Source organism: Paraburkholderia humisilvae (assembly GCF_902859855.1).
Taxonomy (GTDB): domain Bacteria; phylum Pseudomonadota; class Gammaproteobacteria; order Burkholderiales; family Burkholderiaceae; genus Paraburkholderia; species Paraburkholderia humisilvae.
The window spans coordinates 1-115,343 of record NZ_CADIKH010000004.1; the positions used below are offsets into that span (position 1 = coordinate 1).

96 protein-coding genes (1 of these 96 running past the window's edge) are annotated in these 115,343 nt (G+C 63.0%); 27 read left to right on the forward strand and 69 right to left on the reverse strand.

Annotation, left to right across the window (positions count from 1 at the left end; genetic code table 11):
* Positions 1-200: 200 nt before the first annotated feature.
* Both HV796_RS04660 and HV796_RS45640 read left to right on the forward strand, forming a co-directional pair.
* Positions 201-722: a LysR family transcriptional regulator gene (locus HV796_RS04660; protein ID WP_175225296.1), complete on the forward strand. Its 522-nt coding sequence runs from the start codon at positions 201-203 to the stop codon at positions 720-722.
* A 212-nt stretch (positions 723-934) separates the two neighbouring features.
* Positions 935-1,996, forward strand: a complete 1,062-nt coding sequence (locus HV796_RS45640) for a response regulator transcription factor (RefSeq protein ID WP_343052854.1) — start codon at positions 935-937, stop codon at positions 1,994-1,996.
* A 131-nt stretch (positions 1,997-2,127) separates the two neighbouring features.
* On the opposite strand, the gene rpsU is transcribed toward HV796_RS45640, so the two are convergent.
* On the reverse strand, positions 2,128-2,340 hold the full coding sequence (rpsU, locus tag HV796_RS04670) for a 30S ribosomal protein S21 (protein ID WP_175225297.1): 213 nt from the start codon (positions 2,338-2,340) through the stop codon (positions 2,128-2,130).
* A 363-nt stretch (positions 2,341-2,703) separates the two neighbouring features.
* Here rpsU and HV796_RS04675 point away from each other — a divergent pair, with 363 nt between their 5' ends.
* Both HV796_RS04675 and infA read left to right on the forward strand, forming a co-directional pair.
* On the forward strand, positions 2,704-2,907 hold the full coding sequence (locus HV796_RS04675; protein WP_175225298.1) for a cold-shock protein: 204 nt from the start codon (positions 2,704-2,706) through the stop codon (positions 2,905-2,907).
* A 450-nt stretch (positions 2,908-3,357) separates the two neighbouring features.
* Positions 3,358-3,624 carry a translation initiation factor IF-1 gene (gene infA, locus HV796_RS04680; protein WP_175225299.1) on the forward strand — a complete coding sequence of 89 codons (267 nt, stop codon included), beginning with the start codon at positions 3,358-3,360 and terminating at the stop codon, positions 3,622-3,624.
* Positions 3,625-3,724: 100 nt separating this feature from the next.
* On the opposite strand, the gene HV796_RS04685 is transcribed toward infA, so the two are convergent.
* From HV796_RS04685 to tssB (HV796_RS04785), 21 genes are all read right to left on the reverse strand, one after another.
* A complete protein-coding gene (locus HV796_RS04685) occupies positions 3,725-4,192 on the reverse strand; it encodes a YaiI/YqxD family protein (RefSeq protein WP_175225300.1) in 468 nt (155 codons plus the stop codon).
* 99 nt (positions 4,193-4,291) lie between these two features.
* Positions 4,292-5,440 (reverse strand): type VI secretion system protein TssA, encoded by a 1,149-nt coding sequence (tssA, locus tag HV796_RS04690; protein WP_175225301.1) that lies wholly within the window; start codon positions 5,438-5,440, stop codon positions 4,292-4,294.
* Positions 5,437-9,684, reverse strand: a complete 4,248-nt coding sequence (locus tag HV796_RS04695) for a type VI secretion system protein (protein ID WP_175225302.1) — start codon at positions 9,682-9,684, stop codon at positions 5,437-5,439. Before HV796_RS04695 ends, tssA (HV796_RS04690) begins: the two co-directional genes overlap by 4 nt.
* Before the next feature lie 31 nt (positions 9,685-9,715).
* The gene (locus tag HV796_RS04700; RefSeq protein ID WP_175225303.1) at positions 9,716-10,468 is read right to left on the reverse strand and encodes a DotU family type IV/VI secretion system protein; all 753 of its coding nucleotides are present in this window, start codon (positions 10,466-10,468) and stop codon (positions 9,716-9,718) included.
* Positions 10,469-10,552: 84 nt separating this feature from the next.
* The gene (tssK, locus tag HV796_RS04705) at positions 10,553-11,884 is read right to left on the reverse strand and encodes a type VI secretion system baseplate subunit TssK (protein WP_175225304.1); all 1,332 of its coding nucleotides are present in this window, start codon (positions 11,882-11,884) and stop codon (positions 10,553-10,555) included.
* A gap of 120 nt (positions 11,885-12,004) precedes the next feature.
* On the reverse strand, positions 12,005-12,526 hold the full coding sequence (locus tag HV796_RS04710; protein WP_343052855.1) for a hypothetical protein: 522 nt from the start codon (positions 12,524-12,526) through the stop codon (positions 12,005-12,007).
* Positions 12,523-14,172 (reverse strand): dicarboxylate/amino acid:cation symporter, encoded by a 1,650-nt coding sequence (locus HV796_RS04715; RefSeq protein WP_175225305.1) that lies wholly within the window; start codon positions 14,170-14,172, stop codon positions 12,523-12,525. The genes HV796_RS04710 and HV796_RS04715 overlap by 4 nt, the downstream gene beginning before the upstream one ends.
* Positions 14,169-14,870: a cysteate racemase gene (cuyB, locus tag HV796_RS04720; RefSeq protein ID WP_175225306.1), complete on the reverse strand. Its 702-nt coding sequence runs from the start codon at positions 14,868-14,870 to the stop codon at positions 14,169-14,171. Before cuyB ends, HV796_RS04715 begins: the two co-directional genes overlap by 4 nt.
* 11 nt (positions 14,871-14,881) lie before the next feature.
* Positions 14,882-16,156: a dicarboxylate/amino acid:cation symporter gene (locus HV796_RS04725; RefSeq protein ID WP_175225540.1), complete on the reverse strand. Its 1,275-nt coding sequence runs from the start codon at positions 16,154-16,156 to the stop codon at positions 14,882-14,884.
* A gap of 38 nt (positions 16,157-16,194) precedes the next feature.
* Positions 16,195-17,160, reverse strand: a complete 966-nt coding sequence (locus HV796_RS04730; protein ID WP_246355693.1) for an ABC transporter substrate-binding protein — start codon at positions 17,158-17,160, stop codon at positions 16,195-16,197.
* 103 nt (positions 17,161-17,263) lie between these two features.
* Positions 17,264-17,647, reverse strand: coding sequence for a hypothetical protein (locus HV796_RS04735; protein ID WP_246355694.1), 384 nt, complete (start codon positions 17,645-17,647; stop codon positions 17,264-17,266).
* 12 nt (positions 17,648-17,659) lie between these two features.
* On the reverse strand, positions 17,660-18,046 hold the full coding sequence (locus tag HV796_RS04740; RefSeq protein ID WP_175225307.1) for a DUF4280 domain-containing protein: 387 nt from the start codon (positions 18,044-18,046) through the stop codon (positions 17,660-17,662).
* Entirely contained in the window at positions 18,043-18,798 is a 756-nt protein-coding gene (locus HV796_RS04745) for a toxin-antitoxin system YwqK family antitoxin (protein ID WP_246355695.1), read from the reverse strand. Before HV796_RS04745 ends, HV796_RS04740 begins: the two co-directional genes overlap by 4 nt.
* 29 nt (positions 18,799-18,827) lie before the next feature.
* On the reverse strand, positions 18,828-20,741 hold the full coding sequence (tssI, locus tag HV796_RS04750; RefSeq protein ID WP_175225308.1) for a type VI secretion system tip protein TssI/VgrG: 1,914 nt from the start codon (positions 20,739-20,741) through the stop codon (positions 18,828-18,830).
* 5 nt (positions 20,742-20,746) lie between these two features.
* Positions 20,747-23,563 carry a type VI secretion system ATPase TssH gene (gene tssH / locus HV796_RS04755; RefSeq protein ID WP_175225309.1) on the reverse strand — a complete coding sequence of 939 codons (2,817 nt, stop codon included), beginning with the start codon at positions 23,561-23,563 and terminating at the stop codon, positions 20,747-20,749.
* Between the two features lie 106 nt (positions 23,564-23,669).
* A complete protein-coding gene (gene tssG / locus HV796_RS04760; RefSeq protein ID WP_175225310.1) occupies positions 23,670-24,899 on the reverse strand; it encodes a type VI secretion system baseplate subunit TssG in 1,230 nt (409 codons plus the stop codon).
* On the reverse strand, positions 24,854-26,608 hold the full coding sequence (tssF, locus tag HV796_RS04765) for a type VI secretion system baseplate subunit TssF (protein WP_175225311.1): 1,755 nt from the start codon (positions 26,606-26,608) through the stop codon (positions 24,854-24,856). Before tssF (HV796_RS04765) ends, tssG (HV796_RS04760) begins: the two co-directional genes overlap by 46 nt.
* Positions 26,601-27,065 carry a type VI secretion system baseplate subunit TssE gene (gene tssE / locus HV796_RS04770; RefSeq protein WP_175225312.1) on the reverse strand — a complete coding sequence of 155 codons (465 nt, stop codon included), beginning with the start codon at positions 27,063-27,065 and terminating at the stop codon, positions 26,601-26,603. The genes tssF (HV796_RS04765) and tssE overlap by 8 nt, the downstream gene beginning before the upstream one ends.
* Positions 27,066-27,124: 59 nt before the next feature.
* Entirely contained in the window at positions 27,125-27,619 is a 495-nt protein-coding gene (locus HV796_RS04775; protein ID WP_175225313.1) for an Hcp family type VI secretion system effector, read from the reverse strand.
* A 52-nt stretch (positions 27,620-27,671) separates the two neighbouring features.
* On the reverse strand, positions 27,672-29,171 hold the full coding sequence (gene tssC / locus HV796_RS04780) for a type VI secretion system contractile sheath large subunit (RefSeq protein WP_175225314.1): 1,500 nt from the start codon (positions 29,169-29,171) through the stop codon (positions 27,672-27,674).
* Between the two features lie 69 nt (positions 29,172-29,240).
* A complete protein-coding gene (gene tssB, locus HV796_RS04785) occupies positions 29,241-29,819 on the reverse strand; it encodes a type VI secretion system contractile sheath small subunit (RefSeq protein ID WP_175225315.1) in 579 nt (192 codons plus the stop codon).
* Positions 29,820-30,451: 632 nt separating this feature from the next.
* Here tssB (HV796_RS04785) and HV796_RS04790 point away from each other — a divergent pair.
* Positions 30,452-31,159, forward strand: coding sequence for a response regulator transcription factor (locus HV796_RS04790; RefSeq protein WP_175225316.1), 708 nt, complete (start codon positions 30,452-30,454; stop codon positions 31,157-31,159).
* Between the two features lie 107 nt (positions 31,160-31,266).
* The gene (locus HV796_RS04795) at positions 31,267-32,733 is read left to right on the forward strand and encodes a sensor histidine kinase (protein WP_175225317.1); all 1,467 of its coding nucleotides are present in this window, start codon (positions 31,267-31,269) and stop codon (positions 32,731-32,733) included.
* A 54-nt stretch (positions 32,734-32,787) separates the two neighbouring features.
* Here the strand turns inward: HV796_RS04795 and HV796_RS04800 are convergent, their stop codons facing one another.
* On the reverse strand, positions 32,788-34,356 hold the full coding sequence (locus tag HV796_RS04800) for a GMC oxidoreductase (RefSeq protein WP_175225318.1): 1,569 nt from the start codon (positions 34,354-34,356) through the stop codon (positions 32,788-32,790).
* A gap of 522 nt (positions 34,357-34,878) precedes the next feature.
* On the opposite strand from HV796_RS04800, the gene HV796_RS04805 reads away from it, so the two are divergent.
* The gene (locus HV796_RS04805) at positions 34,879-35,838 is read left to right on the forward strand and encodes a helix-turn-helix domain-containing protein (protein WP_175225319.1); all 960 of its coding nucleotides are present in this window, start codon (positions 34,879-34,881) and stop codon (positions 35,836-35,838) included.
* A gap of 450 nt (positions 35,839-36,288) precedes the next feature.
* Positions 36,289-37,743 (forward strand): catalase, encoded by a 1,455-nt coding sequence (locus HV796_RS04810; RefSeq protein ID WP_175225320.1) that lies wholly within the window; start codon positions 36,289-36,291, stop codon positions 37,741-37,743.
* Positions 37,744-37,878: 135 nt separating this feature from the next.
* Here HV796_RS04810 and HV796_RS04815 read toward each other — a convergent pair whose 3' ends face one another.
* Positions 37,879-38,757: an alpha/beta fold hydrolase gene (locus tag HV796_RS04815; RefSeq protein ID WP_175225321.1), complete on the reverse strand. Its 879-nt coding sequence runs from the start codon at positions 38,755-38,757 to the stop codon at positions 37,879-37,881.
* Between the two features lie 561 nt (positions 38,758-39,318).
* Between HV796_RS04815 and HV796_RS04820 the strand changes: the two genes are divergently transcribed.
* Positions 39,319-40,218 (forward strand): LysR family transcriptional regulator, encoded by a 900-nt coding sequence (locus HV796_RS04820; RefSeq protein ID WP_175225322.1) that lies wholly within the window; start codon positions 39,319-39,321, stop codon positions 40,216-40,218.
* 185 nt (positions 40,219-40,403) lie between these two features.
* On the opposite strand, the gene HV796_RS04825 is transcribed toward HV796_RS04820, so the two are convergent.
* Positions 40,404-41,090 carry an HD domain-containing protein gene (locus HV796_RS04825; RefSeq protein WP_175225323.1) on the reverse strand — a complete coding sequence of 229 codons (687 nt, stop codon included), beginning with the start codon at positions 41,088-41,090 and terminating at the stop codon, positions 40,404-40,406.
* A 345-nt stretch (positions 41,091-41,435) separates the two neighbouring features.
* On the opposite strand from HV796_RS04825, the gene HV796_RS04830 reads away from it, so the two are divergent.
* Both HV796_RS04830 and hemH read left to right on the forward strand, forming a co-directional pair.
* Positions 41,436-42,224: an alpha/beta fold hydrolase gene (locus HV796_RS04830; protein WP_175225324.1), complete on the forward strand. Its 789-nt coding sequence runs from the start codon at positions 41,436-41,438 to the stop codon at positions 42,222-42,224.
* Positions 42,225-42,237: 13 nt separating this feature from the next.
* Positions 42,238-43,362 (forward strand): ferrochelatase, encoded by a 1,125-nt coding sequence (gene hemH, locus HV796_RS04835; RefSeq protein WP_175225325.1) that lies wholly within the window; start codon positions 42,238-42,240, stop codon positions 43,360-43,362.
* 40 nt (positions 43,363-43,402) lie between these two features.
* Here hemH and HV796_RS04840 read toward each other — a convergent pair whose 3' ends face one another.
* The 6 genes from HV796_RS04840 to sufB are packed head-to-tail and all read right to left on the reverse strand — an operon-like array spanning position 43,403 to position 49,013.
* Positions 43,403-43,747 carry an SUF system Fe-S cluster assembly protein gene (locus HV796_RS04840; protein ID WP_175225326.1) on the reverse strand — a complete coding sequence of 115 codons (345 nt, stop codon included), beginning with the start codon at positions 43,745-43,747 and terminating at the stop codon, positions 43,403-43,405.
* The gene (sufU, locus tag HV796_RS04845; protein WP_175225327.1) at positions 43,744-44,193 is read right to left on the reverse strand and encodes a Fe-S cluster assembly sulfur transfer protein SufU; all 450 of its coding nucleotides are present in this window, start codon (positions 44,191-44,193) and stop codon (positions 43,744-43,746) included. The genes HV796_RS04840 and sufU overlap by 4 nt, the downstream gene beginning before the upstream one ends.
* Positions 44,190-45,437: a SufS family cysteine desulfurase gene (locus tag HV796_RS04850; protein WP_377695479.1), complete on the reverse strand. Its 1,248-nt coding sequence runs from the start codon at positions 45,435-45,437 to the stop codon at positions 44,190-44,192. The genes sufU and HV796_RS04850 overlap by 4 nt, the downstream gene beginning before the upstream one ends.
* Positions 45,434-46,765, reverse strand: a complete 1,332-nt coding sequence (gene sufD / locus HV796_RS04855; protein ID WP_175225329.1) for a Fe-S cluster assembly protein SufD — start codon at positions 46,763-46,765, stop codon at positions 45,434-45,436. Before sufD ends, HV796_RS04850 begins: the two co-directional genes overlap by 4 nt.
* A complete protein-coding gene (gene sufC, locus HV796_RS04860; RefSeq protein WP_175225330.1) occupies positions 46,762-47,541 on the reverse strand; it encodes a Fe-S cluster assembly ATPase SufC in 780 nt (259 codons plus the stop codon). The genes sufD and sufC overlap by 4 nt, the downstream gene beginning before the upstream one ends.
* A gap of 23 nt (positions 47,542-47,564) precedes the next feature.
* Positions 47,565-49,013, reverse strand: a complete 1,449-nt coding sequence (sufB, locus tag HV796_RS04865) for a Fe-S cluster assembly protein SufB (RefSeq protein ID WP_175225331.1) — start codon at positions 49,011-49,013, stop codon at positions 47,565-47,567.
* A 519-nt stretch (positions 49,014-49,532) separates the two neighbouring features.
* Between sufB and HV796_RS04870 the strand changes: the two genes are divergently transcribed.
* Positions 49,533-49,925: a DUF417 family protein gene (locus tag HV796_RS04870; protein WP_246355697.1), complete on the forward strand. Its 393-nt coding sequence runs from the start codon at positions 49,533-49,535 to the stop codon at positions 49,923-49,925.
* Positions 49,926-49,976: 51 nt separating this feature from the next.
* Here the strand turns inward: HV796_RS04870 and HV796_RS04875 are convergent, their stop codons facing one another.
* From HV796_RS04875 to HV796_RS44005, 4 genes are all read right to left on the reverse strand, one after another.
* Positions 49,977-50,501: a DUF3455 domain-containing protein gene (locus tag HV796_RS04875; protein WP_175225333.1), complete on the reverse strand. Its 525-nt coding sequence runs from the start codon at positions 50,499-50,501 to the stop codon at positions 49,977-49,979.
* 127 nt (positions 50,502-50,628) lie between these two features.
* Positions 50,629-51,261 carry an MlaC/ttg2D family ABC transporter substrate-binding protein gene (locus tag HV796_RS04880; RefSeq protein WP_175225334.1) on the reverse strand — a complete coding sequence of 211 codons (633 nt, stop codon included), beginning with the start codon at positions 51,259-51,261 and terminating at the stop codon, positions 50,629-50,631.
* Positions 51,262-51,466: 205 nt separating this feature from the next.
* The gene (locus HV796_RS04885) at positions 51,467-52,708 is read right to left on the reverse strand and encodes a cytochrome P450 (protein WP_175225335.1); all 1,242 of its coding nucleotides are present in this window, start codon (positions 52,706-52,708) and stop codon (positions 51,467-51,469) included.
* Positions 52,709-52,804: 96 nt separating this feature from the next.
* The gene (locus HV796_RS44005) at positions 52,805-53,347 is read right to left on the reverse strand and encodes a ProQ/FinO family protein (protein WP_246355698.1); all 543 of its coding nucleotides are present in this window, start codon (positions 53,345-53,347) and stop codon (positions 52,805-52,807) included.
* A gap of 3 nt (positions 53,348-53,350) precedes the next feature.
* On the opposite strand from HV796_RS44005, the gene HV796_RS44010 reads away from it, so the two are divergent.
* Positions 53,351-53,758, forward strand: a complete 408-nt coding sequence (locus HV796_RS44010) for a hypothetical protein (RefSeq protein ID WP_246355699.1) — start codon at positions 53,351-53,353, stop codon at positions 53,756-53,758.
* Positions 53,759-53,822: 64 nt separating this feature from the next.
* On the opposite strand, the gene HV796_RS04895 is transcribed toward HV796_RS44010, so the two are convergent.
* The 3 genes from HV796_RS04895 to HV796_RS04905 all read right to left on the reverse strand — a co-directional run bounded on the left by HV796_RS04895 (position 53,823) and on the right by HV796_RS04905 (position 58,127).
* Positions 53,823-55,268 carry an aldehyde dehydrogenase family protein gene (locus tag HV796_RS04895; protein ID WP_175225337.1) on the reverse strand — a complete coding sequence of 482 codons (1,446 nt, stop codon included), beginning with the start codon at positions 55,266-55,268 and terminating at the stop codon, positions 53,823-53,825.
* A gap of 100 nt (positions 55,269-55,368) precedes the next feature.
* Positions 55,369-57,021 (reverse strand): acetolactate synthase large subunit, encoded by a 1,653-nt coding sequence (locus HV796_RS04900; protein ID WP_175225338.1) that lies wholly within the window; start codon positions 57,019-57,021, stop codon positions 55,369-55,371.
* A 425-nt stretch (positions 57,022-57,446) separates the two neighbouring features.
* Positions 57,447-58,127, reverse strand: a complete 681-nt coding sequence (locus HV796_RS04905) for a type 1 glutamine amidotransferase domain-containing protein (protein ID WP_175225339.1) — start codon at positions 58,125-58,127, stop codon at positions 57,447-57,449.
* Positions 58,128-58,319: 192 nt separating this feature from the next.
* Here HV796_RS04905 and HV796_RS04910 point away from each other — a divergent pair, with 192 nt between their 5' ends.
* Positions 58,320-58,529 carry a hypothetical protein gene (locus tag HV796_RS04910; RefSeq protein WP_175225340.1) on the forward strand — a complete coding sequence of 70 codons (210 nt, stop codon included), beginning with the start codon at positions 58,320-58,322 and terminating at the stop codon, positions 58,527-58,529.
* A gap of 557 nt (positions 58,530-59,086) precedes the next feature.
* Positions 59,087-60,160 (forward strand): helix-turn-helix transcriptional regulator, encoded by a 1,074-nt coding sequence (locus tag HV796_RS04915; RefSeq protein ID WP_175225341.1) that lies wholly within the window; start codon positions 59,087-59,089, stop codon positions 60,158-60,160.
* Positions 60,161-60,274: 114 nt separating this feature from the next.
* On the opposite strand, the gene HV796_RS04920 is transcribed toward HV796_RS04915, so the two are convergent.
* Together HV796_RS04920 and HV796_RS04925 are read right to left on the reverse strand one after the other, a co-directional pair.
* Positions 60,275-60,499, reverse strand: coding sequence for a hypothetical protein (locus HV796_RS04920; RefSeq protein ID WP_175225342.1), 225 nt, complete (start codon positions 60,497-60,499; stop codon positions 60,275-60,277).
* Between the two features lie 157 nt (positions 60,500-60,656).
* Positions 60,657-61,829 (reverse strand): NADH:flavin oxidoreductase/NADH oxidase, encoded by a 1,173-nt coding sequence (locus tag HV796_RS04925; RefSeq protein WP_175225343.1) that lies wholly within the window; start codon positions 61,827-61,829, stop codon positions 60,657-60,659.
* A 302-nt stretch (positions 61,830-62,131) separates the two neighbouring features.
* On the opposite strand from HV796_RS04925, the gene HV796_RS04930 reads away from it, so the two are divergent.
* Entirely contained in the window at positions 62,132-64,063 is a 1,932-nt protein-coding gene (locus tag HV796_RS04930; RefSeq protein ID WP_175225344.1) for a PAS domain-containing sensor histidine kinase, read from the forward strand.
* A gap of 150 nt (positions 64,064-64,213) precedes the next feature.
* Here the strand turns inward: HV796_RS04930 and HV796_RS04935 are convergent, their stop codons facing one another.
* Positions 64,214-65,695 (reverse strand): amidase, encoded by a 1,482-nt coding sequence (locus tag HV796_RS04935; RefSeq protein WP_175225345.1) that lies wholly within the window; start codon positions 65,693-65,695, stop codon positions 64,214-64,216.
* 317 nt (positions 65,696-66,012) lie between these two features.
* Here HV796_RS04935 and HV796_RS04940 point away from each other — a divergent pair, with 317 nt between their 5' ends.
* Positions 66,013-67,026, forward strand: a complete 1,014-nt coding sequence (locus HV796_RS04940; protein WP_175225346.1) for an alpha/beta fold hydrolase — start codon at positions 66,013-66,015, stop codon at positions 67,024-67,026.
* A 16-nt stretch (positions 67,027-67,042) separates the two neighbouring features.
* On the opposite strand, the gene HV796_RS04945 is transcribed toward HV796_RS04940, so the two are convergent.
* Genes HV796_RS04945 through HV796_RS04965 form a run of 5 tightly spaced genes read right to left on the reverse strand, consistent with a single transcriptional unit; the run spans position 67,043 to position 72,776 of the window.
* A complete protein-coding gene (locus HV796_RS04945) occupies positions 67,043-68,416 on the reverse strand; it encodes an alkaline phosphatase family protein (RefSeq protein ID WP_175225347.1) in 1,374 nt (457 codons plus the stop codon).
* Positions 68,413-69,708 carry an ABC transporter substrate-binding protein gene (locus HV796_RS04950; protein WP_217477851.1) on the reverse strand — a complete coding sequence of 432 codons (1,296 nt, stop codon included), beginning with the start codon at positions 69,706-69,708 and terminating at the stop codon, positions 68,413-68,415. The genes HV796_RS04945 and HV796_RS04950 overlap by 4 nt, the downstream gene beginning before the upstream one ends.
* A gap of 41 nt (positions 69,709-69,749) precedes the next feature.
* Positions 69,750-70,589, reverse strand: coding sequence for a carbohydrate ABC transporter permease (locus HV796_RS04955; protein WP_175225348.1), 840 nt, complete (start codon positions 70,587-70,589; stop codon positions 69,750-69,752).
* Positions 70,586-71,560 (reverse strand): carbohydrate ABC transporter permease, encoded by a 975-nt coding sequence (locus tag HV796_RS04960; RefSeq protein ID WP_175225349.1) that lies wholly within the window; start codon positions 71,558-71,560, stop codon positions 70,586-70,588. The genes HV796_RS04955 and HV796_RS04960 overlap by 4 nt, the downstream gene beginning before the upstream one ends.
* Complete coding sequence (locus HV796_RS04965) at positions 71,553-72,776, reverse strand: ABC transporter ATP-binding protein (protein ID WP_175225350.1); 1,224 nt, start codon at positions 72,774-72,776, stop codon at positions 71,553-71,555. The genes HV796_RS04960 and HV796_RS04965 overlap by 8 nt, the downstream gene beginning before the upstream one ends.
* A 249-nt stretch (positions 72,777-73,025) precedes the next feature.
* Here HV796_RS04965 and HV796_RS04970 point away from each other — a divergent pair, with 249 nt between their 5' ends.
* Positions 73,026-73,991 carry a sugar-binding transcriptional regulator gene (locus HV796_RS04970; protein ID WP_175225351.1) on the forward strand — a complete coding sequence of 322 codons (966 nt, stop codon included), beginning with the start codon at positions 73,026-73,028 and terminating at the stop codon, positions 73,989-73,991.
* Between the two features lie 80 nt (positions 73,992-74,071).
* Here the strand turns inward: HV796_RS04970 and HV796_RS04975 are convergent, their stop codons facing one another.
* The 4 genes from HV796_RS04975 to dhaL all read right to left on the reverse strand — a co-directional run bounded on the left by HV796_RS04975 (position 74,072) and on the right by dhaL (position 77,565).
* On the reverse strand, positions 74,072-74,584 hold the full coding sequence (locus HV796_RS04975) for an RNA polymerase sigma factor (RefSeq protein WP_175225352.1): 513 nt from the start codon (positions 74,582-74,584) through the stop codon (positions 74,072-74,074).
* Positions 74,585-75,112: 528 nt separating this feature from the next.
* Entirely contained in the window at positions 75,113-75,670 is a 558-nt protein-coding gene (locus HV796_RS04980; protein ID WP_175225353.1) for a YMGG-like glycine zipper-containing protein, read from the reverse strand.
* Between the two features lie 246 nt (positions 75,671-75,916).
* The gene (gene dhaK / locus HV796_RS04985) at positions 75,917-76,906 is read right to left on the reverse strand and encodes a dihydroxyacetone kinase subunit DhaK (RefSeq protein WP_175225354.1); all 990 of its coding nucleotides are present in this window, start codon (positions 76,904-76,906) and stop codon (positions 75,917-75,919) included.
* Between the two features lie 11 nt (positions 76,907-76,917).
* Entirely contained in the window at positions 76,918-77,565 is a 648-nt protein-coding gene (gene dhaL / locus HV796_RS04990) for a dihydroxyacetone kinase subunit DhaL (RefSeq protein ID WP_175225355.1), read from the reverse strand.
* 320 nt (positions 77,566-77,885) lie between these two features.
* Here dhaL and HV796_RS04995 point away from each other — a divergent pair, with 320 nt between their 5' ends.
* Positions 77,886-78,236 (forward strand): hypothetical protein, encoded by a 351-nt coding sequence (locus HV796_RS04995; protein ID WP_246355700.1) that lies wholly within the window; start codon positions 77,886-77,888, stop codon positions 78,234-78,236.
* A 163-nt stretch (positions 78,237-78,399) separates the two neighbouring features.
* Here the strand turns inward: HV796_RS04995 and HV796_RS05000 are convergent, their stop codons facing one another.
* From HV796_RS05000 to HV796_RS05015, 4 genes are all read right to left on the reverse strand, one after another.
* Positions 78,400-79,017, reverse strand: a complete 618-nt coding sequence (locus tag HV796_RS05000) for a TetR/AcrR family transcriptional regulator (protein WP_175225356.1) — start codon at positions 79,015-79,017, stop codon at positions 78,400-78,402.
* A 157-nt stretch (positions 79,018-79,174) separates the two neighbouring features.
* Positions 79,175-80,242: a winged helix-turn-helix domain-containing protein gene (locus HV796_RS05005; RefSeq protein WP_175225357.1), complete on the reverse strand. Its 1,068-nt coding sequence runs from the start codon at positions 80,240-80,242 to the stop codon at positions 79,175-79,177.
* Between the two features lie 667 nt (positions 80,243-80,909).
* Complete coding sequence (locus HV796_RS05010; protein ID WP_175225358.1) at positions 80,910-81,161, reverse strand: hypothetical protein; 252 nt, start codon at positions 81,159-81,161, stop codon at positions 80,910-80,912.
* Between the two features lie 150 nt (positions 81,162-81,311).
* Entirely contained in the window at positions 81,312-83,411 is a 2,100-nt protein-coding gene (locus HV796_RS05015; RefSeq protein WP_175225359.1) for a phosphocholine-specific phospholipase C, read from the reverse strand.
* Between the two features lie 809 nt (positions 83,412-84,220).
* Between HV796_RS05015 and chrA the strand changes: the two genes are divergently transcribed.
* Entirely contained in the window at positions 84,221-85,393 is a 1,173-nt protein-coding gene (gene chrA / locus HV796_RS05020; protein WP_377695462.1) for a chromate efflux transporter, read from the forward strand.
* Between the two features lie 41 nt (positions 85,394-85,434).
* On the opposite strand, the gene HV796_RS05025 is transcribed toward chrA, so the two are convergent.
* Positions 85,435-85,884, reverse strand: a complete 450-nt coding sequence (locus HV796_RS05025) for a MarR family winged helix-turn-helix transcriptional regulator (RefSeq protein ID WP_175225544.1) — start codon at positions 85,882-85,884, stop codon at positions 85,435-85,437.
* Between the two features lie 347 nt (positions 85,885-86,231).
* Between HV796_RS05025 and HV796_RS05030 the strand changes: the two genes are divergently transcribed.
* Together HV796_RS05030 and HV796_RS05035 are read left to right on the forward strand one after the other, a co-directional pair.
* Positions 86,232-86,645, forward strand: a complete 414-nt coding sequence (locus HV796_RS05030) for an organic hydroperoxide resistance protein (protein WP_175225361.1) — start codon at positions 86,232-86,234, stop codon at positions 86,643-86,645.
* 53 nt (positions 86,646-86,698) lie between these two features.
* Positions 86,699-86,992, forward strand: coding sequence for a hypothetical protein (locus HV796_RS05035; RefSeq protein WP_175225362.1), 294 nt, complete (start codon positions 86,699-86,701; stop codon positions 86,990-86,992).
* 138 nt (positions 86,993-87,130) lie between these two features.
* On the opposite strand, the gene HV796_RS05040 is transcribed toward HV796_RS05035, so the two are convergent.
* From HV796_RS05040 to tssB (HV796_RS05105), 14 genes are all read right to left on the reverse strand, one after another.
* The gene (locus HV796_RS05040) at positions 87,131-87,598 is read right to left on the reverse strand and encodes a cysteine hydrolase family protein (protein ID WP_175225363.1); all 468 of its coding nucleotides are present in this window, start codon (positions 87,596-87,598) and stop codon (positions 87,131-87,133) included.
* Between the two features lie 147 nt (positions 87,599-87,745).
* A complete protein-coding gene (gene tssJ / locus HV796_RS05045) occupies positions 87,746-88,300 on the reverse strand; it encodes a type VI secretion system lipoprotein TssJ (protein ID WP_175225364.1) in 555 nt (184 codons plus the stop codon).
* Complete coding sequence (gene tssG / locus HV796_RS05050; protein WP_175225365.1) at positions 88,293-89,414, reverse strand: type VI secretion system baseplate subunit TssG; 1,122 nt, start codon at positions 89,412-89,414, stop codon at positions 88,293-88,295. Before tssG (HV796_RS05050) ends, tssJ begins: the two co-directional genes overlap by 8 nt.
* Complete coding sequence (gene tssF, locus HV796_RS05055) at positions 89,411-91,225, reverse strand: type VI secretion system baseplate subunit TssF (RefSeq protein WP_175225366.1); 1,815 nt, start codon at positions 91,223-91,225, stop codon at positions 89,411-89,413. Before tssF (HV796_RS05055) ends, tssG (HV796_RS05050) begins: the two co-directional genes overlap by 4 nt.
* Before the next feature lie 6 nt (positions 91,226-91,231).
* On the reverse strand, positions 91,232-92,827 hold the full coding sequence (gene tssA, locus HV796_RS05060) for a type VI secretion system protein TssA (RefSeq protein WP_175225367.1): 1,596 nt from the start codon (positions 92,825-92,827) through the stop codon (positions 91,232-91,234).
* Positions 92,827-96,375: an ImcF-related family protein gene (locus HV796_RS05065; protein WP_175225368.1), complete on the reverse strand. Its 3,549-nt coding sequence runs from the start codon at positions 96,373-96,375 to the stop codon at positions 92,827-92,829. Before HV796_RS05065 ends, tssA (HV796_RS05060) begins: the two co-directional genes overlap by 1 nt.
* Positions 96,376-96,394: 19 nt before the next feature.
* Positions 96,395-97,540: a hypothetical protein gene (locus HV796_RS05070; RefSeq protein WP_246355702.1), complete on the reverse strand. Its 1,146-nt coding sequence runs from the start codon at positions 97,538-97,540 to the stop codon at positions 96,395-96,397.
* Between the two features lie 85 nt (positions 97,541-97,625).
* The gene (locus HV796_RS05075; RefSeq protein WP_175225370.1) at positions 97,626-97,874 is read right to left on the reverse strand and encodes a PAAR domain-containing protein; all 249 of its coding nucleotides are present in this window, start codon (positions 97,872-97,874) and stop codon (positions 97,626-97,628) included.
* A 154-nt stretch (positions 97,875-98,028) separates the two neighbouring features.
* A complete protein-coding gene (locus tag HV796_RS05080) occupies positions 98,029-99,303 on the reverse strand; it encodes an SEL1-like repeat protein (RefSeq protein WP_246355703.1) in 1,275 nt (424 codons plus the stop codon).
* A gap of 35 nt (positions 99,304-99,338) precedes the next feature.
* Positions 99,339-100,631 carry an SEL1-like repeat protein gene (locus tag HV796_RS05085; RefSeq protein ID WP_175225372.1) on the reverse strand — a complete coding sequence of 431 codons (1,293 nt, stop codon included), beginning with the start codon at positions 100,629-100,631 and terminating at the stop codon, positions 99,339-99,341.
* Positions 100,632-100,634: 3 nt separating this feature from the next.
* Positions 100,635-102,629 (reverse strand): phospholipase D-like domain-containing protein, encoded by a 1,995-nt coding sequence (locus tag HV796_RS05090; protein ID WP_175225373.1) that lies wholly within the window; start codon positions 102,627-102,629, stop codon positions 100,635-100,637.
* A complete protein-coding gene (locus HV796_RS05095) occupies positions 102,626-105,301 on the reverse strand; it encodes a type VI secretion system Vgr family protein (protein WP_175225374.1) in 2,676 nt (891 codons plus the stop codon). Before HV796_RS05095 ends, HV796_RS05090 begins: the two co-directional genes overlap by 4 nt.
* Positions 105,302-105,395: 94 nt before the next feature.
* Entirely contained in the window at positions 105,396-106,958 is a 1,563-nt protein-coding gene (gene tssC, locus HV796_RS05100; protein ID WP_175225375.1) for a type VI secretion system contractile sheath large subunit, read from the reverse strand.
* 73 nt (positions 106,959-107,031) lie between these two features.
* Positions 107,032-107,544, reverse strand: a complete 513-nt coding sequence (gene tssB / locus HV796_RS05105) for a type VI secretion system contractile sheath small subunit (protein ID WP_175225376.1) — start codon at positions 107,542-107,544, stop codon at positions 107,032-107,034.
* Between the two features lie 529 nt (positions 107,545-108,073).
* On the opposite strand from tssB (HV796_RS05105), the gene tssK (HV796_RS05110) reads away from it, so the two are divergent.
* The 5 genes from tssK (HV796_RS05110) to tssH (HV796_RS05130) form a co-directional block, all read left to right on the forward strand.
* Positions 108,074-109,426: a type VI secretion system baseplate subunit TssK gene (tssK, locus tag HV796_RS05110; protein WP_175225377.1), complete on the forward strand. Its 1,353-nt coding sequence runs from the start codon at positions 108,074-108,076 to the stop codon at positions 109,424-109,426.
* Positions 109,423-110,187 (forward strand): DotU family type IV/VI secretion system protein, encoded by a 765-nt coding sequence (locus HV796_RS05115; RefSeq protein WP_343052856.1) that lies wholly within the window; start codon positions 109,423-109,425, stop codon positions 110,185-110,187. The genes tssK (HV796_RS05110) and HV796_RS05115 overlap by 4 nt, the downstream gene beginning before the upstream one ends.
* On the forward strand, positions 110,184-112,112 hold the full coding sequence (locus tag HV796_RS05120; protein ID WP_175225378.1) for an OmpA family protein: 1,929 nt from the start codon (positions 110,184-110,186) through the stop codon (positions 112,110-112,112). The genes HV796_RS05115 and HV796_RS05120 overlap by 4 nt, the downstream gene beginning before the upstream one ends.
* A 143-nt stretch (positions 112,113-112,255) precedes the next feature.
* Positions 112,256-112,741 carry an Hcp family type VI secretion system effector gene (locus HV796_RS05125; RefSeq protein WP_175225379.1) on the forward strand — a complete coding sequence of 162 codons (486 nt, stop codon included), beginning with the start codon at positions 112,256-112,258 and terminating at the stop codon, positions 112,739-112,741.
* Between the two features lie 197 nt (positions 112,742-112,938).
* Positions 112,939-115,343, forward strand: the 5' portion of a protein-coding gene (gene tssH, locus HV796_RS05130; protein ID WP_175225380.1) for a type VI secretion system ATPase TssH. Its footprint extends 367 nt past the window's final position; the window shows 2,405 of its 2,772 coding nt (coding positions 1-2,405); the start codon lies at positions 112,939-112,941; the stop codon falls past the right edge of the window.

The window sequence follows — 115,343 nt, forward strand, 5'->3', positions numbered from 1 at the left end:
CACCGTCGCTCGCAACAAGCTCAAAAGCGCTCAGCACCGACCTTCGATCATCGCCGCGTGCTGGATTCAGGCAACCTTGTGGTGACGTCATGATTTATGGAAAGGTCAATAGTATGTAGACCATGATTCGGTTCACCGATTTCTATAGGAGTTCTGCTTTTGCAGCGTGGACACCGATTAAACAACGAAGCAAAATCGGTATGAAAAACATTGACTACCAGCTCCGTCAATTCGTGAAGATTGCCAGGCATAAGTCGCTGTCTGAAGCAGCGCTTGCGCTCAACGTCACGCAATCCGCGTTAAGCAAGCAATTACGAGAAATCGAGCTGGCGGTTGGCCATCGCGTTTTTCATCGGCATGGCCGCGGCATCGAGCTCACGACCCAAGGAGACATATTGTGGCGCGCGGTGCAGGCGGCTTATAAACTTGTGAATACAACCATCGGGCAGCTGAGAACGCCCTGTAGGCATAGGTCCGGGACAGTGACGGTTGCGACGATACACGGCCGCACTCATGTTGTGGCGAACGATCTTGTCGAGATGATTCTCGGCCGGCGACCGGATATCAATCTGACGATGATGGAAGGCACAGCAAAGGACGTATGCAGATTCGTCAGAATGAAATCTCGTCGTGACGACTCCTCCCTCTTTACACTCGTAGTGACAACATGCATTTCATTGAGTAGACTTCATGCCATTCGCACGTTTTCGTTGAATCCGTAACCTGAAAAACAACGATTAACCTCTAACATGAACATTTAGAGGTTACTCATTTCCGGTTTCATGCATTTGAAGCTGTTTTTGAAGTGTGTTCGGAGGAGCCGAAAAGCTGGACCTTACGCCTGGCGCACTCGCACGGCGACCGGTCGGCCATACCTGGCAAAGCTGTATGAACCACAATCCTGCTATCTGTGTAGCGTCGTCCGGCAATGCCCGTGCATCAATCCAGCGGCGCGGGCTGCGGCATCACCCGGATGCGCGACCTTGCCCAATCTGCACGATCAACCTGTGCTGGTTCGATCATCCGTCAATGCCCGCGTTTCGGCGAAGTCCATCGCGTCACCGATCGCGCGAATTCCAAACACCTTTCAATACATAAAATACCGGTTACGTCGTCCGTAACAGCCGCGTTCATCCAACATGTCCGTCGCGATGTGCGGCGCGTGATTACCCTTGCTTTACGACGTGAACTTCATCTCTTGTTTGTAGCGAGTGCAAGACATATGAGTGACGCAATCAGTCATCGTCCGGCAATCAGTGAGAGCAGCGCAATCGTGTACGTCATCGACGACGACTTGCCCATCTGTGAAGCCATCGAGTCGTTGTTTCGTTCAGTCGGAATCCATGCAAGGACTTATTCACATGCGACGGCCTTCCTGACGGGTGCATTGCCCGATACGCCGTCGTGCCTGCTGCTCGACGTGCGCCTGAAAGGGCCAAGCGGATTTGTCGTGCAGAACCTGATGCGCGAGCGTCAGATTCAGATTCCGATCATCTTCATGACTGCGCACGGCGACGTCGCGATGTCGGTGAAAGCGATGAAAGCCGGTGCCTTCGACTTTCTGACGAAGCCGGTTCGCGATCAGGAACTGCTCGATGTCGTGGCGGAGGCGCTCAAGGCCGATGAGAAGCGCCTGCGTTTTGAACGCTCGATGACCGCGCTAAAGCTCCAGTACGACTCGCTGACCCCGCGGCAACGCGAAGTCATGGCGCTGGTGGTCAGCGGTCTGATGAACAAGCAGATCGCCTCCCATATGTGCCTGAGCGAGATCACGGTGAAGATCTACCGGCGGGAGGCGATGAAGAAGATGGGCGCGATGACCGTCGCGGACCTCGTCAGAAAGGCGGTTCAACTCGGTGTGCGGGAATCCATCCAGGATGAAATCGCCCAACATCGTTCACTGACAAGAGAGGCCGTTATCTGGGGGACAAACGGCGGCTTTGGCGACGAGGCCGCCGCCGAAGCCGCAGTCGATTCACGAGTGAGGCATGTTTGATGTTGCACGGTCACGTCCGCTTGATAAAACGTGTCATCGGACTATCCGCGCGCGCGTCCGCCGTAAAGCGTCGAGCGATCGTACCGAATGAGCGGAACCCCGGCCCAACCTCGATGCGCAATCGCTGAGCGCTAGTACAGCTTCTTCGGCGGTCGTGCTCGCCGGATCTGCTTTTGTTGCCTCGCCACAGCGGCGGCTTTTTTGCGCTTGCGTCGGGCGGTCGGTTTCTCGAAGGTCATCCGCGCGCGAAGCTCCTTAAGGAGTCCAGTGTTCTCAATGGAACGCCTGAAACGGCGCAGTGCTACTTCCACAGGCTCGTTGGGCCTCAATGTTACGGTAGTCATTTGGCTCCTCATCTGAAAATCAGGGAATCGCTGCAGTCATTTTTTGGCATCGGCAGCCCTCTTGCAGCAGAAGGTGCCGGAAGCCCGCTTCGGATGTCTAGCCATTCTGTGCTCGTCACCGCATCCCACTATACACGCCGTCGAGCGACGGACGCCCCGCCTCGGGTCCACCCGAAAACGCGCTGGCAACGAAACCGCTTGACGTGACGCCACATACCGCGTAGTGTCACGCACCTAAGTTTCTTGGGCGATTGCTCGTCATTTGCCGCCATCAGCGGCTCTCGTTGGCCTCCCCTCCTTGATTCTTCATTCGCCCTTTTGTCGAGGGCATGCATCTTTATTCGTCTGTTTAAGGAATATCTAGTGGAAACCGGTACTGTCAAATGGTTCAACGATAGCAAGGGCTTCGGCTTCATTACGCCGGACAAGGGTGGTGATGACCTGTTCGCGCACTTCTCCGAGGTACGCGGCACGGGCTTCAAGACTCTCGCCGAAGGCCAGAAGGTCAATTTCGAAACGAAACGCGGCCCGAAGGGCCTCCAGGCTTCGAACATTACGCCCCTGTAACACCATCGGATCGCGTCCGCCCGGTGCGGTGACGCGATTCACTCGCCTTGTCCCGTGGCAGTCGTATGCCACGCGTGCCAGCCAGGTTTTCTTCCATTCCCGCCGCGCCTGCAGGCTGAAGGCGTGGTGTCAATGGCTCGCCCCAAAGGGCGGGCTTGTGGTTCGATATCAGGTTCCGGCCGAGCCGCTATGCATCGGTGCCCGCATTGACAGCGTCATCCGAGCGCGTGGGTCGGAAAATCCGGGCCTTATCGGATCGTTTCAACGCCCTAAGTCCGTCGTTGCTGCGTGGTGCAGCTTGTCCGCACAAATCCGCTTTCGTCGTTTGGGCGAAATATGCCAGACAAGTCAGAACTTGCAACATCACCCCGCATGGTAGCGATGCCGTGATCTGCGGTATTCGCTGCTGCCTTGCATCGACGCGGCATCACGCTCACTGGAGGAATTGGTTTGGCAAAAGAGGAACTGCTGGAACTCGACGGAGTCGTCGACGAAGTGCTGCCGGACAGCAAATACCGCGTCACGCTCGAGAACGGCGTGGTGGTGAGCGCGTATGCGTCGGGCCGCATGCGCAAGAATCACATTCGCATTCTTGCCGGTGATCGGGTCACGCTGGAGTTGTCGCTCTACGATCTGACGAAGGGACGGATTAACTTCCGGCACAAAGACGAGCGTGCGACCGGTGGGCAGCCGCGAAACGGTATGCGACGCCGGTAAGCGAACGCCGATCAGCAAATGCCGATCCGGATTGAACGTCGGTCAGTTCATGAAGGCCCGGCCGTTGCGCCTCCCATTGCGGCACTCAAAATCACAGCCATCAACCGGCCCCGCGGCGCGGCGTGCGCTGACGCGCGAGAAATCGATCGAGCTGGCTGGCAAATGTTTTGGTGTCCTGTGCGCTGAATGGCGCGGGTCCCCCTGTGTCGACGCCACTACCGCGCAATTGATCCATCACATCGCGCATCGTCAGGCGTTCCCGGATATTTTCACGCGTGAACCAGCTTCCGCGCGGATCGAGCGCGTGTGCGCCCTTGTCGAGAACCGCGGCGGCGAGTGGTATGTCCGCGGTGATCACCAGATCGTTTGGCGCAACCAGTTCGACAATGCGCGCATCGGCCGCGTCGAAACCCGCCGGAACCTGAATCGACTTGATAAAGGGAGACGGTGGCGTGCGCAAATATTGGTTCGCCACCAGCGTCACGCTGACTTCGACACGCCGCGCGGCCCGAAACAATATGTCTTTGACGACCGCGGGACAAGCGTCAGCGTCGACTAGCACGTGCATGAAGGCATTCCAGCAGATCAAAAGATGATCCTGCAGATCATACCCCCTCACGTGCCTCACGCCTATTCGCGCGAGGCATGCGCGAAGCCCACTACGCCATTACAGTTCAAGCAGCGCCATGTAGCGCGACAGATCGCCCTCCTCACGCACGATCTCCCTCATCAGATCAGGAAGCGACATCTGCCCCCAGCCGACCGCACGTCTCACCAGATAAGGCGTCGGACTGTGCGGTTCATGCTGCGCAAGGTAGTCGGCGACGAGTTGCAGCAGCTGATACGCATGCGCGCGATCGACAATCCCCGCACCGTCGAGCGGCACGACGGGCACCATGGCACCCGCCACGACGGACTGCGCAGCAGCCGTTGCAACGAGATGGGCTGACAGCGGTTGCACGCTGCCGTCATTCGATTGCTGAAAGTCGCTCATATCGTCCTGTGCGTCCTGCATCTGATCCGCGGGCGCGTGATCGCCGAGCAGGCTGGTCGCCGCATGTGCGAGCCGCATCAATGCATCGGCGACCTGCGCGATACTCGGCGCATCATGTCCGAGCCGCGCGTCGAGCCGGCGATCGAGTTCGGTCCACGCATCGCGCGCATCGGCCAGTTGCCGGCGCAGGTTCACCAGCGATGCGGCATTCGCCCCGCGCGCCTGCCGCGCGAGCGCTTCGCTCGACCCTGCCTGCTCGTCGTCATCGTGCGCCGTGGTACAGGCGCGCTGCCAATCGTACAGATTGACCTCAGCGTCCGGTTCGCGTCCTTCAATCCTCAGCAACGGCACGTGCAGCATCAGCACCAGCGCGAGTGAGTCGTTGATCCACGTAAACGGCGCGCAACGCGCATCGCTGTCGCCGGCGTCGATGCGCGGCCACGCGGTATCCCAATACTGTTCGACGAGCGCATTGAGCAGCGCCGCGCCCGCGACAAACCCCTCGATCCGGTACAGATGCGTCCATGCCTCGCACAGCCATGCAGCAAGCTGCAGGTCCTTGCTGCGCGTACGCAATGCGTCGCTGCACATCGACGCGACGGTTTTCCAGTCCGCCTTCACCAGCGGCCGCTCCCATTCGCCCATCGGCAGCGTCGCATCGTCCTCGTGCCGCGCGTTGCGGATCTGCTGGTAAATCGGCTCGTAACGCAACCACACGCCTGCTCCGTCGCCGTCGGGGAGCGGCGCAAGCAGCGCGTCGAGATCGATGCCGATGGCGGCGATCTGCGCCGATCGTGCAGCGTTGTCAATGTAAGGCGTCATAGCGCAGTCCAGTCCGGCGCGCGCGCCGGAAAGCTGCCGGGCCACGGCAGCGGGGTTTTCTTGCCGGCCGGCGTCAGCGTCACGCGCACGAATGCGCGGCCGCGCGCCTGCACGGGTAGCAGACCGACATCCGCGGGACTCGCGGTGCCAAGCGGAAAGTCCAGCGCCAGCAGTTGCGCCGAGCTGTCCGCGCGCGGCCCGGTATCGGGCACACGCTGCGCGCCGATCAACGTGATCAGCGCCCACGGATCGGAGAACTGCCAGGTCAGCACGCGCCCGTCGGTCGAAAAGGCGCGCTGACGCGGGTCGGCGAGCACGGTCAACGGCGAGTCTTTCGCGAAGCGCAGCGTCAGCGTCACCGGCATGCCGTAATCCCAGTGCAGCGGATGCGGCGGCGTGTCGCCCATCGACAGGCTTTGCGCGCCGATCGACAGCGTCCACGCGATCACCTGATTCGCTGCGATTTCACCCGCGCGATTCGCGCGGAATTCGACGCTGACATCGTAGCCGCTGGGTCCGCCGTCGTCGGTCGGATAAAGCGGCGCGAGTAACGTCTTGACCTTATCGAAGTTGTCGATAAAACGGCGCACCGCACTCGCGTCGCCCGCCGCACTGCCCGCCCCTGCGTCGCGGAACGTGACGGACACGCGCTCATAGCGCTTGAGCACCTGGCCGAGTTCGCCGAAGTCCGCGGTCACGCCATCGCCAACGCCGCTCGCTGTCGCCGTGCCGGCACTTGCGCCCGCGGCGGCTGCGCCGATAAACGGCGCGCGCGCCGCGACACTCTGGTTGAACGCGTCCGAGAAGCTGTCCCATTGCACACGCAGTTCGTCCGCGTAGCCTTGGTGGCAGCGCGCCAGCAACGTGCTGTAGAGCCGCATATGCAGCGCCGCGAAGTAGTCGTCGGCGCCGCTGGCCGACGGCCGCGGCGGAAACTTCGCGCCACAGCCGGCCGATCCGGCATCGGCGGCCGCCATCACGAACTGTTCGAGCATCAGCAGGCTGCTATTCGGATTTTTCAGCTTGTAACGATCGAGGTCGCGCTCGATCGCGCGCCAGCGCTGCGCAAGCGGCGCTGCCGCATCGACCGGATCGAGTGCCGCCAGATACACCGCCGCTTCACTGCCGAGCGTCAGCGCGCGTGCCGACTGCTGCGCGAGATACGGCTGCAGCGCCGCGACATCCGGCACACCGAACGCGGCCAGCACCGTCGGGCGCGCGTTCGACATCCCGTCGAAGCCCGCGTTCTGGCGCGTCGCGTAGAGTTCGGCATGCGTCAGTTCCGCATCGACGAGCCGCAAGCGTTCGAGCGCATCGCGCGACACGACCGCGTCCAGATCGGCCGCCTGCGTGAGCGCGCCCATGTCGGTCAGGAGCCCCTTGATGCGCGTCAGCCGCGTGCGCGCCGCATCGAATGCGGCGGCGCTGTCCGCGTCGGCATCCGCCGGTGTCGGCGTGGCCGCCGCCGCGGTCTGATCGAGCACCAGACGCGCGAACTGCGCATCGAGCGTTTGCTCGACCGCTGGCTGGATCAATGCCGGCAGCTTGGTCAGACCGTCGCTGAAATAACGCTTGCGCACCTCGCCGAGCGCGAGCGCCTGATCGAGCTGCGCGGTATCCCACACGATCACCGAGTCCGCCGGCAGCGTGGGCAATGGCAGATCGCGCGGCTGAACCATAAACGGCTGGCTGAGCAGCGCATTGATGCCGTCGCGCAACGCGAGCCGCGTCGGCGACACCGCATAGCGATGCTCCTTGTCGACCCACACGATGCCGCTATCCGGCCCGCCGAAGCGCTGCGCGAGATCGGCGCGGAACACCTGGAACGCGCTGTCGTCACGCGCGCGCACGCTGGCCGCGAGGTCTGCGCCCAGCAGCCGGTTTTGCGCGACGCGTTCGAGCATCCGGTCGTAGGTCGCGCCGGGCGCGAATTGCGTCTGCCGGATCCAGCCGCTTCTGCCGGATGCGAGCAGGTCCTGCTGCGCGTCGATGCCGGCCACCACCGCGCGAAACGCCGCACTGACCTGCGCGAAACCGGACGCACCCGCATCCGCGCCAGACAACGCGCGCAGATGATCGGTAATCGACTGCTCGCTAACCAGCAATGGATTGGCGGCAAACAGACGCTGATTGAGCCGTTGCGCGCCCCGGTCGAGCGTGCAGCGCAACGCATCGCGTAGCTGCGACACCGCAAGGCCGCTGCCGAGATCGGACCGGTACGCGCTCTGCGCGTCCGCATCGCGATAGAAGTAGCGCAGCGTGCTGGACACATTGCCCTGCAATTCCGCGCCCAGCGCGTAACGCACGACGAGCCGCAGCGCATCGGCGTTATCCGGCGAAGGACGCTGCAGGCTTTGCAGCGCCTGCAGCGCCGCGTCGAACTGATCGACGCCGTTCACGTATTGCCGCAGCGAGCGCATCTCGGGCAGGTCGTCGATCGACAGCGTGTCGGTGCGTGTGCCGTCCGCACGCGGCAGCGCCGGCGCCGCACAGTCGTCGCCGACAATCAATTGCCCGGTGCTGGGGTCACGCCCAGTGCCGGTCAGTTGCGACACGCGCGCAAACATCTCGCGCTGCAGCGCGGTCAACGCGATCTCGCCGAACGCCTGATCGAAGCGGTTGTTCACGCGCTGATCGAGGTCGTCGACGATCGGCCATGAACCCGGCAGGAACACGGTCCACAGCGGATCGGCGCGCAGATGCTGATTCAGCGCGATCAACGCGAGCGCTTTGCCGCGATACCAATCGGCGGTCAGATCCTGGCCGCGCCGCGCGGCCATCGCCTGATCCTGCGCGTCGCGCTGCAACGCACCGAGCGCGGTGACAAGCTCGCCATTGCGATGGCTCAGTTGCACGGTCGACACGACGATGCCGACGCCCCATATGCCAAGCAACGCGTAGCTGCCCCAGCGCACGGCGCGGTGCACAAGCGGACGCGTCAGATGCTGCGAACGCGACGGGCGCGCGAGGCCGTACTCGAGGAAGATCTTCTTGTCGAACAGATCGCGCAGGAACGCCGGCTGCCGCATCAGTTCGTTGAGCGGGCCGCCGGGCTCGCGCCGTTGCGTTTCAAGCGACGTGGCCGCGGCCGCGCCTTCACCGCGCAACGGCGCGCCCCCCGCATACGGGACAAGCGGCATCGCCGCATCGGCCGCGCCGCGCGCGTCCTCGTCATCCGCCGTAGCCCTCACGCCGCCCGCCGGCACCAGTGCGCCATCGCCATAGGCGGACGACGCCGGCTCCACCGTCCATTGCGCGAACTCGCTGCTATCGCCGGTCAGATAGATGCCACGGAAGAAGAACGGCTCGTGATACGCGCTCGGCCGCAACAGTTCGTCGATATAGATCTGCAATTGCGCGCGCATCGCATCGATACGCGCCGGCAGCAGCAGCAATGCAGCCGCGTCGATCGTGCCGGCATCGAGAGCGAACAGCTCCGCGCTCGTATCGGACACCGCACGCTCGATGCTGGCCATCGCGGTATCGACCCAGGCCGACTGATAGGTCGTCGACAGATCGAACGGCGACGACCAGCCGAGCATGCTCGCGCGCATCGGCTCGGGCAGCGCCCGCGCAAAGCCCGCGAAACCCGGCAGCCCTTCGCAGCCGGTGATCACGACATAGACCGCAAAACGCATCGCGAAGCGATTCTGCGCCAGCCACAGACGCCGGTGCGCAAGCTTCGCGCGCCGCACCAGTTCAAGTTGCGCGTCGGTATCTTCGGCAAGCAGCAGCGTAGCGGGCACCGTGATCACGACCGAATCGAACGGCCGCTGCTGACGATAGTTGCGGCACAGGCCGAGAAACTCGTCCCACGGTTTTTCATCACCATCGTCTTCCGGCGAACCGAGATACATCGCCTTGATGTCGATCACGACGCCGCGGTCGAAGAAGTGCCACGAGATGCCGCTCGTCGCGGCCGGACTCGCCGCCTCCGAACTCAGCACGCTTGCGACCCCCGCTTGCGCGACCGGCAGCGGATGCGGGTCGTCGCCTTCGTCGAGCACCATGATCCATGGAATGTTGTAGCGCTCGGCACGCGACGCGATATTCCCTTCGATCAGCTCGACCGCCTGGCGAAACGTACTGCGCAGTGAGTCCGCGCGCAGCCGCACGATCTTGCGCTCGGCCGCAGGCTTGCCTTGCGAGCCGTGCAGCGCGAAATACAGCACCGTACCGAGCACGATGCAGACAACCACCGTCAGCACCGCGATAGACAGCAGGAACAGGTTACTCGTCAGCATCGGCGGTCTCCGGGCAGCAGGCGGCGCGCGTTCATCGCGTGCTCGCGCTCAACGCGTCCGGACGCAGCGCTTCGCGCACCGGCCATGACTGCCACAGCCACAGCAGTTCGGACACCGCGAGCAGCGACACGAACGCCAGCAGCACGATGACGCTCCAGCGGCTTAACGTCGGCAGCTTGCGCGGCGCGATGTGCGACAACGTATTCGCATACGCGGCCGGCGCCACGGTCCGATCGCGGCTCATCAGGTCCGCGCGTCGTTGATAGACAAACTCGTACAGCTCGTCGCGATAGCTGCGCAGCTGCGCGGCCGCGTCAGTGCCGCGAAAGCGCCCCTGGAACCCCATCGCGAGCGCGAACAGATACAGCCGAGCGACCGCGCGCCGCGACGGCTCACGCTCGGACAGCACCTGCTCGATGCGCTGGAACACCAGATCGCCGGCCACGTTCGTGCGAAAGAGCGTCGATTCGAGCAAACAGCCGGTCCACGTTTCGCGGCCCGGCCACGGTGTATTGAGCAGGATTTCGTCGGCCAGCACCGCTTTCAGATAGCGCGCGTCCATCAGGCTTTCCGTGTCGTAGCGCGTGCTGTCGCGGCGCGCCTGCAGCGTCTGAAGTTCGATCAGGTTCAGCAGATGCCGGTTCATCTCCGCGGCGGCGAGCTCCGGCGCCGTGTCGGGCGCATTCGACGCGCGCGTGCGCGCTTTCACGAGTTCGTCGAGAAAAGCGCGGAACGGTTCGGTCACGGGGTCGTGTTCGTCGGATTCCGGTCGATTGCGTGCCATGCTTGCGGTTCCTTCGTTGCCAGTTGCTGCGTGATGACTGTGTTAGTTTGGGTTGGGTCGCGTCGCTGCCTGATCGGCGCTGCGTCAGCTCTTCACGAACAGCACCATCTCCTGCGGGCGCTGCGCGCTCTCGCCTTCGTTCGGATTGCCGATCACGAGCGGCTGGTTCGCGTGGATCAACACCGGATCGGCCAGCACCTCGAACAGCTGATAGCCCGACCCCGAGCGCACTCCGAGGTCTTCCGCATAATCGAGCGGATGGCGCGCGGCGCCCAGCACGCGGCGGCTGCGCAACGACGGGTAAACCGGCTGCGAGCCGATCATTGCCGCGTCCATCCATGCAAGCAGGTCGCGCTCGGATTGCCCGCGCAAGCCCACCACGAGACGCTCACCAATCCAGTCCTGATGCAGCGTGAGCTCATACGCGCCGTGCCTGAATTCGAACTTGTGCTCGCGATGGTCTTCGCTGACTTCGGACACCGCCTCGCGCAACGAGCGCAACAGCGGCACGAATACCGCCAGCGGATCTTCATGGTCATAGTCGAGCGGCACGGGCGGCAAACCGCCGGTCTTCAGCATGCTGAGCGAGCCGGACAGCGACGCAAGCGCTAGATACAGCGACAGCGGATGCAGATGCGGCGTGCGCAGCACCGCTTCCGCGTACGGCAGATCGGTCAGCAGATTGCGCAGACGATCTTTCAGCTCGAGCTGCGTGAGGCGGTCGTCGATCTTCGACGATGGGTTCGCGGTCTGCCGCGCAACGAATGCAGCCTTGCCGCGCAACTGGCCGAGCAGCGATGCGACACCGGTCCAGAGCGGGTTGTCGCGCGCGACTTCGAGCAACGGCGGCAACCGTTCGCCGAGGCGCACGACCTCGTTGTCCTTGTAGATCGAGCCCAGACGCAGCGACACGAACATCGGCGACGGCCGCTCGCCCACCGCAAGCGCCAGATTCGGCACGAGGCGCGCGATATCCGCGGGCGGCGCGTCCGACACTTCATCTTCGACCGGCGTGCCCGGCACCGACGCGAAGCGCCGGATGCGCGCGCCACCCGGCGCGGCGCTGCGCACCGGCAGCGTCAGATAGAAGTCGAGCGGCCCGTTCGACAGCCGATCGGCGAACGGCTCCAGCGACAGCTCGAGACGCTGCGGTTCACCGCTGTCCGGCGCATACGACACCGCGGTGCCATCCGGCAGGATGGCGTCGAGCGCGAGCACCCGCACGAGCCCGGCCGGCAACAAGCCCTGATCGAGCACGACCCGGCGCACGCCCCAACTGAACGGCGCCGCGGCAAGCGTCTGCCACGCGACCAGCGAATCGAGCCGGCCGGACAGCAACTGGAAATGCTGCGGCGACAGCAGCATGCCTTCGAACCATTCGACACGGTCGACGACCGCGGGCACACGCTCAGACATGGCGTTTCTCCAGACCGTGCACCGCAACGACGGTGACGATGGCCGTGACGACAACACTGACGACTGCGACTGCGCGGTAAAACAGCGTCGAAACGGAGTGGGCGGACATATCGATCATCTTCATTGACTGGCGGAAACCGTGAAAGCGGTGCCGTTCAGCAGCACGACCATGCGGCCGCTGAACGTGTCGATCCGGACGCGATGCGCGCCCGGTCCCTGATAATTCGCGAAGACGAACGCGGCAGCCACACGCGGACCGGTAAACGTGTCGCCCGGCACGTCGAGGCGCTGGCCGGGCACCATCTCCCAACTGCGATAACGCAGCCCTTGTGGAAACGTCGCGGCGAGATCGGCACGCGCACTGAACCATTTCGACGCGGGCAAATCGGCAATCCGATCGAGCAGCGTGCGATCCGACACGAGCACGACGTCGACGGCGACGGGTGCGTTGTTGTTCAGATCGTCACTCGCGGTGAACGTCATCTGCGACCACTTCACCTTATCGCCGCTCGAGCCGAACAGGCCGCAGCCGGTGAGCGCCGGCATCAGGCACGCGACCAGCACGAGCAGCAGGAACCGCCGTAGCGGTGCGGTGCGCCAGAGCTGACGCAAGCGGTTCGGGAACATCAGCGCGAAAGTCATCGGGCCCCCACTCCTACGCCAAGCAAGACGATTAGCGAGGCCGCCATCAGCGCGCAACCCACTGCAAGCACGAGTTGCGCGCGCGAGAACGAGAACTGCAACACGGGGTGCGGGTGAGGTTGCATATCAGGTTGCGCACCAGGCCGCCCATCAGGCCGCCAATCAGGCCGCCAATCAGGCCGCCCGCGCAACTGCAGCGCGTGCGCGTCGGCACGCGCGCTCTGCTCGAAAGGCAGACCCGCGGACACAAAGGCGATCACCGTGCACACCGCCAGCAGGCTCAGCACGTTGCGCGGCCCTTCGCACAGCAGGTCGATCGCGATAAACAGCACACCGGCCGCTTCAACCGGCAGTTGCAGCACCGACAGCACGACACCGGCGAAACCCGCCGTCGCCACGCCGTTCTGCCCGGCCGACGCGAACGCGGCCACCGTCGACGCGACGCCGATCAGCGCGAGGTCGATCGCATCGAGCGGCCGTGCATAGAGATTCGCGACGAATACCGCGACCAGCGCGAAGTACAGCGCGGTGCCCGCACGGATAAACACCGCGCCGAGCGGCACGACCAGTTCGACGACGCCGCGGCTAAACCCGAGGCGCGCGCTCATCGCTTCGATCGTGTGCGGAATCGGCGCGGTTTCGCTGCCCGACATCAGACCGACCAGCAGTGGCGCCTTCAATGCGGTTACCACGTGCACAAACGGCTTGCCGCAGCGTGCGGAGATCGCGGCGAGCGTCAACGCGGCAAGCCCGAGCGACCCCAGCACGAAGCACAGCAGGAAGCTTTTCATCGCATCGAGCGTCGCGCGGTCCACGTGAGAAGCGACGTATGCGGCCGCGCCGAACGCGAGCGCGGGAATCATCAGGTTCGCGTGTTCGATGATCGCCTCGAGGGTCCGGTAAATGCCTTCGAACACGCTGGAGAGCATGGTCGACTGCTCGCGCGACAACGCGGCGAACGCCATGCCGAACAGAATCGTGCCGCTCAGGATCGCCAGCGTGCGGCCCTGCGCGAGTGCGCGGTAGAAGTTATCGGGAATCAGGTCGTGCACCGTATAGGCGACGGCATGCGACACCGAATCCGTCTGCCGCGCGTGGTCGAGCGCGGCCGCTGCGGGCGGCGCGTCGAGTCCCCCTGTCGCCGGCGCCATCTGCACCGACTCCGGTTGCGCGGACGGCGCGGACGGCTCATGCGGTTCCGGCTGAGCCGCCGTCTGCCCGTCGCGCGCGGACGCCGTGTCGTCGTCGAACAGCGCCATATGCACTTCGTCGCCGCTGCTCGCGCTTTGCAGCACCAGTTCGCCAAGATGCGCATACTGCGCCGGCGACAGATGCGCCCCCGGCATCGCCGCGCGCCCCGCCACCGTACCCACGGCCGCACACAGGCCGACGGCGGCCAGCGCGAGCACGCCCATCGTGCTCACGCGCAGGATCGGCCGAGGCAGCTGCAACACCTGACGCAAGCCGAAAAACGTCGCGACCACGAGCAGCGGAATCGCCGCCATATTGACGACCGCCAGATACAGCTTCCCGACCAGATACACGGCGTCGCCCGCCGGCGCCGCGTACACGCCGCACAGCACGCCTGCGGCGACGCACAGAAGCAGCACGACGGTGCTGTTCGACAGTTGCCTGAGCGTCTTCATACGGGGCGGTTCCAGCCGCGCGCAAGCGCGTACCGCACGGTCTCGCGCGCGAGTTCTAGGGTGCTGTCGACCAGCGCGAATGCGGGTCTGGCGAGTTCGCGCGCGGCGATCGGCAATTCGGTGCAACCCAGCACGGCGGCGTCGATGCGTTGCGCGGACAACGCGTCGAGCACGTCGGACAGATGGGTGGCCGCCGCACCAGGCCGGTCGGCCTTCACCGCGGCAATGCACGCGCTCACGCATTCCTGCGGCTCGCGATCCGGCAATACCGGTTCGATGCCGCGCGCGACCAGCGCCGCCTGATAGAAGCCGGCGCTCAATGCGCCGCGTGTCGCGAGTACCGCGGCGCGGGTCACCTGCGGCGCGATCGCCGCCGCGCAGACCTCGCCGATATGCAGCAGCGGCGCCGCGCTGTGCGCGCGCATCTGCGCATACCAGTGGTGCGCCGAGTTGCACGGCACCGCGATCACGCCGACGCCATTGCGGTTTAGCAGATCGATCCCTTCGAGTAGCGCGGGCAACGGGTCCGCGCCGCCGTCGATGATCGCGGCCGAGCGGTCCGGCGTATGCGGCAGGTTCGCGACCAGCATCGGCAGGTGCTCCTGGTCGCGCGCCGCGCCGGTCAGCCGGATGATCTGTTCCATGAAGTCGACCGTGGCCAACGGGCCCATGCCACCCAGGATGCCGATCAGCGCCATCTGTGTCTCCTTCATATCTTGAGCGGCCGCGGGCAGATCACCGACACCGCGGCGGCATTGCCAATCACGAGAATCAGCGTGCGCAGCATGTCGCACAGCGGATCAACCGCGAGAAACAGGATGAACGCCGCTTCGAACGGCAGGCGCAGATACGCGCAGGTCATGCCCACCAGCGACACCGTGACCAGCCCCGTCATCCCCGCCGACGCGAACCCCGCGAGCACCGACGCGAGCAGCACCGTGACCACCTCGACCACGCCGAGCGTATGGCCGTACAGCTGCGCGATAAAAAGCGTCGCGCACACGTAATAGACCATCGGTCCGACCCGCAGCAGCGAGATGGTCAGCGGCACCAGCAGCTCGACGCGCGAGCGCGCGAAGCCCAGCCCGTCGACCAGGCTTTCGATCATGCTCGGCATGCAGGCGGCGCTATTTCGGGTTGCCAGCGCGAGCGCGAACGGCGCGCGCAGCGCATCGAGCGCGGTCGCGAGCGTGCCGCCCGAGCGCTTCCAGATAATCACCGCGGCCAGCACCAGCAGCATCACCGACGCGATAAAGAACGCGAGCACGAATTGCAGCATCGCGTGCAGCGGCTCGACACCGGACTTGCCGAACTGCGCGGCGCTCATGCAGAAAAGAATGATCGGCAGCAGATAGCTCAGCCAGTGCATCAGTTTCTGGCACGCGTGATAGACCGTTTCGAGCGCCTGGCTCAAGCCGGTTGAAATGCGCTCCGGCACGCGCCCGACCGCGAGGCCGAACAGCAGCGCGAACACGAGCGCCTTCAACGCGTCGCCATTGGCGAGCGCGGCGAAGATATTGGTCGGCACGAGGCTGGTCAGCAGCGTCGCGAAACTCAGCGTCTTTTCCGGCACATCGGTGCCGTACAGATTCATTACCGTATTGTTTGAAGACGAATCGCTGCCCACCATCAGACCGAACGTCTGCATCGTTTCGCTCGACAGATTCGAACCCGGGCTCATGACGATCAGCACGATCGCGCCGATCAGCGACACGATCGCCGACGCGCCGATAAACACGGTCACCACGCGCAGCAGCAGCTTTGACGTGCCGCCGTCGCGAAACAGGCGCTGCAGGCTGAAAATCACCGCGGAGATCATGAACGGCAGCGTCGTCATTTTCAGCAGATCGACATAAATGTCGCCGATAAACGCGAGGTGCTGCGCTTCGCGCGGCAGCACGAGCCCGACGCTGACGCCGAGCCCGAGGCTCGCGAAGATCACCCACGGATTGACGGCTAGCGCATAGATTCGAGCGGAGTTCAGCTTCATGGTCTTTCTGTCGTGTGGTCGTATTCTTGTGATTAGTGATCGGCGGCCTGCAGCACCGTGCCGACGTCGAACTTCGTGCTGCGCTCGGCGAGAAACTGGTTGATAAACGCGAGCAGCGCCGGCGCCGATACGTTCACGCCAATCGCCAGCGTGTCCTCGAGATCCTGCAGCGTGACGACGCGCAGGCGTAGCGACGCGGTCGGGTCGATCTTCAAGACCCGCTTGACTTCGAATTCGTCCCGATACGCCGCGGTGATTGCACCGGCGTTCAACGCATTGAGCACCGCTTCCCATGTCGGGTACTGGCGCACCTGAGCCTTCGGAAAATTGCTGGTCACGTACGCCGCGTACGACGAGTTCGCGACCACGCCGATCGAGCTGTCGTACGTGCGAATCATCTCGGGCACCGTGCGGCCCTGCGCGAGCTGCGCAAACTTCACGCGGTTGAGCAGCAGCGCGCGTTTCAGGCGCAGATACGGCGTGCTGAAACTGATCTCCTGCGCGCGCGGCAGCGTGCGCGACAGCTTGCTGACCGCGATGTCCGCATAGCCGCGCGCAAGCAGATCGACCACGCCGTCGAAGGTGTTCGCGTCGCGGTTGAAGCGCACCTTCACGCCGAGCTTCGCGGCGATTTCTTTCGCCAGATCGATGTCGAGTCCGCTCAGCTGACCGTTGCGCTCCTCGAAGAACGGCGGCTGATCGACGCTCAGCACCGCGACAATCAGTTCGCCGCGCTGCACGATCCGCGCGAACTCCGGCGCCAGCAGCCGGCCGTCGGGCATCTGCATGAGGCCGGTCGAGGTCAGCGTCGCGGCGCTGCCTGCCGCGGAGGCGGCCGGATTGGGCACCGCGACGACCGGCGTTGCCGTATGCGGTGCGTTCGTCGCATTCGTCGCCGCATTGGCGGGCGCATTCGCGGCCGGCGCGGCAGCAAACGCGGGTCGCGCGACGACGAGCATCACGGCAAGCAGCGCACCGAACAACATGGCGAATAACATGCGGAACCGCGCGATGCGCGACAAGGCTCGCGGCGCGCGGCCGGATCGGAACACAGCAGGCAGAACTAACGTAGACAACATGAACGTCACACTCTCCATAGGACTAGGAACCGGAATCCGCAGCATTGGCTGTGGTCGGCACGACGACAGGCGCAACGGCCGTGGGCTGCGCAGCCGGCGCTTCGGACATGTCGGATGCGTCCGGCGTGTCGGAGGCGTTGGATGCGGGGCTGGATGTATAACCCGCCGCGGGCGCCGGCGCGGCCGCAGGCGCCGCAACGGCGGCCAGCGCGCGCCCGGGTACGACCGCCGCCGACCATGACGCGCCGGCCATCGACTGCGACAACGTCTGCGCTGGCGCAGGCGCCTGCGCGGTCAGCCGCGCACCGATCTGCATGCCAAGCAGGAACAGCAGCACGCCCAGCAGCAGCGCGCATCCGAGCGCAATCGTCACCATCCGCGAAGTCATCGAGAACACGTATTGCATCGTGCGTCACCATCAGGGAACCATCGTCGTCACTTGTGCCGGCGCGATCACCGTGATCACGCCGCCCCACGTGCACATCAGTTGCGAAGCGTTCTGCAGCGCCGGCATCCCGCCGATCATCACGGTCGGCGAGCCGGGCGCCCATGGCGCGGCGGTGACCGGCACGCACGGCATCGGCGTCAGCACACCGAGCGCGGCCGCGGTCGCCGCCGCGACCGTCGGGTTCGCGGCGCAACTGCATACGCCGAACGGCATCACGTTCATCATTGGCACGTTGTCCATCACCGTGGCCGCCGGCGCGCCGGCCATCACGCAGTGGGCCGGCAACACCGAGAGCGGCGCCGGCGCCGCGCCGAAGCTGCATTGCAGGGTCGCGCCCGCGGTCACGAGCAGGCTCATGCGCTCCCCCTTACCCACTTTTCCAGGTGCCTGACAAAGCGCGGCGCGCCACCCTGCTCATGAGCGCCCGGCGGTTGCGCGGGGACCGGCCGCCATTCGCCTTGCGGCTTGCCTTGCGCATAGGTGCGCTGTTCGACGACGCTGCCATCCGGCGCGAAACGCCGCACCGTTCCATGCAACAGGTTCGCCCGATACGGCGCCGCCTGGGCGAGCGTGCCGTCGCGCGCGTAGTCGCGCGCGTCGCCATCCATCAGCCCTTTGCGATACGACACGCGGCGCACCACGACACCGTCGTGCATAAAGACCGCTTCGCGCTCGAGCGCGCCGGCCTCGTAAGTCATCCTCGATACCACCAGCCCGGACGCCGCGTAGACGACGCTCTCTCCATGCAGCACGCCGCCCGCATACTGCTGACGGCTGGCGAGACGATCGTCCTGATACAGCGACATCGCGCCATGCAGCTTGCCGTTCAGGTAGTGCGCTTCATGCGCGACACGGCCCTGTTCGTCGAAGGTGCGCAACGGCCCCGACAGCGCGCCATGTACATAGCGCGCGTGCAACAGTGGCGCGCCGTTCGGGCCGAAACGCACCAGCTCGCCATGCGGCACGCCGTTCATCATTTCCGTGCGGCTCACGACGCGGCCCGCGTCGTCGCATTCCTCGACAACCGTCGCAGCGGCGGCGGCGTGCGTGCCCGTCGCGGCGCGTGGCGCAGCACCGGGTGCGGCTCCAAAGGCAAAGGGTTGGGTCAAGGTCTCGCTCATCGCGTCGCAGGTCCGGTTCAGTTCAGTTTCACGATGCCGCCCTTCAGCGCGAGCATCCCGCCGCCGTCGACCGTCTGCGTGGCCGACGCCTTGTGCTCGACGGTCGTCCCCTGCGCGGTCAGCGACGTGCCCGCCTTCAACGCGAGCGACGTGCCCGCTTCGTTCGCGAACGACGTGCCGGATTTGATGCTGACCGTGCCGGTCGCTTCGATCACGAGGTTGCCGGTGATCTTCAGCGTGTAGTCGCCGCCGGTCGTCTGCGTGAACTTGCCGTGATTCGTATGCGTCTCGTCGCCGGTAATATCGAGCGAGCGCGTGCCTTTGACCGAGTACGTCTCCTTGCCGGTCTGCACGTCGAGCGTGCGGTCGCCCTGCTGAACGACGAGCTTTTGCGCACCGCCCACGACGGTCGTCGTCAGCGCGTTCTCGATCGCGACGTTCATGTCCTTCTGCGCATGCAGGTACAGCTCTTCCGAATTGAGCTTGTCCTCCATGCGAATCTCATTGCCGGCCTGGCCGTTCTTCGATGAGCGCGAGCGCAGCACGCTTTGCGTTTGCGAGCCGGGCAGCGTCACCGGCGTCGTGTTGACGCCGTTGAACACGCAGCCCGTGACGAGCGGCCGGTCCGGATCGCCGTCGATATAACTGACGATCACCTCCTGGCCGATGCGCGGCAGGATGAACTGCCCCCAGCCCTGACCGGCCCACGCCTGCGATACCCGCACCCAGCAGGACGTATCTTCGTTCGCGGTGGCCGAGCGGTCCCAGTGGAATTTCACCTTCACGCGGCCATAGCTGTCGGTCCAGATTTCCTCGCCGGACGAGCCGGTCACCTTCGCGGTATGCGTGCCGTTCACGACCGGCAGCGGCGTCACGAACGGCGCGCGGAACGGCACGCTATACGGGAAGATCTCGAACAGGTTGTGGTACGTGTCGTTGGTCGCGTCGTGCATCACGCTGCGCACCACATAGTCGACATTGAGCGCCGCGTTCGCATGCGCGGCCAGCGTGAAGAACTTACCGGCCGCGAGGCTGTAGCATTCGCCGCTGCCATGGCCGGTGTGCTGCCCGACTGTATGCGCGGCAAGGCGGACTGCCGCCTTGCGCGCGCCATCCGCGTCGTCGGCGTATTTGCCCGGAAACGTGTAGCGCAACAGGTCCGCGCCTGCGCCCGCTCCGGTTGCCGAGGTCTGCTTCTGCGCCTGCGAGGTGGTGGCCGCCACGAAGTCGTAGTCGGCCAGCATATGGTCGCCGGCGACCAGCGCTTGCGCGACTTCGAATGTACCGAGGCGCTCGATGTTCGCGGCCACGCCGGCTGTGCCTGTGCAATACAACGTCGCGCTATTCGTGTCCTTCAGATGGGCGCCGACGCTGTCCGCGAGCACCATCGTGTGCGTGCCGTCGGCAAACTCGAAGAAGTAGAAGATGCCTTCCTCTTCCATCAGCCGCGAGATGAACTGAAACGCGCTCTCGTCGTATTGCACACAGTAGTCGCGCGCCGCGTACGTGCCGGTCAGCTTCTCCGCGAACGTCACATTGAACGTGCCGAGCACCGCCTTCACAATGTCGGGCACGCTCTTGTTCTGATAGATCGCGCGATCGCGCCCGAGCGTCGCGCGCCACAGCTGCGGCGCGAGCGTCGCCGAGTAATGGCCGTATTGCACGTCGGTGCCGACGCTTGCGAAGCGCGTGACGATGCCGCTCAGATAGCGCGCGGGTCCTGCCTTGGCTTGCAGCTTGACGGTCGCGGTCGCGCCGACCACTGTGCTGAAATCGAGCGCCTTGTTGGTCGAGCGCATCCGTAGATCGAACTGAAACAGTTCCGAGATCGCTTCGCGCCCCGCGCAGCCGTCGAGCAGCAGCACATCGGCGCCGAGCGGCGTCGTGACCGACAGCAGGCAGTGCGTCTGAGTGGCGGCGACCGTCGACATAGCCGTTACGCCTCGTCCGAAGAACGGAACCGGAACTCGATGCCATCCTGCGCGCTCACGCCGAGATGCACGCCCGAAAATGGCCGCGCGATCGAAATGCGCTCGAGCACCTGGCGCGCGAGCTCCGGCATCACCGCCTGCGTCAGAATGTGATCGACGTTGCGCGCGCCGCTATCGACTTCCTTGCAGCGCTGCATGATCAGTTGCGCCAGCGCGTCATCCCAGGTTAGCGGCGCATGGTGATTGCGTGCGAAACGTTGCGCGAGCCGTTCGAGCTTGAGTTTGACGATCGACGCGATCTGCGCGTCGCCGAGCGGGTAGTACGGCACCAGCACCAGCCGGCCGAGAAACGCGGGGCTGAATTGCCGCACGAGCGCGGGCCGCAACTGCTCGATCAGCGCCTCGGGCGGCGGGCGGCGGCCGCCCTGACATGCGTCGGTAATCACGTCCTGAGCGGCGTTCGACGTGAGCAGAATCAGCGTGTTCTTGAAGTCGATCGGCACGCCCTCGCCGTCTTCCATCATGCCCTTGTCGAACACCTGGAAGAATAGTTCGAGCACGTCCGGATGCGCCTTTTCCATTTCGTCGAGCAGCACCACGCTATACGGCCGGCGCCGCACCGCCTCGGTCAGCACGCCGCCGCGCCCATAGCCGACGTAGCCCGGCGGCGCACCCTTCAAGCCGGACACGCTGTGCGCTTCCTGAAACTCGGACAGATTGACGGTAATCATGTTGCGCTCGCCGCCGTACAGCGTGTCGGCCAGCGCGGCCGCGGTCTCGGTCTTGCCGACGCCGCTCGGGCCGACCAGCAGAAACACGCCGACCGGTTTGCCCGGATCGTCGAGGTCCGCACGGAAGGTGCGAATGCGGCGGGCGATCGTGTCGAGCGCTTCGTGCTGGCCGACCACGCGCTCCGCGAGCTTGTCCTGCAGATACAGCACCGTGTGCAATTCATCGGCGAGCATGCGGCCGACCGGGATGCCGGTCCAGCCGGAGATCACGTTCGCGACGACGTTCGAGTCGACGCACACCGGCACCAGCGGTTCGTCGTTCTGGACGGCTTCGAGGCCTTTTTCGAGGCGCGCCAGGTTGGCGGCAAGCGACGCTTCGTCGTCTTCGGGGGTTTCCAGCGCTTCGGCAACTTCCAGCGTGTGCTGACCGATCGTGCCGGGTTGATCGTCGAGCGCGCCGTTCTCGTCATCGTGATCGGCGTTGCCTGCACCGCTCGGGCTTTCCGCCGCCGCGAGATGCTGCGCGATCTTGCGCCGCCACGCGAGAATTTCGGCCACTGCGCGCTTTTCGGTCGCGAGCTTGTCGGCGAGCCGCGCATAGCGCGTGCGGTCGTCGGCGAGCTGGTGTTCGCGCGCGGCGATCGCATCGGCGCGCTCGGCGCCGGTCGCGCTTTCGTGACGCAAGATACGCAGATGATTTTCCGCGGTCTCGATCGCGCGGCTGAGCGCTTCGACCTCTTCCGGCACACCGCTCTGGCCGATCGCGACGCGTGCGCAAGCGGTGTCGAGCACACTGATCGCCTTGTCGGGCAATTGCCGGCCCGAGATATAGCGGTGCGACAGCTTCACGGCCTCGCGCACTGCTTCGTCGAGAATTTCCACGCCGTGATGGGCTTCGAGCTTTTGCACCATGCCGCGCAGCATGTCGATCGCGACTGCCTCACTCGGCTCTTCGACCTTGACCACCTGAAAACGCCGCGCGAGCGCCGGGTCGCGCTCGACATACTTTTTGTATTCGGCCCACGTGGTCGCCGCGATCGTGCGCAGTTCGCCGCGCGCGAGCGCGGGCTTCAGCATATTCGCGGCATCGCCCTGACCTTCGCTGCCGCCCGCGCCGATCAGTTGATGCGCTTCGTCGATAAACAGGATCACCGGCGTCGGCGACGCCTTGACCTCGGCGATCACCGACTTCAGCCGGTTCTCGAACTCCCCTTTGATGCCCGCGCCCGCCTGCAACAGCGCGAGATCGAGCGAGCGCACCGACACGTTCGCGAGCGCCGGCGGCACGTCGCGCTGCACGATCCGCTGCGCGAATCCTTCGACGACGGCCGTCTTGCCGACGCCCGCTTCACCGGTCAGGATTGGATTGTTCTGGCGGCGCCGCAGCAGCACGTCGATCAATTGCCGGATCTCGCCGTCGCGGCCGCGAATCGGATCGATCGCGCCTTGCCGCGCGAGCGCGGTCAGGTCGAGCGTGTATTGCTCGAGCGCGCCCTCGCGCGACGCATGACCGGCACCGGCGCCCGACAAGGTCGGCATGGCGCGCGCCGGCGCCGTGGCAACCGCAGCTGATGCGCCAGCCGGCGCGCCACTTTCGCGCGCGCCGCCGCCGGTGTCCTCGGGCGAATCGGCGAGCAGCGCCGGCAGCGCATCGCGCAGACTCGCGCGCGGGATCTTCAGCAACGCAGGCGCTGATTCGAGCAGCAGGCCGCGCAGGCTATCGACCTCCAGCAGTGCCAGCACCAGCGTGCCCGAGCGCACCTGCTGCTCGCCGAGCAGCATCGAACTCATCAGCCACGCCTCCTGCAGCAGCGGCGTGAAATTCGGCGACAGTGCGGGCGTGCGGCCATTGCCGCGTTTGAACTGGTCGATTGCCTTTTGCAACTGCGCAGCGACGGCTTCGACGCTGAGGTCGAAATGCGCAAGTATCGCGCGCAGATCGGGGGCATCGGTTTCGATCAGCGCGACCAGCAGATGCTCGACGTCGACGTTGTAGTGCGTTTGCCGCACGCACGACTGCGCAGCCTGCTCCATCGCATGACGGCATGCGGGATTGAGCCGGCTCAGCAGCGTGCGGATATCGATGTCCATGCGGCGGTTTCCTCGTCAGGCGTCGTCGTTTCGTGGTGCTTGCTTGGTGCTTGCTTGGTACTTGTGTCGTATTGGGATTCGTCGTGGTCGCGTCGCGCGTCAAGGATCAGCGGTGCGGCCGCGCCGCTGCGCCGCTCGCACGCGCGGCACAGCGCACCGGCGCGAGCGCCGGCTGGGCGCGACTGCGCACAGAACCCATGCGGCCGTCGGACAGCAGCCCTTGGGCAGCACTCGCTGCCGCTCCCGTTTCCGCTGTCACGCCCGCCGCACGCGCGCCCGCCAGCCACGACGTCCAGCCGAGCCGCGCCGCTGTCTTGCCGCCCACCGCGCACGCGACTGTCTGCGGCGCCGGATACAGCATGAACTGCACGTCGAAGTCCTCCTGCAGATGACTGCGGATCAGCCACAGCGCGAGTTCGTGGTCAGCGCCGCCCGGCAGCAGCGCGGTAAAGCGCGCGCGCGGCAAGTCGTGAAACTCGATGCGGATACCGGCGGCCTGATCCCACCAGCGGCGTCCCAGCAATTGCACGCCGCCGACGCGCGAGCCGGCTGCGTGCACGCCGTGGCGCGAACCCGCGAGCCGCGTCGAATCCGCGCGGTCGGCCGCGCGCCAACCGCCGATAAACTGCGTGCCGGTCACCCGTAAGCCGAGACGATCGGCGAGCAGCGCGACCAGCCCGGCCATCGAGCGCGGCGCGCCGCTCATCAGCCCCGCATGACGCAGCCACGGCTGCGTCCCACGCGGACGTCCGGCGCTCGCGTGACCCGATCCGGGCGTGCCGCGGTGCAGCCCGAGATTGCTGAGCGCGTCGAGGCATGCGGCAAGCGCCGACGCATGCGGCGATTGCCAGTTCAGGCCGGGCGCGTGCTTCTTGCGCCCGCGATACAGAAACGACAGGAAACGATGATTGAAGATGTCGAGCAGATCCGCGAGCGCAAAGTCGCGCGCCGCGCGGCGCTCGAGCAGCAGCTCGGTAATCGGCATCGGCAGCGGCCCGTTCGCGCCGGCCAGCGTCAGCACCGGCGTGGTCAGCGTATAAGTCACCGGCGGCACGCCGCGCGCTTCGGCCGCCAGCGCGTGCAACGCGGCGCCGTCGTCGTGCGGCGGATTCTCCCGTACGCTGCGCACATCGCTCGCCTCGAACGCCAGCGACACATGGCCCGACAGGCGCACCGCTTCGCGCGCGCCATCGCCGGTGCCGAGCGGCTCGGCCTGCGGCGCGGCCCGTTCGAGCAGCGCGATCGCCTGGAACAGATCGAAGCCGGGCGCGTGCTGCGTGAGCTCGACGATCAAAGCAGCGGCTGACAGCCTGTCATCGGCTCCCATTGCTTCCATATCCCGTCTCCACGGCGCACCACCAAGCGTACAAAGGAGTTGACCGTCGTATACAGCGCGAAGAAGCGCGCCAGCACCGCCCCCATCAGCAACGGCGAACCGCCCGCAAATGCGTCCGCATCGAACTCGAGCGCGATCTCGGTGCCACGGCAGTAGCCACGCCACGCTTCGGTGCCGACGTGCGCGGTCGCGCTGCGCGTGTCGACGCTTTTTACGCCGCGTATCTGATCCTGTTCGCGCGCGCTATCGGATGCGAACAGCCGCAGCAGTTCCTGCAGCTGCGCACGGCCTGTCGCGCCGCTCGCCAGCGACTGATGGTTCAGCGTGAGCAGCGACACGAGGCGCCATAAGGTTTCGCTGTGCAGCGGCGGATTACGTGCGGCGCTCGGCTCGTACAGGCAGCGCACATGCACGTTCTGCGACACCTTTTCGACCAGCAGTCGCGCGCCGGCCGGCACATGTTCGGCGAGCCGCCGGTTCGTGCACAGCACGTTCGCGTAGATGACAGGCAGCGTCGTCGTGCTCGCCGTCGCGTTGTCCGCGTCGATGAAGCTGACGAACATATCGGTGCCCGCCATGTTGCCGCGCAGCGTGTGCTCCCGGCGCGCGGACCAGTACACCTTGTCGCCGTGCTGCGCCGACGCGAAGCTCGGAATCGCGCGCGTATGCCGCTGGTTCGGGTCCGACACGACCATCGACGTCACCGAATGAATTTCGGTGATGGCCTCGCGCTGCCGGTCCGCGACCAGCCGGTATTCGAACTGGCGGTGATCGATCGCGATCGGCTCGCTGGTCTGCGCGAACAGATTGACGATCGGCGTCGCGCCCAGCCGGAAATGCTGTGCGTTAAGCGTCGCGAGCCCGTGCGGCGCATGCCGCAGGTGCAGCGCGATCTCGCAGCAGCGGGCGCTCCCCATGCGGCCGCGCAGACCGTGCAGGTCGAAGAAATGGAACTTGCGCGGAAACGCGAAATACTCCTGCATCAGCCCGTAGGCCGGCTGCGCGTGCGCCGGCTGCGGCAGCACGCTGTCTTCGCGCGCATACCCGACTTCGCGCCACGAGCCGGCCGGCAGCAGCGACGGCCGGCCGCCTTCGGGCTGCACCGACACATCGGACACGCCCGCCGTCAGCAACTCGTAAAGCGGCATCGTCACCATCCAGTCGCCATGCAAATGAATGCGTAGGCTCGCCAGTTCCAGTTCGGCGAAATCGACCTGCGCGTCGCATTCCAGCGTGAGCCTCAGCGTCGCGTCGTCGGCAAAACGCGCGTGCACGATTTTCAGCGGCCACAGTACGGTGTCCCAAGCGGTGCGGAAGCGGCACACGTCGCCGGTTTCGGTGCGCGCCTGCAAGCCCGTGTGGCGCGGCACACGAAAGCCCGCGGTCACCTTGCCCTGCTCCGGATCGAGATCGAATTGCGCAATCGTCATCGACGGCAGCGGCTGCGCAAGCGATGGGCACGCCCCTTCGAGCAGCGACGCCGCGATCTGCGGAAACGCCTGGTCGAGGTCGCGATGCACCCGCGCGGCGAGAAACGCGGTCGCCTCGATCAGCCGCTCGGTATGCGGATCGAGCGATTCGTTGCCGTGCAGCGCCAGGCGCGCCGCAACCTTCGGGTAGCGGCGCGCGAAATCGGCGCCCTGCGTGCGCAGGTACGCGAGTTCATGCTTGTAGTACTGCAGGATGTCGTCCGGCACGACGTCAGCCATGAGCCTCCCAGCGGGCATCGGCGGCGCCGGCCGCGGCGCGCGCGAGTTCGAAGGCGACGTGATGCACCGCGGTGCCGGCACGCATCTCACCGCGGATCGCCAAACGCGGCGCGCCCGTGCCGCCCGCACCACCCGTGCCGGTAAAGCCGACCGAGACCTTCGTCAGCCGCGGCTCGAACAGCGCGATGGCCCGCGCGACCGCGGCCGCGATCGCGTCGCGGTCCGCGCCCGATTGCAACGAATGGTCGGTGAAGTCCGGCACGCCATAGTCGAGCACCGTGCCTTCGCGTTGCGCAAACAGATCGAACGTAAGCCGTGAGCGCGTATTGAGCAGCCGCGCCAGATCCCGCTCAATCGATGCGCGCAGCGCATCGGCCAGCGGCCGTCGCGCGTCGGCATCGGCATCGGCAACGCGGTCGAACAGCGACATCGATGAACCGCTGGCGAGGGCTGACATCGGCTTTCACTCCCGGCATGACAACGCGGCGCGCACGGCGCTGACGCGGCTTGCGCCGCTTAGCTCTTAGCCGGCGCGGCGTCGGTGTTGGTCGACAGGTCCCAACCGAACGGCGCCGTGCCCTTCTTCGACGAGTCGGTGTTCTGCTGCGTGTATTCGGCGGTGATCTTCGTGAAGTTCAGCGTGAAGCTGTCCGACATGCCGCCACCGCCGCCGCCCGTCGAGATGGTCGACACCATCGCGTTGCTGAGCACATATTTCATGTGCAGCATGAACGCGCCGCCTTCGTTGCGGCCGATCAGCACGCTCGCGTCGCCGAGCTTCGTGCCGGCCGAGCACGCCGAGTACAGCGCAGGCGTGGACAGGTCGGTGGCCTTTGAAAAACTCATCTCCGAAATATTCACGCGGCCGAGCGTGCGTTCGGTGTTGGCCGGATCGTTCGAGACCGGCAACTGCATGCTGATCGAAAACGAGTCGACGATGATCTTGTCCGAATGGTCTTTGAGCAACGAGTTGCCCTTGACGTCGGTCAGTTCGAGAAGAATGGTGTCCATGATGGGCTCGGTTCAGGTATCCAATGGGTGGCTCAGGGCCGCTCGACGTCGCTCAGGCCGCCGCGGCCGGCAACTCGGCGACCAGACGGATCGACGCGGTCAGGTCCTCCATCTGGAAGTGCGGCTTCAGGAAGCAGGTCGCGCGGTACGAGCCTGGCTTGCCCGGCACTTCGGTCACGTCGACGCGGGCTTCGCCCAGCGGATAGCGCGCCTTCTGCACCTGCGACGCGGACGGATTGATCAGCACGTAGTCGGCAATCCAGTTGTTCAGGTAGTTTTCGACGTCCGCGCGGGTCTGGAAGCTGCCGACCTTGTCGCGCATGATCACCTTCAGGTAGTGCGCGAAGCGCGACGCGGCGAGCACGTACGGCAGACGCGACGACAGATGCGCGTTCGCGTTCGCGAGGTCCTTGTTGTAAAGCTTCGGCTTGTTGGTCGTCTGGCCGCCGAAGAAGGTGGCCATGTTCGAGCCCTTCGAGTTCAGCAGCGCGATAAAGCCGAGGTCGTTCAGTTCCTTCTCGCGGCGATCGGTGATCGTCACTTCGGTCGGGCATTTGAGCGCGATGTCGCCTTCGCCGGTCTTGTATGTATGCGCGACCATGCCGTTTACCCTGCCGCCGCCCTCCACGCCGCGAATCGCGGTCGACCAGCCGAAGTTGGCGAACGCGTCGGTTATGCGCAGGCCCATCTGATAGGCCGAGTTGGCCCACAGATATTTGCCGTGATCGGTGCCGTCGACGTCTTCCTCGAAGTTGAAGCTTTCGACCGGCTTGGTCTTCGTGCCATACGGCAGGCGCGCCGCGTACGACGGCAGCACCAGCGCGACGTAGCGCGAGTCCTCGGTCTCGCGGAAGCTGCGCCACGTGGTGAGCTCCGCGCTTTCGAAAATCTTTGAAAGATCGCGCGTCACGCCCAGTTCCGTAAACGATTTCAGATCGAACAGGCTCGGCGCCGCCGATGCGATGAACGGCGCGTGCGCGGCCGCCGCGACGCGCGAGATGCGCTCGAGCAGCGCGATGTCCTGCGGGTGCCGGCCGAACGTGTAGTCGCCGATCAGCAGCGAATACGGGTGGCCGCCGAACGTGCCGTACTCTTCTTCGTAGACCTTCTTGAAGAGCACGCTCATATCGTGGTCGACCGCCGATTCGAGGTCCTTCAGCAGTTCCTTCTTCGCCACGTTGAGCAGGCGCAGCTTCAGGTTGCCGCTCGTCTCGGTGCCGAACACCATGTCGTGCAGACCGGTCCACGACGCTTCGAGCGCCTGGAACGCCGGATCGTGCATGATCGCGTTGAGCTGGTCCGTCAGCATTGCGTCGATTTCGGCGACCCGCTCGTTGATCATCGCGACCACGCTCTTATCGGGGCTCGTGCGCATCCCTTCGTCGAGAATCTGCGACGCGAGCTGGCCGATCAGCTTCTTCGCGTAGCCGCTTTGCGACGGCTCGACCGCCATATTGCCTTCATGCACGATCTGATCGAGCAGGCTCAGTTCGCCTGCGACGCTTTCAGTCTGGGTTGCGGCTGACGTTCCGGCCGCCTGTTTGCTTGCCATGTGCATCACCTTTGAATGGGGTTTGCGCCCGCGCTGTGCCCGGACACCGGTTGATTGACGACAGGTACGTTAAGCCGACGGGGTCTCGGCGCCCGCCTCTGGCGCGGCGCTCCCCGCGGCGGGCTCGCCAGCGGCGGTGCCGGCCGCGGCAGGCTCGCCGGCCTGGGCCAGGCTTTGCACCTTCTTCAGTTCTTCCGTGCTCTGGATGATCCGGTCGAGCATCGAGTCGAGTTCGTCGTTGCCGTCGAGCTTCGCGAGCAGGTCGCGCAATTGCTGACGCGCTTCGAGCAGCTTCGCAAGACGCGGCACCTGGTTCACGATGTTCTCGGGATGAAAGTCGGCGAACTCGCTGAAGTGCAGTTCGACCTTCAGGTTACCTTCGCCTTTCGCGGTGTCGGGCACCGACAGGTCCAGACGCGGGCGGATCTTGCCCATGATCTCGTCGAAGTTGTCGCGGTCGATCTCGACGAAGCGGCGTTCCTTGAGCTTCGGCAGCGGTTCGGCGGGCTGGCCCGACAGATCGGCAAGCAGGCCGACGACGAGCGGCAGTTCGCGCTTCTCGACGGCATCGCCGATTTCGACGTCATAGGTGATCTGGACACGCGGCGGGCGATTGCGCCCAATCCACTTTTGCAGGCTGTTGGACATGGAAGGATCTCCGGGAACCCCTGATACGTTTTGGAAAAAGCGCCCCCCTCGCACATCGCACGTGCGAGCGAGGACAGACGCAAGCCATCCGCAAAATGCAAGAAAGAATGTGTATGCGCTGCCCCGCTCGCGACCGCGGCAAGCGCGGCGAGCGCATCGAGGTCATGCGCGAATTTCAAACGCTCCTATCGTCAAGCTACCCACCTGCTGTCAGGGCGGAGCGCCTCGCAATTGAAATGCGACATGTGAGGCCGCTTGTCGAGCGCTGGTAGCGTGATGCTTGCGCTCGCCCCCGCAATCCGTTGCGTGCCGATAAATTGCCCAGGTCGGGGCAGCGGCGATTCAGCAACGAATTGAATTGCTTCACGCTTCGCGCATATCGTGCGGAGCGCTGATATTCACGAGTGTTTCGAAGAATTTTGTCGGCATTTAATCGGAGTGCTGCGATAACGGCAATACCTGGAATTAGGTATCCGTCAGCAGTGGCAGCAACGGCCCGCGCAGGGTTTTCGAACTCAGCCTACCTGTTTTCAGGTATTTTGGCGGACATGCATTTATGCCAGGCTCGCAAGCCCTCCTTAATCGGCTGACTGCATGCAACGGGGCCACGCATGCCGATGACTGATCCGACCATGACTCAACCATCATTCGAAACTCGCGAGCCGACGCTGCCGCGTCCGCTGCTCGTTGTGGAGGACGACCCGGCGATGCAGGTCAGGTTGCGCGGCATTCTCGCGACGCTCGGCTATGGCGACGACGCGTTGTGGTTCGCCGAAACACTCGCCGAGGCCGACGGGTTGCTCGGCAGCCAACGCTTCGCGATGGCGCTGGTCGATTGCGGGCTGCCGGACGGCAATGGCATCGACCTGATTCACAAGCTCTACGCTAAAGATCCCGCACTGCCGATTCTGGTAATCTCCGCGTGGCGTTCACCGCATACGATCCTCTCCGCGCTGCAAGCCGGCGCGACCGGCTATCTGCTCAAGGAGCGCGACGAGATCGAAATCACGCTGTCGATTCGCAGTGCGCTGCGTGGCGGCGCGCCGATCGACCCATTCATCGCGAAGCACATTCTTGCCCTGGCCGGTTCCGCCACATCCCTTTTGCGCGGCTCGGGAGACGCTACGCAGCACGCGATCCCGGCCGCTCCACTTAGCCGTCGAGAAATCGAGGTGCTTGGACTGGTGGGCAAGGGGCTAACGAATCGGGAGATATCCGGGCTGTTGTCCTTGTCCAGGCTGACGGTCGAATGTCACATCAAAAATATCTACAAGAAGCTGGCGGTGAACTCGCGCACTCAGGCCATTTTCGAAGCGCGTACGCATGGCTTGTTGCCCTGATCTGGGTCGTCGCGCTTTGCGGCGGTGTGGCATCGGCCGGTCAGGCCGCGCACGCGCCGCGCGTTGATGCCGCGCGCTCACCCGGGTGGCGCGTGCAGCAGGCGACAATGATGCGCACGTCCGCGCTCGCGGTGTATCGGATCAGCGCTGCGCCGGAGTTTGTGCCGCGGGTTGTGTCTGATGTCGGGTCTGGCGTGGTGTTTCTCGTCATCGATGATCCAACCGCGTTGCCGGCGCGGGAAGAGTCGCTGCCTTCGTTGCGGCGTAATCTCCCACTTATTGGACTGACCGCGACCGGCGTGCTCGGATGTCTGTTCGCGCTCATCTGGCTGATGCGTCCGCAAGAGAGTGCTTACGGCTGGTTCAGCCTGACCGCGCTTGCCTGGTTTACCTATGTGTCGAACCAGCTTGCCACCGACCCGTGGCCATTCGCGACAATCGACGCAAGCGCACGCTTCAATTCGGTCGCGCTGCTGATATGCAGCGCGTGCCTGGCCAGCTTTGTCGCTCGACTTTGCGGACGGCGGCGGCAGTTGCCCGAAACCGTATTGTGGGTCGCCGTCGCGACCGGCGTCGCTGCCATGACCGGCGCGCCGCACGCTTATCTCCACGAGATACGCGCGCTTCTCGCTGCCGCATCGGTGTGCGTTTCGGTCATCAGTTGTGCTTCGCTGATCTGCTTTGCGCTACGCAATCGCCACGGTGAGCTTGCGCTGCTCGCGTTGTGCATGACCGGTTGCGTCGTCGCCGGCGTGCACGATCTGTTCATCCCGGCGGCCGTTGCCAACGATGCGCTGCGCTATGCGGCACCCGCTTCCCAACTGCTGACGATCATGATGGCGATCCTGCTTGCGCGCCGCTTCGCAGCCGCGCTCGCGCGTGCCGACCGGTTCGACGCTGAACTCGCTTCGCGGGCCGAATACGCACAACGCGAGGCGACGCTGAGCGTGCGCGACCAGCACGCGGCGGACGTGACGCAGGCGCGCATCAACGAACGCGCGAGCCTTGCGCATGACCTGCACGATGGGCTTGGCGGGATGCTGGTCAGCCATATTGCCGCACTCGAACAGACGCCGCACGCGATACCGGCCGAGCGGTTCCTTTCTCTGCTGAAAGCGCTGCGTGACGATCTGCGCATCATTATCGAGTCCGCGACGCGAGCGCAACCCGACGCCGAGCCAATCGACGAATGGATTGCCCCGCTGCGCCACCGGTTGGCGCAACTGCTCGAGCACCGGGGAATCGACTGTTACTGGAAGATTCACAGCGTTGCGAACGCGCACATGCCGGCGTCGGTCGGCCTCGACGTGATGCGCGTGTTGCAGGAAGGGGTCACCAACGTGCTCAAACATAGCCGCGCGACGCGCGTCGATATCGCGTTGAGCATGGACGGGCGGATGCTCGATATCGTCATTGCCGACAATGGCATCGGCTTCGATACAACGCATGCTGTCGCACCACAAGGCGTAGGGCTGCGAAGCATGCGCGCGCGCGTCGCACGGCACAGCGGAACCCTGACGTTGAGCGCGACCGGCAACGCGACCGTGCTCAACGTGCAGATTCCGCTTGCCTGATCGCACACGCATGTTCCGCGGTGCGTGACCTTCAACGGCGCAAACGCTTATGACTTATCGTCCGTGGCGTCCGTCGAGAAAGCGGTCCATGTTGTGCTCGGCCAACGCGGCAATCGTCATCGAAGGGTTCGTGCATCCCGCAGAGCCCGGAATCAACGCGCCGTCCATCACAAACAGATTTCGGCAACCGAACACCTCGCCGTTCTCATCGCAGGTCTGACCGATTACCGCGCCACCACAAGGGTGAGCGGTAAAAGTCTGATCGATCGGCGCGGCGAGAATCGTACCGTTCGCATCGTTCAGTCGGTTGTAGACATCCGTGAGTGCCTTGGCAATCTGCGCATTGTTACGGGAACCGGCTGGCCAGTTGAGCTCGACAGTGTCCTTCGCACGGTTGTAGGAGAAGTATCCTTCCGGCTTCGTGATAGCGAGCCCGAGTACCGCGAGAAGGTTGGGCGGCAACGGTAGCGCCTGAAATGTTTCGAGCAGTAGAGGGACGCCGTCCTTCGTGAAGTCCTGAACTGCGACCACACCGGGCGACCCCAGATTGATGTTCGTCAGGACGCCATTGACCATGACCGCGTTCGAATCGCCATTCGTACCCCAGTATCTGCCGACCGTATCGTTCAGACGGGGCAATTTGCTGGTCGCCCGCGCACGGACCAGCAGCTCGGTGGTGCCCACCGACCCCGCCGCGAGAAACAGATAACGGCACAGATAGATCTTTTTCCTCAGCACGTTGCCGCGTTCGTCGATCTCGTCAACCCGCACACGGTATTTGTCGCTGCCGGCCTCCTCGATCGCCGTGACGACATGCAGCGGCTCGATTCGCACATAGCCGGTCTCTTCCGCCTGGCGCAAATAGTTTCGGTCAAGGCTGTTCTTCGCGCCGCTGTTGGTTCCGTAATACACTTCGCCGGCGATGATTGAAGCCACTCGCCGTCCTCGCATCTCATCGCGCACGGTATTCCAATCTATCGCGATATCAGGCTTAACAACGTTCAATCCGGCTTTTTCAGCCTGCTGTTTCAGCAGGCGGCTCGACAGGTACGCGTCGGACGCGAGGATGTCGTCAGGAATCGGCGTCGCGGCGAGCATGCGTTTCACGCGCGGGTAGTAGGTCCGGTCCAGCGTGTCATAGTCAACCTCGCGCGGAAACACCTGGTAGAAGTTGCGTTTGTCCGGCTGGATCGTGATTGCACCGTAGATAAGCGAACCGCCTCCGACGCCTGCGCCGAAATAAGCTGTCATACCGTTGCCAATCTTGCGATCGAATACCCCTGTAAAAACATCGATCGGCGTTGGGGAAAACGGTGCGGGCAGGATGGTGCTTGGGCTAAGCCAGGTCGAACGGCCGTCGGGCGCGACGATCGAACTGAACGTATTCCCGGCCGGCGTGATCGGCCAGCGCTTGCCACGCTCGAGCACAATCGTTTCGACGCGTGCTTCGCCGAGTCGCAGCGACGCCACCGCGCCGCCGAATCCACTACCTATGACCAAAGCCTCGATTTCTGTTTCGTGCTCGGGAACGCGCGGACCGGCCTGAGCCAGCGGCGTGCTTAACGCGGCGACCGATGCTAACGCGGCTTGAATAAATTCTCGGCGCTTAAAATTTTTTTCCATCGAATCCTCGAAAAGGTGCGTAGGGGGTGGAGCGGCGGCTGAGACAGCGACGCGGGCTCGACGAAATAATGGCGATACGTGCGCCTCCATTTCATCGTCCTCACGAGGTGATCGATAAACTTACGATGTATTCGAACGCCAACGAAGCAGACGCATAGACAGAAACTGACAATCGATCTTCAGACAGCCATCACTATGCGGTTAGCTATCTAGTCTGTATTTCACGGTTTTCATTGAATAGGCCATGGGTGTCAGTAAATCTGTAGTGCGATGGGTTGTCCATGAATACGCTTAACGACGTCCTTTAGCTTATATCTAGCGCGAATTCGGACATACACCCCGTTCCCTAAGCGTGATGCCAATCATTGCAAGCATCGCGACTATTCCTGCTTCCTTGATCAAATCGCAAAAAGTGAAAACGCGGTTGTGAGGGGGAATAAAGTTGATCGGTCGGACGTTGGATGAAACGCGTAGCCTCGTCGTCGACGCACGACGCACCGTTTTTGAAAAGGATGTCTTACCATGATCCAGAGAGCTGACGAGAACACCTGGAATGGCGTGCCAATGGGTCGTGACGAATGGATCGACATGATGTCGTCGATCGGCCTGCAGTACCAGTTTGATTCTCCTCACGCTGGTGCGTCAACGCACGACAGTGCGCGCGCCGGCTCGAGCGTCATCGTGAACCTCGATATCGCGTGGCAATCAACCGCGCCCATCCTGCATCACGGGGACGATGGGGATCTGTTTGTGCAAGTGGTCAGGAGCGGCACGAGATGGATCAAACCGCGCGGTGGGCAGACCATGAGTTTCGGGCCGGGCGACGTGGCCCTGGTCGACCCAACGGTCTGGCACGGCGCGTCGGTGCGCGAACGGACGTGCATGTCGATACTGCGCATTCCGAGGTCGGCATTGCAGGAGCGTGGGTTACCCAACCACTTTCCGATGATTTGCCGTCCGGATACCGCGTCGCCGGATGTCTGTGCGGTGCGCGACTTTGTATTGCATCTGGCCTCGCAGGCAGGCAAGGCCAGCGAAGCAACCCTCGCCCGGTTTGGCGAGCAGTGCGTCGATCTGGTGGACGTACTGGTCAACGACCCTGGCGTCACCCATGCCGGCCGTTCGACGCCGTCCATCGTGCTGCGCACGAAACAGCTGATCTCCCGCTATATCGGCGACCCCGATCTGAGCGTCGAGCGCATCGCCGCCGAGCTGAACATGTCGACCAGCAGCCTCACGCGCGCGTTGCATGGCAGCGGGCTGTCGGTCATGCGCCATGCGTGGTCGCTGCGCATCGAGCGCGCGGCGCGGCGGCTGCGCGCCGATACGTCGCATGGCAACATCCAGGCGATTGCGTATCAGTGCGGCTTTACGAACTATGCTCACTTCAGCCGCGTGTTCAAGGCTCGCTATGGCATGACGCCGCGTGAGTATGCGGCGAGCCACAAAGCAGTGCGCAACAGGACGGCTGAACAGACGTAGTCGAGCACCGCGCATCTGACACTACCGTGTGTGAGGGCCGCGCTACCGTTTTCGCACGGTCGCTTTCCGATTCACACGGCCTGATCCTGCTGCACTGTCGAATTCCCTTCGCGAAGCGGTCCGCTTCTTTATCAAATCTGCCAAAGATGGTTCGCTGGCGGCCCGTCGTTCCTGACTTTCCCCGACTGCGCTTGCAGTTTCACCGAACAGCTTTTATGTTGTCCTCCTGATGTTGCTTGATGGATTGTGTTAGCGCGTATCTTTAACCGAACATCGACAGCAACTCACCTGCTCGACCCGTGCCTCTTCCGTCATCTCCGCTGTCCCCATCCGCATGCGTCGAGATCCGTAGACCAAGGCTCGCTGAACTTCCGGTCAGCCTTCATTCGATTAACCATCCTATCAACCGGCGGTGCCACGCATGCCGCCGCACACCCCAGGAGGGCATTCATGAATAAGCTGACCACGGCATTCGGCGCACCCGTACCCGACAACCAGAACACCCAGACCGCCGGACCTCGCGGCCCCGCTCTACTGCAAGATGTCTGGCTTCTCGAGAAGCTTGCGCACTTCGACCGCGAGGTGATTCCTGAGCGCCGCATGCACGCCAAGGGAGCGGGCGCTTTCGGCACCTTTACCGTGACGCACGACATTACGAAGTACACGAGAGCGAAGCTCCTTTCGCAGATCGGCAAGCAGACCGAGATGTTCGCGCGATTCTCGACCGTCGCGGGCGAGCGCGGCGCCGCCGACCATGAGCGCGACATTCGCGGCTTCGCGCTGAAGTTCTACACTGAAGAAGGCAACTGGGACCTGGTCGGAAACAACACACCGGTGTTCTTTCACCGCGATCCGCTGAAATTCCCGGACCTGAATCATGCGGTCAAACGCGATCCGCGCACCGGCCTGCGCAGTGCACAAAGTCAGTGGGACTACTTCACCCAGATTACCGAATCGCTGCATCAGGTGACGATCACGATGAGCGATCGCGGCATACCGAAATCATGGCGGCATATGCACGGTTTCGGCAGTCACACCTATAGCCTGCTCAACGCGCAGAACGAGCGATTCTGGGTCAAGTTCCATTTCCTCACTCAGCAAGGTATTCAGAACCTCACCGACGCCGAGGCCGAATCGATCACCGCGAAGGACCGCGAGGCGAACCAGCGCGACCTGCACGCGGCGATCGAGCGCGGCGAGTTCCCCCGCTGGACGCTGTACGTACAGATCATGCCCGAAAAAGACGCCGGATCGTATCGCCTTAACCCGTTCGATCTGACCAAGGTGTGGCCGAAGAAGGACTATCCATTGCAGGAAGTCGGCGTGATGGAACTGAACCGCAATCCGGAAAACTTCTTTCAGGATGTCGAACAGGCGGCATTCTCTCCGCATGTGATCGTGCCGGGCATCAGCTTTTCACCGGACAAGATGCTGCAAGGCCGCCTCTTCTCCTACGCGGACGCACAACGTTATCGTCTGACGGTGAACTACTGGCAGATTCCGGTCAATGCGCCGCGCGGCGCGAAGCATGTGCACAGCTACCATCGCGATGGCCTCTGCCGCGTCGATGGCAATAGCGGCGGCGCGACCCCTTATAACCCGAATACGACCGGCGAATGGCTCGATCAACCCGACTTCGGGGAACCGCCGCTGTCGATCGAAGGTGCCGCCGATCACTGGAATCATCGCGTCGATGACGACTATTTCTCGCAACCGGGCGATCTGTTCCGTCTGATGAAGCCCGATGAGCAGCAGCGACTCTTCGACAATACCGCGCGCGCGATGATCGGCACCACCGACGCGGTCCAGCAGTTGCACATCGAGCATTGCTCGAAGGCCGATCCGGCCTACGGCAAAGGCGTGGCCGAAGCGATCAAGCGCATTCATCACGCGAAGCAAGCGTAACGGAGGGCTTTTAATGACCCGCATCTGAGCGTTTCATGAAGACACTGCGCCTCTCGCAAAGATCTTCGAAATTCGTGTCAGGAGGAACCCGGTAAAGAAAGGTGGCACCGGTGCAAGAAAATTTTCTCGCCACGCTTACGACGTACGCGACGCGTGTTTGTTCAGAAACCCGGTTACGACCTCGAGAAACATCTCGCGCTCTTCGGAAAACACAAAATGGCCCGCGTCGTCGAATTCGACGAGCTGTGCGCCCGGAATGCCGCGTGCAATCGCGCGGCTCGCGCGCGGCGGGCATACCCAGTCGTGGCGGCCGACGATTGCAAGCGTCGGCGCCGCGATACGGTGCAGCTCCGCGCGCAGATCGTATGACGGGGCAATCGAGTGCATGAAATGCCGGATCATGTCGAGCGTCGTGGTGGTCGTGCCGAAGACGCGCTTGAACACGTCGGGGTGCGACGGCGCAGTGTGCAGTGGCCCGACGAGCCGGGCGAAGTCGTCCATCGTCTGCTGCGTGATGTCACCGCTCCCAAGGCGCGCCATCACCGCAAGCGCTTCAGGATTGCCGCGCGATGCGAGCGTCGGCGCCGGCTCGCCGTCGTCCGGCAGCGGTTTCACAGTGGGCGACGAGCCGCACAGAATCAGCCCTTGCACGAGCGCCGGATGGCGCAACGCCACATGCATCGCGACGAAGCCGCCCGCGGAGTGGCCAAGCATGAACGCACGCTTGATTTCGAGCAGCTCGCAGAGCGCGGCGATGTCGTCGGCCATTTGCTCGAGCGTGCACGTGATCAGTTCCGGCCGCCCCGAGCGCCCCTGACCGCGCATGTCGACATAGATCACCTGCGCGTCGTCACGCAGCGGGCCGATCCCATCGCGCAGATAGGCGTGGTCGAAACCGAGGCCGCCATGCAGCGCGAAGACGGTAGGTTTGTCGGCAAGATGCGTGGGCGATGCACGCAGGCCGCTGCCGTCGATATCGAAGTAGAGATGAGTGCCGTTTACTTGTGCTCGCATGGAAGTCCTCGAATGGAAGTGAGCCACGGTGGCGGGCAACACGACCGTATGCCGTTACCGGCGACTGCGTTGTTCTGGTCGAGGCTTAGGATGGTAAAGCCGTGGCGTGGCAGCGCCGCACGAATACCGAAAGTTTAATGTTTGAGTGTCGCCACCATTGCGGAAGGCGGCGTGGTCGACTTGACGGAGACGGACGTGGACGACGGCTTCTTACCCGATATTCTTTTCGTATCGGGTTGGGTATTTCAGTTATCGCTTATCCCCCCCGCGCTACGACATCGAACTCAACGTTGCAAACGGGAAGTAACTATAGATTCTGACTCGCCCTATTCCGATAGGAAACGATTTCGTCATCCCCTTTCAGCGATGCTTGAAATTCTTCTCTAAAAAGCTATATTTGTTGACAAAAACGATTTCGTCGATCTCTGTCTTGCGAGTATCCAAGGTAAGCCGGCCGCACAACTGGCCGCTCGCGCATGGGAACTGCATTCAAACCGGCGTGACCACCCGCCCGGTGACAGGCGATCCAGTCGTCGCGCCCACCCCGGATCGGAGGAACGAATGAGCATCGAAGTCGTCGATATGCGCCTTTTTGTCGAAGTGTTGCGTCACGGAAGCCTGACCAAGGCGGCTCTTCAGCTTGATATTCCAAAGTCGTCGGGAAGCCGGCGCATCGCGAAGATGGAAGAAGAGCTCGGTGTTCAGCTCGTCAAGCGCAGCACGCGCAAGCTGTATCCGACCGAGATCGGTAAGGCCTACTTCGAGCGCTGCGTACGCGTGATCGAAGACATTGCATCAGCCGAACAGATGGTCGGCGAACAGCGCCGCTCGCCGAGCGGACGGTTGCGTATCGCGATTCCGGCCGAACTGGGCGCACGCTGCTTCGCCGCCTGGTTCGCCGACTTCATCGAACGATATCCGGGCATTACGATGGAGATTCACGCAGGCCCCGGCAGCCGACTCGTGGAACTCATTGCAAGCGACGTCGACGTGTGGATCAAGACCGGCGAGGTGCCGCAGTCGGAACTGATCGTGCGCCGACTCTGCATGCTCACGCGCGGACTCTATGCAAGCCCGGCCTACCTGCAACGGCACGGCGTCCCTGAGCATCCGGACGATCTCGCCGCGCACAACTGTCTGTTGCTCGGCGATCAACCTAACTCGAACGAGCCGTGGACGTTCGCACGCGACAGCGAACAGTTGACCCCCAACGTGTCCGGCAACATGTGGGTGAATAGCCTCGCGGTGCTGCGCCAACTGACGCTATCAGGCCTCGGCCTCGCGCTCTTGCCTGACGTTCAGGTTGGCGCTGATGTTGATCTCCGCGCCCTCGTGAAAGTGATGTGCGAGTGGCCACCGGAAGCAATCGAGGTCAACCTGCTGATGTCTCACCGCGCGCTGTTGCCTGCACGCATTCGTGCATTCGTTGATTTCTTCAGTACAAGGCCGCGGGGGCACTAAAGCGCGCTGCGCCAACGCCTTTTTGCGCGTTGGCAAACAGTCCGTCTCGTCTGGTATTTCCAATACCGTTGCAGGCACGAGGCTCATTTCGACTCACGGTCTGGGCGTCCCGGTGGTCGCGAAAGTGGGGATGCCAAAGCGGTGCGTCATACACGACGCACCGCCGCGCAGCGCCTTCCGCGCTGCTACCCGTGCTTGTGCGACGGATCGTTGCAATGGATGCCGTGACGATCGTCGACCCACGCATTGCCGAGAATGATGCTGCAGAAGTTCAGACGCCGGAACGTCGGGTCCTTCAACGCGAGCACATCGTCGTTGACGGTGCCGAAGGTCGAGTCAGGACGGTGCTTCATGCCGTCGTAAAACGCGCCGATGATCTGCTCCTTGAAGTTCGGCGCGCGCGGATACGCAGCGACCACTTGCTGTCGTGCTTCTTCAGTGAACTCGTCGTACGCAAAACCGAGCACGTCCATTTCGACGCCGGCCGTCACCAGTTGGACCACCGGCTTCTTGAACGGCGGAATGCCCGGCGTCGTGTGCAGCGCGATCGCATCCCAGACGAGTTCCACATCTGTTTCCGCGATGCCATGCTGGCGCAGAAAGTCGGCTGCGGCATTCGCACTGTCCACTTCGAAGCGGTTCTGCGAACTGCGGTATTTCTGTGTGAGTCCCATATCGTGAAACATGCCGCCTATATAGAGCAGTTCCGCGTCGTACTTGATCTTCTTGCGTTCACCCGTCAGCGCGCCGAACAGAAACACACGAGTCGAGTGATGAAACAGCAGATCAGATTCAGTATCGCGAACCAGTTCGGTTGCCTCTTTAGCCATCTTGCTGTCGGGGATCTTGATGCCTGCAATGACGCCGCCCATCGCTTTCTCCTTGGTGAGAGCCTGCCTGAGTCTTTCGTGAGTGCCTGCAGCGCCGGCGAGGCGCCGCTTTCGATTGTCCGCTCACGTATGCATGGATCTTTTTAGAATTCGCACTGGGGATTGTCTGAACGCAATGGCTTTTTTTCATTTCGCCTGGCTTGCTGGCTGACACGCACGTCACGACTGAAAAACGGCCATGCGCGTGGCGGCTATCGTCACCGCGATCGTGCGTACCACTGGCAGAAAATGAAGTGGGTTTGGCTTTGCGCGCCGGTGCGAATCGATTGAAGACAAGTCGCCTGAGTGCAACACTTAAGGCAAGCAAAGGAAGTATGGAGACCCAAAATGTTTGACGTTCAAACCATCCAGTCGGGCGACATGCTCGTCCGCGTATCGGGCGCCGGCGCGCCGCTCATTCTCCTGCACGGCTACACGACGACCGCTGAATTCTGGCGGGAGCAGGTTGATGCATTTTCGGCCGGCTATCGCGTGATCCGCCCCAACCTGCCAGGCCACGGCATTTCACCGAGTCCGAAGCAGCGTGCCTACACCATCGATGCATTCGTCGCCGATCTTGAACATATGTTCGAGCAATTCGAGTTGCGCGATGCAGTGCTCGTCGGACTGTCGATGGGCGGTGTGATTGCACAGCAGTTTGCGCTGAAGCATCCGGCGCGCTTGCGCGCGCTTGCAGTGGTCGATACGACGTCGCATGGTTTCGGTCCGGACGTGCAGGTCGATAACGTGTTTTCGGCGATCGACAGGCTGGGTGTCGTCGCGGCAAGTCAGCAGGTCGCCCGGCGCTCGTTCAGCCCCTCGACCCCCGCCGCGTTGATCCATTGGGCGGAACAGGAAGTGGCTCAGACGCCTGAGTTCGTCGCCCGCGAGGCGGTAGCGTCGCTTGGCACGATCGACAACCACACGGCGCTTGCACAACTCGATGTGCCGACGCTCGTGATGGTCGGCGGAGAAGACCGCATTACGCCGCTAGTCGAGTCGCGCAAACTGAACGCGCTCATACGGGGCAGCCAGCTTGAGATCATCGAGCATGCTGCGCACTTTCCGATGCTCGAACAGCCGGAAGCCTTCAATCATGCGTTGAAGCGCTTCCTCGATTCGCTAAGCCAGCATTGATCGCTTCCGCAACATGTCATTCGCGATGCCAGACGGAGTCAACACGATGCGTTCCAAACTCAGCCCCGCCGCAGCTCACAACGATAAGCATGCGTCCGACACCGCTGTGCTGCTGATCAATCTCGGCACACCCGATTCACCGTCGCCGCGGGATGTGCGCCGGTATCTCGCGGAGTTCCTGTCGGACCCGCGTGTCGTCGAGTTGCCGGCATGGCTGTGGCAACCGGTGCTGCACGGTCTCGTGTTGCCGTTTCGCAGCCGTTCGTCGGCAAGGAAATATGAATCGGTCTGGATGTCGGCGGGCTCGCCGCTTAAAGTGCACACCGAACAGCAGGCGCGCGATCTGCAATCGTGGTTCGACGAGCGCGGCAAGCCGATCATGGTCGACTATGCGATGCGTTATGGCAATCCGTCGATTGCCGCGGCCATCACGCGGCTGCGCGCCAACGGTGTAAAGCGCATTCTGATCATGCCGATGTACCCGCAATACGCGGCGTCGACCACGGCCACCGCGTTCGACAAGATCGCCGCCGCGCTGAGGAAGATCAGGAATCAGCCGGCGCTGCGCTTCGTCAATCATTATCATGCGGATGCCCGCTATATCGACGCGTTGCGGCGCCAGGTCCAGCGGTATTGGGACATCCACGGCCGGCCGGACTTCGCCGCTGGCGACCAGGTGCTGTTCAGCTTCCACGGGCTGCCTTTGCGGACAGCGGAACTCGGCGACCCTTACTACACCCAGTGCTTGCGCACCGGTTCGCTGCTGGCCGACGCGCTCGGGCTTGGGCCGGAGCAGTATCGTGTGACCTTTCAGTCACGCTTCGGTTATCAGAAGTGGCTTGAACCGGGGACGGCCGAGACGCTCGCGGAGCTCGGTTATCAACAGACATCGCGCGTGGATGTCTTCTGCCCGGGTTTCACCGCGGATTGCATCGAAACTATCGAAGAAATCGGCATCGAAGGACGGGACACGTTCCTCGAATTCGGCGGCACGGCGTTCCACCGGATCGATTGCCTGAACGAAGCTCCCGCCTTTATCGATATGCTTGGCGAAATGGCACTGGAAAATCTGGGCGGCTGGCCTGGCACCGCACGTGAGCCTCGCGGCGGCGAGGCCGGCAGGTTCGCGCTGACGTAACTGATGCCCGTTGTTTATGCCCGTTGTTTATGCCCGCCCGTTACAACATCCCGAGCTCGAGCCGCGCCGCCTCGGTCATCCGCGCTTTTGTCCAGGGTGGGTCCCACACCAGTTCGATCGTCACCTCGCGCACGCCGGCCAGCGTGAACACCTGTTCCTCAACCATCGACGGAAATGTTTCGGCGACCGGACAAGCGGGCGCGGTCAACGTCATCCGGATCTCGACGCGCCCTTCGTCCTCATCGACGTCGAGGCCGTAAATCAATCCGAGGTCGTAGATATTGACCGGTATTTCCGGGTCGTACAGCGTGCGCAATTCATCGATTACCCGGTCTTTCAGCGGGCGCGCGCTGTCGTCGCTAAAGGATTCAACGGTGGCCGTCATTCTTCGTAGTGCTCCTTGTGCTGCAACGCGGCCGACAACGTCCGCCACGCAAGCATCGCGCATTTGACGCGTGCCGGAAATTCGCGCACGCCAGCGAGAATCGTTGTCTTGCCAAGTCCTTCGGTGTCGCTTTGCGCCGGCGCATGGTCACTCGTCACCATGCGCTGAAAGCGCTGGATCAACTGCTCCGCCTCGGCCACGGTCTTGCCTTTGATCAGGTCGGTCATCATCGACACCGACGCGGTGGCAATCGCACAGCCCTCGCCGTCGAAGCCGACCTCGGTCACGATGCCGTCCTCGACTCGCAGCGCAAGCTTGACGCGGTCGCCGCACAACGGGTTATAGCCTTCCGCCGTATGGCTCGCATGGTCAACGTCGTGGTGGTTGTGCGGCCGGCGGTAGTGATCGAAGATCACCTGCTGGTAGAGATCTCGAATGTCACTCATGATCGGAATAACTCCTTCACGCGGGTGAGCCCGTTCACCAGCGCATCGATTTCCTCGTGTGTGTTGTAGAGCGCGAGCGACGCGCGAACCGTTGCCGGAACCTTGAAGCGCGTCATCGCCGGCATCGCGCAGTGGTGGCCGGCGCGTACCGCGATGCCCGCATCGCTCAGGATCGAGCCGACGTCGTGCGCGTGAATACCGTCGACGACAAACGACAGAATGCCGGACTTATGCACCGCATTGCCGATCAACCTCACTCCATCGACGCGTTGCAGTTCGGCCGTTGCGTAGTCGAGCAACGCATGCTCACACGCTTCGATCGCGCTGAAGCCGATCGTACCGACATAGTCGATCGCGACCGCAAGCGCGATTGCACCGGCAATATTCGGCGTACCCGCTTCGAACTTCCATGGCAGGTCGTTGTAGGTGGTCTTGTCGAACGACACGGTGCGAATCATGTCGCCGCCGCCCTGCCACGGCGGCATCGCGTCGAGCCACGCGGCTTTGCCATAGAGCACGCCGATCCCCGTCGGCCCATACAGCTTATGGCCGGAAAATGCGTAGAAGTCGCAATCGAGCGCACGCACATCCACGGGCATATGCGCCACCGCTTGCGCACCATCGAGCAGCACCGGAATGCCCCGCGCGTGCGCCTGCTCAATCAGCGTGCCGACCGGATTCACGGTGCCGAGCGCATTCGACACATGGCCGAGCGCAACGAGCTTCGTGCGCGGGCCGAGCAGCCGCCCATATGCTTCGATATCGAGCGTACCGCTATCGTCGACCGGCACGACCTTCAGCCGCGCGCCGGTCTGCTCGCATGCGAGCTGCCATGGCACGATGTTCGAGTGATGCTCGATCGTTGTCAGTACAATCTCGTCGCCCGCCTGCAAACGCGGCCGTGCAAAACTATGCGCGACCAGGTTGATCGCCTCGGTCGTGCCGCGCACGAAGACGATTTCCGATGGCTGCGCGGCGTTGATAAACTTCGCCACGGTCGCGCGCGCGCGTTCGTACGCGTCGGTGGCCCGCTCCGCCAGCCAGTGAACGCCGCGGTGCACATTCGAATTGGTGCTGCGGTAGTAGTTCGCCTGCGCTTCGATCACTTGAAACGGCTTTTGCGTGGTCGCCGCGTTGTCGAGATAGACGAGCGGCTTGCCATTCGGACGGGTGTCGAGAATCGGAAAGTCGCGCCGCCACACCCGCACCCTGTCTTCGCGTTCGAGGTCGATGCGTTTCATCATGCGTCTCCCGCGTCGGCGGGTGCGTCGGCCATCCGCGCGAGCAACGTGGCCTCAAGACGCGCTTTCAGCGGCTCGATCGCCACCCGATCGATCACGTCGCGCGCGAATGCGAAGGTCAGCAGCGCACGCGCCGTGCGTTCATCGATACCGCGAGCGCGCAAATAGAACAGTTGCGTTTCATCGAGCTGACCGACGGTCGTGCCGTGCGTGCAGCGCACGTCGTCCGCAAAAATTTCCAGTTGCGGCTTCGTATCGATTTCGGCGCTGCGCGACAGCAGCAGATTGTGATTCGCCTGGTCGGCGTCGGTCTTCTGCGCATCCTGACGCACGACGATGCGTCCGTTGAACACGCCGTGCGCGCTGCCATCGAGTATGCCTCGATAAGTCTCACGGCTTGCGCACTGCGGGTGCGCATGATCGATCATCGTGTAGTGGTCGAGGTGCTGCTTGCCGCCGCCGACATAAAGTCCATCGAGCGTCGTCGACGTGCCCGGCGCCGCGAGCTGCGCGATGATCGTCGAACGCGCCAGCGCGGCGCCGAACGAAAACGCGTAGGACGAGAAGCGGCTTGCGCCGCCCTGCTGCGCGATCACCGTTCCGGTATGAACGGCGTTCGGCGCTTCCTGCTGCACGCGGTAGTGCTGCACGTCCGCATGGTCGTCTGCGTCGATACGGGTCACCGCGTTCGTGTAATACCCGTCATCGTGATCGCCGACGTACTGTTCGACCACCGCGCAATGCGCATGCGAACCCGCGACGATCCGGTTCAATGGCTGCACGGCCAGATCGCTTTCGCCGCTGCCGATGAACATCACATGCAACGGCTTGTCGAGCGTCACGCCAGGCGGCACGATCATCACGTAGCCGTCTCGCGCAAATGCCGCATTAAACGCGGCGACGCCATCCGGCCATTGCTCGCCCGCGAACAGTGTCCGGATGCGCTCCGGAATCTGTTCCAGCGCGGTTGCAAGGCTGCCGATGAACACGCCGGATGGCAGCGCGCCGACAACGGACCATTCGGGCGCCCACACGCCATCGACAAATACCAGCCGATGTGAATCTTCGAACGCATGAGTCCGTACCAGACGCTCCGCTTCGTCGCGAGTTCGATAGTCCGCCGCCGATACGAAATGCAGTTGCTTCCGGTTCAATACGTCAAGGCTTGTGTATTTCCACGCCTCATCCGCTCGGGTGGGAAACCCTTGTACGCGAAACTGTTCGAAGGCGCGCAAGCGCCGCTCATTCATCCATTGCAGCCCCGCGCCCGGCAACGTCGGCGCGAGCGCTCTAAACATTTCCGTCAGAGAGTCGAGAGATTCGTTTTTCATACCGCCACCTGTGCGGATGCGGACGGTTCATCCGCGCCGTCAACCAGCCAGCCATAACCGCGTTGCTCGAGTTGCAGCGCCAGTTCGCGCGTGCCCGACCGCACGATCCTGCCGTGCGACAGCACGTGCACATAGTCCGGCACGATATGGTCGAGCAAGCGCTGATAGTGCGTGACCATCACAATCGCACGCTCCGGGCTGCGCATCGCGTTCACGCCTTTCGCAACCAGCTGCAGCGCGTCGATGTCGAGGCCCGAATCGGTTTCGTCGAGAATCGCCAGCTTCGGTTCGAGCACTGCCATCTGCAGAATCTCATTGCGCTTCTTTTCACCGCCGGAAAAGCCCTCATTGACCGCGCGATGCAACAGGTCGTCGTTCATCTGCATCGCGGCCATCTTGCCGCGCAGCAGTTCAAGAAAATCGATCGCGTCAAGCTCAGGCTCGCCGCGGTGTCGGCGCTGCGCATTGAGCGCCGCTTTCAGCAAATAGACATTGCTGACGCCCGGAATCTCGACCGGGTACTGGAACGCCAGAAAAATACCCTCGCGCGCGCGTTCCTCGGGTGCGAGCTCGAGCAGGTTTTTACCGAACCACGACACCTCACCGCCGGTAATCCCGTACAGATCGCGGCCGGCCAGCACGCTCGCGAGCGTACTTTTTCCCGAGCCGTTCGGCCCCATGATCGCGTGCACTTCGCCTGGCCTCACATCGAGGTCGATACCGCGCAAGATCTCCTTGCCGTCGACGGTGGCACGCAAATTTCTGATTTTCAGCATGATTGAACGCTCCTTGCTTCCTGTTAGCCGACGCTGCCTTCCAGACTGATGCCCAGCAGCTTCTGCGCCTCGACCGCAAATTCCATCGGCAACTGGTCAAACACTTCCTTGCAGAACCCGTTGACGATCATCGACACGGCGTCTTCCGCCGACAGACCGCGCTGCATGCAATAGAACAACTGGTCTTCGCCGACGCGCGAGGTCGATGCCTCGTGCTCGACCTTCGCGGTCGGGTTCTTCACCTCGATATAAGGGAATGTGTGCGCGCTGCAGCGGTCGCCCATCAGCAGCGAATCGCATTGCGTAAAGTTACGCGCGCCTTCCGCCGAACGCGCGACGCGCACCAGCCCGCGATACGCGTTGCTGCCGCGGCCCGCGGAAATGCCCTTCGACACGATCGTGCTGCGTGTATTCGCGCCGATATGAATCATCTTCGTGCCGGTGTCGGCCTGTTGAAAGTTGTTGGTCAATGCGACCGAATAGAACTCGCCGATCGAGTTGTCGCCACGCAAAATGACGCTCGGGTATTTCCACGTGATCGCCGAGCCCGTTTCAACCTGCGTCCATGAAATCTTCGAATTCTTCCCGCGGCAATCGCCACGCTTCGTGACGAAGTTATAAATACCGCCTCGGCCGTTCTCGTCGCCGGGATACCAGTTCTGCACGGTCGAGTAGCGGATCTGCGCATCATCGAGCGCGACCAGTTCGACAACCGCCGCGTGCAGCTGGTTTTCGTCGCGCATCGGCGCGGTGCAGCCTTCGAGGTAACTTACCTGCGCGCCCTTGTCCGCAATGATCAACGTGCGTTCGAATTGCCCGGTGTTTTGCGCGTTGATGCGGAAGTAAGTCGACAGTTCCATCGGGCAGCGCACGCCCGGCGGCACATAGACAAACGAACCGTCGCTGAACACCGCCGAATTCAGCGCGGCGAAGAAGTTGTCCTTGTGCGGGACGACTGACCCGAGATATTGCTTCACGAGTTCCGGGTGATCGCGCACCGCATCCGAGAACGAGCAGAAAATAATGCCGAGCGCCGACAGCTTGTCGCGGAACGTCGTTGCGACCGATACGCTGTCGAATACCGCGTCGACCGCCACGCCCGCGAGCATTTCGCGTTCCTTGAGCGGCACGCCGAGCCGTTCGTAGGTGCGCAACAGTTCCGGATCGACCTCATCGAGGCTCTTCGGCCCGTCCGTGCGCGTCTTCGGCGCCGAATAATAGACAATTGACTGGTAATCGATCGGTTCACGCCGCACCGAAGCCCATTGCGGCTCGGTTAGTGTGAGCCAATGACGGAATGCCGCAAGACGCCACTCGAGCATGAACGGCGGTTCGCCCTTGCGCGCCGATATCGCGCGGATTACGTCCTCATCGAGCCCCGGTGGCAATGAATCCGCTTGTACGTCGGACACAAAACCATGTCGATACTGCCGGTTTACGAAGGGGTCGAGTTCGGTCATCGTGTCTGCCATACGTACTCTCCGTGTCATTCCTATTGCGTTTCGCGATGCATGTTCCGTACCCCAACAATCAAAGTGTAGGCTTTATCAGGATACCTTTATGTCGATACGGTTTTATGGTCTTAGCCGGTCGCGCGTCGATTCGCGTTTATCGCGTTGATAACGCTTCGCTATCGGCGTGCGCAAACGACGCGGCCCTCCACCTCGTTCCCTGTCGGGCTCGCTCAGGGTCCCGACCAGCGGTCGATATCGCGCATGCGGCGTTCGAGTTCGTCGGTGGTTTTCGCGGAGTTAAGGTATTCCTCGTGATACGACGCGCGTAGCGCTTCCTCATTCGGGAAATTGGGTGCAAAGCGGTAATTCCAATTGGAGAGGCACGCTGAATCGCGCCAACGAAACGGGGTTCGCTGCCACGCAAACGCGCTCGGCGTGAGCGTACCTCTATCGAACCGATGCGCTTTGCCAATCGTGCATCACCCATCCAGCGTAATTCGCATGAGCATGGGTTTGATCCATCCGGACCGCAAGTCAATGCGTCTTCGTTCCTGGAGTGGAGTTACGCCATCCTATGGCTTCTCGCGCGGCCCCGGCACGCTGGAAATCATCATCGGCGTGCAGGTGCGGTCGAACTTCGTTTCGCACAATCTCGGACTGCTCGGCGGGGTGCTGCCGTTTCTCACACCATTCGTCACGCTGCCGTTCCTGATAACGACGCCCGAGACAGGGGTCCCAGCGCTCGGCGATGCCCAGCACGGCTTTCCGTTTCTGTCCGAATATGGCCGGCTGATTATTAAGGATACCGTCATACTGGCGGGCGGTATCGTGATCATCGCGGATTTGCCAAAACGCTTGCTGCTCGAGCGCGCGTCGATCACGCCTACGCCAGTCCGCTCGCTGCTCACGAAGCAGACTCACTCCTCGTGACCGGCGTCCGTCATGGCCGGGCACCCGTATCGCTGCCAGCGGCCGCGACGCCTACTTCCAGAAAACGTAGTTCGCGAAGTAGGGCGAATAAGCGATCTGATGCTCGGCCGTGCACATCGTGGCCGGCGCATTGCCACCCACGGTATTCAGCCGTTGCACATAACGAACGCTCGACAGTTGGCCTGGCTTTTCGGCGCTTGTCGTTTCGAGCAGTAATTGAGGGATGCTACCTGTCGACGCACTCGCCATCTGCGCGACCGGATGACCCACGATGCGGCTGCCATCGTCGGCCTGCCATGACGGACCCGCATCGTGGTGAAACACCGGGCGCCCGAGCGAGTCGTAGAGGGTTGCTTGCGGGTTCCTGAACAACCACGATAGATGATGCGAGCTGTCGTACTCGCACGAATAAATCTGCACTCCAGTCGCGGTCGTCGACGCGAACGGCTGCGCGTTGACCGGCGTCAGCGACGCCGCCGTCGGCACAGCGGATTGTGCGGATACCGAACCGGCCGCGGCGCACGCGGCGGTCAGCAATGAAAGGACGCTCACAAGGGGGAAGGGACGGTGGAACATGGCATCGGTCTCCGGGGAAGCCTGTCCCGGAAACATTCGAACGCGCATTTCTATTCCGTGTGACGCAAAGCTTTCATGGGTGCAACGCACAAACTACAAAAAGCATCGTCGAAACGATGCCGATGCACTACTGTTGTGCCTTGCCGGATGCCAGTTGCTCATTACGCTCGGTCAGGAACTGGATCAACCCGTCGATTCCGCTTTGCTGGATTTTCTCGCCGAATTGCTGCCGATAGGTCTGCACAAGCCACGCGCCAACCACGTTCAGGTCGTACACGCGCCAGCCTTGCGGCGTCTTGTGCAAGCGGTAGTCGATCTCGAAGGGTTGCGAATTCGTCTCGGCGATCGTGCGCACCACCGTGTCCGTATCGTTCGGCGCCACCCGCATCGGCGGGTACTCGATCTTCTGATCCGGGCGCAATTGGGCGAGCGCGCCTGCATACAGATGAATCAGCAGCATCTGGAACTGGTGCACGAGCTGTTGCTGCTGCTCGGGCGTCGCTGTCCGCCAGTAAAGGCCCACCGCCAGCCGTGTCGTGTACCGGAAATCGATGTACGGAAGGATGTCCCGGTCCACGATAGCCATGATGCGCGGGATGTCGTTCGGGTCGATTGCCTGCGTGCGCACCTCGTCGAGCACCTGTTGCGTGACGGTTTTGATCAGCGTCTGCGGGTCGGACTGGTCGTCGATCTGCGCAAACGCGCTGCTGGAACAGATGAACGTCGCGGCAAAAGCGGCGATCAGGAAAAGCTTTTTCATGGACGCGAATCCTTTGCGAATGCGTGATGCCGGTCTGCGCCGCATACCATGACAGCCGCCGCTGATGCGCCGATAGCGGTGGCGACGGCTGGCGCACCGCGTAGGTTAGCATTGCGCAAGAAATCGCGGCGGCACTCGCCGCAAACCCGCCGCAAACGCGGCTGGACAGGCGTGCGCGCCAGATGCCCGCAGCGCGCCGCGGCACTCATGCGACCGCGACCGCCCGCTCGGCAATGGGGTGTTCGCACCACAGCGCGTCGACGCCACGCAGCGTGTTGTGCTGCCGCCAGTGAAGGTCATGCAGATTCACGACGCGCAAATGCGGTAAGCACATAAACAGGATGTCCAACGCGATATGAAGTTCGAGCATCGCGAGGCGCGCGCCGAGGCAATAGTGGAGCCCGCCGCCGAATGACAGCATGCGCCTGACGTTTTCGGTTCGGTCGATGATCAGCTGGTTCGGCTCGTGAAACTGCGCGGGGTCGCGATTCGCGCCGCCCAGCATCAACGTGACGATCGCACCGCGTGGCAATGCAATGCCCTCAATTTCCACGCCGTCTTCGAGCACCGTGCGCTGCGCGATCTGCACCGAGCTCTCATAGCGCATGCATTCGACAATCGCCTTCTGCAGCAGCTCCGGTTGCTGCCGTAAGTGGTCCAGTTGCTGCGGATGCCGGACCAGGCTGACGAGTGCGTTGCCGATCATGTTCGACGTCGTCTCGTGCCCGGCGAAAAACAGCAATAGCACGTTCGACACGATCTCGGCATCGGTCAGGCGCCGGCCGTCCGCTTCGACCGCCAGCAGCATCGAGACCAGATCGTTGCCCGGTCGTGTGCGACGCGCTTCCAGCACGCGCTGGAAGTACTGCTCGAGTTCCAGCGTCGCATGGTTAGCGGCCGCAAGCGTCGGTTCATCCATCGCGATCGCTTCGAATGCCCTCGCAAAGTGCTCCATGGCCGCGCCGATTGTCGCCGCTTCGTCGAACGGCAGATCGAGCATGCCCGCGATCACCTGCACCGGCAGCGGCAACGCGTAGCCGCTGACGATATCGAATGGCGTGTCGCGCGGCAGCGCGTTGATCAGCCGCGCGGCAGTCGCGCGTGTCACGTCGTGCAGCTTTTCCACCTGGCGCGCATTAAACGCTTGCATCAGCAGCGCACGCAGCGGCGTGTGCTCGGGCGGGTCCATCATGATGAACATCCGGCCGAGCGCCTGGAAAACCGGCTGTGCGGCACGCGCTTCGCCATAGCGGCGCGCAACGTTCGACAGATAGTGCCGGCCCATGCGCCGGTCATCGAGCACGGCGGTCACGCTCGAGTAGCGCGCTGTCGCAAAGCGCCTGCCGTCCGCCGTCAACGCGACCACCGGCCCCTGCTCGCGCAGTGCTTCGTAGTACGGGTAGGGGTCGTTAAAAAAGGCGGGGGACTGAAATACAGGGGCGTTCATCGGCGAGGCCTCCGGAATCGAAGCAGAAGACGCCGGATGACGCCCTCTTCCCGATTACAGCCCTCGCCAGACGTTTATTCCGTTGTTAGCGGGCGCCTATTCGGTCGCGGCATTGGCGGACGCTGAAGCTGAGGCCGCGTTTTCAGGTGCCGCTTGCGCTGTTTGCTCCGCTGGTGTCACTTCGCCCTCGGTTGCGGGCGATGCGGTTTGCTGCTCGGGCGCCTGAGGCTGGTCAGCCGCCTGCGGCTTGTCGGACGCCTGCGACGCGCCCTCCGCATGGCGCGGCCGGCGCATGCCGCCGCGTTGCGAATTGCGCGCGAAGGCCATGTCGCGTGCGGTGACCTGTCCTGCCGCCGCGCCGTTCAGATCGACGCGCGCGGCGCCGTCGGTCAGGCAGCTCCAGTAGCGGCTACCGCGGCACCACGTCGCAATCGCCTCGCGCACTTCAGCTTCGCTCAGCGCAAGCTCCTGCGCATGCGGCAACAGGTCTTCAAGAATGCCGATTTTCAACGGCAGTTTCGGCGCTGGCTTCTTCGGAAAAGCGGCGGGAAAACGCTTTTGCAGCTTGCCGATCGCGTGCACGACCGGATCGACCGGCTCCTGCGGCGGCCTGTTCTTCTGGCGGCCGCGCGAGTCCACCTGATGGTGTTGACCCGTCTGTTGACCGGCCTGTTGACCAGCTTGCTGAGCCTGCGCTTGCCCCTGCGGTTGAGCCCGCTGCTGCCCCCGCTCCCCGCCCGCTTGTTGACCCGCCTGTTGGCCGGCCCGCTGCCCCTGCCCGCCGTGCGGCTTGCGCGCATGCTGACGGCCGGGCTGCTCTGCGTGTCTCGGCGGGTTCGGCGCGCCGCGCGCGCCCTGCGGGGCGCCGCGCCGGCCGCGGCCCTCGCCGTCTTTCCCGGCGCGATGCTCCGTGGACGGTTCCGCGGAATTTTGCGTCGTTTTTTCCGCGGCTTCCTGTTGCCTTGCCTGCCGCGCCTGCTGCTGGAGTTGCTTTTTCAACTCCGCCAGTTGTTCGAAACCCATGCTGTGTCCTGCAAAATTGACGCGTGATTCTACCAGCCCTGCGTGATGCTTCGGCGGTGCGGTCCGCGCGCCGCGCCGCCGACCGCGGCGTTTACCGCTTGCGCCATGTTTCGCGCATCACCATCAGCCGCAATTCGGTCATATCTTCGATCGCGTAGCGGATTCCCTCGCGGCCAAGCCCCGAATCCTTCACGCCACCGTACGGCATGTTGTCGACCCGGAACGACGGCACATCATTGATCACGACCCCGCCGACCTCGAGTTCGTCCCACGCCGCGTGCGCATGCGCGAGCGAATCGGTGAAAATTCCGGCCTGCAAGCCGAAGTCGCTGTCGTTGACCGTCGAGAGCGCGTCGCTGAAGTGCTCGAAGCGTTCGAGAATCGCGACCGGCCCGAATGCTTCCTTGCGATACAGGTCGGTGTCGCGCCCGACGTTTTCAAGCAGCGTCGCCTCGAACTTCGCACCGTCGACCTGACCGCCCGCGACGATCTTCGCGCCCGCTTTGACCGCGCTTTCCATCCAGCCTGCAAGGCGCCTCGCTTCCGACTCGGAGATCATCGGTCCGACAAAGGTCTGCTCGTCCTTCGGATCGCCCATTTTCAGCGACTTCGTCTTCGCAATCAGTTTTTCGCGCAGCGCATCATACACACTCGCGTGCACAAGAATGCGCTGCACACCGATACAGCTCTGCCCTGACTGATAAAACGCGCCAAACGCGAGCCGGTCGACAACATAATCAAGTTTTTCGCGCTGATCGCCGTCGACCACCGCCGCCGCATTGCCGCCCAGTTCGAGAATCACCTTCTTTTTGCCCGCCTTGCTTTTCAGATCCCAGCCGACCGCGGGCGACCCGGTAAATGAAAGCAATTTGAAACGTTCGTCGGTCGTAAACAGGTCGGCACCATCGCGGTGCGCGGGAAGGATAGAAAACGCCCCCTTCGGCAAATCCGTTTCCGCGAGCACTTCGCCGATGATGAGCGCGCCGACCGGCGTGCGGCTTGCCGGTTTCAGCACGAACGGCACACCGGCCGCGAGACCCGGCGCGACCTTGTGCGCCGCGAGATTCAACGGGAAATTGAACGGCGAAATAAACGAACACGGCCCGATCGGCACGCGCTTGACATAGCCGTGGTAACCCTGCGCGCGCGGTGAGATTTCCAGATTGATCACGTCGCCGTCGATACGCACAGACTCTTCCGCCGCGACCTTGAACGTATCGATCAAGCGCGTCACCTCGCCGCGCGAATCGTTGATCGGCTTGCCGGCTTCGATGCATAGCGCCATCGCGAGCTCATCATAGCGCTCGCGAAAGCGCTGCACGCAATGCTCGAGCACTGCTTGCCGCTTGAATGGCGGATACGCGCGCAGCGCCGGCATCGCATCCACTGCGAAGCCGATGGCTGCATCGATCGCTTTCGCATCGGCAAGCGCGACGCGCGTCGCGACTTCACCGGTGAATTTGTCGGTCACTTCGAGATCGGTATTCGCCGCAACCGGTTCGTTGGCAAGGTAGTACGGGTAAGTCTTTTTCAACATCACACGCTCTCCCAGGAGACGGTCCTGATTCGAATCGGGCCCAGCAAGTCACGTGCCCCGGCGTGGCCGCATACCAGCCGCCGCGGCGCTAGCCCACCCGTTAAAGCTGCGCTGAAAGCCGCTTGATCTCGCGATTCAGCACGCGCTCGTTGTCCGAGTAGTCGATTGGCACGTCGATCACATGCACGCCCGGCGTCGCGAAGCAGTCGCGCACCAGCGGCGCGAATTCGGCGGCCGACGTAACGCGATGCCCGTGCGCGCCGTAGCTTTTCGCATAGGCGACGAAATCCGGGTTGGACAGGGTCATCCCATAGTCCGGGAAATTCATGTTTTCCTGCTTCCAGCGAATCATCCCGAATGCGTCGTCGCGCAAAATCAGCACGACCAGATCGAGCTTCAGCCGCACCGCCGTCTCCAGTTCCTGCGAATTCATCATGAAGCCGCCATCGCCGCATACCGCGATCACATTGCGCTCCGGATGCACGATCTTCGTGGCAATCGCCGACGGCAGCCCCGCGCCCATCGACGCGAGCGCATTGTCGAGCAGCAGCGAATTGGGCTGGTGCGCGCGGTAATAGCGCGCAAACCAGATCTTGTACATGCCGTTGTCGAGGCAGATGATGCCGTCCGCGGACATCGTCTCGTACACGTCGTTGACGATGCGTACCGGGTACATCGGGAAGCGCTCGTCGTGCTGGCCTTTCGCGAGATGCGCTTCGAAGTGCGTCTTGATCTCGGTGAAACGCGAGAAGTCCCAATGCTCGCCCCGCCCCTTGAGCGCTTCCTTCAACTGCCACACCGCATTGGCGATGTCGCCGACCACTTCGATCTGCGGGAAATACACGGCATCCACTTCGGCGCCGAGAAAATTCACATGAATGACCGTCTTGTCGCCGCTGTCGGCGCCGCGCATAAAGAACGGCGGCTTCTCGATCACGTCGTGGCCCACATTGATGATGCAGTCCGCGTGATCGATCGCGCGATGCACGAAGTCGCCGTCCGACAGCGTCGCATTGCCGAGCCACTGCGGATGCGATTCGTCGATCACGCCCTTGCCCATCTGTGTCGTAAAGAATGGGATGCCGACCTGGTCGACGAATTCGCGCAACATATTGCACGTGGTCTTGCGATTGCCGCCCGCGCCGATCATCAGCAACGGGTGGCGCGCCGCGGTGATCGCTTCGACCGCGCGCGCCACCGCCTTTTCCTCGACGATCGGCCGCCGGCTGTAGCTCTTGGGAATCGGCTTGCCGTCGCCTTCCTCATGCGCGACGTCCTCCGGCAGCTCCAGATGCGTCGCGCCCGGCCGCTCTTCCTCGGCGACCCGGAATGCTTCGCGCACCGACGCCGGGATATTGCCGATCGACACGATCTGGCGCGTGTATTTCGTGAGCGGCTCCATCATCCGCACCACGTCGACAATCTGGAAGTGCCCCTGCTTGCTCGCCTTGATCGGCTTCTGCCCGGTCACCATCAGCATCGGCATGCCGCCCAGTTGCGCGTACGCGGCGGCGGTCACGAAGTTCGTCGCGCCCGGACCGAGCGTCGAGATGCAGACCCCGGTGCGGCCGGTCAGACGCCCATAGGTTGCGGCCATGAAGCCGGCCGCCTGTTCGTGGCGCGTCAGAATCAGTTTGATGCGCGAGCGACGGAGCGATTCGAGCAGGTCCAGATTTTCTTCACCGGGAATGCCGAACACGTACTCGACGCCTTCTGCCTCCAACGATTTGACGAACAGATCCGATGCTTTCATGAGGAGCCTCTGTAAGACCAGAATGGGTGCGCAGGATTGAAGCGCGGGATGTCAAGCGGGATGCCAGGCTGACTTGCAGAACGTTGCGGAGCTTCAGGCGCGCCCCGGCATGGGGCACCAGCCGGCGGCCTCAACGAAAGCTTACTCTCTCGCACGGATTCGTGCGTGGTATGGGTAAGACGAATCGCGAACGGCGGGTCAAGGGGTGGCTCACAAGCCGTGGCGCAAGCGGCGCCGTGGACCGGGGCGGATGCCGTCAGCAAAAAGACCGCCGCGCGTAACCGGACGCGCAACGGTCTTCTGTTCCTTCGATGCCGGGTGGATTTGCGATCCGCGGTTGTCAATCGCGGTTGTGAGTCGCGGTTGTGAGTCGCGGTTGTGAGTCGGGCTTTTGAATCGCGGTCGCGATCCGCTTATCGCCGCGCTCAACGCCTCAATTGCTTGAGCAACTCTTTGGCAGCAGGACCTGAAGACGCCGGATTCTGCCCGGTCGTCAACAGACCGTCGACCACCACATAAGGCTGAAAATCCGCGCCCTTCGAATAGCGCGCGCCCTTTTGCTTCAACATGTCCTCGACAAGAAACGGCACGACCTTGGTCAACTGGACCAGTTCTTCCTCGCTGTTCGCGAACCCGGTGACCGACCTGCCGGCGACGAACGGCTTGCCGTCCTTTCCTTTGACGTGTTTAAACACACACGGAGCGTGACACACCGCGGTCACCGGTTTGTCGGTTGCGATCGCCCGTTCGATCAGCGCGGCGGAGTCCTTGTCCTCCGCGAGGTCCCACAGCGGGCCATGTCCGCCTGGATAGAACACCGCATCGAAGTTGTCCATCGATATCGTCGACAGCTTGTGTGTCGACGCGAGCGTCGCGGTCGCTTCCGCGTCTTTTTCAAAGCGACGGGTCAGATCGGTTTGAAAGTCCGGTTCGTTGCTCTTCGGATCGAGTGGCGGCTGCCCGCCTTTTACGGAGGCAAGCGTCAGTTCCGCGCCCGCTTCCTTGAATACGTAATAGGGTGCCGCGAGTTCCTCGAGCCAGAATCCGGTTTTCTTGCCGGTATCGCCGAGTTTGTCATGCGAGGTCAAAACAATCAGGATTTTCATATCGATTGCTCCAGAGTGTGCTTGCCGCTTGCCCGTCTACCGTCATCGTCGATTCAACAAGAACCCTGAACGGCCGGCAAGCCATCTTTGGACCATCTTGTCAAATACGCAAGGCGCGTTACAACTGTTCGGCCAGACACGCGGTGGCATTCATTGCGATGTTGGGCTTGAATCCGGCGCGCGCGTGCTTCGATGAAATCGTCGTACCGCGACACGGCGTTTTTCCGCAGCACACCGATCCATCTTTTGTGCGGCGTGATCGTCGCGTGTCGGCAATGCGGGCCTCGCAAGCAGATGAAGATGATCTTCCGGTATCGCGCGCAACATCGGATGGTCCAGCACGAGCGTGGTGCCGAGGTCGGCATCGTTGCGCGACCGGTCGCGCAACCGTGCGATATCTAAAACTGCGCGAAACCACGCGAAACTGCGCTCGCGCAAGCCTTCCGATTGATCTGCTGATTGATTGTCGCGAATGAAGAACCGATTTGGGGTCGCGCGTTCCATATGTCGGCCGACCCGACGCCTCCTTATCATGGGTTGGCCACGATCGGGTCAGGCCGCTTCCCCGCCGGCGTGGTCAGCGTAGACGCGGCGCAACGCTGTCAGGGAATCGGCGAACAAGGCATTAGCACATTCGCCGAACACTTCAGCGACAAGAACGAATAGCGGTTTGCCGCGCCGTTCCGCCCGCCGCTGGCCGTTTCATGCGCCATCCGGCAGCATGCAATTCGTGCGCCTTCGTGCCCGCCGCGAGCATACCTTCGTATAAGTACCGCAGACTGTCATTTGCAGATCGAACACCACCGTACGATTTCCATGGTGCTCGACCAACGATATGTTCGAGGCATATGCACTGTACGCGTGTCCCGTCGATATTGGCAGCGAGGCCGATCCCGCTTTCCGGTCGCTCCCGACACGACCTGGTCGTTGTTCCGTCCTCACTAACGAGGTGATCCGCGATGTCGTCGTTCATCAGTCTTCCCGTTCAGCCGTCGATACTGGCCGCAACCGGCCGCGGCGTGCAGCCGCGCGCACCGCTCCATCAGGAAATCTGCTGGCGGCGCATGCCGCTCGAGCACGCTGACGACGCTGCGTCGCATCGCGAACAGCCGCTCGTGCTCGCACGCTGGGCGACCCATTGCGAGGGCGAAGGCAGCGCCGTGGGGCCACAAGGCTATTACGTGATCGCACTGGCATTGCGACCGACCTTACTGCGTCTGTCGTCGCACGGCCGCGTGCTGCACGACGGGCCGATCGATCGCGGCATGGTGCAGGTAACCGCGCCGGCCACGCAAGCCGAATTTCGTGCGCATGCGCCGTCGGATTTCCTGCATATCTACCTGTCCGCCGCGTACGTCGCGCAAGGCCCGGACTCGGCACTCGCGAATCGCATGCAGGAAGCGCACAACGTGTGCTTCCCGTTCATGCGCGACAGCGCGATCCGGCAACTGATGCATGTGCTGGTCGAAGCGCTCGATAGTCCTGATCCGGCGAGCCGCTCCTGTGTCGACGCGGTCGCGCGGGCGATCGCGGCACGCGCGCTCGGCATTGCGCTGCAACCGCCGCCCGCCGCCGTGCGCGCCGAGCCGGGCAAGACACCGGCGCTCGAAAGCTGGCGCCTGCAACGAACGATCGCGTTTATCGACAACCATCTCGATCAGCCGATTTCGCTGCAACAGCTTGCGCACGCGGTGGGCCTGTCGCCCACCTACTTCGCAGCGCGCTTTCGCGCGGCGGTCGGCGCGTCGCCGCGCCTGTTCGTGATGCGGCGGCGTATCGAACGCGCCAAGGTGCTGCTCGCGTCGACACGAATGAGCATGATCGATGTCGCGCTGAATGTCGGGTTCAGGACGCAGTCCCACTTCACGACCGTGTTCGGCCGCCAGGAGGGTGCGACGCCACACCAATGGCGTATGCGCTGCGCGAACACGGCGGACGCCGCCACCGACGATCGCGCTCATCCCGCGCGCGAAACATTGGCGGATCGCGCAGGGATACGGACCCTCGATACCGGTGCAAGCGCCGCATTGTGAAGCGCGGCGGCAGGAGGCCGACTTGTGACGTATCGTTGCGCGCGCAGCTAACGGGTTACCAGGCGAGGTTGCAAGCGAGGTTGCAAGCCGGGACCGTTTGCCCCAAACAGGCGCTCAGTCGGGCATCACGAAGCAATGCTGCGCAACGCTCTCGTGAAGCACAAACTCGATTGCGCGTCCCGAGCGCACGTCGAGCAGCAAGCGCTCGAGTTCGGCCAACTCGGCGCGCAGCGCGTCCGTGTCAGTTGCGTGACGACTGTCCAGCGCATCATTGACGATGCGCCGACGCACCATAATCTTTTCTATCGCGCGCGAGCGCGTCAAAAACATGCGTTCCATATTCTTTGTCAAATCATCGCGCATGCGGCAGGCCGGCCCGGCCACACGCGTGTCGCTTCGACTGCTTGCCGCTTGCATGATTCCTTCGTGCGCGCAAAAAAAATGACCAGGCCCGTGCAGCGGGCACGCAGCGTTCGTCAAGCGTCGATACGGCCGCTTATTCTTCTTCGAGACTCAGCAGGTTGTCGTCGCCGTCGGTCCATCTCGGCTCGGGGCTCACGATACGCGCATCGCCGAACAGCCACTTGTAGCGATTCGGCTGCGCGCGCAGATACTGCTTCGGCGCGCGCACCCGCGCACCCAGTTCGGCGGCCGCATGCCATGGCCAGCGAGGATCGTAAAGCACCGTGCGCGCCAATGCGATAAAGTCCGCATCGCCCGTGGCAATGATGCTTTCCGCATGTTCGAAGCTGCTGATCAAGCCGACCGCGATCACCGGCATGCGCACCGCGGCTTTCACCGCGCGCGCAAGCGGCACCTGGTAACCGGGGCTCACAGGAATGTCCTGCGCGGGATGCAGCCCGCCGCTCGACACGTGTATCGCGTCGCAGCCGTGCGCTTCGAGCGCCTGTGCGAAGGCAACGGTCTGCCCGATGTCCCAGCCGCCATCGACCCAGTCAGAGCCGGACACCCGCACACTGACCGGCCGGTCATCCGGAAATGCGGCACGTACCGCGTCGAACACTTCGAGCGGGAAGCGCATGCGGTTTTCGAGCGAGCCGCCATATTCGTCGCTGCGCTGATTCGACAGCGGCGACAGGAACTGATGCAGCAGATAACCGTGCGCGCAATGCAGTTGGATCAGGTCGATGTCGAGCGCCGCGGCGCGCCGCGCGCCAGCCGCGAACGCTTCGCGCACGCGTGTGAGTCCGTCGCGGTCGAGCGCGACCGGCGGGTGATCGTGCGGATCGAACGCGATCGCGGATGGCGCTTCCGTTTGCCAGCCGTTCGGGTGGCCCGGCGCAAACTGCATCCTGCCTGCCCACGGCACCTCGGTCGACGCCTTGCGGCCCGCGTGGTCCAGTTGCAGGCCGATCGGTATGTTTGACCAGCGCCGCACGCTTTCCAGCGTGTGCCGCATCGCGGCCTCGGTTGCGTCGTCGTAGAGTCCGACGTCACCGTAGGTAATGCGGCCTTCCGGCACAACCGCGGTGGCCTCGATCGTCAGCAGCGCCGCGCCGGATAGCGACAACTGCCCAAGGTGAATCAGATGCCAGTCGTTCATGCAGCCGTTTTTCGCCGAGTATTGGCACATCGGCGCGATCACGATCCGGTTCGACAGGTTCAGGTTGCGAACCCGTATCGGTCTGAAAAGGGCGGATTGAGCCAAAATGAACTCCTCGATCAAGGTAGCCGCGTGAGTTTGAACGCGCCCATTGGAACGTGCGGGTCCGGGCACGCGCGTTTGAAAATGCTATCGCTCGTCTTCGAGTGTAGGTGATCGTCGTGCAAATGCGTCGATCTCCGTTGCATAGTGCGCACTGCGCCGTGCGTTGTCGAAAGTTGTCCCGTTGCGCGATACGCTGCAATAATCGACGCTGTCGCCGCGCGTTCGTGGTGCGGCGCAAAGGGATTTCATCGGCGGATTAACGCCCGGTGCCGCTGCACCTCAGTCCGACTGCCCGCGATAACATGGCCCCTTCCTCCCGCTCTCCGGATAGCCGTCGCCAGCAAGCTGCACGTGCCGCCGCCGCGCTCGGCGCACGTCGTGAAGAGGCCAACCGCTACGCGACGCTGCGTCATTTCGCGCTCGTCTGGCCGGCTGGCGTCGTGGCGTTCGCGCTCGTGACGTGGGCATGCGTCGCACTGGGCCTGGACGAATCCGCGGCGAAATGCATCTATCTGACGGCAATCGTGTTTCTGTCGCTGATCGATAGCTTTGTATCGTCGATCGGATTCTGCGTGATCGCGATTTTCTGCCTCGACTATTTTTTCGGACAACCGCCGTTCACACTGCGTATTCCCTCCCCCGGCCACCTGCCCGATCTTGCGACCTTCCTCGCCGCGTCGCTCGTGATCACCGCGCTCGTGCGGCACGCGCACAAGCTCGGACGCGCGCAACGCGAGCAGGCGAGCCTGCTCGATCTCACACACGACACGATCGTCGTGCGCGACGCCGCGGGGGCGATCACCTATTGGAATCGCGGCGCCGAGCGGCTATACGGATGGCAGAAAAACGAAGTGCTCGGACAGCCGCTGCATGAACTGCTGAAGACGCGCTTTCCGGTTCAGCAGCAGGAGATTGCCGGTGACCTGTTCGCCACCGGGCATTGGGAGGGCGAACTGATCAGCACGCGGCGCGACGGAGAACAGCGGGTCATCGCGAGCCGCTGGTCGCTGCAGCGCGGCCCGGACGGCGAGCCTATGGCGACGCTCGAGAGCGGCACCGACATCACCGACCGCAAGCGCGCGGAAGAGGCGTTGCGGCAAAGCGAAGCGACCTATCTCGCCGAAGCGCAGAAGCTCAGCTCGACAGGAAGCTTCGGGTGGGACATCGAAAGCGGCCGCGTGTTCTGGTCCGAGCAGAGCTTTCGCATCTTCGGCTACCGGACCGACGTCGTGCCGACGATCGGCCACGTGATGCAGCGCATTCACCCGGACGACGTCGAGCGGGTGCGTAACCGGGTCGCGCATGCATCATCCGGCCAGCATTCGCTCGATTTCGAACACCGTCTGTTGATGCCGGACGGTACAACGAAGTATTTGCGTGTCGTCGCGCACGCGATCGAGGCCGATCAGCTGCGGTACGCGGGCGCGATCATGGATGTGACCGCCGCACGGCAAACCGAATTGCAGTTGCAGGATGCCCAGGCGGAGCTTGCACGGATCACGCGCCTGACGATGCTCGGCGAACTGAGCGCATCGATCGCGCATGAAGTGGGCCAGCCGCTCTCGGCGACCGTGACCAGCGCGGAAGCATCGCTGCGCTGGCTTGACCGCGATCCGCCGTGCCTCGACGAAGTGCGCACCGGCCTGACGCGCATCATCAGCGAAGCGCGACGTTCGTTCCAGATCGTGGGCCGAGTGCGCACGCTCGCGAAAAAGAACCCGGTGCAGAAGGCCGCGATCGACGTCAACGAGATCGTGAACGAATCGGTGGCACTGATTCAGCGCGAGATTCTGCGCCATGGCGTGCCGCTGCAGTTGAAGCTGGCGAACGATTTGCCGCACGTGTTCGCTGACCGGATACAGTTGCAGCAGGTCGTGATCAATCTCGTGATGAACGGTATCCAGGCACTCGACGGCGTGACGGATCGGCCTCGCGAGCTCTCGATCGAGACGCGCACCGGTCCCGCGCCCGACGATCCGGTCATCATCGCCGTGAAGGATAACGGTGTCGGCATTTCCGACGAGAACGAAAAGCGGCTTTTCGAAGCCTTTTTTACGACGAAGCCGCAAGGCATGGGAATGGGACTGTCGATCTGCCACTCGATCATCGAAGCGCATCGCGGCACGATCCGCGCATCGAACAACGCGGGTTACGGTGCGACGTTCGAATGCGTGTTGCCGCGTGCGTCCGCGGACGGTATCGAAAAAATTTCACGCAACGGCCGTTCAGGTTGACGCCACGGCCATGCTGACGTCACGCGGTTGAAGGAACCCTGGGCAACAACCACCTTCATATTCACGGCACGCAGAGGGCGACGTGGATGGCCGCGACCTGCGTTCGTGTGGCCGACGCGTGCTTTCCTGCTGCCGCAGCCGGCCTAAGCATCACACCGCTGGCGGCGCGGTGACGAGCGACTTCAGTTCCGGCACCGGATGCGCGAGCTTCGCAAGATCGGGACGCGGACGGCGCTGCGCCGCATCGCGCTGCCAGTGCGCTTCGAGCGACTGCGCGATATCGAAGAGCCGGGCATCCGCGCGATGCGCGCCGACCACCTGCAGGCCGAACGGCATGCCCGCATGATCGACGCCGCACGGCACGGAGATGGCCGGGTTGGTCGCGAGCGTCACCAGATAGGTCAGCGCGAGCCAGCGGTAGTAGTTCGCAAGCGGCTGCCCGTTGATCTCGGCGAGATACGGTTGCGACCACGGAAACGGCGTGATTGGCGTGGTCGGCGACACAATCACGTCGTAGCGCTCGAATACCGTCTGGAAGCGGCGGAACAACTTCGTTTGCTCCGTATGCGCCCATACGACATCGGCGAGCGACATCGCACTGCCCATCTCGTAGTTGGTTCGCGTATTCGCGCCGAGCAACGCCGGGTCGCGTTCGTAGATCTCCTTGAAACCGGCGACGAAGTTCTGCGCGCGGATAATGTCAAAGCAGCGGTCCGCTTCGCCCATATCGAGTTCGAGCGGCTCGCACACTCTCACGTCGCGCGCGAGCGCGTCGATCTTCGCGCGGAAGGTCTGGCGCGTCGCGTCGTCCACCGCGCTGACGCCGAAGTCCTCGGTGTAGGCGACGCGCAGCGTCGCGAGGTCGACCGGGTTGAAGTTGGCGAATGCAACGGCGTCGCTTGCGACGCTCAGCGGGTCGCTCGCTTCGAGGCCGACCATTGCCGCCAGTTGCAGACGCGTGTCGGCAACGTCGCGGCCCATCGGACCCACGACCGTAATCGGCGTCCAGCCAAGCGTACGCTGATCGTTCGGCACAAGCCCCGGCGACGGACGAAAGCCGACCACACCGCACAGCGCGGCGGGAATGCGTAACGAGCCGCCCGTATCGGAGCCGGTGCAGAGCGGCAGCATGTCGGTGGCCAGCGCGGCGGCCGAGCCGCCGGATGAACCGCCCGCGTTCAGCAACGGGTTGAACGGATTGCCGGTCGCGCCCCACACCGCGTTGCGCGTATTCGCGCCCGCGCCGAACTCGGGCACATTGGTCTTCGCCGCGACGATCGCGCCCGCCGCGCGCAAGCGCGCGACCACCACATGATCGTGCTGCGGCACATGCGCGCGGTAAAGCGGCGAGCCGTACGTGGTCAACAGGCCCGCGGTTTCCTCGAGGTCCTTGATGCCGACCGGCAAGCCGTGCAGCGGCCCAAGCGGCTCGCCACGCAGCACCGCCTGCTCGGCGCGGCGCGCGGCGTCGCGCGCACGCTCGAAGTCGGTCGCCGCGATCGCGTTGACCGCCGGGTTCAGCGCTTCGATGCGCGCAATGCACGCATCCAGCAACTCGACCGGCGACAGTTCGCGGCTGCCGATCATCCGCCGTGCTACGACCGCCGATAGCGCAACAACTGATTCATCCATATCCGATGCAATCCTTATGATTTGATCACCTGGCGAGGCGCGCCAACCTTGCACCGCCTCGCGCAGCAACGGTGGCGCAGCGAACCTGCACGAGCGGCACGCATCGTGCCGCCACGCCGTCATCATGCCATGTCAATTGATTTGACGTTGCGTGCGGTCGCACCGCGCCGCTTCGCGATCTCTATCGATTCCCGGCCTGAAAGGAAAATGCAACGCACGTCGGGCACATCCGCGCGACTGCACGGCCAACGCGCGCACTATGTCTATGCCATGATGCAGTTCGGACGATTCCACTCACCCCATCACGCCCCATGCTCATGGATGACTACTCGCTATTTCACGCCGGAAATGTGGTCCTGCAATCCGGCATCACCTTTCGGGACGCGAAGCTCGCTTACAAAACGCATGGCCGGCTCGCCGCCGACAAATCGAATGTGATTCTGTATATGACGTCGTTTTCCGCGCATCACTACGACGTCGACTGGATCATTGGTCCCGGCAAGGCACTCGATACCGACCGCTACTTCGTGGTCGCGACCAACCTGTTCGGCAACGGCCTGTCGTCATCGCCGAGCAATGCGGTCGAGCCGTTCAACGGCACGCGCTGGCCGAATTTCACGATCGCCGACAACGTCGCGATCCAGCATCAGCTGATCACCCGGCACCTGGGCATCACCGAATTGCAGCTCGCGTGCGGCTGGTCGATGGGCGGGATACAGGCTTACCATTGGGCGGCGCTGTACCCGCAAATGGTCAGGCGTATCGCAGTCATTTGCGGCGCCGCGAAGACGTCCGCGCACAACAAGGTGTTTCTCGAAGGCATTCGCGCGACGTTGACTGCCGACCCCGCGTTTCAGAATGGCACGTTCGTATCGCGGCCCGAGCGCGGCTTGCGGGCGATGGGCCGCAGCTACGCGGCGATGGCCATGTCGCAGACTTTCTATCGCGAAGAACTGTGGCGCGGCGCGGGCTTTTCCTCACTTGAAGATTATCTGGTGATGAGCTGGGAAATGAACTTCCTGCGGCGCGACGCGAACAACCTGCTCGCGCATCTATGGACATGGGAACATGCGGACATCTCCGCCAACCCGATCTATCAAGGCGATTTTCACGCGGCACTATGGGCGATCACCGCGCGTGCGCTGATCATGCCGAGCGAAACCGACCTGTATTTCCAGGTCGAGGACAACCGGCTCGAAGTCGCACAGATGCGCAACGCGAAGCTGCTGCCGATTCCGTCGGTATGGGGCCATCGTGCGGGGCTGCCGACCGCGAACGTCGAGGACGCCGCGTTTATCAGCGACGCCATCGGCCAGCTGCTCGCCGAGTGAGCGGCAGCCGCATTCGCTAGCCGCGTGAATCCGCGCCCGCGCCGGCCGGTTGCGCGCGGTGCGGCATGAGCAGCGACCGGCCGTCGAGACCGCCGTGCGGCAAGCCGAGAAAATCGAGCATCGTCGGCGCGATATCGACCAGGCTCGTCCGCTGCTCGACGGTCATCGGTGTCACGCTCGCGTGATCGACGATCAGAAACGGGCGGGTTTCGTCCGTCCCCCAACCGCCATGTTCGCCGTGGCCGGGCACCTTGGTCTTGCCAGGCTCGGCAGCGGTCCAGCGTTTGCCGCGCACGCCATACGTATTCTCGCCGGCAACCTGCGCCAGGTTGATCGCGGCGACGATCCCGTCTTGCGCGGCCATACCGCGTGCGCGCAGCGCGACACCGGTCTCGAGCGCATCGACCCATGGCTCGCCGCGCAGTCGGTCGAGCACCTCGTGCAGCTTGGGCCGGCCCGTTTCAGTCGCATAGAGCAGCGCGGCCGTCCCCTGCGCGGCCACCGCGATCTCGCCGGCTTCGATCTGCTGCGCAAGTCCTTGCGCGCACAACCATGCGTCGATATCGATGCTGCCCGCGATCGTTTCCTGTCCGTGATCCGAACCGGCTAGCAACAGGATGTCGTCGCCTTGCGTGCGCAGCCGTCGCACGGTACGCAGCACTTCGGCGACGCAGCGGTCCGCGTGGCGCAGCGCTTCGCGATGCGCGGCCGAACCGAGCGGCGCCGCATGCAGCGTCGCATCCGGATGCGCGAGCCATAACACCGCGATGCTGGGGCGCCGCCACGTCAGCACTTCCGTGCAGAAGCGCCGGGTCATCGCCCAGTCGCCGCCGAAGTCCTGTCCGATCTGCAACGCCGCCGTACCGACGATCGGCTGGCCGCCCGGCGCATACGAGCCCGCGCGATGGTACACGTGACCGAAGTGCTCGGGGTCGAGAAAATACGCGGCGCCCGGCGACACGTTCGACATCGCGATAAATCCGCCGTGACCCGCCACGCGTTCCGCGAGCGTCGGCATCCGCAGCGTCGTGCCGGTCGCGCGGCGCAGATGCGTCCGGAAGTCCGGCTGACCGACATCGTAGACGCGCAGCTTGCCACCTTCGATCAGCCCCATCTGGTTGCCGTGCAACCCATGGCGGTACGGCAGGCAACCGGTCGCCACGCACGCGGCCGACACCCGCGTCACCGAAGGGAACACCGCACGATGATTCGCGCACCACAGCCCGTCGTGCGCGAGCGCGTACATCACGGGCGTCAGATGCGCGTCGATCCATTCGTGGCCGAGCGCATCGCAGCAGACGAACACGACCCGTCGCGTGCGCGGCCGCGGCGCCGGTTGCCCGAGCCCATCCTGCGCGCCCGGTACGGGGTTGTCATGGCGGGCGTTCATTGCGCAAGCAGCGCGGTAACTTCGGCGGCCATCTCGGTAAGCACCTGGTCCGGCTCTTCTGCGCGCTTGCCGCTTGCCACCGACTCGAGCTTGTCCTTGATCACATCGATCACCTTCAGCCCGTTCGGCCCCGGAAACGCGTACCAGCCGGCTGCATAGCTGCGCTGGCCGACCGCCACCGCGTAGTTCGGATGGGCCGTATAGAAGTCCTTCAGCAGCACCGCCGCCTTGTCGTTCGGCGGAAAGTAGCCGGTACGCGTCGCGACGTCGGCGGCTTCGTCCGCACTCGTTGCGAACGTCAGAAAGCGCCAGGCGGCCTGTTGTTTCGCCGCGTCCTTCGCGGTGATCATCAGGCCGTTGCCGCCGGCGGGCAGTGTCGACACGTGCGGCTGCAGGTCCGGATACGGGCCGACGACTACCGGAAAACGCCCGGCCGCGAGCTTCTGAATGGTCGCAAGCTGCGCGGTCGACGTCGCGAAGATGCCGAGGCCGCCGGCTGCGAACTGCTGACGCGCGGCGATATGCGTGAGGTACGGCATGCCGCCCTCCTTCACAAAGCGGGCCAGCTGGTTGATCGCCCAGCGCCCCGCGCTGCCGTCGAACGCGACCTTGCGCTCGTCGGCGCTCAACATCGTGCCGCCGCGGCTGAATACCAGCGCCTGCCACATCCAGTTGCCGGTTTCATCCCATGCGTAGAACATCCCGCCGGTGTTCGGGTCGAGGCGGCCAATCTTGCGTGCGAGCGCGATCACGCCGTCCCATGTGGTCGGCAGATGCGCGGGGTCGCCGCCGGCGCGCTTCACAAGATCCGCGTTGTAGTAGAGCACCGGCAGCGACACCGCGAACGGCAACGCGTAGCTCCGGCGCTTCACCGTGCCGGCGTGCAGCAGCGCATCGTCGAAGCCCTGTGAGGCGAAGCTTTTGTCCGCGGCAATCAGAGGCTCGAGCGGAATCGCGACATGCTGATCCGACAGGGCGCGAATGCCGTTCAAACCCTGCACCACGACATCCGGCTGCGTGCCCGCCACGGCTTCGCGCAGCACCGTTTGCAGCACCTGTTCGTACTCGGACGCGGGCGCGCGATAGACGATGCGGATGTCCGGATTGGCCGCCATAAAACGCTTGGCGAGGTCTTCCATGACGGGGCGGAACAGATCCGGAAACGCGTACAGCACCGATAGCTCGGTCTGCGCGGCGGCCGCCGATGTCGAGACAGCGAACGCGCCCACGCCGGGACCCAGCAGGCCGAGCAGGCCAATCATCTGTTTGAGACGGATTCTGCGTGTGTTCAAGCCGGTTCTCCTGTGCGGCGCGGGGTGTCGGACATGCTGCGTCACCCTTTGATTCCTGTCAGGGCGATCCCTTCGATAAACCTGCGCTGGGCGAGCAGAAACGCGACGACCAGCGGCGCGATCACGATCGCGGCCGCCGCCATCAGCGCGCCGTAGTCGGTGCCCGCCTCTTCGTTGCGGAAGAACGCGATGCCCAGCGGCGGTGTCAGCTTCTGCGGCGACGACAGCACGATCTGCGGCCAGAAGAACTCGTTCCAGTGCGTCGTGACCGAAAAGATGCCGAACGCGGTGACCGCGGGCATCGCGATCGGCAGCATCAGCCGGAATACGATGCCGAACTCGCTAAAGCCATCGAGACGCGCGGCGTCGAGCAGTTCGTCGGGAATCGTGCGGAAGTACTGGCGCATCAGGAAGATGCCGAACGCGGAGACGCCGTACGGCAGCGCCATCGCCCAGATCGTGTCGAGGATGCCGAGCCGCTGCGCGAGCAGGAACTGTGGAATCGCGACCACCTGCGGCGGCAGCATCAGGCAGAACACAACCGCGCCGAACAGCAGCCGGCGCCCGCGAAACGGCACCTTGGCCAGCACGTACGCGCAAGGCACGGCGATCGCGAGTTGCAGCGCGAAGATCAGCACGACCACCATCGCACCGTTGATCAGATACGCGAGCATCGGCACGCGCGCGAAGACCGCGGCGAAGTTGTCCCAGCCCGCGAAATGCGCGGGCCATAGGTGCAGGTCGCGGCTGAAGATTTCGTTGGCGGGCTTGAATGCAGTCGACAGCATCCAGAAGAAAGGCGTCAGCGCAACGACACTGGTGGCCGCCAGCACGACGTGGCGCAGCAGCGCGCCGAGCGGATGGGGACGCGTCACGCTCATGATGGATGACCCGGTGAGCGACGCGCTGCGCCCTCAGATGACCCGTGAGATGCACCCTCGGATGAGCCGAGCAGCGCGACACGAAACTTCACCAGCGTGAGCACGCCCACCAGCAGCAGAAACACGACAGCGATCGCCGCGGCACGGCCGGTGCGGAAGAATTCAAATGCTTCGCTGAACATCGTGTACAGCAGCACCTCAGTCGATTTCTGCGGGCCGCCCCCCGTGATCACGTAGACGGTCTCGAACAGCTGGAACGAACGGATCATCGAGATCACGATCACGAAGCCGGTGATCGGCCGCAGCATCGGCCACGTGACGAGCCAGAAGCGGTCCCATGCGCGCGCCGCGCCATCGACCGCCGCCGCTTCGTAGTACTGCGCCGGAATCGCCGTCAAGCCGGTCAGGAACAGCACCATGTTGAAGCCGGCCATCTGCCACACGCCGATCATCGCGAGCGACAGCAGCGCGGTGGATGGGTCATCGAGCCAGCGCGGCCCAGCGATGCCCACTTTCGCAAGCAGCAGGTTCACAAGGCCGAAGCTCGGATGCAGCATGAACTCCCAGACCACCGCGATCGCAATCGTCGCCGCCATCACCGGCAGGAAGTGAATCGTCCGGTACAGGCCTCGCAAGCTCGTGCGCGCGTCGATCAGGAGCGCGAGGCCAAGGCCGGTCAGCGTCGACGCGGGTACGACAAGCGCCGTGTAGATGAGCGTGTTTGCAAGCGAATGCCGCATCACCGGGTCACCCGCAAGCTCGGCAAAATTGCGCAGGCCGACTAGCGACAGCGTCGATGCGCCGAGCCGATAGTCGGTGAACGCAAGCCCGATCACGACGGCCAGCGGCAAGATCAGCGTGACGAGGCCGAGCACGATCGCAGGGCCCGCGTACAGCGCGACCACGGGCCAGCGCCGCGCACCACGCAGCGCGGCAGGCGGCGCGGTCAAAGTGCGGATCACATCAGACATGCGCGACCCGCCGCATCGATGCGCCGCTGACGATCACGTCGTGCGTCACACGCCGCCCCGCGTCATCGAATACGAGCGCGTGTGACAGATCGGCCCGCACACCAACCACATCGCCGCTACGGGGCAGCGACGCGATCTCGGCCAGCCCGCGTGGCGCACGCACGATCAGGCGCGGCTGTGCCTCGCCGTGCGCCGCGCGATGCGCGCCGGCGTGGGTTTCATACAGACCGACATGGACCAGCGTGTCGGCGCCGAGGCATTCGACCTGCAGCACTCGCGCGGGCAACGCGCCGTGATCACCGATGCTGGTCAGCGCGAGATGCTCGGCGCGCAGGCCGATGCTCACGCTGGCGCCCTGCGCCGCGTGCACCGCGAGCGGCAGCACGCAACCGCAGGCTGTCGCGAGCCCCGCGGAGGAGGCGCGCACCGTCGCGCGCAGCACGCCGATTCCCGGTGTGCCGAGCGTACGTGCGACCTCGAGCGACGCCGGCTCCGTGTACAACTCCGCTGGCGTGCCGAACTGCAGAATCCGGCCGCCGCGCATCACGGCGATCCGGTCCGCCATCGTCATCGCTTCGACCTGGTCGTGCGTCACGTAGATCGTCGCGACGCCGAGACGTCGATGCAGTTCGACGATCTCACTACGCATGCTCGCACGCAATTCGGCATCGAGGTTCGACAAAGGCTCGTCGTAGAGAAACACCGCCGGCTGGCGCACGATCGCGCGCCCGAGCGCGACGCGCTGGCGCTGGCCGCCTGACAGCGCCGCCGGCTTGCGCTCAAGCAGCGCGCCAATGCCGAGCAAGTCCGCCGCCGCGCTGACGTCCGCGTCAATCCGCGCATGCCGTTCGCGGCTCGCCGAAGACAGGCGCCACAGCAGCGGCATACGCTCCCACGCGCGCAAACGACGCAGCGCAAGCGGAGTGGCGAGGTTCTGCCGGATCGTCAGATGCGGATACAGCGCGTAGTTCTGGAACACCATCGCGACGTCGCGTTCGGCCGCTTCGAGTGCGGCCACATCGCGCTCGCCGATGCGGATCGCGCCCGCGTCCGGCCAGTCGAGGCCGGCGATCATGCGCAGCAGCGTCGACTTGCCGCAGCCGCTCGGGCCGACCAGCGCGACGAACTCGCCTTCGTTGACGCTCAGGTTCACGCGGTCCGCGGCGACATGGGCGCCGAAGCGGCGCGTAACGTCCGACAGATGGACGCTCGCCACGTCAGCGTCCGTCGCGCCGTGGCATGCGGCGGCGCGTGGCGATCGCGGACGACAAGAAGGACGGGGACGTCGGGAGAGCGGTGACTTTCATCGGAATCCGTACTGCACAGTCGAAGGATAGTTGCGTGTGACTCATTTGATCCTTTAACGGTACATCTGTCCGGTGACCCTTTTGTGACGAATCTGTCCCATTTGTGTTTCGCATCGGAAAGGTGATACCTTGCGCGACACACGAACCACGGAGACCCCATGAAACGCGACGCGAACGACGCCCCGGGCGACGAATTGCAGACGGCGGACGCGCAGTTGATGGCGCGCATCTGTTGGGCGTACTTCAAGGAAGGACAGACGCAGGAAGCGATTGCGCAGCGCATGGGCCTCACGCGCAAGCGCGTCAACCGCGTGCTGAACGACGCGCGCACCAGCGGCTTCGTCCAGACAACGATCAATAGTCCGATCGGCGCGTATGTCGAGCTCGAAGCGAAGCTGGTCGCCGCGTATGGTCTCGCTGAGGCGATCGTTGTGCCGACGCCCGCGCACGATGCGGACGTGCGGCCCGTGATCGGCGCGGCGGCCGGCCAGTATGTGTCCGAGCGGCTGCGGCATCACGAATCGCTCGGCATCACATGGGGCGGCACGATCAACGCGGCCGCACAAAACATCCTGCGCCGCCAGGGAATGGACAACACCGTCGTGCTGATGTGCGGCGGCCTTGCGAAAAGCACGCGGATCAATCCATACGACAACGCGGCTATCTTCGCGCGGATGCTCGATGCGACCTGCTATTACATGACCGCGCCACTCTATGCGCAAACCGCTGCGCTACGCGATGCACTAGTCGACAGCGAACCGGTGCGCGGCGTACTGGAAATGGTGCGAAACGTCGATATGGCGCTGCTGAGCGCCACCGATCTGTCCGAACAGTCGAAGGTGCTCGAATATGAAGTGATCTCGCGTGACACGTGGCGGTCGCTGCGCGCCGCGGGTGCGACCGGCGATATCTGCGGTCATTATCTCGACGTCAACGGCAACGCTGTCGACCATCCGCTCGTATCGCGAGCCGTTCATGCGTCACTCGACGACTTGCGCGCGATTCCACGCCTGATTCTCGCGGCGGGCGGGCCGCAGAAGGTCGCAATCGTCAAAGGCGCGATCCGTGCTGGCCTCGCGCATGTGCTGATCACCGACGAAGCGACAGCGTCGGCGCTGCTGTAAGTGCAAGCAACGCGAACGCTCGCCACCGAATACCATTCGTTTGGGCGCGGACTCGGCCGAACAGGGCCGGAAAGCAACCTTCAGCGAGATGCGGACATCTGCGGCTTCGACGCGTGTTCACTGAACGCACGTCCAAGCTTCAGGCGCACCGCGACATGCGCGAGCTTCGCGCGGTCGACGGACATGCCGAGCACTTCCGCGGTTTCCTCGTAGGTCAACCCCTCGACTTCCGCAAGCAGCAACGCGGCCCGCTCGGGCGGCGCAAGCAAGCGGAACTCCGCCAGAATTCGGGAATGAACGTCCGCGTTCCGGGTGCGGCGACGCCCTGCCCCAGCGTTCGAGCCGCGCGCCGCACGGCGCGAACGCTCGTAGCGTTCGTAGGCGGACCCGCCTCTCAGCACGCTATGCGCCGCAGCCAGCATCCGCACTAGCGTCTCACGCTCGCTCACTGCGCAGCCAGCCTCGGCACCGGCGCTGCACGCATTGGCCACCATGGCTTCCGCGAGCGGCACGTCCTCGGTAACCCGATATGCGAACGACCATACCCGCGTGACTAGTGCGCGTAAAACGGCTGGATTCGAGACTGCGTTCATGCCTGGTGCTCCGCTGGACAGACGCCGCGATTGCTTAATCGAACGACGCAACCAGAGCTTACACAGACGGCGGCGGTCACGCTATGCCAATTGCGTCAATTTTCTTGCTCATTAAGGGCATTCGTTGTGGTCTTGCGCCAACCGACGAGATATCTGCAACAACACAACCGGAATGTTGCAATTTTTCATTAACGGAATCTTTCTTCCCTGTTTAGTGAGAATTACAGCATTTTTACGGCGACTCAGCGCATGCCGGCGCGCGATTGCAGGCACACAGGCCGCGTTGGAGGGAATGTTGGCCGTTGATTTAATAGTGATATGCCGTTGAAGCGGGCGCGCATCCTGCATGCGACGTATGCCGTTGGCTTATTGTATTTTTGGCGGAATTTCGACTGGCGGCACTCAATTCGAATGGCGGTTTTGCCGAATAAATTAGCAATCGTCACAATCCGAACAGAATAAGCCGAAGTGATTTTTTCAGCTATTTAGATTAGCCGGCGGTGCCTCGCTCCGCCGGCTTCTGACGCATCAGTAATACGGATAGGGCGCGTACATCACGGGCGGCGGGGGTGCGTAATACCGCGGCACCGGCTGGTAGTAGTACGGCTGCGGCGCATAGACCGGCGCCTGCGGTTGCGCGATCGTATTACCCTTGGTTGCCATACATTGCGCGTACGCCGCGTCATACTGCGCCTGCAGACCGCCGGCCGCGTACGTCGCTCCGTTCGCGCCGACCGCGCTGCCAAGCAGCAACCCGCTGCCCGCGCCGATTGCCGCGCCGACACCGGCGTTACCCGCTGCCGCGCCGAGCAGCGCACCCGCCGCAGCGCCGCCAAGCGTACCGAGGGCGGTGCTGTTCACACTGTTCTGCGTCGCGCCTTGTGCCGCGCCTTGCGCATTGCTCGAATGGTATGCATAGTCGCGGCACGCGTAATCGTCCTGCTGGAACTGCTCGAGCGGTTCGCCTTTGCGGGGCAGCGCGACGATGCTCGGGCCCGTCGGCGGCGCCACGGCACAGCCTCCCAGCGCGAGCGCGATTGCAGCAACCGGCAGCACAACGGTGATGGTTCGGGTTCGGGTACTCATACCGGTTCGGTTTTCAAAATGTGGTTTCAGTAGTGCAACGTTAGACGAAATCGGACCCGGCATGAGTTACCGGATCGTTACTGGATATTTTCGCCGATGTCAGGGATCACCGCAGCCAGGGCCATGCCGAAGGTGCACGCTGCGGACGCTGGACGCGGCGCACCGCGCGCCGGTAAGAAATGCTTACCAAATGTAACGGGTCGCATCGCGCGCCGCCGTTTTTCGCGGCGTCGCCGCCACATCCATTCACCTGCCCCAGCGCAAGGCCGGCGTCTGCACGGGGCTGTCCCAGTGCCTGATCATCTCCGCGTCGAATGAGCCGAGCGTGAGCGACGCACCGGCCATGTCGAGCGAGGTCGTCAGCGAGCCGACCTGCGCGCGCGCGATCTTCAGACCGCGCTGTCCCAGCCATGCGCGCGCCGCGTTGAACAGCAGATACAACTCGCTCAACGGCGTGCCGCCCAGTCCGTTGACCAGCACGAGCAGTTCCGTATCCGCTGCCGGCTTCAGTTCGCCGACGAGCGCCGTCAGCAGTTCGTCGACGATCGCATCCGCCGGCGCGAGGCGCGCGCGACGGCGCCCCGGCTCACCGTGAATGCCGACGCCAATCTCAATCTCATCGTCGCCGATCGCAAAAGTCGGCTTGCCGGCGGCCGGCACCGTACAGCTCGAAAACGCGACGCCCATCGACGCGATACGTTGCACCACACGCTCGCCGAATGCCTTGCACTGCGCAAGGTTCGCCCCGCTTTCGGCGAGGCTGCCCACCAGCTTCTCGACGATAACCGTGCCCGCGACCCCACGGCGCCCAGTCGTATAGCTGGAGTTTTCGACCGCGACATCGTCATTGACCAACACCGTTGCGTTCGGCGCCTCGCACATCTCGGCGGCCATTTCGAAGTTCATCAGATCGCCGGAATAGTTCTTCACGATAAAGAGCACGCCAGCGCCCGTATCGACTGACTGCGCGGCCGCCATCATCTGGTCAGGCGTCGGCGACGTGAACACCTGGCCGGGGCAGGCCGCATCGAGCATGCCGTAGCCGACGAAACCGCTGTGCAGCGGCTCGTGGCCCGCGCCGCCACCCGATATCAGCGCGACCTTGCCGGGCGTCGTGGTCTTGCGCCGCACGAACACGGGCTCGCGGTTCAGTTCGACGAGGTCCGCATGCGCAGCCGCGAAGCCGGCCAGGCTTTCGGTCAGAAAATCGTCGACGCGATTGATAAATTTCTTCATGGTCTCCCCTCCTACGCGGATTGCGCGAATTGTGCGCACACCGCGGCAATCATCAACTGGCTCGAACGCGCGCCCGGATCGATGTGGCCACGCGAGCGCTCACCGAGAAACGACGCGCGGCCTTTCGTCGCAAGCATGTCGCGGGTGGCCAGCATGTGCTCTTCGGCGACCTGCGGCAGCGCTTCGAGCACCGCGGCGGCGCCCGCGCCGGCCGCGGCCATTTCCGTGAGGCGCGCGGCCACCGGAATCAGCACGTCCATCATCGTCTTGCTGCCCATGCCGGTCCTGCCGCGCTGGGCGACCGCCTCGACACCGCTCGCGAAGATTCGCGCGGCGTCATCGATCGATGCGTGTCCGGCGTCGACCTCCGGCAGCGCGGCAGCGGCTTTTGCCATGCCCTGCAGCAACGAGAAGAACAGCGGCCCCGACGAGCCGCCGACCGTCGACAACACCTTGGCGCCGGCCAGTTCGAGCGCCGCTCCGAAGGCACGTGCTTCGAGCTGGCCGCGCAGCGCAACGAGCGCATCCATGCCGCGCAACAGATTGAAGATGTGGTCGCCGTCGCCGATCTGCTGATCGAGCGCTTCGATTTCGTCCGCGTGGTCCTTCAGCGTGGCTTGCGCGGCGTCGATGCATGCCGCGACCGTCTTGCCGTCCATACCCTCTCCTCCTGTATCGGCATTGCTCTGGAAGCGATCTTGCACCTGCGCGCCCGCGGCGTGTGGCAAACCGCCGGTATCCGCACAGAACATAGCTTGTCCGCGGCAGGAATACCAGGCGCTGACCCGGTATTTTGTGATTCGTTGATGCGCCGACGATCGCCGCAACGGCACCCGTCTGCGACCGCCAGCCGGCGCGGCGCACCGGGCCCGCACCGGGGGCGCGCGCACGACTGCTGGTAAAGTGGCGCGTCGGCGCACGACACCGCCCTCACCGGCGTCCGTCTTCGTCAAACCCACCCAAATCCGGAGAACGCACGATGATCCGATCACGCGGTTCGCTTTTGGCACGAGGCGCGGTCGCGGCGGCCATTGCAGCGGCCTTCTCGCTCGCGGGCTGCTCGAGCACCACGCCTGTCGAATTTTCGCTGAAGGGCGCCGACGCGCCTTCGTTCACGCGCGCCGACGATCTCGACTTCGGTCCGATGGACCATTCGATTGCCGAATGCAAGACCGTGTCGCGCAATGCGGGCGAGGGACGCTGCACGCAAATACGCGCCTACGAGTCATGCATGAAAACGCGCGGCTACATCACCGTGCTCGGGCCGGAGAACCCGTCAGGTTGCGGCGACCCCGAATGGGAGCAGGACGTGCGCAAATGGCTTAAGTGAGCGGCATCAGGCTTGCCGCATCCCGGCAAGCCGAAGCAAACGAACGGAGGAAAGGATGGACCGCGACGCCATAACAGGCGCTCGCGAGCGCGGCCCGTTACCGCGCACCTTCGCCTGTGGCACTTGTGCGTCGCGCACGCGCCGCTCAGGCATCAAGCGCGCGTCAATCGAGCAGTTTCATTGCGATATCGGCTGCCTGCCGCATCTGCGCACGCGCACGACCGGTCTTGCCGACGACGCGCATGCCTTGCAGCATGCACAGCATCAGGCGCGCAGTGGCATCGCCGTCGATGCGCTTTGAAATCGAACCGTCTTTCTGTCCGGCGCGGATCAGCGTAGCCAATAGCAGTTCGGTCTTGCGTAAGCCGGCATTCACGCGCTGCACCACGTCGGCGTCGAACGTGCCGAGCACCATCGCGCTGCCGGCCAGCATGCAGCCCCGCTTGCCCGTGGCGCCCGACGACGCATCCGCATGAAACATCAAAATACGATGAATCAGATCGCGCGCCGGCGCGTCCGCTTCGACCGCACGCCGCAGCGATTCGTCGCGCCGGGTCAGGCTGCGGTCGAACGCGGCGACAAAAACCGATTGCTTGTCTTTAAACGCTTTATAGACACTGCCGGACGCGAGTTCCATCGCGTCGGTCAGATCGACGATCGAGGTGGCATGAAAGCCGCGCTCGCAAAAGACCGCCGCGGCCTTGTCGAGCGCCGCGTCGATATCGAATTCGCGAGGGCGGCCCCGGCCTCTGGCGGGTGCGGCGGCGGTCGTATCAGTCATGCACGCATTATAGGGAAGGGCTAATTTCTTAATCAAGCCGGCTGATTGTAATTCAGCCAGTTGTTAGCCACGCGACAAATGCATGTGCTGTACGGTGCCTTTATTTAGTCAAACGTTAATCCCTTGTACAACGTTTGTCAGACGATCTTCGTGTTGATTAACTTTTGTTCTTTTGCCGCGCCGAAGCAAGCGCACCACCGGACGACATCGGGTTGACCGCCTCGACCGCATCGCGCAATAGCCGGTTTTCCTCGGTCTTTCTTTGCAGCAGCGTTTGCAGATGCCGGATCTTCTCGACCGCGGCACTCAGATCGGCCACCAGTACCGGCGTCTGATTGCGCGGTGCGCCGGCCCGCGGCCGGTCGTCGACCGCCGGCCGTTTGTGCGAACGCGACGCATGCGCAATGGGGGACGTGCCGGGCTGCGACGGTTGTTGTGACGGCGCTCGTCGCGCTTTTTCCGCTCGTTGCCCCGCTTGCAATGCCGGCGCCTCCGGCACGTCGATCACCGACGACAGGCGAAACCCGGCGCCGCGCACCGTCTCGATCGCGAGGCTGTTTTGCAGCGGCTCGAGCGTTTCCCTCAGCGACTTGATATAGACGTCGACGATGCCTTCCTTGACGGACGACCCGAACCATACATGGTCGATAATGTCCTTGCGCGAAAGCACCTTGTACGGGTTCTCGACGAAAAAGCGCAGCAACCTGTAGCAGGTCGGTCCCAACTGAAGCTCGACTTCGGCTTGCGGCTGGTCCTGATCCTGACTGGTCCGCGCGAACGCGCGGCGTGCGTCGAAGTCCATCGTCAGCGTTTCGACCGATACGCGGCGCCGCACGTCACGATATTCGATCGGCCGCAGCACGACCTGGATACGCGCGACCAACTCGCGAACGCCAAACGGTCTTCTGACGTAATCGTCCGCGCCCGCCTCGAGCGCGCGTATGCATTCGTCTTCACCGGCGTCTTCCTCGCCGAGTACGATAATCGGCATACGACTGGTTGCCGCATGCGTGCGCAAATCATTGATCAGCGACAAGCCGGACGCGTCCGGCAATTTCCAGCGCAACAGAATGGCCTGAGGAGGCTCCTGCTCGATCAGCATCATCGCGCGCTCGACTGAAAACGCAGCCAGCGGCTCATGCCCCATGCGCCGAATCTCGTTCCACAAAGTTTCAGCGCTCGACGTATCCCATTCGACGATCAGTATTTTTGCAATAGTTTCCATATGCGCGATGGCCCTGTCGAAGAAGCCTCCCAAGCAACATGCTCCCGATCGCGAACGTCGGGTCGGCTCATATAAACATCCGGTCATCCGCATGAGCCGAAGCGCGATCCCGAAGTGCGCGATACCGCCTCGCCCGCGTGCCGCACCGCGCGGCGTAGTGGATCCGTTCGCGTGGCAATCAGGCGTGCGTGTGTTTCCGACCGGCGCGGTGGTGCCCCAGCCATGTCGGCCACGCTTGCGCGCGCAACTTTTGCGTTTTAATTAAGGAAACAAAGTATTCCGAAATTGGAAAGACCGCTATCTGATGCTGCGTTTCACATTCAAAAACCCCTTCTTCGACCCGACTGTTCGCCACGAGGAAAGACTCAAACCACCGTTTTGCGTAATTGCGCTTGTTGGCAAATATCGGCAAAAGGGAGTTACTGTTTCCATAACAACCTATGCCGTAGGAATATTCCAGCCAAGGCGGGCAGGCTGCCCGTCATTGCGCGCGTGCACGGCGCGTGCACGTTATCGCGCCAGACCCTACCGCCGGTAGGGTAGCGTGACGCACATCGCGTTCGACCAGGAGCCGCGTGCCGAGAGAGGAGTTGAGACAGACGCGCCGGTCTGCGCGCAAGTGTGCGCGGCGGCGAATGCGCCGCGCGAAGCATGAAGCCTTACCGTACTACTCGACAGTATGGATGACGGGCGGGCGCAGCCCATCGGATGCCGGTTGCGGTGCGGACATCGCCCACGGCGGCGGCGGCAAGCCGGTCGGTGTCCCGTTGCCGTTGGCCGACGCGGTATCTTCGGACGCCGCGCCCGAGCCGCCGGATGCAGCCGGTTGCGCCGACCTGTCGCTGCTGTCGCCGCATGCGGCCAGCAACGTACAGGCGGTCAACACCGCAAGCGGATACGCATGAATGAATGTTCGCATGGTCGTCTCCTTGAATCTGGAGATCGGCCGGCGGCGCACCGCTCACTTCCGCTGCGTGCCACCGGCCGATATGTTTGCCACTCATCGGACGCCGTCGCCGATGCGCATCGTTGCGCGATGCGCATCGGTCGATTGCGATTTCCGCAAACGTCAGCTGCCGAGCGCCGGATCCGACATGCTGTCGCGCCCGGTCTCGACGTGGCCGGCGATCCGCCACAGCGCATTACTGTCGGCGTCAACCGTAACGGTCAAGTCGTACCAGCCATTCGAGCCGCGCAGGTCGACCATCACCGTATTCATGTCGTTGCCGCGCACATGCAGCGATCCTTCGACGTGCGACGACGCGTACGCGCTCGCGATCGTGAACGTACAAGGGTTGCGTCCTTCGTTCTTCAATCGCAACTGCAGATTGCCGTTCGCGACGTCGTAGCCGTCCGCGATCTGCACACTGCCGCTCTGCTGATGTCCGCTCGTCCCCACCTTGCCGACAAAACGGCGCAGGAAACCATTCGGCCCGAACACCGAGAAGTCATAGCTGCCGCCGGCTGCGAGCATCAATTGATCGGCAAGGTCCTTGCCTGCTTCGACCGTATAGCTGCGCGGCAAATCTTGCGGATTGCCCGAATAGACGAGGAAGTTAGCGCCCAGTCGCCCGGTGTTCGTGATGTGCAGACGGAACGCGTTGCCCTGCCCGGTCACGTCGCCGCGCACGAAGAACTCGTACGGCAGTGCGCGCGCGGGACGCTGGCCCGGCTCCTGTGCCGGCATCACCTGCGTGCCCGGCACGGCGGGCACGACGCTCGCATGACGGTTCTTGTCGGCCGGGAACGACGTCGCGGGCAGGTTCGGGAAGCCGCGATTCGGGGTCTCGAAGTTGAACACCGAGGTCAGGTCGCCGCATACCGCACGGCGCCATGGCGTGATGTTCGACTCGTGCAGGTTGCCGTTGTGGCCGAAGCGCTTTTCGATGAAGCGGATGACCGACGTATGGTCGAACAGCTCCGAGCACACGTAGCCGCCCTTCGACCACGGCGAGATCGCGATCATCGGCACGCGCGGTCCGAGACCGTACGGGCCCGGCTGATTGCCGCTGTTGCCGGCGAAGAACTCATTGACCGTCGACACGGTCGACAGGCCGGTATCGGGCGTCGACGATGCGAACGGCGGCGACATGTGATCGAACAGGCCGTCGTTCTCGTCGTAGGTCAGCAGCAGCACGGTTTTGCTCCACACTTCCGGATTCGACGTCAGCGCCTGCAGCACCTGGTCGACGTACCACGCACCGTAGCTCGGCGGCCAGTTGCCGTGCTCGGAGAACGCTTCCGGCGCCGTGATGTACGACACTTGCGGCAGGTTGTTCTCCATCACGTCTTTGCGCAGGATATCGAAGTAACTGCCGCTGTTGATCACCTGCGTGCCGACGCGCGTCGCCTCGAACAGCGGGCTGCCCGGCTGCGCGTTCTGGTATTGCTTGAAGAATAGCAGCGACGTGTCGCCGAAGTTGCCGATGAACGGGTTCTCGTCGTCGCCCCAGCCGGTCGACGGATTGAGGCCCGAACCCATGTCCTGGTAGACCTTCCATGAAATGCCCGCGGCCTGCAGCTTCTCCGGGAACGTGCTCCACGAATAACCGGCTTCCGCGTTGTCGATCACCGGGCCGCCGCCGCTGCCGTCGTTGCCGACCCAACCGGTCCACATGTAGTAGCGGTTCGGGTCGGTCGGCGTCATCGCCGCGCAGTGGTACGCGTCGCAGATCGTGAATGCGTCGGCGAGCGCGTACTGGAACGGGATGTCGTCGCGCGTCATGTAGAACATCGACGTTGTGCCCTTGACCGGCACCCACTGGTCATAGCGGCCCTGGTTCCATGCGGCGTGCGTGCCGGGCCAACTGTGGTCCAGGTCCTGCACGAACTGCGAACCGAGATTCGGCAGGTTCGGGCGGAACGGCAGCAGGTAGCCATCGGGCGTCGATGCCGGCTGGAAGAACACCGGCTTGCCGCTCGGCAGCGGAATCGTGCGCGTGTCGCCGAAGCCGCGCACGCCGCGCAGCGCGCCGAAGTAGTTATCGAATGAACGGTTCTCCTGCATGAAGACGACGATGTGCTCGACGTCCTGGATCGTGCCAGTTGCATTGTGCGCGGGGATGGCCAATGCGTTGCGAATACCGACCGGAAGAGCTCCGAGTGCGGTGGCTGCGCCAGCGGCTTGCGCAGCCGCGCGCAGAAAATCACGACGGCTATTTGAAGTCATGTTCGTTTGTCAATCGCTTCGAGGGGTGGGAGGACGACGGCGAGCGCAATCAACTTGCAGTGGACCGGATGCATACGTGACCGCACTCACACGTACAACACGGACTGCCAAAGCTATGCAGCGAAAAGCCGTCGGCAAGCCTGATCGAAAAAAATGACTCGCTTATGGCAAACGTTTTGCAATGCCGAAAGGTACAGCGGCGGTGTGATTAGCATTCCTGGGTAACCGTTAAACGACGTAAAAGCGCAAGTACTTGTGCCGACTCGGTTTACCCTCCGACGAATGATTCGTTAGGCATGGAAAGGACTGCCCCGCGGGAGACATTGCGACACGTGCGACGACAGTCGATTCCGATGAAGTGCTTTCCCTGGTGTACATGTGTGACGAACACTGCTATCCGTGCGCGTTAAATCACACGAGGTATGTCACACGCGATGCATGCACCGTTATGCGGTGCGCGTGACATCTGGCGTTCACAAGCGCAAGTGATACTGTCCCAAGTCGATTCATGACACAGCCGACAAGCATGCTGGTACGTAGCGCGTTGGCTTGTAATGGCTTTTACTGCTTGTGCGTGCCAACGCGACATGCTGCGCAGGTTGGGTTCAATGCATGCGCCGTCACGCGCTATGTGATTGATACGTTATGCCGGTTACCGGACAGGCTCCGCGCCTTTCGGGCATCATGGCGTGCCCGCCGCTGATCGCGCGGCACGACCACGACCCTTGTACGCCCGGCTATCACGTATGGACGCCTCCCGGCCCTCGTCCGCGCAACGCGGTCGCTTGCACGTTGCACTCGAAGTGCTGATGGTTTTTCTTAAGCTCGGACTCACGAGCTTCGGTGGTCCGATCGCGCATCTGGGCTACTTTCGCCGCGAGTTTGTCGCGAAGCGGAACTGGCTCGACGATCCGCGTTATTCGGACCTTGTCGGTGTCTGTCAGTTTCTGCCTGGTCCGACCAGCAGCCAGGTGGGCTTTTCGATCGGGCTGCTACGCGCAGGGTGGCTGGGCGGACTCGCCGCATGGTGCGGTTTCACGTTGCCATCGGTCCTGTTGCTGCTTGCCTTTGCGGTGCTCGCGCCGCATCTCGCGGGTAACCTCGGCGAGGGGCTCGTGCACGGGCTGAAGCTGGTCGCGGTTGCGGTCGTCGCGCAGGCGGTGTGGGATATGGCGCGGCGCTTGTGTCCGGATCGCCGGCGCGCGGCGATCGCGTTGTGCGCAGTCGCAACGCTCGGCGTGCTGAACTCCGCCTACGCGCAATGGAGTGCGATCGTGCTGGGCGCGCTGCTCGGCTTCGCGCTGTGCCGCACGCTACCGCCGACGCAAACGGCCGCCTCCACTTCCGGCCCAGAATTGCGCATATCGCGCGCGGCCGGCGTGCTCGCGCTACTGCTCTTTTGCATTCTGCTAATCGTGCTGCCGGCGTTTGCGCGATCGCACGCTACGCAGGCTTTGCAGCTATTCGACGCGTTCTATCGTTCTGGCGCGCTCGTGTTCGGCGGCGGTCACGTCGTACTGCCACTGCTGCAGCAGCAAACCGTCACGACAGGCTGGATCGCGTCGAACGATTTTCTTGCGGGGTACGGCGCCGCACAGGCGGTGCCAGGGCCGCTCTTTACATTTGCCGCGTATCTCGGCTGGATGATGTCGTCGCCGCCGAATCACTGGGCGGGCGCGCTGATCGCACTGGTCGCGATCTTTCTGCCCGGCATGCTGCTCGTGATCGCCGCACTGCCGTGGTGGCAATCGCTGCGCGCGCGGCGCACGGTCGCGGCGCTGCTCGCCGGCATTAACGCGGCGGTGGTCGGCCTGCTCGCGACCGCGCTGTACTCGCCGGTATGGACGAGCGCCGTCCATACGCCGGTCGATTTCGCAATCGCGGTGCTCGGCTTTGTGCTGCTCGTACGCTGGAATACGCCACCGCTTGCGATCGTCGCGCTTTGTGTGCTCGCAGGGGTGGCAATGGCCGCTTTTCGCTAAACTGCACGCGGCAGGCGTGCCACGACCGTCGCCGCTGCGCGTCACTCCGGGTGCACAGATTTGATCAGGTTGTCCCGCAAGTTAACCACCGCCTTTTGCAGCGTTGCGAAATCTTCCGCGTTCAGTCCGGTCGCCTCGACCAGATTCCGCCCGAACGCGTTCTCGCGCAGATGGCGACCCGCGTCGGTCAGACTCACCAGCACCTGACGCTCGTCAGTAGGATCGCGCTGCCGGTGCAGATAACCCATTGCCTCGAGTTTCTTCAGGATTGGCGTCAACGTGTTCGATTCGAGAAACAGCCTTTCACCCAGCGCACTGACGGTCACGCTGCCCGTCTCCCACAACACGATGATCGTGATGTATTGCGTGTACGTCAGACCGAGTTGATCGAGGATCGGCCGGTACGCGCGGCCGAACGCCAGATTGGCTGAATAGACCGCGAAACACAGGAAGTCCGCCAGCCGCTGCGTGGCCGGGTCGGACGGATCGATCGCGCCGCGGGCCGCTGCGGCCAGTGGGCGAGCCGGCTTCTGCGCCGGCTTGTCGGCCACTTTATTTGCAAGCCGCCGCGCCGGCTTGCTGGGCGGTTGCGAGCGCGGCTGATCGGCCGTGCTGCTGTCGCTGGTGCGTGAAGTTTTCATGGGATTCCTCTACCGCGTTGCCATCGCGGCATTCGTCGAATGCCGCGTCACTCCCGAATAATACATCGGATGCGATTTAATCGAAAGTGCTTGACTTTGCTCGATCTGTCGACCATTATTCACGCATCCGATTTAATCGTATGCGATTCAAAAACGAAGATCGGTCGCTAAGCTCTTATTCCATAAGGAAATTTGTCATGTCCCGCATCGAAAAAGTGCTGTACACGGGTAAAACGCACACAACCGGTGGCCGCAACGGCGCGTCGCGCAGTTCGGACGGCAATCTTGACATCCCACTTTCCCCACCCGGAACAGGCACCGGCACCAATCCGGAACAACTGTTCGCGGCGGGCTGGTCCGCCTGTTTTATCGGTGCGATGCGGCGCGCAGCGGCCGCGCAGAAGGTGGTACTGCCGCACGATGTGACGGTGGATGCCGAAATCGACCTCGGCATGGGCGGCGACGACTATTTCCTGCAAGCGCGCCTGAACGTGAGCCTGCCGGGTCTCGCACCGGAGGTCGCGCGTGCGGTGGTCGATGGCGCGCATCAGCTGTGCCCGTATTCGAAGGCCACGCGCGGCAACATCGACGTGACGCTCAACGTCATCTGACCGCTCACCGCCCCGGTTCCTTTTGCCCCGTTTCGAATTTTTGGAGTTTGATAATGAAGACCTCGCTTTTTGCCGGTTTGTTCGCCGCCACCGCGGTGCTGGCTTCGCTCGCTTCTCCCGCTTTCGCCAGCAATTACGGCCCGGCGCCGTTCTACCGCCCGACTGTCAGCGACGCGCGGCCCGTGCCGCAACCGGCGGCCAGCGCGGTTGAGCCCGTCATGACCACCGCATCCGACGACACCGGCGACGCGCAGCAAGCGTACGGCGGCATGAACGACGGTCACTCGCAAGCGGGTGCCGGCCGGCATATGCCGACGTGGCAGAACGGGTTGTTCGCACATCACTGATCATCGCGAGTCAGTCGGCGAGGCGCCGCATGAATTCGTGCGGCGCCGGCACAAGCGGACGATAGAAAAACAGCGTGGTTGATGCGACTACCGTCACGCGTCGCTGTCTGTTTTCGCACACGTTATCCGATGCGACGCCTATGCGGCTAGTTGCGCGATGGTCGTCAGTTGCCTGAAATGATGCCGCCAGAGAGCTGTGCCGAGTTCGCCGGTTCGGTCGAGTGAAGATCCGATTGTGAGATCGGTGATGAGCGTCGGGGTGAGCCCGGCGTCGAACAGCATGTAGCCCGCGGCGAGCACACACGTTTCCGTTTGCATCCCGCAAACCAGCACGCGTGCGAGCTGCATCGCGACCAGATAATCGAGCATCTCGCGCGGTGGCAGATACCCATACTTGATAAACACACGATCGACATCGACGAGGCTATCGTCGTCGCGCGCCGGATGCCAGCCGAGCTGCCTGTCGAACGGGGTGTGGCTTTCATCGTGCCGCTCGACTGTCGCGACCGACGGCATCCGCTTCGCCAGCGTGCGAATGCCGGTGACGAGCCAATCCGGTGGCGCGAATGAAGGCTGCACGTCGACGACGAGAAGAATCTCGCGCATGGATGGCGCTCCTCTATGGCTAGCCGCGCTGGCGGCGCATGCCGCGGGCAGCACGCGGGCCGCCGCACGGATGACGTCAAGTGATGTGACGCACTCTATGTAGCACAGGTCTCGCTCCTCGATCGCCCGCAAGCGGCATGTGTTCGATCAGTTCGCGCTATTCGGCGACGCGCTGCCTGCGGCAAGCAGGCTCTGATCGACGAGTTGGACCTTCAACGGCTTATCCGCATCAAGTTGCTTTCTTTCGATCACCCGCTTCCATCCGTCGTCGCTGCCGGGCTCCCGGTAAAACGCGACGACCGCAATAAACCTCGTATCGGCCTGCAGCGGCTGCGCCAGACTCGCGGACGCACCTGGATTCAGCACCGTCGAGACGCTCGCGGCCTGCAAGTCCTGCGCAAGCACGGCACGGTCGTTCTTCAGCAGATCGGCATACGACGCGCCATCGAATTGCTGGCGGTCTTTCAGTTGATAGATGCGAATCGCGACGGAGGTCGGACGGCCCGCGCTGTCGGGGTTCAGCGATGCGCGCGCGGTCAGATCGACGTTAAGTGTCTTCACCTGCTTGAAGAACACCGCGCGATACGCGTTCGACGAGGTGTCCGACACCGCCTGCCATGCGCCGCAACCCGACAGCAGCAAAGCGCACGCACTACTCGCGACGGCAAAACGAACAAACGGGGTGCTTCGTCGATCATGCATGATGTGAGCTCAGATAGGGATTCGGCGCAGACGCCGGAAAGGCTTCGCAAACGCCGAGTGCAACGTTGAGGGTGTGCTCATGGGTGGACGGCAGGACAGTTGTCCAGCCGAGCCGCGGCGCGGGGTCAGCGGCCGACGCGGGTGTGCCGAGCACGGGGCGTGGGGCTAGCGCGGACGGAATCGACATACGCAGATGCACGTCAGCCTTTACGCCGGCATAAAGCCGCACATACGCAACCAGTTCCCGGTGAAGCCCTGCACCCGGCAGCAGATCGTGAGCTTGCCGCGCATCGGCGGGAACCAGCGTCGCGCAGACTGCGCGGCTGCGGTAAATAACCCGCTTGCCGAGCACGTAGCCGCTGCCAGGTCCGCGCCGACTGCCTTGTTGCGCCGTCGCGCCGCCGGCCCGCACCTCGTCTTGCATGGCCGATGACGTCAACGGCCGTGGCGTCCCGGCGCGCGCGGCGACGGGCCAGAACTCGTCGACCCGCACCGCGGCGCCCGGCGCCGCCAGCGCGATCACGCCGGCGAGTCCTTCGGGCGTGCGCGTGCGCTGAATCAGCAAACCCAGTAGCGCAAGCATTCGCGACGCGGGCAAGCCGGCGCGCGCCGGCTTGTCACCCCAACCGAAACCCGCGAGACACAACAGATTGAGCGAATGTGCGTCGACACCGCCCGCGCGAAAGCTTTCCGGATATCGATATTTTCTCCACGCACGATACAGCAGCGTGACGAACCGATGATTGAACTGGTCAAGAAACGCCTCGACCGCCTCATGCCCTTCTTCGCGCAGTGCGATTTCGTCGACCATGTGCGACGGTACGGCGGCGTCCACGCCATACAGACCCATAAAGGTCGTGCGAATAGTCGGCGGAGCGCGATGGTCCGCGTCGTCGAATTCAACCGCGGCGACCTCGCCGGCGGGGAAGCCGAGCCTCGGCCGAGGCCTGAATCGCACGGCCTCGTCGTCGAGTATGTCGCGTGTGCCGAATCCGGGACGAGACGGCTCGCGCGCTTCGAACAGCCGGCACAGCTGCATGAAACTCATGCGCGGCGCCTGCGCAAGCAGCGCCACGACGAGCGGTTCCAGCAACGGCATATCGACCGGCTTCATAGCGCGCCTCGCTGCGTCTTGCTGCGCGGCCACTCGGTGCGGACCTGCGACGGCAAGCTCACGATCGATAGCCTCGTGAACAGATTAATTTCCGCATACAGCGCAAAGAAGCGATGCAACAGTTCGCCAAACAGCATCAGGTCGCCGTCGCCGGCGAACGCGTGCGAATCGAGCGTCACTTCGATGCGCACGCCGCGCTCGACCGCGCCGCCCGATACCTCTTCGAGCAGTGTCTGCGACACCCACAGAATGCCCGCGAGGCGCCGCCGGTTCAGTTCGTCATCGGTCCAGTCGTACAGCGCGAGCGCGCCGCGCAGGACCTCGGCATCCATCATCGACAGAAAGTTCGGCGCGAGATGCGACAGCACGCGCCACTGGAAGCGATCGCCGGTCGGCGGATAAAGCGGCAGCGTCGGCGCGACCAGATTACGCACACCGGCGACATTCGGCGTGCTCACCGCCAGTTCACGGATACTCGCCTCGCGCAAGCCCTTGCGCGGCAACATGCCATTCGTGCCGGTCACGCGCAGCGACAGGCTTTCTTCCGGCAATGTCTCCATCGTGTCCCACGCGTGGCCGCCAAGAACAACCCAGGTCTCGTGCAAGCCGCTGACGCCCGGGCGCACTCGCGCATGGAAATAGCGTTCCGGCGACTCGTGCCGCAGCATGCCGCCGCGATGGCGGAAGGTCGCGAACGGCACGTACTGGTAGCGTTCGGCCGTGTCGTGATCGAACGATTCGATCGCGTCGACCGAATACGTCTCGATATGCTCGCCATGATGGCCGGCCGGTACGACGCGGTATTCCGTTTCGTGATGGTCAATCTCGATCGGCTCGGCATCGAGTTCGAACAGGTTGATCACGGGCGAGCAGAAAAGCCGCACGTTTTCCGCACTGAAACGCTGGTCGGACGGATACGTCTGCTTGAGAACGATCTCCAGTTCGAAACGGGTCGAGCGCTCGGGCAGCGTTGCGATATCGAGTCCGCACAGGTCGACGAACAGAAACTTCTCGCGAAAAGTAAAGTACTCGAGCAGCAGTTGATATCCGGAAAACGCCGCTTCGGCCTTCGGCCACAACCGCTCCTCGGTCGAGAAGCCGGCGGGCTCGATCGTCACGCCGGCCAGCGGTTGCGGTTCGCCATTGCGCACTTCGGGGATGCGCCACATGACCGCATCGACCTGACGCGTGAAGGCGAGATGCATCGCGAACGCGGTCGGCAGATCCGCGTTCAGATAGAGGCGCAGCCGCGACAGATCGGATTCCACACGGCGCGCTGACGCGTGAAGCGCGAACCCGAGACGAATGACCGAACGGCCATCGTGACGCACGGCCGGCAGCGCGTGTGTAAGCGTAAGCGGTTGCAACATGACCGGCTGGGTCGTGCGGTAGACGCAATGGACCGTCTTCGGCGACACGCTGGCCGTTCCGGTGGGCGGCGCGACGGGAACCGGCGCTGAGCGAACCGGTACACCGGCGGGTACGGTCACCGTGTTTTGCAGCTTTTCCGCGGGCGGCGCGAGTTCGACCACCGACAGCGACGGAATCATCCGCAAATAGTGCGGCCATAGCAAGCTGACGAGGCCTTCGGTAAGCTCCGGCAATTCGTCATCGAGCTTTTGTTGCAGACGGCCGGTCAGAAACGCAAAACCTTCGTGCAGGCGCTCGACATACGGGTCGCGGTCGCCCACGCGATCGAGGTTCAGCATGCGGGCGCGGTCGGGATGCGCCTTCGCGAATTCCTTACCGGACTCGCGGAGGTAGCGCATCTGCGCTTCGTAGTAGCGCAGGATCGGATCGTCGTTTTCCATGTGCTGTTATGACAAAGTGAGTGCGCGTGCGGGATCGAGCACGGTCAGTTCGGCTTGCAGTTCGCCGATCCGGCGAATGAGCGCCGGCTTGTCGGCATCCTTGCGGTGACTCATTGCCTTCAACGCTCGCACCAGTTGCTGCTTGACCTCGAAGGCCAGCGCGGGCTCCCAGCGCGTCAGTGGCAGCGACCGCGACGCTGCGTCGAGTTCGGCAAGCAACGCGAGCGCCGTATCGGTACGGCCGGCATGGTCGGCGAGGCGCGCCATCACCAGCCGTTGCAGATAGCGATGACGGTCGGTCTTCAGTCCGGGCAGAGCATCGAGCCAGCCGAATGCGGCCTCGACGCTTTCGCGTCCGGCCAGATCCCGCGCCTGGGCTTCGATTTCAGGCCAGTCGCCGACGCTGCCGCTCTCGCCGTCGGCGGACACCGGCAACGGCGCGACGCTCTCGCCCGCCTCGAGATCGCGCACCACCGCGTGCCGGGCGATCCATTCGAGTGTGGTGTCGTCGGCGAACGGAGTGCCGTCGTTGAATGCAAGGCGCTCGATACCGGGCAGGCGTTCGAGGAACAACGCAAAGTCCGCGCGCAGCAGCTCGCGCCACGCGTTGTACGGCGCGCCGACGTGATCGAGTGCGACATGCTGGAAGTACTGCAGGTCGAACCAGAGGTGATTCGCACCCTCCATGAACGCGCCTTCGACGCGCTCCAGCAGCTCGTGCCACTGCTTTTGCAGCACGAGGCGTTTCAGTTGCTGACGCTGTTCGCCGCGCGGCGGCACAAGCCGCGTGCGCGAGCTCCCGTCGGCGGGCGGTACTTCGTGCAGCGTGTCCCAGCGGATACTGCGCACCACGCGCACGGACGGCAGATAGCCGTTTTCCTCGTCGCGCAACCACGAGGCCATCACACGCGCCTGATCAAGCAGATCGCGCGGCGACGTGATCGCTGCCGTTGCCGATGACTTTTCCGTCGGGTGACGCTGCGCAGCGGCGAGCGCTTGCGCGTCGGCACTGCACACCGGTTCTGCGTTGCGCTCGAAGCGTGCGACGAGCGGCTGCAGGTTCGGGCGTGCGGCGTCGGTCCATGCGCGGGTGCAGGCGACGAGCCCATCGAGCGCAGCAATGGCGCGTTCAAGATCCGTCGGAGTGAAGTCACCTCGACTCGCGAGCAGATCGAGCATCCGGGTCGTGGCCAGCATGTCGAGCGCGCCCTTCTTTGCTTCCGCGCGCGCAGGCAGGATCGCTTCGCCAAAACGATCGATCAGCGCGGCGGTCAGTTCGAGTCCGTCCGCGAAGCCTGCGGGACCGTCCTGACGCAGCCGCGCAAACGTGTAGTAGCTGGCAAGACGCAGGTCCTTGCCCGTTTCCTTCGTCAACTGTTCGCACGAGCGGATGATCGATGCGTCATCGATGCCGGAGAGTTTGTTCGCCTCGTCTTTGAGTTCGAAGAATGCGTCTTCGTAGCCGGGGTCGCGACCCACGGGTGCGCCGCCGCCGTCGCTCGCGAAGGGCTGCAGCCAACCGTCCCACGCGTTGAGGCGAGCGAGCGACAACTGTTCGGCATCGCGCGCGGGGAAAAGACTTTTCAGCAGACCGGAGAACATTATTGAGCCTCCAGCGTGAAACTACTGGGCAAGGGCGTCGCGGCACGTTTGGCCGCGATGATCGCTGCCGGTGGCAAAGGTGGCGGATTGATCGACGCGAATCTCGCGGCGGCGGTGCTGGCTGTGTTCGTCACGAACACGCGTGACGGCAGGGTGAAGTGACGCAGCGCGAGCACGTCGAGCGGGCCGGCGCCCGCGTCGCTGCGCAACTGCACGCGCAGCGTGACGCCCTGGCTTTGGTCGGGCATCCACGACAGCAGATAGCGCGCGTTGTCCTGTTGCGACACGTTCGCGCGCTCGAGCAGACGGATCAACCCGAAGCGGCCTTGCGTATCGAGCGCGGAGCGCAGACCGCCCTGCTCCGTTTGCCATTCGATATGCGACAGGTTTTCGAGCGACTGGCCCGGCCATTCGAACGGCATCCATTCTTCCTTCTGGTTGAAGTAGTGCCATTCGCGACCAGAGAGCACGATTTTCATGTCGGTGATACCGGGCGTGGGCACGGCACGCAGTTCGTAACGCACATGCGCATCGCCGGACGGGAACAGCACGGTCGATACGCGTGTGAGCTTGTTCAGCGCCGCGAGGAAATCGGGGTCGAGCGTCAGCGTGCCGTGGTTGGCGCCTTGCGCGGCGACCCAACGGTCGCCCTGGCGTTCGACAACGCCCGCTAGCTGCGTCGTCACAAACTGGGTAATCACGCCGTTGTCGACGCGCATGAAACGAGCCATTTCAGGTAAGGACGCATCGTTGTCCGAGTCGGCAAACGGGTAGCGGCCCGCGAAGGTACGGTTCCAGTCGGACAGGATCGCGCTGCGCCAGATTTCGTTCAGGCTCGACGCCGCGGGCTGCACGACGACATGCCACGTTTGGTCCATCGGTGCGGCGAAGAGATTGCCGAAGCCCGCCCACTGTTCGCCGAGACTCGCGGCCACACGACTCGCGTAGTCGCGGCTGTCGGCGATGTCGGAGGTTTTGCCTTGCAGGACGGCTTGCGCGGCGACGCGGGACATCGCGTCGGGGTCGGGGCTTGCCGCCATCTGTTCCAGGCGCAGACGCATGGCGGTTACGCGTTCGAGATAACGCGCGAGGCTCAGGTCTGCCGTGGTTGCAATAGGTGTCGCGATGGGCCGGTTATTCGCCGATGCAGCGGATGCGAGGTCGCTGCCCGTCAGGCGCAAAATCGGCCCGAATGCGACTGCCAGCGGTGCAAGCTGCGGCTGGAGCTGTTTCGATGGATCTTTTTCGCCTGTCGTCACCAGTTGCTGTGCCCTGCTGATGAGCGTATCGGAGAGCGATTGCGTGGTCGCACCGGTGCCGGCCTGATAGACGACCGCGTGCATCAGCGCGACGAGCGGCGAGCGTTGCGGGTCGCCGAGAAGCGACAATTGGTCCGCTGTCGCCGACAGGGTCGGTGCCGGCTGCCAGCGCAGGCTGTTCAGGAACAACGCCCACTCGCGCGCGTAATCGTTGAAGTAGCGTTGGCGTAGTTCGGCTTTGAGCGTCGACGAAGGCTGACTGGCCGCCTTGACATCCGACAGCACCCAGTCGCTTGCGATGTTGTGCTGTTCGCTCGTGTCGTCGATGGCTTTCGAGATCCGTTCGTCCCATGCCGCGTGTGTGAATACCCCGCGCACGGTCACCGTCGTGCCGAACAGGCCGCGGCTCGTCGCACCTCCCGACCCGCGTTGCTGCGCGGCGTCTCCGAGCAGCGTGGCCAGCGAGACCGGTGGGTATTTCGGTGACGCGTCATCGAGGATCTGCCGATAAATCGCATCGGTCGAGTTCTGGATGCCACGCACGCCGATCACCGTCTGGCGCGTCGATGCAATGAGGCCGGAATCCGGCGCCATCGCCGGCACTCTGCCGCGGCCGAGGTGATTTGCGAAGAACGCGATCGTGTGCTGGCGCAAGTCTTCCCATGTGCCCGACGAAAGCGGTGAGTTGACCGGCCGCGCCGGCGCGGCCGTCGCAATGAGTTGTGGCGTCAGGAACGCAGCGATCGCGCGCTCGGGCTTCGCGAGCATCAGGTAAGTCTTGAGCGTGTCGTAAGCGGCCTGTATCTGCGTGTCGCCGCCGCTGGCGATCTCGGCATCCGACAGCGATGCGAGCTGGCGCAGGCGCGCTTCGAGCTTGTGACGGAGCGGGGCGACGAGGATGCGGCTCGCGGCGTTCGCATAGCCGGGCCACAACGCCACAAGCAACGCGCTGTCGCGATTCAGACCGAAGCGCGCTCCCCACGGTGCGCCGGTGCGCTGATGAGCTTCCAGCGTATCGATTTGCTGGTCGAGGCCATCGAGCGCCTGCATGGCCTGCGTGCGATCCTGAATGGTCGAGAGCTTCGCGACCGTGTCCGCCGCGGTCTGGATCGTTGCGCGGTTGGCGAATCCTGACAGTGTTGTGCCGGCGATCCAGCAGCCAATTAGCGCGGTCGTCGTCCATGCCGCTGCAGTTGACAACGAGAAGCCGACGCGGCGTCCGTGAATACCGCGGCTGTGCTCGGACACGGTTTGCCAGATAGTTTGATGCTGATGTGCGCCTGTCGACTCGTCGTTGCTCGCGTCGCTCGAGAGCGCTAGCGCCAGTTCCTGCTCCTTGAATAGCGGTGCGAATAGCAGACCGTGCACCGTATTTCGCCAGCCCTTGGACTGTGCGGTTTGCAGCACAAGACTGCACAATGCATCGCGCAGATCCGAAATATGCCGCGCCAGTCTGGCCGGATAGCGATCGCGGGCATCTTTCGCGACACGCACGACGCCCGCGTCCGCGAGATTCCACGCGAGGTTTTGCAGCGATGCGTCGATTTCGGCCGCATGCACGCGCGTGGTCGCCCAGGTGAAGCCGATTGTCTCGTCGGAGTGTAGCGATTCCTCGCCGAATTCGGTCACGTTCAGCAGATAGGCGGGCGCGGCCCAGCGCAGCGTGCGCGCGTGGCGGGCGAGCCGGTGGGCCAGCGCGTCGGTATCAAACGTGGAGTTGGGCTTGCTGCGGTTGCGCTCCACCGCGATGACCGCATCGATCGGACGGCGCCGACGCAAGCGGCGGATCTGGTCTAGCCACGCGGTGTCGAGGGTGCTGCCTGTCTGTCTCGCGTAGAGGAGCACCGTGTTGCCGGTGATAGCGAAGCCGGTGTCGGCAAGGCCCGGAGTCAAACGGTTGACGATGGGTTCGTCGCCGGCAATGAGCAACCAGCGGCGCCCGTATCGCCAGCGCCGGCCGTGCCTGACGCGCAGCGAATCTCGAAGAGTTTGCGCGCGCAGCGTATTGAGATCGACGTTCACTTCGGTTTGCGGCGCACCGACGCGGGCGGCCGGATCGCGGTCGTACTGGTTGTCCGCGCGGCCGGGCGCATGCCGTGCGACAACGCCCCAGACATAGACCAACGGAGCGCGCAATAGCAGCAGCAACATTCCGATGAATATCACGGCGCCGATACGACGGGTCGGTGACGGGTCGAGATCGGCTCCGTTGAAATACGCGACGACGACTGCGATGGCAGTCATCGCCGGGACAAGGATCCAGAACCCCAGAATCTTCCGAATGATCATGCGTGCGATACCGTTGTGTTTATGCGCGGGAAGGACGGCAGACAGCAAGCCGCAGTTGCCCTTCGTGCGATGCGATGAGTTGGGGCGCGCCGGTTTGCACCGCGTGTTCGATCGCAAGCGCGGTGGCGAGCCAGCCGGCGCACACGCCGGGGTTGCCGATCGCTTGATCGACGTCGTGTACGCCTGTGAGGCCGGTGGTTAGTGAAACAGCCAGGTTCGTATTCGAAGCCGCCTGAACGAGTGCGCCCTTCTCCGTTGAGGGCAGGCCGGCCTGCCAGAGGTCGCGGATCTCAGCGGGCAGCGTCTTGCCCCATTGCAATACTTTGGAAAGCGCGACTTCCAGGCCGGAGTCTCCGGCTTCCACCGGTCGGTGCAGCATCGCCTGAGTGCGCAACGCGTAACGGTCGGCGAGCGGCGCCCATGCGAACAGAATGCCGACCGCTGCCTCCGCGCTTGATTGCGGTGGGCTATCGTGCAGTTGTACCGAAACGAACAATGTGGCTCGTTCAAGGGATGGGCCGCCACGAATATCCAGCCATTCGTCCAGTGCCATCATTCCTTTTTTCGTGGACAGCGGCTTCGCCTGCACCTGACGAAAGTTCCGCTCAGACCAGCACGATTGCCATGTGTTGAGCAGACTTTTCTGATCGGCATCGGGGGGCAGGTGCAGGCGTACGCTAAGCGGTATCCGGTTCGGTATTGCGGCAACGGCGTCTTCAATCTGCTTCAACAACGCGGTGAAGCAGGCACGGTAGCGGCCGGGCTCATTCTCGTTTTCGTCTTCGTTCAATTCCAATGCGGTATGACGTACCGCATGGGTGCCGGCGTGCGATGTCTGCGCGACCAATGCGAGTTCGCCATTGGCTATCTTTCTGGCCGTGTCCGCCGTGCCGGGCTGGGTCAGATAGGCGCAGCCGAGCACGGCCAGCGGCTCGCTCGCGAACCGCAATGCCTTTTCCCGGTCCTCGGCGCGGACATCACGCTCTGCCTGCAGCCGCTGAGTCTCCTCGTCGTAGTAGTGCAGGCGCAGACCAAACGTCACGCACCACACCAACGCGGGGAGCGCGAGCAGGCGTATCCAGAACCACGTTGTATGGGTGGGCTCGCCGTTTGGCCAGGTCAACAGGCTGATCAGCACGCCTGCGCACATGATCAGCACAAACACGCCGAACCAGACGATTGCTCGTGGTGGTTTCGGTCCAGTCTCCTGGAGATCGAGTGCGGGAAGGTCTACGGGCATGACGGGGCGTTCAGATCAGGCTCGAAATCAGTCGGCATCCGCACATCGTCCGATGGCCATGTTGGGCGATCGGGATGCCATCGTCCAGCATGGTTTCGTCGCCTTCGATGATCAGATTGGGACGGATGTCGTGCTTTGGACATGTCACTTCGTCGCCTTTGCGTGCGACGTGTCTGCCTTCGAAGCACATCGTGGCTGATGCGGTGATCACTTTTCCGCCGTGATCGGTGACGTCGCCCAGGCGTATGAGGTTGGTCATGGGTTTGGAATCCTTGTTGAGTTGGGGTTGAGGTGGGAAATTTCTTTGGTTCCATGTGTTGCATCAGGTGTTGTGCTACTTGAGGCTACGTGGCGCGTGTGTCGGTTTCCGAACCACATCGCCGTTGCGCCACATTTGATCGGTATAGCCCGCATTACGCCAGATCCCCGTAAGCTGTCAGCGTCCAGATCACGTCCGTGGTGTAGCGGCGCTTGCCCAGCATGCTGTCAAGCCATGCGAACACGCGCGGCTCGTAGACGTCCAGCATCGGCATCAGGTCGCCCTTGCGGAAACGCTGCATCGTCTCGCCCCGCAGTCCTGCCCGTATCTGCGTGCACCATGTGCCGCCTTCAGGACATTTCGCCCCGGCACGTACTGTCGTACCGAGTGCCACGCGCGCCAGCTTCGCTCGCTCGTCCACCTGCGAGGTTTGAGACGAAGCCGATAGCGGCAAGCCTGTTGCAGGGTCCAGGTTCTTTTCTCTGGCGAGCCGGTTGATCAGTTCATCGGATGGCTTCTGTGGCGCATTCACCCGCTCTCTTTCCCATTGAAATGTGCCGTCCCATGGGGGCAGTTGCGCCGGCGGCAACGGGACAATCTTGTCAATATCAGCGACCTTCGGGTTGCTCAATTCGTTTCGCGTCAGAAAATTCCATATCGCCCCGTAACGACGCGAACGCTCCAAATCTTTTGCCAGATTGAGGAAATGAAGATCGCGGGTAACGGAAGGAGCCAGGAACGACATCTCTAGCATCCTTGCCGAACCACTGTGGCCGGCCGTCACACCTTTCTGATATGCCACGACAGCATCAGCGTATTTTTGATCATCTTGACGATTTATGCCCAATTGGAACGCGGCAATTCCATATCGCTGATCGGTGGCGCATTCCAGCATTTTGTCTGCAACATCTGGTGCCTTGTCATGAGGAGCCAGTATTTCTGAAACGTAATATTGAGCATCAGCATTGCCGAGATCCGCTGCCTTGCGGATGTACTTTAGCGCCAATTCCCTGTTCTGCTTCAGGCCATAGCCGGAGTTCAGGTAATAGCCGATATCGTAGTAACCCGTCGGAATCCCTTGATTGACCAGTTGGCTCGCCCATTCGACCGCCTCGCGCGGCGCATCTGGCGAACTCGCCATACCTTGAGACACCAGTTGCTGCACGTTATGGTTTGCCTTGTAATGGCCGTGTGCCGCCGCGATACGGTAGTAGCGTGCCACCTCATCGAAATCCTTCGAGCCATCGCGCGTCTGCAGATAGCGGCCATAGCGGAACAGCGCATCGGCCTCTGCGTCGAGTACGGGCAGGCGGTCTGCTTCGTGTGCGCAGGTGAATGCCAGATTGGCTCGCACGTCACGCACGGCTAACACTCCGGGCAACGCGTCACTCCTGTTCGAGCAGCCGCTCGCCAGCAGCACGAAGCACATCGCCGTTGCGGCACGTTTGATCGGTATGGCTCGCATTACGCCTGATCCCCGTAAGCTGTCAACGTCCAGATCACGTCCGTCGTGTAGCGACGCTTGCCCAGCATGCTGTCCAGCCATTCGAACACGCGTGGCTCGTAGACGTCCAGCATCGGCATCGTGTCGCCCTTGCGGAAATGCTGCATCGTCTCGCCTCGCAGTCCTGCCCGTATTTCCGTGCACCATGTGCCGCTTTCCGGACATTTCGCCCCGGCCCGTACTGTCGTACCGAGTGCCACGCGCGCCAGCTTCGCTCGCTCGTCCACCTGCGAGGTCTGAGACGAAGCCGATAGCAGCAAGCCTGTTGCAGGGTCCAGGTTCTTTTCTTTGGCAAGCCGGTTGATCAGTTCGTCAGAAGGCTTTAGCGGAATGTTCGCCCGCTCCCGTTCCCATTGAAATGTGCCGTCCCATGGGGGCAACTGTGCCGGCGGCAACGGGACGATCTTGTCAATATCAGGGACCTTCGGATTGCTCAATTCGTTGCTGTCCAGAAAGTCGCCTATCAATTTATATCGTCTGGACCGCTCAGTATCTTTTGGCAAGTTGAGATAATGCCCTTCATCCGTTGCCGGTGGAGCTAGAAATGATTTTTCAAGAACCAGCGCCGATATGCTTTCGCCAGAAGCCACGCCCTTCTGGAGGGTTATGGAAGCTTCTCTAAATAATCCTTTATTTTTTTGACTCAGCCCTAATTCCAGTGCTCCCTTTTTATGACCTTGATCAGCAGCACATTCCAACATTTGCCAAGCAATCTCTGGTGCCCTGTCACGAGGGAACAGCAGTTGTGAAACATAGTATTGTGCATCGGCGTTGCCGAGGTCAGCCGCCTTGCGGATGTACTTCAGTGCCAGTTCCATATTCTGTTTCAGGCCGTAGCCGGAGTTCAGGTAATAGCCGATGTCGTAATAACCCGTCGGGATTTCATGATTGACCAGTTGACTTGCCCATTCGACTGCCTCGTGCGGACCATACGGCGAACTGGCCATGCCGCGCGACACCAGCTGCTGCACGTTATGGTTCGCCTTGTAATGGCCATGTGCTGCCGCGATACGGTAATACCGTGCAATCTCGTCGAAGTCCTTCGAGCCATCGCGCGTTTGCAGATAGCGGCCATAACGGAACAGCGTATCCGCGTCCGGACTGAGCGCGGGCAGGCGGTCTGCTTCGTGTGTGCAGGTAAATGCCAGATTGGTACGTACGCTAGCAATGTCAGGCAAACCGGCCAAGTCGTTCTCCTTCGAACAAGCAGCTAAACCAGTAGTCAACAGAAAAATCAAAGAGGCAGTTTTCATTTCTTAATCAAAATATGATCGACCAGGATTACCTTTATAAAATTCGATTAAAGATGCGTAAGGTTCACTAAAATTTATTGATTTTCTGGCCTTATTTTCGGAAATAATATTTCCCCACTCCTTAAATGCATCCTTTGCGTCCAACCGACCACCCAAGCCCTTCTTGCCGGTCCCCATCCCACCCGTATGAATCCCCCACAACTTCTCCCGCAACGGCTGCGTCACCCGCATTGACTCATGGCATATGTTCAACTCGCTATCCACCTCCATGCTCCGAAGATTCACATTCGCCGAACCGTGCGTAACAAACACGTCATCGATGATCATCAGCTTGGAATGGATATACACTTCTTCCCAAGGCATCCCCTTCGGCGTGTCTGGCGGCACAAGCGTGCAGATGTGCACGTTGAGGCCGGGAACGTTCAGCTTCTGAGGGTCCTCAGTTCTGGCCTTCTCCAATTGAGTCTTCAACTCGTCCACGCGCCGCGCAGCCTCTTGCTGACTCGCAACAAGATTGTTCACCGCGTACTGTGCCGAACTTGAAAAAGGATCGACTGGCGCATGTGTCGCACTCTCAAGCGCCTGGTCGGCCCTTTTCTTTACCTCGAGCGCTTCGGTGTATTGCTTCTTCAAGTCGTCTGCACGCTCCAGTTTCGCCACCCCCGGCAGAACATCCGCGCGCCCCAGCGCGTTGAGCATGTGGTAGGTACTCATGGTGCCAGCGCCTATACCATCGTCGCTCGAGTTCGTCACCACAAACAGATAAAGCGGCGTCTTGCGACCGCCTGCCTGATAGGCATTGGCCAACGCAACGAGCTTTTCCGCCAGCGGCGGAAATCGGAAATACTGGTTTTCGATGTAGACAAAGTTGGTCGTGTTGTTGATCGCTTGCAGGTACATCTTTTCGATATCACGAACACCACCTTTGCCGTGCTGCGATTGTGTGCGTACTATCTGCGCCATCACGGGAACGTCGTCACTACCGCAATTGAGCAGGGGCGCTTTCGCGGCTGCTCGCTGCTTGGTCAACGCTTGCCCCGTCGCCGCATCCCACGCCTCGCAGAAGTTCCGGTTCAGATCGATCAGGATCGGCCCCGTCACCCGAGCGGACATATCCTGTCGCGGGAGAAAACCATTCCGCCCCATTTGCGGATGCATCCGCAGATAGCCGTGGCCGCTGCTGTCCCAATACTCGTCCAGCGTGTTGTGCCCCATCACAAAACCGGTCGCCAGTTCTGGATGTTCGTAGTCGATCAACACCGTCTTTTGATGGTGTGACGGCGCCGCCCCCATCGCCACACTATTCATGACCTTTGTGCCCGTGCTCCGATCGGTGTACGCACTATCGTTCGCAGTCCGCCACGCGATCTCAGCACGCTCAGCCAAGTCGAAATCGCGTGTCGCGAATTCAATGTTGTTGAACGCGGGATCACGAGAGGGTAACCGCGTGCGCCTGACCACCTGCTCGCCAACCTTTTCCGTAAGGTTCGCCGGGAACGGTAGAACGTCGACGGCACTCGTGTCCGTTCCTCGCTGATTCTTCTTATCCAGGTTGACCTGCCCGTACCACCAGGCATCAAACTCCCGCTGCGTCGAATTCCGGTTATCCGGCTTCGTCGAGAACCGGCCGCCCGGCATCATGTTTTCCAGAAACTGCGCGACGTGCGCCTTGTCACCCCACACCAACAAGCGCACCTTGACGTTCTGCCTGGCTCGCTCCAATAACAATTGCCCGATTGGCAACGACCCTTGCCCCACGGCGCCGCGTTTGAAATACATCGACGGCTGGAAACCCCAGCACACGATATCGATGCTGTGTTGCGCTTCGGCAAGCGCATCATATAAGGCTCCAAACGCCTCTTCGCCGTTCACCAACGGACGATGCGTGGCCTCCTTCGGCGCGTATTCCGCTCTCTGCACGAAGTACGGCAAGGTCAGCGTCGCCGAGTTGCCACACGATCGCGCAATCGGTACATTAATCGCCGGTGTCTGGCTCATGCTTCGGCTCCCGGACCACCCGCGTCGGCTTGCGTATCGCGATTCAACAACCGGTGGTAGCGCTGGCGATGCGCGGACCGATCCTCTCCGTCGCCAGTCGCGCCTTGCTCGAAATAGTGGAACCCCTGATTCGCCATTTGGCCGTTAGTGGCATCCCCACGAAACGCCTCGCCTACCGAAATGTTGTAAGCAACGCCATTTCGCAGTTCGAGCCGATACGATTGCGTGCCCGGTCGATGGTCGACGGCGACGTAACCTGTCGCGTCCGTCACGCCCTGCGCGACCAACGCACCTTGCGCAAAAAGCTTGTAGGGAACGTCTTGCGGGATGGCCGCCATCGCGGAGGGCGAGGACCCCAGGTTCAGCATCAGCCGTTCGGTCGGCAGGCTATTGGGCAGAACCGTGCTCACTTGCGCGGACGCCGCGGTAGCCTTGTTCCACGACGCGCATCTTTCGAGAATGTCCCCCGCCGTGCAGTTCTCGATCCCATTGGCGTCGATTTTGACGAACGAGCCGCCGGCACCAATCCGCACCTCCGTGTGCGCAGTCAGCTCGAGTCGACCGTCGGCGCTGCTGATGGTCAGGTCTTTGAGCGCGGCCAGCGCCATCTCGTCGCCCTGTGCCTGGATGACGACCTTCCCCTTCGCAGCGAGCAATTTCATACCGAGTTTGGCGGCGAACATCGACACAGCTTCGCCCGCGGCGACGGTGAATCGCCTGACAACGCCTATGTCTGCGTTGCCGCCCGCAGTTGCAATGAGGTTCTTGTCGGTTGCGAGTTGCAGATGATCGCCAGACACCAGCGCGACGCCCGCCGGCGCGCTGACCAGCACACTCGCCTTTTTCAATTCGCTCAGCGTCTCATCCAGAAAAGCTTTCTGCTTCGAGTAGTCCGCAGCGATCGCCTCGGCGGCCTTTGCCGCCTCAGCAAGCGATTCCATCTGCTGCAACGCCTGCTCGAGCAGCCTCTGGGCCGCCCGCATGTCCAGTTGCTTGCCATCGACCGCCGATTGTTCGTCGGCGGAAACGATGACGCCTTTTACGCCGCGTACCGCAGCATGTTCGCCGGTACGGAGTTCCGCTCCCTTACCTCGCTCGTTACGATTCGCGTCGACCATGTGCCCGAGATTGAGCTCGCTGCGCTGGTACGGGCTCATCACATGGACGTGCTCGCTCCCCTCCTTGTCCTCCATCCGCATCGTGTTGCCGCCGGCAGTCACGATGAGGTTCCGCGTGTGATTCAGGTTGTTGACGAGGTCAGGATGCAAGCTGTCGTGCAAGGCCCCGATGATTACCGGCCTGTCCGGATTGCCCTGCGTGAAGATGACCGCCACTTCCGCTCCATCAATCAGCGGAAAGTGATGTCCATACTTATCGCCGCTATACGGCTTCGCGAATCGCACCGGCCGGCTCGTGCCACCCGGACTCCATTCATCGAGATCGAACGGCAGGACAATCACGTACCAGCCCTGCTCGGTCAGGTACGCGTATTTGTAGTTGCCGGGTGATGTGATACGCGCGGGAAGGATGCCATCGATCGCCGGACGTTGGATCGACGTCATTGACGTGCGCCAGACCCGGTCCGATGGAATCCCTTGAAACGTCACCCCGTATGACTGGCCGCGACCGCCGTGCGACTCAACCGACGTAACAAAAATGCCGTGCTTCGCGTCCGCGGGGTTCGGGTCGATCCGCATGACCTCGCCGGCTTCGAGCCAGAATGGATTGCCCGTGCCCTTGAACGTGATCTGGCTAGCCAGATACGCTTCGTGGCGCAGACGGGCAATGCGCTTGCCCTCTTCCGGCGTTTCATAGTGCTCGCCCCAGCGGTAGTCGACAGCGTTGGTCGTCTTGTCACCGCGCGCCGCGTTTTCTTCGACGAGCAGCTTCACGTCCGCGTGGCGATGGTTATAGTCGTGCAGACGCACGGCTTCCGGCACTCGCTGCATTTCTCGCCCGAGTGACTTGATCGAATCGGCGCCGACGCTTTCGAGGCCCGAGTCGCTGCGATGCGGAACCGTGCGCTGCTTGCGCGCATAAGCGTCAAGATCGTCGCCGAACACGATCATCGCGCGGTCCTTCTTCTGCTCCCAGCGGAACCAGATCCCTTCCTCCGCGCAAATGCGCTGGATAAAACCCAACGTCGTCTCGTGGTACTGCGTGACGTACTCGTGACGTTTGTACTGTGCGCGCAGCTGGAACGAGAAATCGACGCCTGCCTGGAACCCATAGTGCCGCAACGTGTCGGTAACAATCTCCTCGACTGACTGTTTCTGGAACAGACGGCTCGTCACCGCGCGGTTCAGATCGGCGAGCCTGGGCTCGAGCACGACGCTGTAACGCGTCTCGTCGGCGGACGTCTCAAACTCGTCGAACTGCGTGATGATGCCGTGGATCGTGTACGCCGCCGGCTTCTTGCTGAACTGCTCCGCGTTCTCCCCAAACATCTTGCGCAAGTACGCGAGGTCTGGATCGATCGGATCGACAATGAATTTCGCCGGCCGGCCGAGCACCTGATCCATCGGAATGCCGGCCACTTCGCTTGTGAACTCGATCTCGTAGCGATACAACTCACCGAGCGCATCGCGCCCGGTGAATTTCACAACCGAGAACGGCGCCGGATGCGGCGCCAGCTTGAGTTCGTATGCCTGCGAAGGCAGAATCATCGACATCTTCGACCTCTCCCCACCAACGTGCGACCGGCGAATGGACACGCGCTGCCGGAGCGCCACGCGGCGCCCTGGCTGTTCAAACATGACCTGCGGATCAGTTCTTCCCCTTCGGCATCTGCGACACCAGCGACAAGCCAATGTCCATCCCTTCGACCTGGAAGTGCGGCACGATGAACAGCTTGATGCGGAAGAAGCCCGGGTTGTCCTCGATGTCCTCGACGGTCACCTTTGCTTCGCGCAGCGGGTGTGAAGCCTGCAATTCGTCACCCGGGTCCTTCATCTCGGTGACGAGCCCTTTGATCCAGTTATTCAGCTCAAGCTCGAGCAAGCGGCGGTCTTTGGTCGTACCGATGTTCTCGCGCTGGATCAGCTTCAGGTAGTGGGCGATGCGCGACAGCAGGAAGATGTACGGCAGCCGCGCGTTGATGCGGCTGTTCGCAGTCGCTTCCTTTGTCTCGTAGATCGCGGGTTTCTGCGCGGAGTTGGCCGAGAAGAAGCACGCAAAGTCGTGGTTCTTGTAGAACGACAGCGGGATGAAACCGAGGTTGGCGAACTCGAACTCGCGCGTCTCGGGAATCAGGACTTCGGTCGGAATCTTCGGCTGTGCGCCGGTTCCCAGGTCATACAGGTGGACAGGCAGATCTTCAACCTTGCCGCCCGCCTGCGGGCCGCGAATCTGCACGCACCAACCGTTGTTGACGAAGCTGCGCACCATGTTCGCCGCAAACGCGAACGATGCATTGACCCACAGGTAACGATCGTGGTCCGGACCTTTGACCGCTTCCTCATAGTTAAACGCCCGCACCGGTGTCGTGTCTTTGCCGTACGGCAAGCGCCCCAGCACGCGCGGCATCGTCAGGCCGACATAGCGGGCGTCGTCGGTATCGCGAAAGCTCTTCCACTTGATGTACTCCGCGCGATCGAAGTAGTTGCCGATGTCCTGTATCGACGCGACTTCTTCCATGGTCTGCTTGCCAAAGAACGCAGCGCCGACCGAGCCGACAAACGGCATGTGTGCCGCCGCCGCGACTTTCGAAATGTTGCGCAACAGCGCGACGTCCTGCGGCGAATTGGCGAATTCGAAATCGCTGATCATCGCGCTGACCGGCTGGCCGCCCGGCGTGTCGTATTCCTCGATGTACGTCAGGCGATACAAACCGCTCTGAATGATCTCCGGTGTGTCTTCGAAGTCGCGCATCAGTGTGTCCTTCGACACGTCCAGCACTTCGATCTTCGCGTTCTTGCGGAAGTCCGTGCGCGACACGAGCATTTTCAGCCCACGCCAACGTCCTTCCAGTGCCTGGAAATCCGGGTGATGCATCACCGCGTCCAGTTGACGGCTGATCCGCCGGTCAATCTGGCCGATATGGAAATCGAGCAGGGACTTGTCGAGGCGGTCGACCGGTTGGCTCGCGTCGCTGATCAACTCGAGGAACGCGCCCATGCCACGGGCGATCCGTTCATCAGCCGACGCTTCGGATAACATGTCGTTGTCGCGAAAGGCCTCGAGCGGCCGCGCCTCGCTGACGGGCTTCAGGTTGATCTTGCTGCACAGTGACGCATACAAGCTGTCGGTCTCAGCAAAGGATGCGCTCTGCGGTGCGTTCAGTACGACGGTTTCAGTTTCCCCGTGGCGGGTTTCGTTCTGTTGCTTCATTTCGTTGTCTGCCTGCGTTGGTACGGCTAGGTGATTGCGGAATGCGCTAAGCGCCGGTTTGCTCGAGACTCGCTTACGCATGTCCCTCCGGCTGGGTCGCCGCGTTTCCAATCTGTGCGAGTTCGCCGCGCAGCCTGTCCGACAGATGTTTGTCCTTCAGGATGCGTTCGAACTCGCGACGGAATGTGCCGTTGTCGAGCAGGTTCGACTTGAGGTCGCGCAGCAGATTGCGCACGGCGAGCAATGCCTGCAGTTCGGGAATCTGCCGCGCCACCTGCTCTGGCTCGAAGTCCTTCACCGAGCGGAACGCGAGGTTCACCGGCAGTTCGGAGCCGTCGCCTGCGAGCGTGTTTGGCACGCCGAGCTTGAGATCGGGCGCATGGTCGGCCAGCACCGCGTCGAAGTTGTGCTTGTCGATATTGACCTTCTTGCGCTCGGCGAGCGGCGCCTGCTCGCGGCCCGCGCTGAAATCGCCTGCAACCAGCAATTTCAGTGGTAACTCGACCTTTTTCTGGGCGCCGCCCGTATGCAGGTCCAATGTAATCGAGACGCGACTCTTCGGAATTTCGCGCTGGAAGCTGTCCATCCGTGTCCTCTTCAATTTATTCAGATAATGGATTCCCGCAGAACGCATCCAATCAGGTTTGGCGATCTATTCAGGAGGACGCGCAAACTCTTTCCGCTCAAATAAAACAAACGGATTTGTTCGGTATCGTCCGGCTGATTATGTTCGCATGAAATTTGGCGAAAATCATGTCCCAAAATATCAATTTGACAAATCTTTGCAAACACCATCTGAAAGGGTTCCGCAGCCGTCTTACGTGCCACCCTGTCAGATATAGACTACATAGGAAGTTTCTAAACAAAATATATGCTTAACGCAGTTAATTTAACATTTTCTGAATATCATTAGATATCTTAAAATCTCAAAATAAATATTTGCCATTGATTTGAACATCGCGTACACTCCGCCTCCACGAATAACAATCCAGCAAAAATAGACATGCCGGCAATTCGCTTTTAACCGGCCATAGTTCTGAAATTTCTATGTATTTGTCTCATTGTGATTTAATCGTCGCCCTTTCATAACTCATAAACCGACTTACACCACACCTATGCGGATCGATAAACCGCTTTGGCATGAAGGCCTGATCCTCACGCAGCAGCACTTCCAGCAACAGGAACGGTGGGCTGATTTCTCGCTGCGCCAGTTCGCCTCGGCTGCGCTCGCCGCGCCATGGGGCACGCTCGGCGTCGAGATCGACGAAGAAGCACTCGACACGGGGCGCCTCAAGCTCACGCGTCTGCGGCTGCGCTTTCCGGATGGCACGCCGTTTGACACCGCCGTCACCGATGCGCTGCCCCCTGCTCGCGACCTCACGCAAGGGCTGCCCGCCGATCTGCAAAGTGTCGTGGTGCTGGCCGCGTTGGCGCTGCCGGACGCGGACGGTAACAACTGCCGTTTCGATGAAGCCGCGCTCGCGCGGCCGCGCCGCTCGTTCCGCGAGTTCGTCCGGGTCGCCGACCATAACGGCACCGGCGAAGCGGAGATTGCCGCGGAGCGCCACGCGGTGCGCCTGTTATTCGATTTCGAGCCGTGCGCGGACGACACTGTGTGCGCCATCGCGCGTCTCACGCGCACAACCAGCGGTCAATTCCGGCTCGATCATCGTTACGTGCCACCCTGCCTCACGCTGGAGAGCCATCCGCTGCATATCGAACGCGTGAACCGCGTCGCGGACATCCTGCTCGCGAAGAGCGTCGCGCTGGGCGCACGGCGCGGCGAGCGCATCGAGCAGGTCACCGAGTACGGTGTTGCGGACGTGCAGCTTTTCTGGCTCCTTCACTGCCTTCATGCCGCCTGGCCGCAACTGCGGTTTATCGCGTCGCACCCGGGGCAACCGCCAGAACGGCTCTACGCAGTGCTCGCGTACCTGACCAGCGTGCTGATGACATTCTCGACGGGTGCGCAGCTCACCGATATCCCGTCCTATGACCACGCTCGCGCCGACGAAATCTTCACGCGGCTCGAAGCGAAGATTCGCGAACTGCTTGACTCCATCATCCCGTCGCGCGTGGTATCGATCGAATTGACACACAAAAACGCGACGACGTGGATCGGTCACTTCCTCGACGAGCGCATTGCCACGAACGCGGCGGACTGGTATCTGTCCGTCAGTTCATCGCTGCCGCCCTTCGAGCTGGTTGAGCAATTCGCGCGGCTGTGCAAGATCGGCGCCCCTGATGATGTCGAGCACATCGTGAACTCCGCGCTCACGGGCATCCCCCTCAAGTCGGTCCAACGTGTGCCATCGGCAATTCCGGTCCGTCTCGACAACCACTATTTCGCGCTGGACGCCGACGATCCCGCACATGACCGCATGCTTGCCGCTCGCGCTTGTCAGATCTACCTGCCGGCATCGATCCCCGATGCGGCGCTTCAACTTCACGCGGTGCTGCGTTCATGAATCGATTTGATTTCGCACATGGTCAAACCCGATTGATGGATCAGGTCGATCAATCGACCGGGGCAACTCATCCATCCTCGCAGCACATGCGCAGCCTGCTGCGTGACACCGCCCTGCTCGTCACTCAGTTGACGACTAGCGGCACCACGCGAAGCTTCGATGACGTACGCAAGGAATCCGAACAACTGATCGATGCATTCTCGGCTGCGCTCGAACACCGCGGCTATCCGAACGACGTCCGCGAAGACGCACTTCTCGCGCAATGCGGACTGCTGGATGAATCGGCACTCACCCATTTGCCCGTCGATCAACGGTCGAAGTGGGATGCGCAGCCCTTGCAGGTCCAGCGAACCGACCGGCACGACGCCGGCGAACGCGTGTTCGAACGGCTCGAACAGCGCATGCGAGAAGCGTCGCCGAATGCGGAACTCCTCGAATACTATGCAGCCATTCTCGCGCTCGGATTCGTCGGCCGTTACGCGTCCCCGCGATGGAAATCGTCGGGACCGGGCGAAGGCGAAGCCCACCGAGCGGCGCTGATCGCCACCCTTAACGCGCAGTTGGACACGCTGCGCTCGGAGCGCCACCGACCATTTGTCGTGGACCGATCAGGCTGGCGTATCGCGGATTGGTTCTATCGCCTGTCGCCGTGGGCCATCGCGTGCTCGGCCGGCGCGGCAGCCGTCGTGGTATGGCTTGTGTGGAATGCGGCGCTCGATGCAAAACTCGCGCATCTCGTATCGCAGGCGGTGCGTCAATGAGATCAGCAATTGCAAACGCCGAGCCGGTTGAAACAGCGACGGCCGGAACCAAGCCATTGCAACCGCCGCCTTACGGGTCCGGAATCCACGGTTCGTTCGCAACAACAACGGCCAATGCGAACACGCGGCTGTTTGATGAATCGGAACACCCCCCGGATGAAGGTCTCGGTTACCCGTTTCGCACAGTTGTCGTATTCACCGCGGCACTCGCGCTCACTGTCCTTTGGCTTGTGCTGCCAGTCAGTCGCGCGCTGGCGTCGCTGTGCTCAGCGGTGGTCGGATTGCTTGCCCTCGTACTCGTCTGGTCGCGCACCCGCCAGATCGCTGTGGCCCGCGCCCAAAACGCGCACGTGCTCAGGGCACTCGGCATCGCGGCAGCCGACATTCCCGTTCAATTGCGCACACGTATGCCGCTTGTCCTCGTCACCGGCGATGGCTTGCCCGCACTGTTCGACCGTGGTGGCGAGGCGCGCTTCGCGCATGTGGGCGACGGCGCGATCTGGTTACGTGCCGACCGGCATCAGGATGTGCCGAGGCTGTCGGTCGCGGTCAGACAATGGCGCGACGGCCGCGTGCCGGACGGCGTCGTGCTGTCGATCGCACCCGCGCTGCACGCCGGTATCGATGTGCTAACGCAGCGGCTGCGCATGATGCGCGAAGTGTTGGCCGACGCTTCACACATGCTCGGCGCACGCTTACCGAGCTACGTCGCTGTCTATCAGCGTAGCGCCACCCGCAAGCGCCCCATTGGTACATCCGAAGAAACCCAGTCGGAGGCAGCCGCGACCGTATCCACCGAACCGCACGCAGTCAGTTCCGCAATTGGCGTCACCACGCCTCAGTGGTATGGACTGTCGTCGAGCGAGCGCCTCGCCCCACAGGAACTTCGTCAAGGCGTCACCGAAGATCGCTTCGAATCGGTCATCCAGGCCGCCGAAACCGAAGCGCAACGGGCAGGCACGCCTCATACCGCCGCCACGCGCGCTGCCGCGCTCGCGTCGCTCGTCGGCTGGACCCGGCGCGTCGTGCTCGACGTGCTGACCGACGGCCGCCAGCCGTCCGCGCCGTGCGCGCTGTATGGCGTCGGCTGGATCGATTGCGGCCCCGCAACCGGCCCAGGCAAGCCATGGGAGCTCGAGGTCGAAGCGCAAACGGCTGTCGTGCCCGCCGCTGTCAACGCGTCCCCGTCACCGTGGCCCCTACCGCAGCCGCTAATCAGCGCGATGCCGCGGCGGCTCTGGGTGTCACCGCGAGTCGCCGCGCTCGCCCACGCTTTCGCCCTCACCGCGTGCGCCGCCGCCGTCGCCTTTGGGGCCGCTACGTCCAACAACACGAAGCTGCTCGATCGTATCGGCGCCGATCTCCGCCGGTACGCGATGATCCCGGCACAGCACGACTCGGCCAAACGCGATGCGCTACAAGCCCTCGTCGCCGACCGCGATCAACTCGAGCACTTCGCTCGCCTCGGTATCCCGCTGCAACTATCGTTCGGCCTATACCACGGCGCGCAACTGATCCCGGTCCTCAACGATGCGATCGCGACCTATCAGTCTCCGCCGGCGCCGCCCGTGGTCGTCACGCTCGACAGCATGTCGCTATTCGACAGCGGCAAGGCGCAACTGAAGTCTGGCTCGACACGCGCGATGGTCAGCGCGCTCGACATGATCAAGTCGAATCCGGGCAAGCGGATCCTGGTCGCGGGGCACACCGACGCGATCGGCAATCCGGACAGCAATCTGAAGCTGTCGGTTGCACGCGCCGCCGCAGTGCGCGACTGGCTGATCGACGCATCGGGCATTCCCGCCACGCAATTTGCGATTCAGGGTTATGGCGACACGCGGCCGATCGCAGGCAATGACATGCCCGAAGGGCGCGAGAAAAACCGGCGGGTCGAAATCACGCTTGTACCCGACCCGGCTCAATAGTGGGCAGCCGAGCTGCGCCGCCAGGCAGCCCCGCGCATGGATCCGTTTTAGTCCCCGAAGCGACCCGCTTCGGGAATTGGGAACCCCGGAGACTGCTCCGGGCGATTGTCGCAGTACCAAGCAAGTTCAGGAGGGAGTGAAAAATGGCAATTCCGGCCTATATGTGGCTCAAGGACGATGGTGGCGCCGACATCAAGGGTTCGGTGACGGTGCAAGGCCGTGAAGGCAGCGTCGAACTCGTTGCATTCGATCATGGCGTGCACATTCCGACCGACGGCAACACCGGCAAACTCACCGGCACTCGCGTGCACAAGCCGATCACGCTGACCAAGGAAACCGACTCGTCGACGCCTTATCTGTACAAGGCGGTGACGAGCGGCCAGACGCTGAAGTCCGTCGAGATCAAGTGGTACAGGATTGACGACGCCGGCAAGGAGAAGGAGTACTTCAACACGAAGCTCGACAACGTGAAGATTGTCGCGGTGAAGCCGAAGATGCTTGATATCAAGAATCCGGACTATGAAAAGCATAATCATCTCGAAGACGTCGAGCTGCGTTACGAGACGATTACCTGGTCCTATAAGGACGGCAACATCATCCACAAGGACACGTGGAACGAGCGTTCCTGATCGCTTGAACCGGCGTCCTTTCAGGCTGGCTTGCACGCACGCCGCCTGAGCATGCTGCCTGGGCACGCCGCCCTTGTTCCGCCAGCCCAGGCTGCCCGCGCAGCCACGCGGCTGGCGCATTGCATCGAAGGCCGCGGCGTGTCGTCCTGCCGCGCTGTTTAACTGTGCCACTTCACGTACCGCTGAACGATCGAAGCATGTCCGTTACGAATACCCGAGACACGTCAGCCCTGCTGCGCAGGCTCAACTCCCATTGCGCGCGCGCACTCGAGGCGGCCGCCAGTCTCTGCCAGGCGCGCCTCGCCGGCGAGATTGCCGTCGAGCACTGGCTGCTGAAGCTGCTCGAGGCAGGCGACGGCGATATCCCCGCACTGCTCGCGCGTTGTGACGTCGACATCGACGCGCTCTGGCAAACCTTGCTCGAATCGATCGACCGCGCGCCACGCAATCTCCGCGGCCGGCCCGCGCTGTCGCTACAGGCGGCCACCGTGCTGGAAGACGCCTGGGGCTACGCGTCGCTCGACGCAATCGGCCGTACAACGAACCATCCAACCCGCAACACGATCCGTTCGGCCCACCTGCTGCAAGCAATCGTCGACGCACCGCACGTGCTGCATGCGCGCAGCGCGTTACGGCTCCTGCCGTTGTCCGGCGCGCAAATCGGTACGCTGCTGCCGCGGCTCGGCCGCTTTTCGACTGAAAACACACTGACGACGACGAGCGAACCGCAATCGGAGCATGTCCCGGCTTGTGCACCCTCATCGGACCTCGCCGAAAACGGCCCCCCGTCCACCTCTGAGCATCCGACCCAAGCCAGCGCACCACCCGCCGCCGCCACACTGCCCACCTCCGGTGAATCGCTCGCGCGTTTCACCATCGACCTGACCGACAAAGCGCGCCGCGGCGAAATCGACCCTGTGTTTGGCCGCGACCGCGAAATCCAGCAGATGATCGACGTTCTCGCACGGCGGCGCAAGAATAATCCGATCCTTGTCGGCGAGCCTGGCGTCGGCAAAACAGCGCTGGTTGAAGGACTCGCGTTGCGTGTCGTCGAGGGAAACGTGCCGAACGTGATCCGCGACGTGCGCATCCTTACGCTCGATCTCGGCCTGCTGCAGGCCGGTGCCGGCGTAAAAGGCGAGTTCGAGCAACGCCTGAAGAACGTGATCGATGAAGTGCGCGCGTCTCCGGTGCCGGTCCTGCTTTTTATTGACGAAGCACACACGCTGATCGGCGCCGGCAATGCCGCCGGCGGCGCCGATGCAGCGAACCTGTTGAAACCGGCACTCGCGCGCGGAGAATTGCGCACCCTTGCCGCCACCACATGGTCCGAATACAAGGAATTTTTCGAGCGCGACGCGGCGCTCGAACGACGCTTCCAGCTCATCAAGGTCGACGAACCCGACGATAACGCCGCATGCCTGATGCTGCGCGGGCTCGTGGACCGTTACGCGCAACACCATCGCGTGCACATTCGCGATGACGCGCTGGTCGCCGCTGTCAAGTTATCGCGCCGCTACATTCCGGCGCGGCAGTTGCCAGACAAGGCAGTCGATCTGATCGATACCGCTGCGGGCCGTGTGCGTATGGCCCTTGAGTCGCCACCGGCGGAACTGCTGCGCGCCCGCGAGGCGGTCGCCGCGCTCGAACTGGAACGCACCACGCTCGACGCCGACAACGCAGCGGGTATCGCCACCGCCCCAGCGCGCCGCGCTGCGCTCGATGCGCTGCTCGGCGCGGCAAACGAAGAACGCGCGACGCTCGCGGCACGCTACGAACGCGAGCATGCACTCGTCAACGCGCTGCACGCGCAACGCAGCGCCGCAGCCGGGACGCGCCACCCCCCTACGCTCGCCGCGGCCCAGCAGGCCCTCGCCGACGCGCAAGGTACGACGCCCCTGGTCTTTGCCGATGTCGACGCGCAGGCCATCGCACGCGTGGTCGCCGAATGGACCGGTGTGCCGGTCGGCAATCTCGTCGAAGACGAACTGCGGCGGCTGCTTTCGCTTGAAACCCAACTTGCGGAACGGGTCGTCGCACAGGACGGTGCGATCGCCGCACTCGCGCAATGTCTGCGCACCGCAAAAGCGGGACTTCGCAACGAACATGCGCCGCTCGGCGTATTTCTGCTGGCCGGACCGTCTGGCGTCGGCAAGACCGAGACCGCACGCGCACTGGCTGACCTGCTATTCGGCGGCGAGCGCGCGCTGACCACCATCAACATGTCCGAGTATCAGGAAGCCCACACCGTCTCTCAACTGAAGGGTTCGCCGCCTGGATACGTCGGTTATGGGCGGGGCGGCATTCTGACCGAAGCAGTCCGGCAGCGTCCCTATGGCGTGGTGCTGCTCGACGAAGTGGAAAAAGCGCACCGCGACGTGCTCGATCTGTTCTATCAGGTGTTCGATCGCGGCACGATGCGGGATGGCGAGGGACGCGAAATCGACTTCCGCAACTGCGTGATTCTGATGACATCCAATCTCGGCAGCACGCCGATCGACGAAGCGACACTCGACAACCCAGCCGTGTCGCAGGCCGAACTGCTCGACGCGATCCGCCCTCAGCTCAGCGCGCATTTCCAGCCGGCCTTGCTCGCGCGTTT

What these genes read in the sequence shown, in the direction of transcription:
- HV796_RS04660 (WP_175225296.1), top strand. Translation starts at nt 201, where the DNA reads ATGAAAAACATTGACTACCAGCTCCGTCAATTCGTGAAGATTGCCAGG.
- rpsU (WP_175225297.1), bottom strand. Translation starts at nt 2,340, where the DNA reads ATGACTACCGTAACATTGAGGCCCAACGAGCCTGTGGAAGTAGCACTG.
- HV796_RS04685 (WP_175225300.1), bottom strand. Translation starts at nt 4,192, where the DNA reads ATGCACGTGCTAGTCGACGCTGACGCTTGTCCCGCGGTCGTCAAAGAC.
- tssA (WP_175225301.1), bottom strand. Translation starts at nt 5,440, where the DNA reads ATGACGCCTTACATTGACAACGCTGCACGATCGGCGCAGATCGCCGCC.
- HV796_RS04695 (WP_175225302.1), bottom strand. Translation starts at nt 9,684, where the DNA reads ATGCTGACGAGTAACCTGTTCCTGCTGTCTATCGCGGTGCTGACGGTG.
- HV796_RS04700 (WP_175225303.1), bottom strand. Translation starts at nt 10,468, where the DNA reads ATGGCACGCAATCGACCGGAATCCGACGAACACGACCCCGTGACCGAA.
- tssK (WP_175225304.1), bottom strand. Translation starts at nt 11,884, where the DNA reads ATGTCTGAGCGTGTGCCCGCGGTCGTCGACCGTGTCGAATGGTTCGAA.
- HV796_RS04710 (WP_343052855.1), bottom strand. Translation starts at nt 12,526, where the DNA reads ATGACTTTCGCGCTGATGTTCCCGAACCGCTTGCGTCAGCTCTGGCGC.
- HV796_RS04715 (WP_175225305.1), bottom strand. Translation starts at nt 14,172, where the DNA reads ATGAAGACGCTCAGGCAACTGTCGAACAGCACCGTCGTGCTGCTTCTG.
- cuyB (WP_175225306.1), bottom strand. Translation starts at nt 14,870, where the DNA reads ATGGCGCTGATCGGCATCCTGGGTGGCATGGGCCCGTTGGCCACGGTC.
- HV796_RS04730 (WP_246355693.1), bottom strand. Translation starts at nt 17,160, where the DNA reads ATGTTATTCGCCATGTTGTTCGGTGCGCTGCTTGCCGTGATGCTCGTC.
- HV796_RS04735 (WP_246355694.1), bottom strand. Translation starts at nt 17,647, where the DNA reads ATGCAATACGTGTTCTCGATGACTTCGCGGATGGTGACGATTGCGCTC.
- HV796_RS04740 (WP_175225307.1), bottom strand. Translation starts at nt 18,046, where the DNA reads ATGAGCCTGCTCGTGACCGCGGGCGCGACCCTGCAATGCAGCTTCGGC.
- tssI (WP_175225308.1), bottom strand. Translation starts at nt 20,741, where the DNA reads ATGTCGACGGTCGCCGCCACTCAGACGCACTGCCTGCTGTCGGTCACG.
- tssH (WP_175225309.1), bottom strand. Translation starts at nt 23,563, where the DNA reads ATGGACATCGATATCCGCACGCTGCTGAGCCGGCTCAATCCCGCATGC.
- tssG (WP_175225310.1), bottom strand. Translation starts at nt 24,899, where the DNA reads ATGGAAGCAATGGGAGCCGATGACAGGCTGTCAGCCGCTGCTTTGATC.
- tssF (WP_175225311.1), bottom strand. Translation starts at nt 26,608, where the DNA reads ATGGCTGACGTCGTGCCGGACGACATCCTGCAGTACTACAAGCATGAA.
- tssE (WP_175225312.1), bottom strand. Translation starts at nt 27,065, where the DNA reads ATGTCAGCCCTCGCCAGCGGTTCATCGATGTCGCTGTTCGACCGCGTT.
- HV796_RS04775 (WP_175225313.1), bottom strand. Translation starts at nt 27,619, where the DNA reads ATGGACACCATTCTTCTCGAACTGACCGACGTCAAGGGCAACTCGTTG.
- tssC (WP_175225314.1), bottom strand. Translation starts at nt 29,171, where the DNA reads ATGGCAAGCAAACAGGCGGCCGGAACGTCAGCCGCAACCCAGACTGAA.
- tssB (WP_175225315.1), bottom strand. Translation starts at nt 29,819, where the DNA reads ATGTCCAACAGCCTGCAAAAGTGGATTGGGCGCAATCGCCCGCCGCGT.
- HV796_RS04790 (WP_175225316.1), top strand. Translation starts at nt 30,452, where the DNA reads ATGACTCAACCATCATTCGAAACTCGCGAGCCGACGCTGCCGCGTCCG.
- HV796_RS04795 (WP_175225317.1), top strand. Translation starts at nt 31,267, where the DNA reads ATGATGCGCACGTCCGCGCTCGCGGTGTATCGGATCAGCGCTGCGCCG.
- HV796_RS04800 (WP_175225318.1), bottom strand. Translation starts at nt 34,356, where the DNA reads ATGGAAAAAAATTTTAAGCGCCGAGAATTTATTCAAGCCGCGTTAGCA.
- HV796_RS04805 (WP_175225319.1), top strand. Translation starts at nt 34,879, where the DNA reads ATGATCCAGAGAGCTGACGAGAACACCTGGAATGGCGTGCCAATGGGT.
- HV796_RS04810 (WP_175225320.1), top strand. Translation starts at nt 36,289, where the DNA reads ATGAATAAGCTGACCACGGCATTCGGCGCACCCGTACCCGACAACCAG.
- HV796_RS04815 (WP_175225321.1), bottom strand. Translation starts at nt 38,757, where the DNA reads ATGCGAGCACAAGTAAACGGCACTCATCTCTACTTCGATATCGACGGC.
- HV796_RS04820 (WP_175225322.1), top strand. Translation starts at nt 39,319, where the DNA reads ATGAGCATCGAAGTCGTCGATATGCGCCTTTTTGTCGAAGTGTTGCGT.
- HV796_RS04825 (WP_175225323.1), bottom strand. Translation starts at nt 41,090, where the DNA reads ATGGGCGGCGTCATTGCAGGCATCAAGATCCCCGACAGCAAGATGGCT.
- HV796_RS04830 (WP_175225324.1), top strand. Translation starts at nt 41,436, where the DNA reads ATGTTTGACGTTCAAACCATCCAGTCGGGCGACATGCTCGTCCGCGTA.
- hemH (WP_175225325.1), top strand. Translation starts at nt 42,238, where the DNA reads ATGTCATTCGCGATGCCAGACGGAGTCAACACGATGCGTTCCAAACTC.
- HV796_RS04840 (WP_175225326.1), bottom strand. Translation starts at nt 43,747, where the DNA reads ATGACGGCCACCGTTGAATCCTTTAGCGACGACAGCGCGCGCCCGCTG.
- sufU (WP_175225327.1), bottom strand. Translation starts at nt 44,193, where the DNA reads ATGAGTGACATTCGAGATCTCTACCAGCAGGTGATCTTCGATCACTAC.
- HV796_RS04850 (WP_377695479.1), bottom strand. Translation starts at nt 45,437, where the DNA reads ATGATGAAACGCATCGACCTCGAACGCGAAGACAGGGTGCGGGTGTGG.
- sufD (WP_175225329.1), bottom strand. Translation starts at nt 46,765, where the DNA reads ATGAAAAACGAATCTCTCGACTCTCTGACGGAAATGTTTAGAGCGCTC.
- sufC (WP_175225330.1), bottom strand. Translation starts at nt 47,541, where the DNA reads ATGCTGAAAATCAGAAATTTGCGTGCCACCGTCGACGGCAAGGAGATC.
- sufB (WP_175225331.1), bottom strand. Translation starts at nt 49,013, where the DNA reads ATGGCAGACACGATGACCGAACTCGACCCCTTCGTAAACCGGCAGTAT.
- HV796_RS04870 (WP_246355697.1), top strand. Translation starts at nt 49,533, where the DNA reads ATGCGTCTTCGTTCCTGGAGTGGAGTTACGCCATCCTATGGCTTCTCG.
- HV796_RS04875 (WP_175225333.1), bottom strand. Translation starts at nt 50,501, where the DNA reads ATGTTCCACCGTCCCTTCCCCCTTGTGAGCGTCCTTTCATTGCTGACC.
- HV796_RS04880 (WP_175225334.1), bottom strand. Translation starts at nt 51,261, where the DNA reads ATGAAAAAGCTTTTCCTGATCGCCGCTTTTGCCGCGACGTTCATCTGT.
- HV796_RS04885 (WP_175225335.1), bottom strand. Translation starts at nt 52,708, where the DNA reads ATGAACGCCCCTGTATTTCAGTCCCCCGCCTTTTTTAACGACCCCTAC.
- HV796_RS44010 (WP_246355699.1), top strand. Translation starts at nt 53,351, where the DNA reads ATGGTGTTGACCCGTCTGTTGACCGGCCTGTTGACCAGCTTGCTGAGC.
- HV796_RS04895 (WP_175225337.1), bottom strand. Translation starts at nt 55,268, where the DNA reads ATGTTGAAAAAGACTTACCCGTACTACCTTGCCAACGAACCGGTTGCG.
- HV796_RS04900 (WP_175225338.1), bottom strand. Translation starts at nt 57,021, where the DNA reads ATGAAAGCATCGGATCTGTTCGTCAAATCGTTGGAGGCAGAAGGCGTC.
- HV796_RS04905 (WP_175225339.1), bottom strand. Translation starts at nt 58,127, where the DNA reads ATGAAAATCCTGATTGTTTTGACCTCGCATGACAAACTCGGCGATACC.
- HV796_RS04910 (WP_175225340.1), top strand. Translation starts at nt 58,320, where the DNA reads ATGAAATCGTCGTACCGCGACACGGCGTTTTTCCGCAGCACACCGATC.
- HV796_RS04915 (WP_175225341.1), top strand. Translation starts at nt 59,087, where the DNA reads ATGTCGTCGTTCATCAGTCTTCCCGTTCAGCCGTCGATACTGGCCGCA.
- HV796_RS04920 (WP_175225342.1), bottom strand. Translation starts at nt 60,499, where the DNA reads ATGGAACGCATGTTTTTGACGCGCTCGCGCGCGATAGAAAAGATTATG.
- HV796_RS04930 (WP_175225344.1), top strand. Translation starts at nt 62,132, where the DNA reads ATGGCCCCTTCCTCCCGCTCTCCGGATAGCCGTCGCCAGCAAGCTGCA.
- HV796_RS04935 (WP_175225345.1), bottom strand. Translation starts at nt 65,695, where the DNA reads ATGGATGAATCAGTTGTTGCGCTATCGGCGGTCGTAGCACGGCGGATG.
- HV796_RS04940 (WP_175225346.1), top strand. Translation starts at nt 66,013, where the DNA reads ATGGATGACTACTCGCTATTTCACGCCGGAAATGTGGTCCTGCAATCC.
- HV796_RS04945 (WP_175225347.1), bottom strand. Translation starts at nt 68,416, where the DNA reads ATGAACGCCCGCCATGACAACCCCGTACCGGGCGCGCAGGATGGGCTC.
- HV796_RS04955 (WP_175225348.1), bottom strand. Translation starts at nt 70,589, where the DNA reads ATGAGCGTGACGCGTCCCCATCCGCTCGGCGCGCTGCTGCGCCACGTC.
- HV796_RS04960 (WP_175225349.1), bottom strand. Translation starts at nt 71,560, where the DNA reads ATGTCTGATGTGATCCGCACTTTGACCGCGCCGCCTGCCGCGCTGCGT.
- HV796_RS04970 (WP_175225351.1), top strand. Translation starts at nt 73,026, where the DNA reads ATGAAACGCGACGCGAACGACGCCCCGGGCGACGAATTGCAGACGGCG.
- HV796_RS04975 (WP_175225352.1), bottom strand. Translation starts at nt 74,584, where the DNA reads ATGAACGCAGTCTCGAATCCAGCCGTTTTACGCGCACTAGTCACGCGG.
- HV796_RS04980 (WP_175225353.1), bottom strand. Translation starts at nt 75,670, where the DNA reads ATGAGTACCCGAACCCGAACCATCACCGTTGTGCTGCCGGTTGCTGCA.
- dhaK (WP_175225354.1), bottom strand. Translation starts at nt 76,906, where the DNA reads ATGAAGAAATTTATCAATCGCGTCGACGATTTTCTGACCGAAAGCCTG.
- dhaL (WP_175225355.1), bottom strand. Translation starts at nt 77,565, where the DNA reads ATGGACGGCAAGACGGTCGCGGCATGCATCGACGCCGCGCAAGCCACG.
- HV796_RS04995 (WP_246355700.1), top strand. Translation starts at nt 77,886, where the DNA reads ATGATCCGATCACGCGGTTCGCTTTTGGCACGAGGCGCGGTCGCGGCG.
- HV796_RS05000 (WP_175225356.1), bottom strand. Translation starts at nt 79,017, where the DNA reads ATGACTGATACGACCGCCGCCGCACCCGCCAGAGGCCGGGGCCGCCCT.
- HV796_RS05005 (WP_175225357.1), bottom strand. Translation starts at nt 80,242, where the DNA reads ATGGAAACTATTGCAAAAATACTGATCGTCGAATGGGATACGTCGAGC.
- HV796_RS05010 (WP_175225358.1), bottom strand. Translation starts at nt 81,161, where the DNA reads ATGCGAACATTCATTCATGCGTATCCGCTTGCGGTGTTGACCGCCTGT.
- HV796_RS05015 (WP_175225359.1), bottom strand. Translation starts at nt 83,411, where the DNA reads ATGACTTCAAATAGCCGTCGTGATTTTCTGCGCGCGGCTGCGCAAGCC.
- chrA (WP_377695462.1), top strand. Translation starts at nt 84,221, where the DNA reads ATGGTTTTTCTTAAGCTCGGACTCACGAGCTTCGGTGGTCCGATCGCG.
- HV796_RS05030 (WP_175225361.1), top strand. Translation starts at nt 86,232, where the DNA reads ATGTCCCGCATCGAAAAAGTGCTGTACACGGGTAAAACGCACACAACC.
- HV796_RS05035 (WP_175225362.1), top strand. Translation starts at nt 86,699, where the DNA reads ATGAAGACCTCGCTTTTTGCCGGTTTGTTCGCCGCCACCGCGGTGCTG.
- HV796_RS05040 (WP_175225363.1), bottom strand. Translation starts at nt 87,598, where the DNA reads ATGCGCGAGATTCTTCTCGTCGTCGACGTGCAGCCTTCATTCGCGCCA.
- tssJ (WP_175225364.1), bottom strand. Translation starts at nt 88,300, where the DNA reads ATGCATGATCGACGAAGCACCCCGTTTGTTCGTTTTGCCGTCGCGAGT.
- tssG (WP_175225365.1), bottom strand. Translation starts at nt 89,414, where the DNA reads ATGAAGCCGGTCGATATGCCGTTGCTGGAACCGCTCGTCGTGGCGCTG.
- tssF (WP_175225366.1), bottom strand. Translation starts at nt 91,225, where the DNA reads ATGGAAAACGACGATCCGATCCTGCGCTACTACGAAGCGCAGATGCGC.
- tssA (WP_175225367.1), bottom strand. Translation starts at nt 92,827, where the DNA reads ATGTTCTCCGGTCTGCTGAAAAGTCTTTTCCCCGCGCGCGATGCCGAA.
- HV796_RS05065 (WP_175225368.1), bottom strand. Translation starts at nt 96,375, where the DNA reads ATGATCATTCGGAAGATTCTGGGGTTCTGGATCCTTGTCCCGGCGATG.
- HV796_RS05075 (WP_175225370.1), bottom strand. Translation starts at nt 97,874, where the DNA reads ATGACCAACCTCATACGCCTGGGCGACGTCACCGATCACGGCGGAAAA.
- HV796_RS05080 (WP_246355703.1), bottom strand. Translation starts at nt 99,303, where the DNA reads ATGTGCTTCGTGCTGCTGGCGAGCGGCTGCTCGAACAGGAGTGACGCG.
- HV796_RS05085 (WP_175225372.1), bottom strand. Translation starts at nt 100,631, where the DNA reads ATGAAAACTGCCTCTTTGATTTTTCTGTTGACTACTGGTTTAGCTGCT.
- HV796_RS05090 (WP_175225373.1), bottom strand. Translation starts at nt 102,629, where the DNA reads ATGAGCCAGACACCGGCGATTAATGTACCGATTGCGCGATCGTGTGGC.
- HV796_RS05095 (WP_175225374.1), bottom strand. Translation starts at nt 105,301, where the DNA reads ATGTCGATGATTCTGCCTTCGCAGGCATACGAACTCAAGCTGGCGCCG.
- tssC (WP_175225375.1), bottom strand. Translation starts at nt 106,958, where the DNA reads ATGAAGCAACAGAACGAAACCCGCCACGGGGAAACTGAAACCGTCGTA.
- tssB (WP_175225376.1), bottom strand. Translation starts at nt 107,544, where the DNA reads ATGGACAGCTTCCAGCGCGAAATTCCGAAGAGTCGCGTCTCGATTACA.
- tssK (WP_175225377.1), top strand. Translation starts at nt 108,074, where the DNA reads ATGCGGATCGATAAACCGCTTTGGCATGAAGGCCTGATCCTCACGCAG.
- HV796_RS05115 (WP_343052856.1), top strand. Translation starts at nt 109,423, where the DNA reads ATGAATCGATTTGATTTCGCACATGGTCAAACCCGATTGATGGATCAG.
- HV796_RS05120 (WP_175225378.1), top strand. Translation starts at nt 110,184, where the DNA reads ATGAGATCAGCAATTGCAAACGCCGAGCCGGTTGAAACAGCGACGGCC.
- HV796_RS05125 (WP_175225379.1), top strand. Translation starts at nt 112,256, where the DNA reads ATGGCAATTCCGGCCTATATGTGGCTCAAGGACGATGGTGGCGCCGAC.